This window comes from Streptomyces sp. R818 (assembly GCF_056172735.1).
On record NZ_JAOCNE010000011.1, the window covers coordinates 56,995 to 151,228 of the forward strand.

General features: G+C 72.0%; 69 protein-coding genes and 5 pseudogenes. 41 read left to right on the top strand and 33 right to left on the bottom strand.

The genetic code is table 11. The annotated features are described in order from the left end of the window. Nucleotides 1-360 precede the first annotated feature (360 nt). Nucleotides 361-1,560, bottom strand: a complete 1,200-nt coding sequence (locus tag N5I75_RS25110) for a PucR family transcriptional regulator (protein ID WP_476680847.1) — start codon at nt 1,558-1,560, stop codon at nt 361-363. 264 nt (nt 1,561-1,824) lie between these two features. On the opposite strand from N5I75_RS25110, the gene N5I75_RS25115 reads away from it, so the two are divergent. The 5 genes from N5I75_RS25115 (at nt 1,825) to N5I75_RS25135 (ending at nt 6,858) form a co-directional block, all read left to right on the top strand. After that, complete coding sequence (locus N5I75_RS25115) at nt 1,825-2,607, top strand: ABC transporter ATP-binding protein (RefSeq protein WP_476681272.1); 783 nt, start codon at nt 1,825-1,827, stop codon at nt 2,605-2,607. 148 nt (nt 2,608-2,755) lie between these two features. Then, nucleotides 2,756-3,592, top strand: a complete 837-nt coding sequence (locus N5I75_RS25120; RefSeq protein ID WP_476680848.1) for an ABC transporter ATP-binding protein — start codon at nt 2,756-2,758, stop codon at nt 3,590-3,592. After that, entirely contained in the window at nt 3,589-4,479 is an 891-nt protein-coding gene (locus N5I75_RS25125) for a branched-chain amino acid ABC transporter permease (RefSeq protein ID WP_476680850.1), read from the top strand. The genes N5I75_RS25120 and N5I75_RS25125 overlap by 4 nt, the downstream gene beginning before the upstream one ends. Then, nucleotides 4,472-5,587 (top strand): branched-chain amino acid ABC transporter permease, encoded by a 1,116-nt coding sequence (locus tag N5I75_RS25130; protein WP_476680852.1) that lies wholly within the window; start codon nt 4,472-4,474, stop codon nt 5,585-5,587. Before N5I75_RS25125 ends, N5I75_RS25130 begins: the two co-directional genes overlap by 8 nt. Next, a complete protein-coding gene (locus tag N5I75_RS25135) occupies nt 5,584-6,858 on the top strand; it encodes an ABC transporter substrate-binding protein (protein ID WP_476680854.1) in 1,275 nt (424 codons plus the stop codon). Before N5I75_RS25130 ends, N5I75_RS25135 begins: the two co-directional genes overlap by 4 nt. 285 nt (nt 6,859-7,143) lie before the next feature. Here the strand turns inward: N5I75_RS25135 and pssA are convergent, their stop codons facing one another. The 9 genes and pseudogenes from pssA to N5I75_RS25180 all read right to left on the bottom strand — a co-directional run bounded on the left by pssA (nt 7,144) and on the right by N5I75_RS25180 (nt 17,886). Beyond that, complete coding sequence (pssA, locus tag N5I75_RS25140) at nt 7,144-7,956, bottom strand: CDP-diacylglycerol--serine O-phosphatidyltransferase (RefSeq protein ID WP_476680856.1); 813 nt, start codon at nt 7,954-7,956, stop codon at nt 7,144-7,146. A 28-nt stretch (nt 7,957-7,984) separates the two neighbouring features. Continuing rightward, on the bottom strand, nt 7,985-8,641 hold the full coding sequence (locus N5I75_RS25145) for a phosphatidylserine decarboxylase (RefSeq protein ID WP_476680858.1): 657 nt from the start codon (nt 8,639-8,641) through the stop codon (nt 7,985-7,987). A 184-nt stretch (nt 8,642-8,825) separates the two neighbouring features. Beyond that, the gene (locus N5I75_RS25150) at nt 8,826-10,031 is read right to left on the bottom strand and encodes an acyl-CoA dehydrogenase family protein (protein ID WP_476680860.1); all 1,206 of its coding nucleotides are present in this window, start codon (nt 10,029-10,031) and stop codon (nt 8,826-8,828) included. A 2-nt stretch (nt 10,032-10,033) separates the two neighbouring features. Then, nucleotides 10,034-10,546 (bottom strand): MaoC family dehydratase, encoded by a 513-nt coding sequence (locus N5I75_RS25155; RefSeq protein WP_476680862.1) that lies wholly within the window; start codon nt 10,544-10,546, stop codon nt 10,034-10,036. 6 nt (nt 10,547-10,552) lie between these two features. Beyond that, nucleotides 10,553-11,306 (bottom strand): annotated as a pseudogene (locus tag N5I75_RS25160) (HpcH/HpaI aldolase/citrate lyase family protein). Beyond that, a complete protein-coding gene (locus tag N5I75_RS25165; protein WP_476680864.1) occupies nt 11,303-13,351 on the bottom strand; it encodes a protein meaA in 2,049 nt (682 codons plus the stop codon). Before N5I75_RS25165 ends, N5I75_RS25160 begins: the two are co-directional and overlap by 4 nt. A 22-nt stretch (nt 13,352-13,373) precedes the next feature. Continuing rightward, nucleotides 13,374-14,711, bottom strand: a complete 1,338-nt coding sequence (gene ccrA / locus N5I75_RS25170; protein ID WP_476680866.1) for a crotonyl-CoA carboxylase/reductase — start codon at nt 14,709-14,711, stop codon at nt 13,374-13,376. 477 nt (nt 14,712-15,188) lie between these two features. Then, entirely contained in the window at nt 15,189-16,010 is an 822-nt protein-coding gene (locus N5I75_RS25175; protein WP_476680868.1) for a TetR family transcriptional regulator, read from the bottom strand. Nucleotides 16,011-16,095: 85 nt separating this feature from the next. Beyond that, a complete protein-coding gene (locus tag N5I75_RS25180) occupies nt 16,096-17,886 on the bottom strand; it encodes a 3-hydroxyacyl-CoA dehydrogenase family protein (protein ID WP_476680870.1) in 1,791 nt (596 codons plus the stop codon). 291 nt (nt 17,887-18,177) lie between these two features. Between N5I75_RS25180 and N5I75_RS25185 the strand changes: the two genes are divergently transcribed. After that, nucleotides 18,178-18,750 (top strand): adenylosuccinate lyase, encoded by a 573-nt coding sequence (locus N5I75_RS25185; RefSeq protein WP_476680872.1) that lies wholly within the window; start codon nt 18,178-18,180, stop codon nt 18,748-18,750. Between the two features lie 14 nt (nt 18,751-18,764). Here the strand turns inward: N5I75_RS25185 and N5I75_RS25190 are convergent, their stop codons facing one another. Together N5I75_RS25190 and N5I75_RS25195 are read right to left on the bottom strand one after the other, a co-directional pair. Beyond that, complete coding sequence (locus tag N5I75_RS25190; RefSeq protein ID WP_476680874.1) at nt 18,765-20,333, bottom strand: alpha/beta hydrolase; 1,569 nt, start codon at nt 20,331-20,333, stop codon at nt 18,765-18,767. Between the two features lie 88 nt (nt 20,334-20,421). Then, nucleotides 20,422-21,468, bottom strand: a complete 1,047-nt coding sequence (locus tag N5I75_RS25195) for an Rv2578c family radical SAM protein (RefSeq protein ID WP_476680876.1) — start codon at nt 21,466-21,468, stop codon at nt 20,422-20,424. A gap of 191 nt (nt 21,469-21,659) precedes the next feature. On the opposite strand from N5I75_RS25195, the gene N5I75_RS25200 reads away from it, so the two are divergent. The 13 genes from N5I75_RS25200 to N5I75_RS25260 all read left to right on the top strand — a co-directional run bounded on the left by N5I75_RS25200 (nt 21,660) and on the right by N5I75_RS25260 (nt 40,229). Beyond that, entirely contained in the window at nt 21,660-22,103 is a 444-nt protein-coding gene (locus tag N5I75_RS25200) for an SRPBCC family protein (protein ID WP_476680878.1), read from the top strand. Nucleotides 22,104-22,314: 211 nt separating this feature from the next. Beyond that, a complete protein-coding gene (locus N5I75_RS25205; protein WP_476680880.1) occupies nt 22,315-24,792 on the top strand; it encodes an MFS transporter in 2,478 nt (825 codons plus the stop codon). A gap of 180 nt (nt 24,793-24,972) precedes the next feature. Next, on the top strand, nt 24,973-27,420 hold the full coding sequence (locus N5I75_RS25210; protein WP_476680882.1) for an ATP-binding SpoIIE family protein phosphatase: 2,448 nt from the start codon (nt 24,973-24,975) through the stop codon (nt 27,418-27,420). A gap of 68 nt (nt 27,421-27,488) precedes the next feature. Beyond that, a complete protein-coding gene (locus tag N5I75_RS25215; RefSeq protein WP_476680884.1) occupies nt 27,489-28,220 on the top strand; it encodes a class I SAM-dependent methyltransferase in 732 nt (243 codons plus the stop codon). A gap of 76 nt (nt 28,221-28,296) precedes the next feature. Beyond that, nucleotides 28,297-29,619 (top strand): enterochelin esterase, encoded by a 1,323-nt coding sequence (fes, locus tag N5I75_RS25220; RefSeq protein ID WP_476680886.1) that lies wholly within the window; start codon nt 28,297-28,299, stop codon nt 29,617-29,619. 127 nt (nt 29,620-29,746) lie between these two features. Next, a complete protein-coding gene (locus N5I75_RS25225) occupies nt 29,747-30,580 on the top strand; it encodes a M55 family metallopeptidase (RefSeq protein WP_476680888.1) in 834 nt (277 codons plus the stop codon). After that, nucleotides 30,573-31,916, top strand: a complete 1,344-nt coding sequence (locus tag N5I75_RS25230) for a M20/M25/M40 family metallo-hydrolase (RefSeq protein WP_476680890.1) — start codon at nt 30,573-30,575, stop codon at nt 31,914-31,916. Before N5I75_RS25225 ends, N5I75_RS25230 begins: the two co-directional genes overlap by 8 nt. 89 nt (nt 31,917-32,005) lie before the next feature. Continuing rightward, complete coding sequence (locus tag N5I75_RS25235) at nt 32,006-33,994, top strand: LpqB family beta-propeller domain-containing protein (protein ID WP_476680892.1); 1,989 nt, start codon at nt 32,006-32,008, stop codon at nt 33,992-33,994. Further along, nucleotides 33,991-34,923 carry a S66 peptidase family protein gene (locus N5I75_RS25240; RefSeq protein ID WP_476680894.1) on the top strand — a complete coding sequence of 311 codons (933 nt, stop codon included), beginning with the start codon at nt 33,991-33,993 and terminating at the stop codon, nt 34,921-34,923. The genes N5I75_RS25235 and N5I75_RS25240 overlap by 4 nt, the downstream gene beginning before the upstream one ends. 549 nt (nt 34,924-35,472) lie before the next feature. Then, entirely contained in the window at nt 35,473-37,212 is a 1,740-nt protein-coding gene (locus N5I75_RS25245; protein ID WP_476681274.1) for a CocE/NonD family hydrolase, read from the top strand. A 96-nt stretch (nt 37,213-37,308) separates the two neighbouring features. Further along, complete coding sequence (locus N5I75_RS25250; protein ID WP_476680896.1) at nt 37,309-37,551, top strand: LapA family protein; 243 nt, start codon at nt 37,309-37,311, stop codon at nt 37,549-37,551. Between the two features lie 24 nt (nt 37,552-37,575). Then, on the top strand, nt 37,576-38,154 hold the full coding sequence (locus tag N5I75_RS25255; RefSeq protein ID WP_476680898.1) for a GNAT family N-acetyltransferase: 579 nt from the start codon (nt 37,576-37,578) through the stop codon (nt 38,152-38,154). A gap of 86 nt (nt 38,155-38,240) precedes the next feature. Further along, complete coding sequence (locus N5I75_RS25260) at nt 38,241-40,229, top strand: DUF5107 domain-containing protein (protein WP_476680900.1); 1,989 nt, start codon at nt 38,241-38,243, stop codon at nt 40,227-40,229. On the opposite strand, the gene N5I75_RS25265 is transcribed toward N5I75_RS25260, so the two are convergent. After that, nucleotides 40,226-40,585, bottom strand: a complete 360-nt coding sequence (locus N5I75_RS25265; protein ID WP_476680902.1) for a VOC family protein — start codon at nt 40,583-40,585, stop codon at nt 40,226-40,228. The genes N5I75_RS25260 and N5I75_RS25265 overlap by 4 nt on opposite strands. Before the next feature lie 86 nt (nt 40,586-40,671). Between N5I75_RS25265 and N5I75_RS25270 the strand changes: the two genes are divergently transcribed. From N5I75_RS25270 to N5I75_RS25300, 7 genes are all read left to right on the top strand, one after another. Next, nucleotides 40,672-41,034 (top strand): phage holin family protein, encoded by a 363-nt coding sequence (locus tag N5I75_RS25270; protein WP_476680903.1) that lies wholly within the window; start codon nt 40,672-40,674, stop codon nt 41,032-41,034. Nucleotides 41,035-41,165: 131 nt separating this feature from the next. Continuing rightward, nucleotides 41,166-42,473 (top strand): NAD(P)/FAD-dependent oxidoreductase, encoded by a 1,308-nt coding sequence (locus N5I75_RS25275; RefSeq protein ID WP_476680904.1) that lies wholly within the window; start codon nt 41,166-41,168, stop codon nt 42,471-42,473. Between the two features lie 24 nt (nt 42,474-42,497). Then, on the top strand, nt 42,498-44,354 hold the full coding sequence (locus N5I75_RS25280; RefSeq protein ID WP_476680905.1) for a transketolase: 1,857 nt from the start codon (nt 42,498-42,500) through the stop codon (nt 44,352-44,354). A gap of 254 nt (nt 44,355-44,608) precedes the next feature. After that, nucleotides 44,609-45,013, top strand: coding sequence for a gas vesicle protein GvpJ (gene gvpJ / locus N5I75_RS25285; RefSeq protein WP_476680906.1), 405 nt, complete (start codon nt 44,609-44,611; stop codon nt 45,011-45,013). 31 nt (nt 45,014-45,044) lie between these two features. Continuing rightward, nucleotides 45,045-45,794 carry a GvpL/GvpF family gas vesicle protein gene (locus tag N5I75_RS25290; protein ID WP_476680907.1) on the top strand — a complete coding sequence of 250 codons (750 nt, stop codon included), beginning with the start codon at nt 45,045-45,047 and terminating at the stop codon, nt 45,792-45,794. Nucleotides 45,795-45,823: 29 nt separating this feature from the next. Continuing rightward, nucleotides 45,824-46,465 (top strand): DNA primase, encoded by a 642-nt coding sequence (locus N5I75_RS25295; RefSeq protein ID WP_476680908.1) that lies wholly within the window; start codon nt 45,824-45,826, stop codon nt 46,463-46,465. Further along, nucleotides 46,458-47,537 (top strand): SRPBCC family protein, encoded by a 1,080-nt coding sequence (locus N5I75_RS25300; RefSeq protein ID WP_476680909.1) that lies wholly within the window; start codon nt 46,458-46,460, stop codon nt 47,535-47,537. The genes N5I75_RS25295 and N5I75_RS25300 overlap by 8 nt, the downstream gene beginning before the upstream one ends. A 56-nt stretch (nt 47,538-47,593) precedes the next feature. On the opposite strand, the gene N5I75_RS25305 is transcribed toward N5I75_RS25300, so the two are convergent. Further along, nucleotides 47,594-48,427, bottom strand: coding sequence for a class I SAM-dependent methyltransferase (locus tag N5I75_RS25305; protein WP_476680911.1), 834 nt, complete (start codon nt 48,425-48,427; stop codon nt 47,594-47,596). 121 nt (nt 48,428-48,548) lie between these two features. Next, a complete protein-coding gene (locus tag N5I75_RS25310; RefSeq protein WP_476680913.1) occupies nt 48,549-50,063 on the bottom strand; it encodes a phosphatase PAP2 family protein in 1,515 nt (504 codons plus the stop codon). A 94-nt stretch (nt 50,064-50,157) separates the two neighbouring features. On the opposite strand from N5I75_RS25310, the gene N5I75_RS25315 reads away from it, so the two are divergent. Then, nucleotides 50,158-51,780: an ABC-F family ATP-binding cassette domain-containing protein gene (locus tag N5I75_RS25315; RefSeq protein WP_476680915.1), complete on the top strand. Its 1,623-nt coding sequence runs from the start codon at nt 50,158-50,160 to the stop codon at nt 51,778-51,780. Between the two features lie 10 nt (nt 51,781-51,790). On the opposite strand, the gene N5I75_RS25320 is transcribed toward N5I75_RS25315, so the two are convergent. Next, nucleotides 51,791-52,195, bottom strand: a complete 405-nt coding sequence (locus N5I75_RS25320; RefSeq protein ID WP_476680917.1) for a CBS domain-containing protein — start codon at nt 52,193-52,195, stop codon at nt 51,791-51,793. Nucleotides 52,196-52,464: 269 nt separating this feature from the next. On the opposite strand from N5I75_RS25320, the gene N5I75_RS25325 reads away from it, so the two are divergent. Next, nucleotides 52,465-53,283, top strand: a complete 819-nt coding sequence (locus N5I75_RS25325; protein ID WP_476680919.1) for an RNA polymerase sigma factor SigF — start codon at nt 52,465-52,467, stop codon at nt 53,281-53,283. Between the two features lie 50 nt (nt 53,284-53,333). On the opposite strand, the gene N5I75_RS25330 is transcribed toward N5I75_RS25325, so the two are convergent. Continuing rightward, complete coding sequence (locus N5I75_RS25330) at nt 53,334-54,488, bottom strand: PAS domain-containing protein (RefSeq protein WP_476680921.1); 1,155 nt, start codon at nt 54,486-54,488, stop codon at nt 53,334-53,336. 129 nt (nt 54,489-54,617) lie between these two features. Between N5I75_RS25330 and N5I75_RS25335 the strand changes: the two genes are divergently transcribed. From N5I75_RS25335 to N5I75_RS25345, 3 genes are all read left to right on the top strand, one after another. Further along, nucleotides 54,618-55,316 (top strand): ANTAR domain-containing response regulator, encoded by a 699-nt coding sequence (locus tag N5I75_RS25335; protein WP_476681276.1) that lies wholly within the window; start codon nt 54,618-54,620, stop codon nt 55,314-55,316. A gap of 180 nt (nt 55,317-55,496) precedes the next feature. After that, complete coding sequence (locus N5I75_RS25340; protein WP_476680923.1) at nt 55,497-56,792, top strand: aminotransferase class I/II-fold pyridoxal phosphate-dependent enzyme; 1,296 nt, start codon at nt 55,497-55,499, stop codon at nt 56,790-56,792. After that, the gene (locus N5I75_RS25345; RefSeq protein ID WP_476680925.1) at nt 56,789-57,838 is read left to right on the top strand and encodes an MBL fold metallo-hydrolase; all 1,050 of its coding nucleotides are present in this window, start codon (nt 56,789-56,791) and stop codon (nt 57,836-57,838) included. The genes N5I75_RS25340 and N5I75_RS25345 overlap by 4 nt, the downstream gene beginning before the upstream one ends. Nucleotides 57,839-58,150: 312 nt before the next feature. On the opposite strand, the gene N5I75_RS25350 is transcribed toward N5I75_RS25345, so the two are convergent. Together N5I75_RS25350 and N5I75_RS25355 are read right to left on the bottom strand one after the other, a co-directional pair. Further along, nucleotides 58,151-58,783, bottom strand: a complete 633-nt coding sequence (locus tag N5I75_RS25350) for a DedA family protein (RefSeq protein ID WP_476680927.1) — start codon at nt 58,781-58,783, stop codon at nt 58,151-58,153. Continuing rightward, nucleotides 58,780-59,553, bottom strand: coding sequence for an MBL fold metallo-hydrolase (locus tag N5I75_RS25355; protein WP_476680929.1), 774 nt, complete (start codon nt 59,551-59,553; stop codon nt 58,780-58,782). Before N5I75_RS25355 ends, N5I75_RS25350 begins: the two co-directional genes overlap by 4 nt. A gap of 81 nt (nt 59,554-59,634) precedes the next feature. Here N5I75_RS25355 and N5I75_RS25360 point away from each other — a divergent pair, with 81 nt between their 5' ends. From N5I75_RS25360 to N5I75_RS25370, 3 genes are all read left to right on the top strand, one after another. Beyond that, a complete protein-coding gene (locus N5I75_RS25360) occupies nt 59,635-60,069 on the top strand; it encodes a hypothetical protein (RefSeq protein WP_476680931.1) in 435 nt (144 codons plus the stop codon). A 127-nt stretch (nt 60,070-60,196) separates the two neighbouring features. Then, nucleotides 60,197-62,344 carry a phage holin family protein gene (locus tag N5I75_RS25365; protein ID WP_476680933.1) on the top strand — a complete coding sequence of 716 codons (2,148 nt, stop codon included), beginning with the start codon at nt 60,197-60,199 and terminating at the stop codon, nt 62,342-62,344. A gap of 90 nt (nt 62,345-62,434) precedes the next feature. Beyond that, the gene (locus N5I75_RS25370) at nt 62,435-63,808 is read left to right on the top strand and encodes an amino acid permease (RefSeq protein ID WP_476680935.1); all 1,374 of its coding nucleotides are present in this window, start codon (nt 62,435-62,437) and stop codon (nt 63,806-63,808) included. Nucleotides 63,809-63,818: 10 nt separating this feature from the next. Here N5I75_RS25370 and N5I75_RS25375 read toward each other — a convergent pair whose 3' ends face one another. Then, on the bottom strand, nt 63,819-65,456 hold the full coding sequence (locus tag N5I75_RS25375) for a DUF6345 domain-containing protein (RefSeq protein ID WP_476680937.1): 1,638 nt from the start codon (nt 65,454-65,456) through the stop codon (nt 63,819-63,821). Nucleotides 65,457-65,680: 224 nt separating this feature from the next. Here N5I75_RS25375 and N5I75_RS25380 point away from each other — a divergent pair, with 224 nt between their 5' ends. Both N5I75_RS25380 and dnaK read left to right on the top strand, forming a co-directional pair. Beyond that, entirely contained in the window at nt 65,681-66,106 is a 426-nt protein-coding gene (locus N5I75_RS25380) for an OsmC family protein (protein ID WP_476680939.1), read from the top strand. Between the two features lie 110 nt (nt 66,107-66,216). After that, nucleotides 66,217-68,136, top strand: coding sequence for a molecular chaperone DnaK (gene dnaK / locus N5I75_RS25385; protein WP_476680941.1), 1,920 nt, complete (start codon nt 66,217-66,219; stop codon nt 68,134-68,136). Nucleotides 68,137-68,148: 12 nt separating this feature from the next. Here dnaK and N5I75_RS25390 read toward each other — a convergent pair whose 3' ends face one another. From N5I75_RS25390 to N5I75_RS25415, 6 genes are all read right to left on the bottom strand, one after another. Further along, entirely contained in the window at nt 68,149-69,027 is an 879-nt protein-coding gene (locus N5I75_RS25390) for a helix-turn-helix domain-containing protein (RefSeq protein WP_476680943.1), read from the bottom strand. 40 nt (nt 69,028-69,067) lie between these two features. Then, the gene (gene narI, locus N5I75_RS25395; protein WP_476680945.1) at nt 69,068-69,790 is read right to left on the bottom strand and encodes a respiratory nitrate reductase subunit gamma; all 723 of its coding nucleotides are present in this window, start codon (nt 69,788-69,790) and stop codon (nt 69,068-69,070) included. Further along, nucleotides 69,787-70,395, bottom strand: a complete 609-nt coding sequence (narJ, locus tag N5I75_RS25400) for a nitrate reductase molybdenum cofactor assembly chaperone (protein ID WP_476680947.1) — start codon at nt 70,393-70,395, stop codon at nt 69,787-69,789. The genes narI and narJ overlap by 4 nt, the downstream gene beginning before the upstream one ends. Continuing rightward, nucleotides 70,392-72,008, bottom strand: coding sequence for a nitrate reductase subunit beta (gene narH / locus N5I75_RS25405; protein WP_476680949.1), 1,617 nt, complete (start codon nt 72,006-72,008; stop codon nt 70,392-70,394). Before narH ends, narJ begins: the two co-directional genes overlap by 4 nt. Nucleotides 72,009-72,012: 4 nt before the next feature. Then, nucleotides 72,013-75,699: a nitrate reductase subunit alpha gene (locus tag N5I75_RS25410; RefSeq protein WP_476680951.1), complete on the bottom strand. Its 3,687-nt coding sequence runs from the start codon at nt 75,697-75,699 to the stop codon at nt 72,013-72,015. A gap of 177 nt (nt 75,700-75,876) precedes the next feature. Continuing rightward, nucleotides 75,877-76,686, bottom strand: a complete 810-nt coding sequence (locus N5I75_RS25415; protein ID WP_476680953.1) for a helix-turn-helix domain-containing protein — start codon at nt 76,684-76,686, stop codon at nt 75,877-75,879. A gap of 39 nt (nt 76,687-76,725) precedes the next feature. Here N5I75_RS25415 and N5I75_RS25420 point away from each other — a divergent pair, with 39 nt between their 5' ends. Further along, entirely contained in the window at nt 76,726-77,031 is a 306-nt protein-coding gene (locus N5I75_RS25420) for a 4a-hydroxytetrahydrobiopterin dehydratase (RefSeq protein ID WP_476680955.1), read from the top strand. A 32-nt stretch (nt 77,032-77,063) separates the two neighbouring features. Beyond that, nucleotides 77,064-77,771 (top strand): class I SAM-dependent methyltransferase, encoded by a 708-nt coding sequence (locus N5I75_RS25425; protein WP_476680957.1) that lies wholly within the window; start codon nt 77,064-77,066, stop codon nt 77,769-77,771. Between the two features lie 44 nt (nt 77,772-77,815). Here the strand turns inward: N5I75_RS25425 and N5I75_RS25430 are convergent. Then, nucleotides 77,816-78,799, bottom strand: a pseudogene (locus N5I75_RS25430) (aldo/keto reductase). A 225-nt stretch (nt 78,800-79,024) separates the two neighbouring features. On the opposite strand from N5I75_RS25430, the gene N5I75_RS25435 reads away from it, so the two are divergent. Next, nucleotides 79,025-80,911 carry a rhamnogalacturonan lyase gene (locus N5I75_RS25435; RefSeq protein ID WP_476680959.1) on the top strand — a complete coding sequence of 629 codons (1,887 nt, stop codon included), beginning with the start codon at nt 79,025-79,027 and terminating at the stop codon, nt 80,909-80,911. A gap of 19 nt (nt 80,912-80,930) precedes the next feature. Here N5I75_RS25435 and N5I75_RS25440 read toward each other — a convergent pair whose 3' ends face one another. From N5I75_RS25440 to N5I75_RS25450, 3 genes are all read right to left on the bottom strand, one after another. Next, nucleotides 80,931-81,449: a hypothetical protein gene (locus N5I75_RS25440; RefSeq protein WP_476680961.1), complete on the bottom strand. Its 519-nt coding sequence runs from the start codon at nt 81,447-81,449 to the stop codon at nt 80,931-80,933. A 143-nt stretch (nt 81,450-81,592) separates the two neighbouring features. After that, nucleotides 81,593-84,259, bottom strand: a complete 2,667-nt coding sequence (locus N5I75_RS25445) for a cellulose binding domain-containing protein (protein WP_476680963.1) — start codon at nt 84,257-84,259, stop codon at nt 81,593-81,595. A gap of 101 nt (nt 84,260-84,360) precedes the next feature. Further along, complete coding sequence (locus N5I75_RS25450; RefSeq protein WP_476680965.1) at nt 84,361-87,264, bottom strand: glycoside hydrolase family 48 protein; 2,904 nt, start codon at nt 87,262-87,264, stop codon at nt 84,361-84,363. A gap of 559 nt (nt 87,265-87,823) precedes the next feature. Between N5I75_RS25450 and N5I75_RS25455 the strand changes: the two genes are divergently transcribed. Then, nucleotides 87,824-89,566: a glycoside hydrolase family 6 protein gene (locus N5I75_RS25455; RefSeq protein WP_476680967.1), complete on the top strand. Its 1,743-nt coding sequence runs from the start codon at nt 87,824-87,826 to the stop codon at nt 89,564-89,566. 283 nt (nt 89,567-89,849) lie between these two features. Next, nucleotides 89,850-90,758 carry a class I SAM-dependent methyltransferase gene (locus tag N5I75_RS25460; protein WP_476680969.1) on the top strand — a complete coding sequence of 303 codons (909 nt, stop codon included), beginning with the start codon at nt 89,850-89,852 and terminating at the stop codon, nt 90,756-90,758. Between the two features lie 55 nt (nt 90,759-90,813). Here the strand turns inward: N5I75_RS25460 and N5I75_RS25465 are convergent. The 3 pseudogenes from N5I75_RS25465 to N5I75_RS25475 form a co-directional block, all read right to left on the bottom strand. Further along, nucleotides 90,814-91,600 (bottom strand): annotated as a pseudogene (locus N5I75_RS25465) (aldo/keto reductase). 219 nt (nt 91,601-91,819) lie between these two features. Then, nucleotides 91,820-93,645 (bottom strand): annotated as a pseudogene (locus N5I75_RS25470) (AMP-dependent synthetase/ligase). Between the two features lie 419 nt (nt 93,646-94,064). Then, nucleotides 94,065-94,234: pseudogene (locus tag N5I75_RS25475) on the bottom strand (LysR family transcriptional regulator); the annotation flags it as partial.

The following is a 94,234-nucleotide window of genomic DNA, read 5'->3' on the forward strand; positions in this document are numbered from 1 at the left end:
CGGCGCCCCCGAGATGGCGCACGAAGTGCGCATCTCAGGGGCGCGGGGAACGGCGCGCCCAGCCACGACGGCGCCGCGGCCGCCCCCAGAGAAGACAGCGCACGAAGTGCGCGTCCCGGGGGCGCGGGGAACTGCGCGAGCGACCATGACGGCGCGGCAGCCGCCCACTCACCTCCAGGGGCGCGGGGAACTGCGCGAGCGGCCACGACGGCGCGGCAGCCGCCCACTCACCTCCAGGGGCGCGGGGAACTGCGCGAGCGACCATGACGGCGCGGCAGCCGCCCACTCACCCCCAGGGGCGCGGGGAACTGCGCGAGCGGCCACGATGGGAGGCGCGGGCGTTCGGCCGGGCTGTCGGGGCTACGGCGCGTGTGACAAGCGGTACGCGTCCAGTGCCAGTGTCATCTCCATCAGGTCCCGCGGCCGGGACAACGACCGCGAGGTCAACTGCTCCAGCCGGCGCAGCCGGTTGAACACAGTGTTCCGGTGACAGTACAACCGCCCAGCCGCCCGCCCGGCGGAACCTTCGCAGGCCAGCCACGCATCCAAGGTCTCCAACAACACAGCCCGATCGGCGGGTTCGAGCGAGAGCAGCTCGCCGAAGACCCCGGCGACGAGGCGCTGCGCCAGATCGGGCTGGCTCACCACGAGCGCCGTGGGCATGCGTTGGTCGAGCCGGACGACACCCGCCGTCTGCGGAGGACACGTCCGCAGCGCCAGCTCCGCGAGCCGCCGCGCATGCCCCAGTTCGGCCAACCCCGTGACGACCGGGCTCAGCCCACCCGGCCCCGGGCACCGCCCGTCGAGCAGCGCCGCCAACTCCTCCAGCTCACGCCCCGCGCCGAGCGCCACCACCCCCAGCTCACCATCCGCCCGCATCCGCCAGACGAACCGGAACCCCGGGTCCTGGATCCGCCGGTGGAACGCCTCCCGCCCGTCCCGCCGCTCGACCCGGAGCACGACGACCGCGTACGGCCCGTGCTCGGGCAGATCGAGCCCGGCCGCGGCCCGCGCGGCGAGCCCCGGCGCGGGCCGCCCTTCCAGCAACGCGTCGAGCAGCGCCTGCATCTGTTCGTCCGTGCGCCGCCGCAACTCCAGCTCCGTCGCCCGGTACGCCTCCGACGCCGCCTCCGCCTGCGCGTCGACCGCCGCCCACACCATCGTCGCGGACCGCATGAGGGCGGAGAGCCGGTCGGGCTCGCGGCCCGCGCTCTCCATCAGGGCGTCCCAGACGAGGTAGCCCGCGTTGCGGTACGCGTGCACCAGCAGGTCCAGGGGCAGGCCCTGGCCCGCCCGGCGCCGCCCCGCCTCCTCCGCGTACGCCAGATCCCGCCGGGGCGAGTCGCGCGGCGCGGAGATCGTCTCGATGCCGATCCGCATCGTCTCCTCGGCCTCGCGCCACTGGACGTCGTACGGCAGCACGCGCGCGTACACGTCGGAGAACGCGGTCAGCTGCCGCAGATGCTCGTCGACCAGCTCGGGCACCCGTTCGAGCAGCGTGGTGCACGCCTCCTTCAGGAGCTTCCAGTCCTGCCCGGTGCGATGCCTGCGCCCGCCCATCGCCCCTCCCCAACACCTCGTAAAGCGACGGCAAAGGACCTTCCTGTACGTCCGGAGGATGTCATCCCGCGCCCGTCCCCGGCAGGGCTCTGACACGGGGTCTTGTGCGCGCGCACAACCGAGGCGGGCGGGCGCTGGGCCCGCGCAGCGATTCCCGGGCCGCCCGTGGACGGGCCGCCCGCGCGGTGCTGTCGTGAGCGCCACCGGTCCAGGGAGGGACACAGAGTGACCGATGCACAAGGGGAGGGCCTCGCCGTCGACACGATGTCGGTCGGCTACGGCCCCGTACGCGCCCTGCGCGATGTGACGCTGAAGGTGCCGCAGGGCGCCTGCGTCGCCGTGCTGGGCGGCAACGGCGCGGGGAAGTCGACGCTGCTGCGCGCCGTCTCGCGCACGCTGCAGTTCCACGGTGGGACGGTCACGTCCGGCGAGGCACGGTTCGGCGGGCGCCGGATCAGCGGCCTGTCCGCCGACCGCGTCGTGGCCGCCGGCGTCTGCCACGTACCGGAGGGGCGACGGGTGTTCGCCCGGATGACCGTCGCCGACAACCTGCGGGCCGGCGCGCTCGGCTCGACCGGCTCGCGCGCCGACAAGGCGGCGGCGCTGCGCCGCGTCCATGAACTGTTCCCGGTCCTCGCCGACCGGGCGCACCAGCGCGCCGGGCTGCTCTCCGGCGGCGAACAGCAGATGCTGGCGGTGGGCCGGGCCCTGATGGCGGGCCCGCGCCTGCTCCTGCTCGACGAGCCGTCGCTCGGCCTCGCCCCGCTGATGGCGGCCCGCATCGCCGACACGGTCCGGGAGATCAACGCCCAGGGCGTCTCGGTCCTCCTCGTCGAACAGAACGCGGCGCTCGCGCTCCGCCTCGCCTCGCACGCCTACGTCCTGGAGGTCGGCGAGATCACCCTGCACGGCCCCGCCGACGAACTGGCGGGCTCCGACGAGGTACGCCGCCGCTACCTGGGCGTCGTCGACGAGACAGCCGCGGCGGACGCCTCGGGCGGCGCGTCGCACGCCCCGGTCCTGCGGCGCTGGGGAGGAGAACGATGAGGCACCCCACCGCGACCGACGCGCTCCCCGCACCCTCCTCCGGACCCGCGCGGGAGCCGGACCGCACGCGCTTCGTCCCTAAGGCCGCCGACGGGCCTCAGTACGGTGCCGGGCACACGGCGCGGCCGGCACGCGCGGGAGGCGCCCGATGAACGCCACGACCGCCACGACCGCGACGGCCGCCGCCGACGTCCTGCCCCTGCGCGTCCGCGACCTCACCGTCCGCTTCGCCGGGCTCACCGCGCTCGACGCCATCGATTTCACCGTCGCGCCCGGCACCGTGCACGCCGTCATCGGGCCCAACGGCGCGGGCAAGTCGACCTGCTTCAACGTCCTCTCCGGCGTCTACCGCGCCACCTCCGGCACCGTCCACCTCGGTGACCAGGAACTCACCGGCCTTTCGCCGCACCGCATCGCCGGGCTCGGCGTCGCCCGGATCTTCCAGAACCTGGCCCTGCCGCCGCGCACCACGGTCGCCGACAGCCTCCTGCTCGGCCGCCACCGGCTGACCCGTACCGGCTTCGTCGCCGCCGGGCTGCGGCTGCCCTCCGCCGTCCGCGAGGAGCGCCTGCACCGCGCGCGGGTCAGGGAGATCGCCGAGTTCGTCGGCATCGCCGACCAGCTCTCCACCCCCACCGGCGCCCTGCCCTACGGGCAGCAGAAGCTCGCCGAACTCGCCCGCGCCCTGTGCATGGAGCCCCGTGTCCTGCTGCTCGACGAGCCCGTCGCCGGAATGACGGCGGACGAGCGGCGCCGTACCGCCGCCGTGATCGCGGGTGTCCGGGACAGCCTCGGCATCTCCATCGTCCTGGTCGAACACGACATGGGAGTCGTCATGCGCCTCGCCGACGAGGTCACCGTCCTCGACTTCGGCCGCCGGATCGCCGGCGGACCACCGGAGCGCGTCCAGAACGACCCGGCGGTGATCCAGGCGTACCTGGGCGCACCCGCCGAGGACGGCGAGAACGGAGCGGCCACGGCGTGACCACCTTCCTGGAACTCCTCCTCAACGGGCTCTCCATGGGCTCCGTGTACGCCCTCATCGCCCTCGGCTTCGTCGTCATCTTCCGCGCCACCGAGGTCGTCAACTTCGCCCACGCCTCGCTGCTCCTCGCGGGCGGCTACGTCACCGCCGTCCTCCACGACGACATCGGCTTCTGGCCCGCGCTCGGCGTCGGCATCGCCGCCGCGGCCGTGGTCGGCGCCGCCGTCGAGTTCTTCGTGATGCGCCGCTACCGGGGGCACGACCAGTCCGTCCTCGCCATCGTCACCATCGGCGTCGACATCCTGCTGACCACCGAACTCACCCGCCGCCTCGGCACCGACGTCCTGTCGATGGGCGACCCGTGGGGCGACGACGTACTGACCGTCGGCGGGGTGTCCATCGCGCACACCCGCATCGCCGCGTTCGTCACCGCCGCGCTGCTCATCACCGCGTTCCTGCTGGTCTTCCGCTACACGTCGTGGGGCGTCGCGATGCGCGCCGCCGCCGAGAGCGGGGAGACGGCCGCGCTCATGGGCGTACGCCTGCACCGGGTGTCGCTCGGCGCCTGGGCCGTCGCGGGCGGGCTCGCGGCCGTCGCCGCGCTGTTCCTGTGCGTGTTCCCGACACCGGGCCTGGAACGGGCCACGTCGCTCGCCGCCCTGAAGGCGTTCCCCGCCGCGATCCTCGGCGGGCTCGACTCGACCACGGGCGCGCTCGTCGGCGGCCTCGTCGTCGGCGTCACCGAGTCCCTCGCCACCGGCTACCAGAGCGAGCTGGCGTTCATGGGCCGCGGCCTCGGCGACCTCGCGCCCTACCTCGTGATGACCGTGATTCTCCTGCTGCGGCCCTCCGGCCTCTTCGGCACGAAGGAGCTGGCCCGTGTCTGACACCCTCGCCGCCACCAAGACCGCGGACCACCCGGAGCCCGACACCCCGGCCCGCTCGCTCCTCACCCGCCGCAGCAGCTACGTCATCGCCGTCTGCGCCCTGCTCCTGCTCGCCCTGCCCTTCTACCTCGACCGGTTCTGGCTCCAGGCGGGCCTCTTCGCCATGGCCGCCGCGATCGGCGCGATCGGCCTGAACCTCCTCACCGGCGCCACCGGCCAGCTCTCCATGGGCCACGCCTTCTTCCTCGCCGTCGGCGCGTACGGGTACTGCGTCTTCGCGGGGGAGCGCGGCGAGGACCTCAACGGGCTCGGCCTGCCCCCGTGGCTCGCCGCCGTCCTCGCGGTTCTTGTCGCCGGGGTCGCGGGCGGCCTGTTCAGCCCCATCGCGGGCCGCCTCAAGGGCGCGTACCTCGGCATCGCGACCCTCGCCCTGATCTTCATCGGGCAGCACGTCCTGTTCAACGCCGAGGACCTGACCGGCGGCGCCAACGGCCGCGACGTCCCCGCGATGAGCCTGTTCGGGCTCACCTTCGACGACACGCCGCTCAACGTCGCGAGCGTCCCCTTCGGCTCCGCCGAGAAGCTCTGGTACCTCGGCCTGCTGTCCCTACTCGGCTGCGGCCTCTTCGCCCGCGGAGTGCTCCGGGGACGGCCCGGCCGCGCCATGAACGCCATCCGCGACCACCGCATCGCCGCGGGCGTCCTGGGCGTCCCGGTCGCCCGCTACCGGGGCGCCGTCTTCATCCTCTCCTCGATGTACGCGGGCCTCGCCGGCGTCCTCCTGGCCCTGGTCTTCCAGCGCACGGTGCCGGACTACTTCGGCATCACGCTCTCCCTGGAGTACCTCGCCATGATCGTCATCGGCGGCCTGGGCTCGGTGGCGGGCGCGGTGGTGGGCGCCGCGTTCGTGTCGCTCCTGCCCCAGATCCTCACCCGCTACAGCGACGCCCTGCCCCTCGTCTCGGCCCCCGGCACCGGCGGCGTCGCCCCGGGCGAGGCATCCCGCTACCTCTACGGCGCCGCCGTGGTGGCAGTGGTCCTGTTCCTACCGGGCGGTCTCGTGCAACTCGCCCGTCGCACCCGGAAACACCCTCAGGAGGAATCATGACCGCCCGTACGCGCCCCACCCGCACGCTCACGGTGACCACCGTGGCCGCGCTGCTCGCGCTCACCGCCGCGTGCAGCAACAAGGCCGAGGACGGGGGAGGGGACGAGAAGCAGAGCGCGGGCGGCATCAAGACCGGCCAGGGCATCTCGGGCAAGACCATCGACCTCGGCGTCCTCACCGACATGACCGGCGTCTACGCGACCCTCGGCAAGAGCGTCACGCAGGCCCAGCAGCTCTACGTCAAGCAGGTCAACGCCGACGGCGGCATCTGCGGATACCAGCTCAAGCTCACCGTCCGCGACCACGGCTACGACCCGCAGAAGGCCGTCGCCGGCTACACGGAGCTGTCCCCGAAGGTCCTCGGCTTCACCCAGTTCATCGGCTCGCCGTTCGTCGCGGCGGTCGAGAAGCGCATCGACGCGGACAAGACCCTGGTCCTTCCGCAGGCCTGGTCCTCGAACCTCCTCGGCAGCTCGTACGTCCGCATCATCGGCTCCACGTACGACATCGAGACGATCAACGCGATCGACTTCCTGATGAAGGAGAAGGGGCTGAAGAAGGGCGACAAGCTCGGCCACGTCTACTTCGAGGGCGACTACGGCGAGAGCGCGCTCAAGGGCTCGAAGTTCATGGCCAAGGAGGCCGGGCTCACCGTCGTCGAGCAGAAGATCAAGCCCACCGACAACGACATGACCGCGCAGGTCGCCGCCCTGAAGAAGGCGGGTGTCAAGGCCATCGTGATCAGCGCGGGCCCCCGCCAGGCGGCGTCCCTGGTCGGTGTCGCGGCGGCGGCGAAGCTGATGGTCCCGGTCATCGGCAACAACTCGGCGTACGCCCCCCAGCTCCTCGGCACGCAGGCGGCCCCGGCCCTCCTCGCCAACTACTACGTCGCCTCGCCGTCCCTGCCCATCGGCGCGGACACCCCGGAGGCGAAGAAGCTGGTCGCCGACTACAAGAAGGCGTACCCGAAGGACGGCCTGGACAACGGCGTCGTGGCGGGCTGGACCGCCGCCGGCGTCTTCGGCGAGGCCCTGAAGAAGGCGTGCGAGTCGAAGGACCTGACCCGCGAGAGCGTCGACAAGGCGCTGCTCTCCCTCAACGGCTACGACATGGGCTTCGGCGTCGACCAGAACTTCACCGACCCCAAGGCCCCGTCCTCCTACAAGTCGGTCATCCTCCAGCCCGACAAGGCGGCGGTGGGCGGCTTGAAGGTGGTGCAGCAGCCCGGAGAGGCCGCGGAGGCGAAGACGTACACGCAGAGCGCAGGCTGAGTAGCGCCCCGCAAGGGGCGCGGGGAACTGCGCGAGCAACCACGACGAGCCGGCACCCGCAAGCCGGCACATGCCGTTACGGCGCGTAGGCACGAAGCACGAGGGGCCCGAGCCACTGAAGGCTCGGGCCCCTCGTCACGCCGCCCAGGGGCGCGGGGAACTGCGCGACCAGCCACGATGGCGCGGTACCCGCCCCAGGACGGCCGCCCCTGCGGCGCCCAGGCGCAAAAGAACGGTGGGCCCGAGCCGAAAGGCTCGGGCCCACCGTTCACGCGCTGCGTCGGCCTACGACTGGGCCCGCGCCTCACGCCGGTTGTCCCGGAAGTTGTTCACCCGCCGCGCAGTGGCGAACAGCGGAATGACGGCCCCGAGCACGAGCTGCAGCGCACAGCCCGTCTGGAGCAGCAGCTGTCCCCCGGGCGCGTCGAACGCCCAGGCCGCGAGCAGCCCCATGCTGAGCACGATCCAGGACAGCATCGCCACCGCGAGGCGCCCGCGCGGCTTCGGGTACTCGACCCGGCTGACCATGAGCCACGCCGTACCGATGATGGCCAGCAGAGTGGCCACGAAGGGCAGCTCGAGCAGCACGATCGACACGACGGTCAGCGCCCCGAACGGCGACGGCATCCCCTGGAACGTGCCGTCCTTCACGGTCACGCACGAGAACCGCGCAAGCCGCAGCACCACCGCCAACAGCACCACGATGGCCCCGACGGCCGCGACTCTCTGGTGCGCGTCGTCGGCGACCATGCCGTACACGAGCACGAAGTACGCGGGCGCGAGCCCGAAGCTGATGAGGTCCGAGAGGTTGTCCAGCTCGGCGCCCATCGGCGAGGAACGCAGCTTGCGGGCGACCAGACCGTCGAACAGGTCGAAGATCGCGGCGGCGAGCATGAGGATCACGGCGGTCGCGGCGGAGTGCCGCGCCATGCCGGAGTCGTTGCTCCCCTGGATGTGCGGGATGAGGATGCCGGTCGTCGTGAAGTAGACCGCCATGAAGCCGCACGTGGCGTTGCCGAGGGTGAGGGTGTCCGCTATCGACAGGCGCAGTGAGAGCGGCATCTCCTCCGCGTCGTCCACCTCGTCGTTGTCGCTCACGGGCACCCAGCCTGCCTGGGTCTCCGGATCAGTCACGGTCAATTCGAGTCACCCCTGCCACGGTCTTCTGGCCGACCTCCACGTCGACCTCCACGCCCTCGGGCAGGTAGATGTCGACGCGCGAGCCGAACCGGATCAGACCGATGCGCTCGCCCTGCTCGACCTTGGTGCCACGCGGGATGTAGGGCACGATGCGGCGGGCGACGGCGCCGGCGATCTGGATCATCTCGATGTCACCGAGCTCGGTGTCGAAGTGCCAGACGACGCGCTCGTTGTTCTCGCTCTCCTTGTTGAACGCCGGGACGAAACCGCCCGGGATGTGTTCGACGGAGGTCACGGTGCCCGCGAGGGGAGCGCGGTTGACGTGCACGTTCAGCGGGCTCATGAAGATCGCGACGCGGGTGCGGCCGTCCTTCCACGGCATGATGCTCTGCACCACGCCGTCGGCGGGCGAGATGACCCGGCCCTCGGCGATCTCGCGCTCGGGGTCGCGGAAGAACCAGAGCATGCCGGCCGCCAGAGCGGTGGCCGGGACGGCGAGCGCCGCCGCGTTCTTCGAACGGCGCGAACGGGCCAGGCTCAGTGCGGCCGTGGCCACGGTCGGGAGAAGCCACGGCGATGCTCCGCGCGCAAGGCGACCACCGAGGAAGCCGTCGCGAGGTGCAGAGGTTTGGCTGTGGGGCATGGATGACCTTCGTAGCGGATGAGGCCGCGCTGGTTACGGGGGGACGGCGGCTTTTCCGAGGAATGCTATCGGTTGCGAGCCACAACTGGGCAAGCCAGGAAGCCGAGTCGGCGGCCGAAGAGTGCTGACGGGGTGTGATCTTCCTTGCGAAGAAAACACCCCGAAATAGGACATCTCGCCAGGCTCAGCCCTGGACTCGATACTCTTCGAGCAGTCGACGACCAATGATCATTTTCTGGATTTCGGCGGTACCTTCACCGATCAGCAGCATCGGCGCCTCGCGGTACAGGCGCTCGATCTCGTACTCCTTGGAGAACCCGTATCCACCGTGGATACGGAACGCGTCCTCCACGACTTCTTTGCAGTATTCGGAGGCCAGGTACTTGGCCATTCCCGCTTCGAGGTCGTTTCGTTCCCCGGAGTCCTTTTTGCGTGCCGCGTTGACCATCATCGCATGAGCGGCCTCGACCTTGGTGGCCATTTCGGCCAACTTGAACTGGATGGCCTGGTGCTGGGCGATCGGCTTGCCGAAAGTGTGACGTTGCTGGGCATAGGAGACGCCGAGTTCGAAAGCACGCTGCGCGACACCGCAACCACGGGCCGCCACATTCACGCGCCCGACCTCGACGCCGTCCATCATTTGGTAAAACCCTCGGCCGGTCTGTCCGCCAAGTACACGATTGGCTGGAATGCGTAGCCCGTCCATGATCAATTCGGTGGTGTCGACACCCTTGTAACCCATCTTGTCGATCTTCCCGGGGATGGTGAGACCGGGGCGGACCTCACCGAATCCGGGCTCCTTCTCGACGAGGAAGGTCGTCATCGACTTGTGCGGAGCCGTGTCCTCGGCATGACCTTCATCACTCCGAGTGAGAACCGCCACAAGTGTTGACGTTCCGCCGTTGGTCAGCCACATCTTCTGACCGTTCAGGACGTACTCGTCGCCGTCCTTGACCGCCTTCGATGTGATCGCTGACACATCGGAGCCGAGCGCCGGCTCGGACATCGAGAACGCGCCGCGCACTTCGCCCAGCGCCATCCGCGGCAGGAAGTGGTCCTTCTGCTCCTGCGTGCCGTGCTGCTTGAGCATGTACGCCACGATGAAGTGCGTGTTGATGATGCCGGAGACCGACATCCAGCCGCGCGCTATCTCCTCCACGCACAGCGCGTACGTGAGCAGCGACTCGCCGAGCCCCCCGTACTCCTCCGGGATCATGAGCCCGAACAGGCCGAGATCCTTGAGTCCGTCGACGATCTGCTGGGGGTACTCGTCGCGGTGCTCAAGATCGGTGGCGACCGGGATGATCTCCTTGTCCACGAAGTCCCGCACCGTGGAGAGGATTTCCTGCTGGACGTCGGTGAGACCGGCGGTCTGGGCGAGTCGCGCCATGACTACTTCTCCTGGGACTTGAGGGCCGGGCGGCCGGGCTGTTCGCCGCCGCGCTCCTTGATGTACGTCTCGGTGGGCACCATCACCTTGCGGCGGAAGACGCAGACGAGCGTGCCGTCCTGCTTGTAGCCCTTGGTCTCGACGTACACGATTCCGCGGTCGCTCTTGGACCTGGACGGGGTCTTGTCCAGGACCGTCGTCTCGCCGTAGATCGTGTCGCCGTGGAAGGTCGGCGCCACGTGCTTGAGCGACTCCACCTCCAGGTTGGCGATGGCCTTGCCGGAGACGTCCGGCACGGACATGCCGAGCAGCAGGGAGTAGATGTAGTTGCCGACGACGACGTTCTTGCCGAAGTCGGTCGTGGACTCCGCGTAGTTGGCGTCCATGTGGAGCGGGTGGTGGTTCATCGTGAGCAGGCAGAACAGGTGGTCGTCATACTCGGTGACCGTCTTCCCGGGCCAGTGCTTGTAGACGTCCCCGACGGTGAACTCTTCGTAGGTGCGGCCGAATTGCATGGTGTCTTACGCCTCCGGGGCTTCGAACTTCGACGTGCGGCGCATACCGGCCGCGCGGCCCTTCCCGGAGATGACGAGCGCCATCTTCCGGCTCGCCTCGTCGATCATCTCGTCGCCGAGCATCGCCGAGCCCTTCTTGCCGCCCGCCTCGGACGTGTAGTACTCGTACGCGTCCAGGATCAGCTCGGCGTGGTCGTAGTCCTCCTGCGAGGGGGAGGAAGACCTCGTTGGCCGCACCGGACTTCATGTTGATCGACGCCATGAAGTCGGCCGGGCCGAAGATGATCGTCTCGATGCGCGGGGACGCCTCGGCGATGGCGTTGACGTTGTTCAGGCCCCGCGCGTTCTCGATCTGCGCCTCGATGCCGATCTTGCCGACCTCGAAGCCCATCGTCTTCTCGATCTGCGTGAGCAGCAGGTCCAGGGCGACGACCTGGTCGGCCGTCTGGACCTTCGGGAGCATGATGCAGTCGAGGTTCGGGCCCGCGCCCTCGACGACGGTCACGACGTCGCGGTAGGTCCACTCGGTCGTCCAGTCGTTGACCCGCACGACGCGCGTCTTGCCCGTCCAGTCGCCCTCGTTGAGGAACTTGACGATGGTGTGCCGGGCCTCCGGCTTGGCGAGCGGCGCGCAGGCGTCCTCCAGGTCGAGGAAGACCTGGTCGGCGGCCAGGCCCTGGGCCTTCTCCAGGAAGCGGGGGTTCGACCCGGGCACCGCGAGGCAGGAGCGGCGCGGACGGAGACGGTTGACCTGTGTCATGCGGGGACCTCCAGTGGGTCGAGCTTGTTCGCTAGCCGGATCTCGTCGACGATACGGCCGATGATCTCCGTGATGCCGAAGTCCTTGGGGGTGAACACGGCGGCGACACCCGCCCGTTTCAGCTCCTCGGCGTCGGCGTTCGGAATGATGCCGCCGACGATCACGGGGATGTCGGTGGCGCCCGCCTCGCGCAGCCGGGCGAGGACGTCGGGCACCAGCTCGGCGTGCGACCCGGACAGGATCGACAGGCCGACGCAGTGCACGTCCTCGGCGAGCGCGGCGGACACGATCTGCTCGGGGGTGAGCCGGATGCCCTGGTAGACCACCTCGAACCCGGCGTCGCGGGCCCGGACGGCGATCTGCTCGGCGCCGTTGGAGTGTCCGTCCAGGCCGGGCTTGCCGACGAGGAGGCGCAGCTTGCCGCCCAGCTCCTCTCCCGTGCGGCGGACCTTCTCGCGGACCTGGGCGAGCGGCGTGCCCTCCTCGGCGGTCACCGCGACCGGCGCGGACGAGACGCCGGTCGGCGCCCGGAACTCGCCGAACACCTCGCGAAGGGCCTCGGACCACTCGCCCGTCGTGACCCCGGCGCGGGCGCATTCGAGGGTGGCCTCCATGAGGTTCTCGGTGCCGGCCGCGGCCTCCTTCAGGCGCTCGATGGTCTGCTGGGTCGTCGGGTAGTGGAACGGGTCGCCCATGCCCTGGCGGTCGGTCGACTCCTGGCGCGTGGTGCGCCACTCGCCGATCGCCCGCACGACCCGCGCCTCCACCTGGGGGTCGACCGTCATGATCGCCGCGTCCAGGTCGGCGGTGAGCGGGTTCGGCTCCGTCGACTCGTAGATGTTGACGCCGACGATCTTCTCCTCGCCGCCCTCGATCCGCGCCCGGCGCTCCGCGTGCGAGGAGACGAGCTGGGACTTGAGGTAGCCCGACTCGACGGCGGCCATCGCGCCGCCCATCTCCTGGATCCGGTCGATCTCGGCGAGGGACTCGGCGACCAGCGCGTCGACCTTCTTCTCGATGACGTGGCTGCCCGCGAAGATGTCCTCGTACTCCAGGAGGTCGCTCTCGTGGGCGAGGACCTGCTGGATGCGGAGCGACCACTGCTGGTCCCAGGGCCGGGGGAGGCCCAACGCCTCGTTCCAGGCCGGGAGTTGGACGGCACGCGCGCGTGCGTCCTTCGACAGCGTCACGGCCAGCATCTCGAGCACGATCCGCTGGACGTTGTTCTCCGGCTGCGCCTCGGTCAGTCCCAGCGAGTTGACCTGGACGCCGTAGCGGAAGCGGCGCTGCTTCGCGTTCTCGATGCCGTACCGCTCGCGCGTGATCTGGTCCCAGATCCGCCCGAACGCCCGCATCTTGCACATCTCCTCGATGAAGCGGACGCCCGCGTTCACGAAGAAGGAGATACGGGCCACGACGTCCCCGAACTTCTCGGCGGGGACCTGCCCTGAGTCGCGTACGGCATCGAGAACGGCGATGGCGGTGGACATCGCGTACGCGATCTCCTGGACCGGTGTGGCCCCCGCCTCCTGGAGGTGGTACGAGCAGATGTTGATCGGGTTCCACTTGGGGATGTGGGAGACCGTGTAGGCGATCATGTCGGTCGTCAGGCGGAGCGAGGGCCCCGGCGGGAACACGTGGGTGCCCCGCGACAGGTACTCCTTGACGATGTCGTTCTGCGTCGTGCCCTGGAGGGCCGCGATGTCGAGGCCCTGCTCCTCGGCGACGACCTGGTAGAGCGCCAGAAGCCACATCGCCGTGGCGTTGATGGTCATCGAGGTGTTCATCCGGTCCAGGGGGATGTCCTGGAACAGCCGCCGCATGTCACCGAGGTGCGAGACCGGCACGCCGACTCGGCCGACCTCGCCGCGGGCGAGGATGTGGTCCGGGTCGTAGCCGGTCTGGGTCGGCAGGTCGAAAGCGACCGACAGACCCGTCTGCCCCTTGGCGAGGTTGCGCCGGTACAGCTCGTTGGACGCCTCGGCCGTGGAGTGACCGGCATAGGTGCGCATCAACCACGGGCGATCTTTCTGACGCTCACTCATGAGCCCTTGCCCCTCCCCGGTCTCAGACGTTGCGGAAGCGGTTGATCGCGTCGATGTGCTGGGCGCGCTTGTCGTGGTCGCGCACGCCGAGGCCCTCCTTGGGGGCGAGCGCGAGGACGCCGACCTTGCCCTGGTGGAGGTTGCGGTGCACGTCGTACGCGGCCTGGCCGGTGTCCTCCAGGGCGTACGTCTTCGAGAGCGTCGGGTGGATCTTGCCCTTGGCGATCAGGCGGTTGGCCTCCCACGCCTCGCGGTAGTTGGCGAAGTGCGAGCCGATGATCCGCTTCAGCGACATCCACAGGTAGCGGTTGTCGTACTCGTGCATGTAGCCCGAGGTGGAGGCGCAGGTGGTGATGGTGCCGCCCTTGCGGGTGACGTAGACGGAGGCGCCGAAGGTCTCGCGGCCGGGGTGCTCGAAGACGATGTCGATGTCCTCGCCGCCGGTGAACTCGCGGATGCGCTTGCCGAAGCGCTTCCACTCCTTGGGGTCCTGGGTGCGCTCGTCCTTCCAGAACTTGTAGCCCTCGGCGTTGCGGTCGATGATCGCCTCGGCGCCCATCTTCCGGCAGATGTCCGCCTTCTGCTCGCTGGAGACGACGCAGATGGGGTTGGCGCCGCCCGCGAGCGCGAACTGCGTGGCGTAGGAGCCGAGTCCGCCGCTCGCACCCCAGATCAGGACGTTGTCGCCCTGCTTCATGCCGGCGCCGTTGCGCGAGACGAGCTGGCGGTAGGCGGTGGAGTTGACCAGGCCGGGGGCCGCCGCCTCCTCCCAGCTCAGGTGGTCCGGCTTCGGCATCAGCTGGTTGGACTTGACGAGCGCGATCTCCGCCAGGCCGCCGAAGTTCGTCTCGAAGCCCCAGATGCGCTGCTCGGGGTCGAGCATCGTGTCGTTGTGGCCGTCGGAGGACTCCAGCTCGACACTCAGGCAGTGCGCGACGACCTCGTCACCGGGGTTCCAGGCGTTGACGCCGGGACCGGTGCGCAGGACGACGCCCGCGAGGTCGGAGCCGATGATGTGGTACGGCAGGTCGTGGCGCTTGGTCAGCTCGCTGAGGCGGCCGTAGCGCTCCAGGAAGCTGAAGGTGGAGACCGGCTCGAAGATCGAGGTCCACACCGAGTTGTAGTTGACCGAGGAGGCCATGACGGCCACGAGGGCCTCGCCGGGGCCGAGTTCGGGCACCGGCACCTCGTCCAGGTGGATCGACTTGCGCGGGTCCTTCTCGCGGGAGTCGAGCCCCGCGAACATCTCCGCCTCGTCCTTGTGCACGGTGATCGCGCGGTACGAGTCGGGCAGCGGCAGGGCGGCGAAGTCGGCGGACGTGGCGGTCTGCGACTGGATCGCGTCCAGGATTTCCTTCACGGTGGTGCCTCCGGCGGTGAGCGTCTGAGGGGAACGCTGAGTCGGGGTGGTGTGGCTGCTGATGAGGGGTGGGGCGTGCCGTCGGTTTCGGCTGGGTGGTGCGTGGCAGCGCTTGGTGTGGCGCGGAAGGTTGCCTGTGACGCAGGCGTCCGGGCGCGCGGAACCACGGTCGGTCGTGGCCCTGCGGGGACAGCCGGCGTACGGAAGTTCTCTGTACGCCGGCCGCCCGGACTTCCTTCAACGTATGGCACACCGTGACAGCTTGCAAGGCACTCCGTGCCACAGATTTCGCTCAGGTGTCATGTTTGGGAAACAGGTGAGCGATGATCGATCATTCGAGGTCAGGGCAGGGTTACCGCCGCGTACGGGGATCGATGATCGATCACGCGGTGTCGGGGAGGGTGAGGCGGCGCACGCAAAAGGCCCCTGACGTGGCACTCCGTGCCAGGTCAGGGGCCGTGCTCGTGCGGTGCGGCTCTAGCGGTTCCTGAGCGCTTCCTCGATGGTGCGCATGACCTCCGGGAGCGGCGCGTCCGTGCGCGCCACCGTCACGAGCACCTCGCCCGAGTGCGACACCTGCGCCGCCGGGGGAGCGGCGGGCGTGCGCCCCGCCCCGATGCCGCTGCCGAACGTACGGCGCACGATGGCGAAGGCGTGGTCCAGCTGCGCCTCGACGTCGCCCTGGCCGCCCGCCCGCAGCCAGCGCCGCAGGACATGGTTGTGGGCGGTGACGACGGCGGAGGCGGCGACCTCGGCGAGCAGCGGGTCGTCGTTGCCGTCGTGGTGCGCCTGCTCGTCGAAGTGGCCGAGGAGGTAGCGGGTGAAAAGCCGCTCGTAGCGGGAGACCGAGGCGATCTCGGCCTGGCGCAGCGTCGGCACCTCGCGGGTGAGCTGGTAGCGCGCCACGGCCACCGCGGGCGCCCCCGCGTACATCTTCATGACTTCCTTGATGCCCCGGCAGACGGTGTCCAGCGGGTGCTCCAGGGGCGGCGCCGCGTTCAGGACCGCCTCGGCGCGCACCAGGGTGTCGTCGTGGTCCGGGAAGATCGCCTCTTCCTTGGAACGGAAGTGGCGGAAGAAGGTGCGGCGGGCGACGCCCGCCTGTGCGGCGATCTCGTCGACCGTCGTCGCCTCGTACCCCTTCGTGGCGAAGAGCTCCATCGCCGCCGCGGCCAGCTCACGGCGCATCTTGAGCCGCTGGGCGGCCGCCCGGTTGCCGGCGGCGCTCTCCGGGGCGTCGGTCGTGGCGGAGGTACGGGAGGACTGGTCGGCCTTGGGCATGGACCGAACGTACTGCATGTACGTTCCAAAAGGCTCCCCGGTGAGCGGGCCGCCCGGCGCTCCGAGCAGCCCGCCCCAGCCGTTTCCGGCCCCCTGGTCCGGCTCAGCGCCGGGCATATTCGCGGAAGCCACGCCCCGTCTTGCGCCCGAGGCAGCCCGCGGCCACCAGGTGTTCGAGCAGCGGCGCGGGCGCGAGGCCCGGGTCGCGGAACTCGTGGTGGAGCACCTTCTCGATGGCGAGGGAGACGTCAAGGCCGACCACGTCGAGGAGTTCGAACGGGCCCATCGGGTAGCCGCCGCCGAGCTTCATCGCGGCGTCGATGTCGTCGAGCGTGGCGTAGTGCTCCTGCACCATCTTGATCGCGTTGTTCAGGTACGGGAACAGCAAAGCGTTCACGATGAACCCGGCCCGGTCGCCGCAGTCCACCGGGTGCTTGCGGACCGCGACGGTCAGGGCCCGGACGGTGGCGTGCACGTCGTCCGTGGTCAGGACGGTCCGCACGACCTCGACGAGCTTCATCGCCGGGGCCGGGTTGAAGAAGTGCATGCCGATGACGTCCTGCGGGCGCGCGGTGGCGCGGGCGAGGGCGACGACGGGCAGCGACGAGGTCGTGGTGGCGAGGATCGCGCCGGGCTTGCAGACCTTGTCGAACACGGCGAACAGCTGCCGCTTGATCTCCAGGTCCTCGGCGACCGCCTCCAGGGCCAGATCGACGTCGGCGAACGCGTCGTAGGTCCCGGCGGGCGTGATGCGCGCGAGGGTCTGCTCGGCGGCCTCCGCCGTCATCCGGCCCTTGTCGACGGAGCGGGAGAGTGATGTGCCGATACGGGCCTTGGCCTTGTCGGCCTTCTCCTCGCTGCGGGCGGCGAGGACGACGTCGTAGCCCGCCTTCGCGAAGACCTCGGCGATGCCGGACGCCATCGTGCCCGAGCCCGCGACGCCGACGGAGCGGACGGTGCGGGTGGCGCCCGCGCCGGCGCCGTCCGTCGGCGTCAGCGCGTCCGGCACGACGACCGCGCTGCCCGGCTCCTCGTACATGTAGAAGCCGCGGCCCGCCTTGCGCCCGGTCAGGCCCGCCTCGCTGAGCTGCTTGAGGACGGGCGCGGGCGCGTGCAGCCGGTCGTGCGACTCCGCGTACATGGCGTCGAGCACGGTGCGCGCGGTGTCGATCCCGATGAGGTCGAGCAGCGCGAGCGGACCCATCGGCAGGCCGCAGCCGAGCCGCATCGCGGCGTCGATGTCCTCGCGGGACGCGTACTTGGCCTCGTACATGGCGGCGGCCTGGTTGAGGTAGCCGAAGAGCAGGCCGTCGGCGACGAAGCCGGGCCGGTCGCCGACCGCGACGGGCTCCTTGCCCAGTTCCAGCGCGAGGTCGGTGACGGCGGCGACCGCGACCGGCGCGGTCAGCACGCTGGAGACGACCTCGACGAGCTTCATCGCCGGGGCCGGGTTGAAGAAGTGCAGGCCGAGGACGCGCTCGGGGCGCGCGGAGTCGGCGGCGAGCCGGGTCACGGACAGCGCGTTGGTACCGGTGGCGAGGATCGTCGCGGGCCGCACGATCGAGTCGAGGGCACGGAAGATCTGCTGCTTGATCTCGTACGACTCCGGGGCGACCTCGATGACCAGGTCGGCCTCGGCCGCCGCCTGCAGATCCGTGAACGTGCGGAACCGGGCGAGCAGTTCGGCCCGCTCCTGCCCGGTGAGGTGGCCGCGGCGCTCCGCACGCGCCGTCGAGCCCTCCAGGGCCACGACGGCCTGCGCGGCGGCCGTCTCGCTGATGTCGATGCCGATGACCTCGCGGCCGGCGCGGGCGAGGACCTCGGCGATGCCGGTGCCCATGGTGCCCAGGCCGACGACGGCCACGGTAGAGATGCGGGACAGGGGAGCGTCCATCCGGGAACTCCAGAGGTGAGGGTGGTGTGCCGTGCCAACTGCACCGCTGAGCACGGGGAATCCGACCGGCCCTGTCCCGGAGCCAGGTCGTGCTGTGAAGACGTCGGCAGCGTGTACCGAACCGACCGCACTCGCGGCGGCTGCGTCACCAGGCCGCTCCGAGTGGTACTGCGGGAAGTGTGCCCCGCTCAGATGAGATTAACCAGTGAGTAACGAGCGCGCCAGCCCTCGTCGTTGTCCAGTCGCTGTGATCTACGTCGCCGTAGACCCCCCGCGTCTACCCTCGTCCTCATGGACGAAGAGTCGCGAACGGTGACGGAACGCATCCGGAAGGAATCCGGCGGGACGCCCGCCTTCGACCGCCTGGCCGCAACGCGTGACCCGGACGAGCTGGCCGCGGTGCTCACCGCACCGCAACAGCCCCTCTGGGCTCGTGAGTTCGCCGCCTACCGGCTGGGGCTCGCCGGTGACAGCCGCGCCTTCGAATCCCTCGTCCTGCTCCTGAACCACCGCGATCCGGAACGCTGCGCCGCCGCGGCGCAGGCCCTGGCGGCCCTGCGCGACCCGCGCACCGCCCGCGCGGCGGCGGCCCTCGCGACCAATGAACTCCGTGTCGCCTACGCCCTCCACCCGGTCCGGCTGCTCACTCAGCTCAGAGCCCCGGAGTCGGCCCCGGCGCTCATCACGACCCTCCGCCGCCGTCTCGCCCCGCACGATCCGTACCGCAAGGTGGCCCTGGCCTGTGTGGAGGGGCTCGGCAGCCTCGCCGACCCCCGCGCGCGGGAGGTCCTCACGGAGGCGGCGACCCACCCGCGCCTGGCGATGGCGGCGGCCGCGGCCCTGGCCCGCTTACCGCAGGAGTGACCCTCCGCCGACCCTCAGCCCCGGAAGCCGAGCAGTCCGTGCAGCACGGACCCCTTCGCCCTGGGCGCCTTGGGCGAGGCCGCCTTGGCCGCCAGCGGCTTCGGGTCCGGCTGCTTCTCGCACACCGCGTCCACGTCGCCCCTGCCGCGCGGCACCTTGCCCGAGTCGAGATACGTCGCCAGGTGCTTGTCGAGGCAGGCGTTCCCGCTGAGCGTGATGCCGTGGTTGCCGCCGCCCTGCTCGACGACGAGGCGCGACCCGTGCAGGAGGCGGTGCAGGGTGGCACCGCCCCGGTAGGGGGTCGCCGCGTCGTCCGTCGCCTGGAAGAGCAGGACCGGCGGCAGGGTCAGGCTGGTGACGTCGGGCGGGGTGAGCGTCCCGGTCGGCCAGAACGCGCACGGCGCGTTGTACCAGGCGTTGTTCCAGGTGGAGAACGGGGCCTTCGCATGGGTCCGGGCGTTGTCCGCGCGCCACTGCCGCACATCGCGCGGCCACGTCGCGTCGCGGCACTGGACGGCCGTGTAGACGCTGTAGCCGTTGTCGCCCGCGGCGTCGATCGCGGCGAAGTTGTCGTACGCCTCGACCAGCGGGTCCGGGTCGTTCTTCGTCACGTACGCGGAGAACGCGTCCGCGAGGAAAGGCCAGTAGCCGTCGAAGTAGCCGCCGGGCAGGAACGTGTCCTCCAGCTCGCCCGCGCCGACCTTCTTGCCCGCGGGCTTCTTCGCGAGCGCGTCCCGCATCGCGTACCACCGGGCCCCGACCTTCGCCGGGTCCTTGCCGAGCCTGTACGTCGCGTCGTGCTGGGCGACCCAGGCGAGGAAATCCCGGTGGCGGTCGTTGAAGGCGAGGTCCTGGCGCAGGTTGTCCTCGTACCAGACGCCCGTCGGGTCGACGATCGAGTCGAGCACGAAGCGCCGCACCCGGTCGGGGTAGGACTTCGCGTAGACCGCGCCCAGGTAGGTGCCGTACGAGTAGCCGAAGTAGTTCAGCCGCTGCGCGCCGAGCGCGGCCCGGATCGCGTCCATGTCGCGTACGGAGCTGACCGTGTCCAGGAACGGCAGCACGTCCGCGTACTTCTTGCCGCACGCGCGCGCGAACGTCTGCGCCCGCTTCAGCTGGGCCCGCTCGACCGCCTCCGTCCTCGGCACGCTCTGCGGGCGTACGGGCTTGAAGTAGCCCGGAACGCAGTCCAGGGCGGGCCTGCTCCTGCCGACGCCGCGCGGGTCGAACCCGATGACGTCGTACTGCGCGGCGACCTTCTTCGGCAGGCCCGCCGCCACGAACCCGGCGAGCTGGAGCCCGCTGCCGCCCGGCCCGCCGGGGTTGACCAGGAGCGGCCCCTGGGACGTCTTCGCGGTGTGCGGGACGCGCGACAGGGCGAGGGTGATCTGGCGGCCCCGCACGCGCGCGTGGTCGAGCGGCACCTTCAACGACCCGCATTGCAGCGTCGGGTACTCCTTCGTCGCGCACTTCTTCCAGGTGACGGCGGCGGCGCGGGGGCCCGGCCCGGCGGTGGCCGTCGGGGCGAGGGCGGTGGCGGCGAGCGCGGCGATGCCGCACAGGGCGACTGTGCGTGTCTTCACGTGCGGCATGTTTCCTTGATCGCCGGGCCGGGATATCCGTTCGGCCGGAAGTTGACCCGATCGCGTGGCAGGGCGCGGCGTGGCGTGCTCAGAGCAGGGTCAGCTGCGTCGGTTCCGTGGTGTCCGGCGCCGCCGCCGGTTCCGGTACGCGGACGCGCCGGGGCAGACCGGGGCGCGAGGGCCCGATCCCGTACTCCTCGGCCAGTTCGTGGACCTGCCCCGTCAGCCGCCGCTGGTACCACTTCGGGGCGTACGCGCCCTCCGCGTACAGCCGCTCGTAGCGGCGTACGAGGTAGGGGTGGTGCCGCGCCAGCCAGGCCATGAACCACTCGCGGGCGCCGGGGCGCAGATGCAGCACGAGCGGCGTCACCGACGTCGCGCCCGCCTTCGCGAGGGCCCGTACGGTCGCCCGCAGCTGTTCCGGGCGGTCGCCGAGGAACGGGATCACCGGGGCCATCAGGACCCCGCAGCCGATGCCGGCGTCGGCGAGGGCGCGGACGACGTCGAGGCGGCGCTCGGGCGCGGGCGTGCCCGGTTCGACCGTCCGCCACAGCTCCTGGTCGACGAAGCCGACGGAGACCGAGACACCGACGTCGGTCACCTCGGCGGCCTGCCGCAGGAGGTCCAGGTCGCGCAGGATCAGCGTGCCCTTGGTCAGGATGGAGAAGGGGTTCGCGTGGTCGCGCAGGGCCTCGATGATGCCGGGCATGAGCCGGTAGCGGCCCTCGGCGCGCTGGTAGCAGTCGACGTTCGTGCCCATCGCGATGTGGTCGCCGGGCCAGCGGCGCGAGCCGAGCTGGCGGCGCAGCAGTTCCGGCGCGTTCACCTTCACCACGATCTGGCTGTCGAAGCCGAGCCCCGTGTCGAGGTCGAGGTAGCGGTGCGTGTTGCGGGCGAAGCAGTAGACGCACGCGTGCGTGCAGCCCCGGTACGGGTTCACCGTCCATTCGAACGGCATCCGGGAGGCGCCCGGCACCCGGTTCACGATCGAACGGGCCCGGATCTCGTGGAAGGTGACGCCCCTGAACTCGGGGGTGTCGACGGTGCGGACCGTGACCGCGTCCGCGCCGAACAGCGCGGCGTCGGGCGCCCGGCCGTGCCCGGCCCGGTCGTCCGTGAGGTTCTCCCAGCGCATGCCGCTCCTCCGTTGCTCGCCCCCGTGGATCTGTTCCGCCCCCGTGGGCCCACAATAGAACACATGTTCCCTTGATCGTGCGGACGTGACGGGGAGGTGCCGGAGCCCCGTGAGCACCCCGGTTTGGGCGGCCCGCGCGGGGGGTGGTTGGCTTGGGCGGCCCACAGGAAACAAGTGCTGGAGGAAAAGCCATGGCGCAGGTCGAGGCCACCACGGAACGCGTCGTCGCCGCCAAGCCCGACGACGTCTTCGACGCCCTCGCCGACTACAGCGGCACCCGCCCCAAGCTGCTGCCCGAGCACTTCAGCGAGTACGAGGTGCGCGAGGGCGGCGACGGCCAGGGCACCGTCGTGCACTGGAAGCTCCAGGCCACCAGCAAGCGCGTCCGCGACTGCCTGCTCGACGTCACCGAGCCCACCGACGGCGAACTCGTCGAGAAGGACCGCAACTCCTCGATGGTCACGACCTGGCGCGTCACCCCGGCCGGCGAGGACCGCTCGCGCGTCGTCGTCACCACCGTGTGGAACGGCGCGGGCGGTATCGGGGGCTTCTTCGAGAAGACGTTCGCGCCCAAGGGGCTCGGCCGCATCTACGACGCCGTGCTCGCCAAGCTCGCCGCCGAAGTGGAGAAGTGACCCCTCCGGAACGATGCGCGGGCGCGGGCGAACAATGATCTGACGCTCACCGTTTCGAGTGGTTTTTCGTTTCGCGCCCGTTGTACGCCGTAGGGCTCCGACCGGCGCATTCGTCGTTCGAGCGCCGCTGACGTGCGCCTCGTCGCGCTTGCCCCCCGTTGTCGCGTAATGCGAGAAATGGGCGGCGCAAGGGCGACGAGGGGAGCAGTACGTGGGCACGACGACGCTGGTGACCGACCCGGTGCGGGAGCGGGAGGAACCGGGGACGGTCACCGAGCTTGCTCCGGTCGCCGCCGCTCCGGTGGCCGAACAGGCCGCCGTGCAGCGGCAGTCGGCCGAGGACGCGCTCAGCCCGCGCCGGGTGCGGATGGTCTTCGTCGGCCTGATGCTCGCGCTGCTGCTGGCCGCCCTGGAGCAGATGATCGTCGCCACCGCGCTCCCCAGAATCGTCGGTGAGCTGCACGGCCTCGACAAGATGTCCTGGGCGATCACCGCCTACCTGCTGACCTCCACCATCGGCCTGCCGATCTACGGCAAGCTCGGCGACCTCTTCGGCCGCAAGGGCATCTTCCAGTTCGCGATCATCGTCTTCGTCGTCGGCTCCGCGCTCGCGGGCCGGGCGCAGAGCATGGACCAGCTCATCGCCTTCCGCGCCGTCCAGGGCGTCGGCGCGGGCGGACTGATGATCGGCGTGCAGGCGATCATCGGCGACATCGTGCCGCCCCGCGAGCGCGGCCGGTACATGGGCCTGATCGGCGCCGCGTTCGGCCTCGCCTCGGTCGCCGGGCCGCTGCTCGGCGGCTACTTCACCGACCACCTCTCGTGGCGCTGGTGCTTCTACTTCAACGTCCCCTTCGGCCTGCTCACCCTCGCCGTCACGGCCGTCGTCCTCAAACTCCCCAAGCCCACGAAGAAGCCCAAGCTCGACGTCCTCGGCGCACTGCTGCTCGCCTCGGCATCGACGTGCCTGGTCCTGCTGACCAGTTGGGGCGGTACGGAGTACGCGTGGGGCGACCGGGTCATCATCGGGCTCGGCGCCGGGGCGGTCGTCTCCGCCGCGCTGTTCGTGGTCGCCGAGAAGTACGCGGCCGAACCCCTCATCCCGCTGCGCCTGTTCCGCGACTCCGTCTTCAACCTCAGCGGGTTCGTCGGCATGGTCGTCGGCGTCGCCCTCTTCGGCGCCGCCAGCTACCTGCCGACCTTCCTGCAGATGGTCGACGGCGCCACCGCCACCGAGTCCGGGCTCCTCATGCTGCCGATGATGGGCGGCGTCGTCGGCGCCTCGATCCTCTCCGGGCAGCTCATCAGCCACACCGGCCGCTACAAGCTCTACCCGATCCTCGGCGGCGCCCTCTCCACGCTCGGCATGTACCTCCTGTCGCGCCTGGAGGCCGACACCCCGCGCCTGGAGTACAGCGTCTACATGGCGATCCTCGGCGCGGGCATCGGCCTGATCATGCCGGTCCTCGTCCTCGCCGTGCAGAACGCGGTGCGCCCGAGCGACCTCGGCACCGCCACCAGCGCCAACAACTACTTCCGGCAGATTGGCGGCAGCGTCGGCGCCGCGATCTTCGGCACGCTCTTCGCGGGCCGGCTCGCCGACGCCCTCGCCGACCGGCTCCCGGAGGGCGGCGGCACCGGACTGCCCGCCGGGGCCGACGCCGAATCGATCACCCCGCAGCTCGTGCACGCGCTGCCCGAGGCGCTGCGCACCCCGTACATCCAGGCGTACGCGGACGCGATGCCGCGCATCTTCCTCTATCTGGTGCCGGTCCTCGTCCTGGGCCTGGTTTTCGCCTTCTTCATCAAGGAGACACCCCTGTTGTCCAGCACCGCCCCCGCCGAGAACCACGTCGACCCGACGGTCCCCGTTCCTGTCCCGGCTCCCGCCGCCTCCGCCGTCCTGCCGCAGGAGCGCGGGCCCTACGCCGCCGGAGTCCCCGTCTGCGGCACGGTGCGGCACTCCGACGGCACCGCCGTGCCGCGCGCCGCGCTCACCCTCATCGACGTCGGCGGCACCCAGATCGGGCGCGGCGCCAGCGGTGACGACGGCCGGTACGCGCTCTCGACGCCGGGCGCGGGCAGCTACGTACTGATCGCGGCGGCCGGCGGGCACCAGCCGCAGGCCGTCACGGTCACCGTCGGGGAGCGGCCCGTCGACCTCGACGTGGTGCTCGGCGGCGCGGGCCGCCTCGCGGGCTCCGTCCTCACCGCCGACGGAACGCCCGTACGGGACGCGATCGTCACCCTCACCAATGTGCACGGCGAGGTCGTGTCCACCACCCGCAGCGGGCGCGAAGGCGCCTACGTCATCACGGAGTTGGTCGCGGGGGAGTACACCCTCGCGGCGAGCGCCCCCGCGTTCCGCCCGGCGGCGCTGCCCGTCACCGTGATGGCCTCGCGCGAGACCCGGCAGGACGTGGAGCTGGCGGGCGGCGCGGTGCTGCGCGGCACCGTGCGGGCCGGGGGCGGGCGGCCCGTGGAGGAGGCCCGGGTCACGCTGCTCGACGCGGCGGGCAACGTGGTCGACACGCTGACGACCGGCGCCGACGGCACGTTCCGCTTCGTCGACCTGTCCTCGGGCGAGTACACGGTCATCGCGGCGGGCTATCCGCCGGTGGCGACGGTTCTGCAGGTCGCCGGGGGCGGCCGCACGGAGCGCGATCTGCAACTGGGCCACGAGGACTGACGGCGCGGCGGCGCCTGTCAGCGCCTGTCAGCGCCTGTCAGCGCCTGTCAGCGCCTGTCAGTGTCTGTCAAGGGACAGGGCTCAATTCGCCGGTAAGCACTCGGGTGTTGAACGGCCGCGCGTACCGTGGAAGCAGGCGGTACGCACCCCCTTCGGCGTGCCGGAGGGAAGGAGGCGGCGATGGCGGACACCGGTCGTTCCCCGCAGGGCCGCGTCCCGCTGGCCGTGGTCGTCGTCGACCAGGCGGGCCGCGTCTCGCACTGGAGCGCGGGCGCACGCCGCCTCTTCGGCCCCGACCGGCAGGACGCGGTGGGGCGGCCCGCCGCCGACCTGCTGCCCGTCTCCGGCGCCCTGCCGCAGGAGCAGGAGCGGGACCTGGCGGCGCAGGGCGGGTTCGGCGCGTACGACGACGGGCTCGGGCCCGATCTGGAGGAGACGCTCGGCGGGCGGACGGCCTACCCCGCCGCCGGGCGGGCGCGGCTCGACACCAGCGCGGGCCCGCGCGACCGCATCGACGTCCTGTGGTGGGCGTACCCGCTGGTGGGCCCGGGGCCCGAGCGGCTGCTCGTGCTCGCGGCCGACACGCGGAAGCTGAGCGGCGACCCGGACACCGGCCCGGACGGCCCGGCGAAGCCTGTGGCGGGGGAGCGGATCGCGCCCGGATTCGCACTGCACACCGACTTCCCCGCCGCCGACGAGCTGGCGCGCGGGCTGCCCGAGATCCTGCCCAGCATGAGCGTGCGGGAAAGCGCCCGCATCGTCTCCCAGGTCCTCGAACTCGGCTACCCGGTCATCGAGTTCAGCCGGCACGACCGCGTGCCCGTCACCGCGGACTGGGGCGTCTCCCGGCGCACCGAGCGCAAGGCGCGGCGCGCGGAGGCGGCGCGTGCGGCGGCGGCCGGGGTGCCGTCCCCGCGGACGCCGGCCGAGGACGCCGAGGACCTCGAATATGTGGCGGTGCGCGAGCGCCTGGAGTTCCTCAACGAGGTGAGCGGCCGCATCGGCTCGTCCCTCGACCTCTCCCGCACCATCATCGAGGTCAGCAAGGCGGTCGTGCCCCGCTTCACCGACGTGGCCGGGACCTACTTGCGCGAACAGGTCGTCGCGGGCGAGGGGTTCCCCGAGGGGCCGCCCGACGAGACGACGATGTGGCACCGCGTCGCCGTCGAGCACACCGACGAGCCGGGCCGCTGGGACGACGTGGTGCCGGTCGGCGAGTCGATGCCGTTCCCCGCGCACACCCCGTTCTTCCAGTGCATGACGACCGGCGACCCGGTCCTCGTCCCGTACATCTCCGAGGAGATGGGCAACGGGATCGCCTCGCAGTTCGAGAAGCGCGACATCCGCCCGCTGATCACCCACCGCTCCATGCTCGTCGTCCCGCTGAAGGCGCGCAACGTCGTCCTCGGCTTCATGATTCTGCTGCGCCACCAGGGGCGGACCCTCTTCAACGACATGGACCGCGTCACCGGCGCCGAACTCGCCGCCCGCGCGGGCCTCGTGCTCGACAACGCGCGCATGTACACGTACCAGGAGTCCGTCGCCGAGACGCTCCAGGACAGCATGCTGCCGCACATCGAGCCGCACATGCCGGGCTGCGACATCGCCACCCGCTATCTGCCGGGCACGCTGCTCGGCCGGGTCGGCGGCGACTGGTTCGACTCGATCAAACTGCCCGGCGCCCGCACCGCCCTCGTCGTCGGCGACGTGATGGGGCACGGGCTCAACTCGGCGGCGATGATGGGCCAGTTGCGCACCGCCGTGCAGACGATGGCCGCCCTCGACCTGCCCCCGGCCCAGCTCCTGCGCAACCTGTGCGACCTGGCGCAGCGTCTCGGCGAGCACTACCTCGCCACCTGTCTGTACGCGGTCTACGACCCCATCGCGGGCGAGCTGCACCTCGCCAACGCCGGGCACATCCCGCCGGTGATCGTGCGCGCCGCCGACGGCCGCAGCGAACTCCTCGACCTGCCGACCGGCGCCCCCATCGGCGTGGGCGGCGTGCCCTTCGAGTCCGTCCGGCTGCCCGTCGCGCCCGGCGACCGCCTCGTCATGTGCACGGACGGCCTGGTCGAGGTGCGCGGCGAGGACATCGGCGTGGGGCTCGCGACGCTCTGCGAGTCGGCGGCCCACCCGGCCGCCTCGATGGACGACGCCTGCGACACCATCATCCGCTCCCTCGCCGGACGCGGTGGCCGCAAGGACGACGTGGCGCTCCTCATGGTCCGCATGGGCGGCATCGAAGGCGCGGACGTCGCCCAGTGGGAGCTCGCGCGGGAACCCTCCGAGGTGCCGCGCGCCCGCGGCCTGGTCCGCGACCAGCTCGCCGTCTGGGGCCTCACGGGCGTCGAGTACGCGGCCGAGCTCCTCGTCGGTGAACTCGTCACCAACGCGGTACGGCACGCCAAGACCGGCCGTGTGCACCTGCGCCTCGTGCGCTCGGGCACGCTGCTGTGCGAGGTGGAGGACGCCGACCCCACGCTGCCGACGCTGCGCGGCGCGGGGCCCGGCGACGCGTTCGGCCGGGGCCTGCGGGTCGTCGCGCACCTCGCGCGCGAGTGGGGCGCGAGCAGGACGGCGACGGGCAAGACCGTCTGGTGCGAACTGGGTACGCGACCGGGCTTGTGAGGCGCACCCCGGCGCGGTAGACCGGCGTGACACTTTCGGTCGAGTCCGCGGGCGCACCTGGGGGAGCCATGAGCGTGACCGAGCGCTACAGAACGGCGTGGGAAGGGTTCTGGGAGGACGCTCCCCAGGAACCGGGAGCCGTCTTCTGGGACGCCGACCCCATCCTCACCGTGGGGCTGCATCTCGCGCTGTTCGAACCGGAGTTGGCGCACGCGGCGCTGCCTCTCGTGGACCTCGGATGCGGCAACGGAACCCAGACCCGCTTCCTCGCCGACCGCTACCTGAGGGTGATCGGCGCGGACCTCTCCGCCGCCGCGCTCGACCGCGCCCGGCAGGCGGACCCGGCCGAGCAGGCCGACTTCCGGCAGCTCGACGCCACGAACGCGGCCCAGGTGGAGGCGCTCCACGCCGAACTGGGCGACGTGAACGTCTACATGCGCGGCGTGCTGCACCAGTGCGAGCCCGAGGACCGGCAGCCGCTCGTCGACGCGGTGGCCACGCTGGTCGGCGAGCGCGGGCGCGGCTTCGTCGTCGAGCCGGCGGAGCGCGCCGGGGAGATCCTGCGGGAGCTCGCGCGCCATCCGGCGGGGCCGCCGCCCAAGCTGGCCCCGGTCTTCACGCACGGGCTCGCCCCGGGGGAGGTCGCCGACGCGTCCGTGCCCGGGTACGTCGCGGCGGCCGGTCTCGACGTCCTGGCGTCGGGGGAGCTGCCGCTGCTGACCACCGAGTACACGGCCGACGGGAACCGGATCGAGCTGCCGTCGAAGTGGCTGGTGGTGGGGCGCCGCGATCGGCCCTGACGTCCCCGGCCGCACCGCATGGGTTAGCTTAGCCTTAGCTAACTAGTAATCCGGTGCGGCAGGAAGCGGTGGGGCGATGCGAACGCCTGTGGTCTCGTCCGATCTCTCCTGGGTGGCCGAGGCCGTCCGCCCCCGTCCGGCCGTCGGCACCCGTGTGGCACGGCTGCTCGACGAGCTGAGCGGGGTCCACGGGGCGCGGCGCGACGCGATCGCCGCCGCGTTCTGGGCCGACGCGGACCGGCTCGGCGCCCCGCTCGTGGAGCCGATCGAGGGCGAGCCCGGCCACCGCACCCTCACGTTCCTCTACCGCGGCAACCGGGCGACCCGGCACGTGCTGTTGTTCAGCAACCGCCTCGTCGACCGCGCCCGGCTCGCCGACGCCCTGCTCCACCACGTCCCCGACACCGACATCTGGCACCTCGGCCTGCGCCTGCGCGCCGACCACCGCGGCGCCTACCGCATCGCCGCCGACGTCTCGACCGGCGCCCCGCCCGCCGACCCGGCCCTGCTCCAGAGATTCCTGCAGACCCTTCAGCGGTACGCGGGCCCGGACCCGCTCAACCCCCGCACCATCCCCACACGCCGGGGCGGCCCGGACTGCTCGGTCTTCGCCCTGCCCGACGCGCCCGCACAGCGCTGGGAACGCGGGGAGCGCCCCGCGCGCGTGGTGGAGCGCGGGCGGGTCGAGCGGCACCGCGTCGAGAGCCCCGCGCTCGGGGCCGCCCGCGACGTCTGGGTCTATCTGCCGCCGGGCGGAGGCCACCGCGACCTGCCCGTCGTCGTGCTCGGTGACGGCGACATGTGGCTGGGCGGCATGGGCCTCCAGGACTCCCTCGACGCACTGATCGCCGACGGGACCCTGCCGCCGCTGATCGTCCTCGCCCCCGACTCCGTCGACGGCCCGACCCGCTGGCGCGAGATGAGCGCCCGCGACTCCTACGTCACCTTCCTCGCCGACGACGTCCTGCCCTGGGCGGCGGGACGCTGGCCGCTCACGACCGACCCGCGCCGCACCGTCGTCGCCGGACAGAGCCTCGGCGGGCTCACCGCCCTGTACGCGGGGCTGGTGCGCCCCGAGCGGTTCGGCAACGTCCTCGCACAGTCGGCGTCCCTGTGGTGGCACCCGGGCCTGTCGGCGGAGGGCGGGGTTCCGCAGACCCCGGTCACCGGCGTGCCGTGGCTCGTACGGCGGTACGCGCAGGAGGCGCCCCGCGACCTCACCGTCCACCTCGACGTCGGTCTGCACGAGGGCCCGATGGTCGGTTACAGCCGCGCGCTGTACGACGCCCTGCGCCCCGCGGGCCACCGGATCACCCTCGACGAGTTCAACGGCGGTCACGACTACGCCTGTTGGCACGGAGCGCTGATCGATGCGCTGGTGCGCATGCTGAACCCCTGATCAGAGCCCGGGCAGGGGCGTGTCAGGGGGACGCCAGTGGTACGTCAGTGGTCTAGATCCATGAGAGTTTCGGGTAGTTATCCACAGGCCTGGTGGGGCGTGCCCGAATCCGCGTACGGTGCTACTCATGAAGATCCTCATCAGCGCCGACATGGAGGGCGCCACGGGCGTGACCTGGCCCGCCGACGTGCTGCCCGGCACACCGCAGTGGGAGCGCTGCCGGTCGATGTTCACCTCGGACGTGAACGCGGCGGTGCTCGGCTTCTTCGACGGCGGCGCCGACGAGGTCCTCGTCAACGAGGCGCACTGGACCATGCGCAACCTGCTCCTGGAACAGCTCGACGAGCGCACGGAGATGCTGACCGGGCGCCACAAGTCGCTCTCCATGGTCGAGGGCGTGCAGCACGGCGACGTCGACGGCATCGCGTTCATCGGCTACCACGCGGGCGCGGGCATGGAGGGCGTCCTCGCCCACACCTACCTGGCCAACCAGATCACCGGCGTCTGGGTCAACGACGTACGGGCCAGCGAGGGCCTGCTCAACGCGCACGTGGTCGCCGAGTACGGCGTCCCCGTCGTCCTCGTCACCGGCGACGACCACGCCTGTGACGACGCCCTCGGCTACGCGCCGGAGGCCCGCAAGGTCGCCGTCAAGGACCACGTCTCCCGGTACGCGGCGGTGTGCCGCACCCCCGCGCGCACGGCCGCCGACATCCGGGCCGCCGCCCAGGACGCCGCGTCCCTCGCCGTGCGGTACGAGCCGGTGCGGGGCGGCCCGTTCACCATCGAGGTCGAGTTCGACGCCGAGCACCTCGCCATGGCGTCGACCGTCGTCCCCGGCGTCGAGCGCGTCGGCGAACGCAGGATCGCTTACACCCACGAGACCATGTACGAAGGCATCCGCACCTTCAAGGCGGTCACCACGATCGCCTCGGCCGCGGTGGAGGAACAGTATGGCTGACCAGCACCTTCCGACGATCGACAGCGACGGGAGGGCGCTCGACGAAGTCGTCACCTTCACCTCCGAGCTGATCCGGATCGACACGACCAACCGGGGCGGCGGCGACTGCAAGGAGCGCCCCGCCGCCGAGTACGCGGCGGCCCTGCTCTCCGAGGCGGGCCTCGAACCGACGATCCTGGAGCGCACCCCGGGCCGCGGAAACGTCGTGGCGCGCATCGCGGGCACCGACCCCTCCGCCGACGCCCTCCTGGTCCACGGCCACCTGGACGTCGTACCGGCCGAGGCCGCCGACTGGAGCGTCCACCCGTTCTCCGGAGAGATCCGCGACGGTGTGGTGTGGGGCCGCGGCGCCGTCGACATGAAGAACATGGACGCGATGATCCTCGCGACCGTCCGGCACTGGGCCCGCGTCGGGTTCCGGCCCCGGCGCGACATCGTCATCGCGTTCACCGCCGACGAGGAGGCCAGCGCCGAGGACGGCTCGGGCTTCCTCGCCGACCAGCACGCCGACCTCTTCGAGGGCTGCACGGAGGGCATCAGCGAGTCCGGCGCCTACACCTTCCACGACGGCGCGGGCAAGCAGATCTACCCGATCGGCGCGGGCGAGCGCGGCACCGGCTGGCTGAAGCTCACCGCGCGCGGCAGGGCGGGCCACGGCTCCAAGGTCAACCCGGCGAACGCGGTGACGCGCCTCGCCGCCGCCGTCACCCGCATCGGCGCCCACGAGTGGCCCGTCCGCCTCACGCCCACCGTCCGCGCGGCCCTCAGCGAACTCGCCGCGCTCTACGGCATCGAGGCCGACGTGCGGGCGGCGGACTTCGACGTCGACGCGCTGCTCGCCAACCTCGGCCCGGCCGCGAAGCTCGTCGAGGCGACCGTGCGCAACAGCACCAACCCGACGATGCTGGCCGCCGGTTACAAGGTCAACGTGATCCCGGGCGAGGCCGTCGCCCACGTCGACGGGCGCTTCCTGCCCGGCGCCGAGGACGAGTTCCGCGCCGCGCTCGACCAGCTGACGGGACCGGACGTCGACTGGGAGTTCTTCCACCGCGAGGTCGCCCTCCAGGCGCCCGTCGGCTCGCCGACGTTCGCGAAGATGCGGGCGGCGGTCGAGGAGTTCGCGCCCGAGGGGCACACCGTCCCGTACTGCATGTCCGGCGGCACCGACGCCAAGCAGTTCTCCCGGCTCGGCATCACCGGCTACGGCTTCGCCCCGCTGAAGCTCCCCGAGGGCTTCGACTACCAGGCGCTCTTCCACGGCGTCGACGAACGCGTGCCCGTCGAGGCGCTGCACTTCGGTGTGCGAGTACTGGACCGGTTCTTGCGCTCGGCATAGGCACGGCCCCGACACACGCGACGCACTAGGAAAAGACGGAGGACACGAAGAATATGGAGGGTCCGGAGTAAATGGGGGGCGGGAGCGACATGGTGCACACGCAGGGCCACGGCTCATGGCCGTCGCCGATCGACGCCGCGCTGGCCGCGGCGCACGACGGCAAGCCGGAGTACGTGGGGTTCATCGGCGACGAAGCCTGGTGGACCGAGCCACGGCCCACCGAGGCGGGCCGCCGCGCCCTCGTGCGGCGCAGGCCCGACGGCACGGAGCAGTCGGTGCTGCCCGCGCCGTGGAACGTGCGCAGCCGCGTCATCGAGTACGGCGGCCGCCCCTGGGCCGGCACCGACCGCCCCGAGGGCCCGCTCCTGGTCTTCGTGAACTTCGCCGACCAGCGCCTCTACGCCTACGAGCCCGAGGCGCCCGGCGCCGAACCGCGCCCGCTCACCCCGCTCTCCGCCGTCGGGGACGGGCTGCGCTGGGCCGACCCGCAGCTCCACCCCGACCGGGGCGAGCTGTGGTGCGTCCTGGAGGAGTTCACCGGCGACGGGCCCACCGATGTGCGGCGCGTGGTCGCCGCCGTCCCGCTCGACGGCTCGGCCGCCGAGGACCGGGCGGCGGTCCGTGAACTGAGCGACGACGCCCACCGATTCGTCACCGGGGCCCGGCTCTCGCCGGACGGCAGCCGCGCTGCGTGGATCGCCTGGGACCATCCCCGGATGCCCTGGGACGGTACGGAGCTGCTCGTCGCGGAGGTGACGGAAGAGGGCACGTTCGGGCCCGCGCGGACGGTCGCGGGCGGGCCCGAGGAGTCGATCTGCCAGGTCGAGTGGGCGCCGGACGGCACGCTCCTCTACTCCGGTGACGCGAGCGGCTGGTGGAACCTGTACCGGCTCGACGCCGGTCTGGACGCTGCCCGGCCCCTGTGCCCGCGCGAGGAGGAGTTCGGCGGGCCGCTGTGGAAGATCGGCCTGAGCTGGTTCAAGCCGCTGGAGGCCGGGCTCGTCGCCGTCGTGCACGGCGTCGGCGCCACCTCGCTCGGCGTCCTCGACCCGGAGACCGGGGAGGTCGTCGACACGGCAGGGCCCTGGACCGAATGGTCGTCGTCCCTCGCCGTGCACGGCACCCGCGTCGTCGGCATCGCCGCGAGCCCGCGCACCGCGCACGAGGTCGTCGAGCTCGACACCGCCACCGGGCGCGCCCGCGTCGTCGGCGCCGCGCACCAGGACCCCGTCGACCCCGCGTACTACCCCGAACCGCAGATCCGCACCTTCGAGGGCCCCGAAGGACGCTCGGTCCATGCCCACATCTACCCGCCGCACAGCCCCACGCACGCCGCGCCCGACGAGGAGCTGCCCCCGTACGTCGTGTGGGCGCACGGCGGCCCCACCGGGCACTCGCCGCTCGTCCTCGATCTGGAGATCGCCTACTTCACCTCGCGTGGCATCGGTGTCGCCGAGGTCAACTACGGCGGGTCGACCGGGTACGGGCGCGCGTACCGCAACCGGCTGCGCGAACAGTGGGGTGTCGTCGACGTCGAGGACTGCGCGGCCGTCGCCCTCGCCCTCGCCGCCGAGGGCACCGCCGACCGCGACCGGCTCGCGATCCGCGGTGGCAGCGCGGGCGGCTGGACGAGTGCGGCCTCGCTGACCAGCACGGACGTCTACGCCTGCGGGACGGTGATCTACCCGATCCTCGATCTCACGGCCTGGGGCAGCGGGGAGACCCACGACTTCGAGTCGCAGTACCTGGAGACGCTCGTCGGACCGCTCGCCGAGGTCCCCGCGCGCTACGCCGAACGCTCACCGGTGGAGCACGCCGACCGCCTGACCGCGCCGTTCCTGCTCCTGCAAGGGCTCGACGACGTGATCTGTCCGCCCGCGCAGTGCGAGCGGTTCCTCGAACGGGTCGAGGGCGAGGGGCGGCGGGTGCCGCACGCCTACATCGCGTTCGAGGGGGAGGGGCACGGGTTCCGGCGGGCCGACACGATGGTGCGGGCGCTGGAGGCCGAACTGTCGCTGTACGCGCAGGTGTTCCGGCTCGACGTGGCGGGTGTGCCGCGGCTGGAGCTCACCAAGTGACGGCTGGGGTCGCCTCGTTGGCCCGTCCCGCGCGTCTCGTTCCCGGCGCGCGGGTCGCCGTCGTCGCGCCGAGCGGGCCCGTGCCGGAGGACCGGTTGCAGGCGGGGCTCGACCTTCTGCGGGGCTGGGACCTGGAGCCGGTCGTCATGGAGCACGTGCTGGACGTGCACCCGGCGCTGGGGTACCTGGCGGGGGCGGACGCGGACCGTGCGGCCGATCTGGAGCGGGCCTGGTGCGACCCCTCGGTCGATGCCGTGCTGTGTGCGCGGGGCGGGTACGGGGCGCAGCGCATGGTCGAACTGCTCGACTGGGCCGCGATGCGGGGCGCCCGGCCGAAGGTGTTCGTCGGGTACAGCGACATCACCGCGCTGCACGAGGCGTTCGCGGTGCGGCTGGGTGTCTCGACGCTGCACGGGCCGATGGTCGCGGCGGCGGACTTCGTGAAGAGCGCGCGGGCGCAGGAGCACTTGCGGGCGACGTTGTTCGAGCCGGAGTCCGTTCAGGTGATGCGGGGGGTGGAGGGCGCGGGGGTGCTGGTGCCCGGGGTTGCGCGGGGCGTGACGTTGGGCGGGTGCCTTTCGCTGCTCGCGGGGGATGTGGGTGTGCGCGGGGCGCGGGGTTCCGCGCGGGGCGGGTTGGTGTGCCTGGAGGACGTGGGGGAGGAGACGTACCGGGTCGACCGGTATCTCACGCAGCTGCTGCGCGCGGGCTGGCTGGAGGGTGTCTCCGGGTTCGTCCTCGGCTCCTGGGCGGAGTGCGAGCCGGTGCGCGAGGTGCTGGTGGACCGGCTCGGCGGGCTCGGGGTCCCGGTGGTGGAGGAGTTCGGCTTCGGCCACGGGGAGGGCTCACTGACAGTCCCTCTGGGGGTGGCGGGTCGGTTGGACACCGGGTCATTGACGCTGACATTGGACGCGCCGGCGCTGGCCTGATCCGGCGGGGCGTCTGCCGGGTCGCCGTTGTCTCGCGACCGCGGCGCCGTCGTGGCTGGTCGCGCAGTTCCCCGCGCCCCTTGCGGGGCGTCTGCCCGGTTGTCGTTGTCTTGCGGCCGCGGCGCCGTCGTGGTTGCTCGCGCCGTTCCCCGCGCCCCTGGAGGCTGCGGCTTCGCCGCGCCTCCCTGAGATGGCGCACGCAGTGCGCATCTCAGGGGCGCGGGGAACTGCGCGACCAGCCACGACGAAAGCCGCGCCCGAGAACCGATGGAGCGGCGCACGCAGTGCGCACTCCAGGGGCGCGGGGAACTGCGCGATCAGCCACGAACCACCCGCACCTCCCCATCCGGACAAGAACCCCTACGGCGAATGGGCCACCCGGAAGAAAACACCCCGCCCACCCATTGACCGCCCCGTGACACGTGTCACACGATGACCACGCCCCAAACTTACCGGTCGGTACAGCCCGCCAGGAGGCCCCACGTGTCCCGAGCCGTCCCCAGAGTCATCAGCACCCTCGGCACGGCGGCACTCCTCGTCCCCCTCGCCATGGCCACCCCCGCAACGGCCACGCCGCCCAAGCTGGACGGACCCGGCGCCTACACCGTCACCCCCCTCACCTTCACCGTCCCCACCGCCGGCGGCAATTGCGTGATCGACGCCGACCTCTACCGCCCCGCCGGCGCAGACGCCAAGAACCCCGCCCCCGCCGTACTCACCACCAACGGCTTCGGCGGCAGCAAGTCCGACGGTTCCACCGACGCCACCGGCAGGGCCTTCGCGCAGCGCGGCTACGTCGGACTCGCCTACTCCGGACTCGGGTTCGGCAAGTCCGGCTGCCTCATCTCCCTGGACGACCCGGGGATCGACGGCAAGGCGGCCTCCGCCCTGGTCGACTTCCTGGCCGGCACCCGCGCCGCCGACGACGGCACCACCGTCGACTACGTGAGCGCCGACAAGAAGGGCGACCCGCGCGTAGGCATGATCGGCGGCTCGTACGGCGGCGCGATCCAGCTGGCGACGGCCGCCGTGGACCACCGCGTCGACGCCCTGGTCCCGATGATCACCTGGAACGACCTGGCCTACTCCCTCGACCCGCAGAACGCCACCGCCCGCGACACCGCCGAGCGCGACGTCCCCGGCGTCTTCAAGTGGCAGTGGACCAACGGCTTCTACCTGATGGGCGAGGGCCAGCCGCTGCTCCAGCCGTCGCTCGACCCGTCCCGCGTCAACAGGCTCGGCTGCCTGCACTTCGTCGACGACGCCTGCGAGACGATCCGCACCCTCAACTCCGGCCGCTACCCCGCCGGCAGGACCAAGGCGCTGCTCGACTACGCACGCTCCGTCTCCCCGGTCTCGTATCTGAAGGACGTCAAGGCACCGACGCTGCTCGTGCAGGGCCAGGCCGACAGCCTGTTCAACCTGAACGAGGCCAGGGCCAGCTACGACACCCTCCGCGCCCAGGGCACCGCCACCAAGATGATCTGGCAGTCCTGGGGGCACAGCGGCGGCCTCACCGATCCCGCGAGCGGCGAGCTCAACCTCGCGCAGGGGAACCTGGGGACCAGCTACGTCGGCAAGCGGATCCTCGCCTGGTTCGACCGATACCTCCACCAGGACACGAGCGTCGACACCGGTCCCGCCTTCGCCTACTACCGCGACTGGATCGACGACCCCACCGCGACCTACGCCACCGCTTCCAGCCTTCCCGCCCTGACGAAGAAGCTGTACCTCTCGGGCGACGGCAAACTTGTCGACAACGCCGGGAAAGTCGCTCGCGGCAGTCGCACGTACCGCAACTGGCTGATTCCCACCAGCCACTCCGAGTCCTCCCTCGCCGGCATCATCGGCCTCTCGGACTCCCCGCCGCGCGACACCCGCTCCACGTACCTCGACTGGACCACCGAGCCGCTGGCCGGCGCGACCGACGTCGTGGGCGCGCCCAAGGCCACCCTCAAGGTGGTCTCGCCGACGACGGAGCGCGTGCAGAACTCCGCCGACGCCGCCGACAAGCTCGTCCTCTTCGCCAAGCTGTACGACGTCGCGCCGGACGGCACGAAGACGCTCGTGCACCGGCTCGTCGCCCCGGCTCGCGTCCCGGACGTCACGCGCCCCTTCACCGTCACGCTCCCCGGCATCGTCCACCGCTACGAGAAGGGGCACCGCATCCGGTTCGTGATCGCGGCGAGCGACGACGCGTACGGCGGCAACAAGGGGATCAAGCCGGTCACCGTCGTCAGCGCGCCGCACGACACCGGCACCGTCGAGCTGCCGGTCGTGACCCCGTAGAGCCGCGCCGCCGTCACCCGTACGGGCCCCGGCCGCTGCGCGATCGCCCTCTCCCCGTCCATGCTGGGCGGAGAGGCAGCGACGGAAGGGTCCACGATGAGCCCCAAGGACAGCGCGAGCGCCGGCAAGAGCGGTGGCTCCGGCGCGTTCACCCCGGGCAGGATCGCCGTCCTGGTCCTGGCCGTCGTCGTCCTGGTCTTCATCTTCGAGAACACCCGCGAGGTGAAGATCCGGCTGCTCGTCCCCGAGGTCACGATGCCGCTGTGGGTGGCCCTGCTGGCGGTCGCCGTCATCGGGGCCGTCTGCGGGGGCTACGCCGTCGCCAGGAAACGCAAGTAGCACCGGCCCGCGTAGGCTGACCCGATGGCCGCCCACCTTCTCCAAGGACCCCGCGTCGCGCTGCGGCACATCGCCCTCGCCGACGCCGACGAGTTCACGGCGCGGGCCCGCGAGAGCCAGGAGCTGCACCGGCCCTGGCTCTTCCCGCCGCTGACGGCGGAGGCGTTCGCCGCGTACGCGGGGCGGCTCGTCGACGAACCCGACCGGCACGGCTTCCTCGTGTGCGAGCGCCACCCCGCGCGGGGCGCGGGCGACGCCATCGCCGGGTTCATCAACATCAACAACATCGTGCGGGGCGGCTTCCGCAGCGGTGCCCTCGGCTACGGCGCCTTCGCGCACGCCGCCGGGCGCGGGCTGATGGCGGAGGGGCTCGGACTCGTCGTCCGGTACGCGTTCGGGTCGCTCGGGCTGCACCGCCTGGAGATCAACGCGCAGCCCGACAACGCCGCCTCCCTCGCGCTGGCCCGCCGTGCCGGGTTCCGCCTGGAAGGCTTCTCGCCGGACTTCCTCTACGTCGACGGTGCCTGGCGCGACCACGAGCGATGGGCGCTCACCACCGAGATGACCGCCGCCGGGCACGCCGCCGCCTTTGCGCAATCCTGACCGGGGCGGACCCTGGTCAGCTCGCCCTCCACCCTGTTCCATGGTCATCGGGGGCGGGCCGCGCCCCGTGACACCGGGAGGCAGCCATGACCGTCGTACGACGTGAGGTACTGACGCTGCCGGGCGCGGAGGTCGGCCCGGTCAATCCGCTGCCACCGCTGCGGCCCCTCGCCGACGTGCACGCGGCGTTTCAGGTGGACGAGCGCGCCGAGGAGGGGCTGCCCCTCGACATGGCCCGCCAGCTCGGCCACCGGCCGCTGCGCAGCCTGCTCCCCGAGCGGATCCGCGACGGGTACGGGCGCGACCGGGCACCCCTCGATCTCGACACCGTCGTCATCGAGAACGACCGGCTGAGAGTGACCGTGCTGCCCGGCCTCGGCGGCCGGATCGCGTCCCTGTTCCACAAGCCGACCGGGCGTGAACTCCTCTACCGCAACCCCGTGTTCCAGCCCGCAGCCTTCGCGCTGAACGGCGCCTGGTTCTCCGGCGGCATCGAGTGGAACATCGGCGCCACCGGCCACTCCACCCTGTCCTGCGCGCCCCTGCACGCCGCCCGCGTCACCGCGCCCGACGGCAGCGAGATGGTCCGCCTGTGGGAGTGGGAGCGCCTGCGCGACCTGCCGTTCCAGGTCGACCTGTGGCTGCCGGAGGGCTCCGACTTCCTCTACGCGGGCGTCCGCGTCCGCAACCCGCACGAGAAGCCCGCGCCCGTGTACTGGTGGTCGAACATCGCCGTGCCCGAGGAGCGCCGGGTGCTCGCCCCCGCGCGCGAGGCCTGGCACTTCGGCTACGAGCGGGCGCTGCGCCGCGTCCCGGTCCCGCGCAAGGGCGGCACCGACCGCACGTACCCCCTGAACAGCGAGTTCTCCGCCGACTACTTCTACGAGATCGAGGACGGGCGGCGCCGCTGGATCACCGCCCTCGACGACGCGGGGCGGGGCCTCGTCCACACGTCGACCGATGTGCTGCGCGGCCGGAAACTGTTCCTGTGGGGCAGCGGGCGCGGTGGCCGCCGCTGGCAGGAGTGGCTGACCGAGCCCGGCACCGGCGGTTACGCCGAGATCCAGGCGGGCCTCGCGCGCACCCAGCTGGAGCACGTACGCCTGGAGGCGGAGGGCGAGTTCAGCTGGCTGGAGGCGTACGGGCCGCTGGAGACCGACCCCGCCACCGTGCACGCGGCGGACGACTGGGACGCGGCGGTCGAGGAGGCCGAGGGACGCCTCGAAGAGGCGCTGCCGCGCGCCCGCGTCGACGCCGCCTACGAGGAGTGGCGGGCGCACGCCGACGCCGAGCCGGGACAGCGCCTCGCCGTCGGATCCGGGTGGGGCGCGCTCGAAGTCCTGCGCACGGGGTGGAAGCTGCCCGGGACGCCGTTCGACGAGTCGACCCTCGGTGAGGAGCAGGCGCCCTGGCGGGAACTCCTGGAGACGGGCGCCTTGCCCGAACCCCGGCGGGTCGGCGCGCCCGGGCCCACGCTCACCGCCCCCGCCTGGCGGGACATGCTGGAGACGGCGCCGGCCCGGCCGCTCTCCGAGTACCACCTCGGCGTCGCGCAGTGGCACGCGGGGGACCGGGCGCAGGCCGTGCGCAGCTGGGAGCGCGGGCTCGAACTCGCCGCGTCCGACTGGCCGTTCCTGCGCTGCCTCGCGGTGGCCGACGCGACCGACGACCACCTGGAGCGGGCCGCCGACCGGTACGCCGAGGCCTTCGACGACCTGTGCGCGGAGCGGCGGGACACGGGGGAGGCGTGGGTGGCGGCGACGGCCGCGCTCGGGCGCGAGGCGATCGAGGCGCTGCTCGCCGTGGGGCGGGCGGCGCGGGCGCGGCGGGTCTGGGACGGGCTGCACGCGGCCACACGGGCGCGCGGCCGGTTCCGCCTCCTGGAGGCTCGCCTCCTGCTGGCGGAGGGCGACGCGGCGGCGGCACGGGAGATCTTCGAGTCCGGCTTCGAGGTCGCCGACCTGCGCGAAGGGGCGGAGGTCCTGGGGGAGCTGTGGGCGCGCGTCGCCCCGGGCGAACCCCTGCCCGCCCGTTACGACTTCCGCCGCCGCCCCGCGCCCGGTGCCGGGTCCTAGGACTCGGCGGCCACCTGCCGGTCCACGTATTCGAAGATCGCTCCGTCGGGGTGCAGCGCGATGAGGTTGCGCCCCGCCGGGGTCGGGACCGGGCCCGCGACGACCTTCGCGCCCGACGCCGTGAGGATGGCGTGGGCCTCGTCCACGTCGCGCACGGCGATCGTGGCCGACACCTTGCGCAGCACCTCCAGCTCCTGCTCGGGACCGCTCATCAGGAGGAAGCAGCCGACGGCGGCGACCGCGACCCCGCCGCGCTCGAAGCGCAGCGCCTTGGCTCCGGTGAGCTGTTCGTAGAAGGTCACGGAGGACTCCAGGTCCTCGACGCAGATGCGCAGCGTAGTGCCCAGAATCTCCATGCGGACGAGCCTAGTTGACGCGACGGCGCAGCGTGATCGCTTCCGGCCGCTCGTTATCCGGGACACGGCCCGGGTAACCGGACGCAATGGAACGCATCGACCAGCGACTGAGCGAGGAACTGACCGGCCAGGTGACCCGGGCCGTCCGGGAGACGCTGCGGGCCGAGCTGAGCGAGGCCGTGCGGGAGAGCGCCCGGAAGCGAAAGCGCACGGCGACGCTGTACGCGGGCGCCGCCGCCGCCGCGCTCTACGCGGGCGCCGCGCTCGCCCTCGCCCTGGGCCTCGTCCTCGCCCTCGGGCTCCCCGACTGGGCCGCGGCCCTGATCGTCGCGGCGGTCCTCGGCGTCGCCGCGTACGTCCTGCGCCGGGCCGCCCGGCCGAAGCCGCCGAAGGTGCCCGATGCGGCGCCGCCGATGCCGTCGCAACCCCCGTCGACCGGCACCCTGTAGCCACCGGGGGCCCGGGCACGTAGTCCGGCGAGCGTAGAACGCCCCCGTTTGGCTGTCGGTGAACCGGGGGACGCGGGAAGCTCCACCCACCATGTCCCCGAAAGTCGGGACTCGGGCTTCGGGAGGAGACCGTGAGCCGATCGCGTGTTCTGATCGTCGGTGCCGGGTTCGCCGGGTACCGGGCCGCGCGCACGCTGGCCCGGACCGCGCGGAGCACGGGGCACCCGTTCGACGTCACCCTGCTCAACCCCACCGACTACTTCCTGTACCTGCCGCTGCTGCCGCACGTCGCCGCGGGCAGCCTGGAGCCGCGCCGGGTCACCGTGTCGCTGCCCGGGACCCTGCCGCCGCACGTCCGCCTCGTCCTCGGGGAGGCCGAGGCGGTGGATCTCGACGCGCGGGCCGTCCCTTACGCCGGGCCCGAGGGGGAGCGCGGCAGCCTCCCGTACGACCGGCTCGTCCTCGCCCTCGGCAGCGTCAACAAGCTGCTTCCGGTGCCCGGGGTCGCCGAGCACGCGCACGGCTTCCGCGGGCTGCCCGAGGCGCTGTACCTGCGCGACCACGTGACCCGGCAGATCGAACTCGCCGCCGCCGCGTCCGACCCGGCCGAGGCGCGGGCCCGCCGCACCTTCGTCGTGGTCGGCGCGGGCTACACCGGGACCGAGGTCGCCGCACAGGGGCAGCTCCTCACCGACTCGCTCCTGCGCGGACGCGGACGGGCGCGCTGGCTGCTCGCCGACATCGCGCCGCGCGTCCTGCCGGAGCTCGACGCGCGGCTCTCCCGCACCTCGGGCAGGGTGTTGCGGGAGCGCGGCGTGGAGGTGCGCACCGGCACGTCCGTCCAGGAGGCGACGAGAGAAGGGGTGCGGTTGAGTGACGGTGAGTTCGTGCCCTCCCGCACCCTCGTGTGGTGCGTCGGCGTCCGCCCCGACCCCTTGGTCGCGCAGCTCGGGCTGCCGATGGAGCGCGGGCGGCTGCTCGTCGACCCGTTCCTCGCCGTCCCCGGGCACCCCGAGGTGTACGCGTGCGGCGACGCGGCGGCCGTACCCGAGCCGGCGAAGCCGGGCACGTACACCCCGATGACGGCACAGCACGCCTGGCGGCAGGGGAGGACGGCCGGGCTCAACGTGGCCGCGTCCCTCGGCCGGGGAGTGCGGCGCGCCTACCGCCACAAGGACCTCGGCTTCGTCGTCGACCTCGGCGGCGCCCAGGCCGCCGCCAACCCGCTCGGCGTCCCGCTGGCCGGGCCGCTCGCGGGCGCCGTCACCCGCGGCTACCACCTGGCCGCACTGCCCGGCAACCGCATACGGGTCGCGGCCGACTGGCTGCTCGACGCCGTCCTGCCCCGCCAGGCCGTCCAGCTCGGCCTCGTCCGCTCAGGATCCGTCCCCCTCGACACGGCCTCGCCCGAGCTGGCCCGCACCCCGCGTACCCCGTAACCCTCCGAAGGAGGAACCACCCCCATGTCCACGCTCAACGAGACCGAACTCCACGACCTCGCCCAGCAGTTGCGGGTCGACGCCGTGCGCGCGGCGGACGCCGCCCAGTCCGGGCACCCGACCTCGTCAATGTCGGCCGCCGATCTGGTGGCCGTGCTCTTCGCCCGCCACTTCCGCTACGACTTCGACCGCCCCGCCCACCCCGGCAACGACCGCTTCATCCTCTCCAAGGGCCACGCCTCACCGCTGCTGTACGCCGCGTACAAGGCGGCCGGCGCCATCGACGACGCCGAACTGCTCACCTTCCGCACCCTCGGCAGCCGCCTCGAAGGGCACCCGACGCCGCAGCGCCTGCCCTGGGTGGAGACGGCCACCGGATCGCTCGGCCAGGGCCTGCCCGTCGGTGTCGGCATCGCCCTCGCGGGCAAGCGGCTCGACCGGATCGACTACCGCGTGCACGTCCTGTGCGGCGACAGCGAACTCGCCGAGGGCTCCATCTGGGAGGCGGCCGAGCACGCCGGGTTCGAGCACCTCGACAACCTGACCGTCACCGTCGACGTCAACCGGCTCGGCCAGCGCGGGCCCACCCGGCACGGCCACGACCTGGACGCGTACGCCCGCCGCTTCCGGGCGTTCGGCTGGCACACCATCGAGATCGACGGGCATGACGTGGCGGCCATCGACCGCGCCTACGACGAGGCCCGCGGCACCGCCGGGCAGCCCACCGCGATCATCGCCCGCACCTTCAAGGGCCGGGGCGTCGCCGCCGTCGAGGACCGCGAGGGCCTGCACGGCAAGCCGCTGCCCGAGGCCGAGGACGCCATCGCCGAGCTGGGCGGGGACCGCGGCGTCCGCGTGGAGGTCGCCGCGCCGCCCGCCGCCCGCGCCCTGCACTCCGTGCAGAACGGCCACCTCGAACTGCCCCGTTACGAGGTGGGCGACGAGGCCGCCACCCGCGACGCCTACGGCTCCGCGCTCACCGCGCTCGGCACCGCCCGCGGCGACGTCGTCGCGCTGGACGGCGAGGTCGGCGACTCCACCCGCTCCGAGTACTTCGCCAAGGAGCACCCCGAGCGGTACTTCGAGTGCTACATCGCCGAGCAGCAGCTCGTCGCCACCTCCGTCGGGATGGCGGCGCGCGGCTGGCAGCCGTACGCGTCCACGTTCGCCGCGTTCTTCACCCGCGCCCACGATTTCGTCCGGATGGCCGCGATCAGCGGCGCCGGGCTCAACCTGGCCGGCTCGCACGCCGGTGCCGCCATCGGCGAGGACGGGCCCTCCCAGATGGGCCTGGAGGACCTCGCGATGTTCCGGTCCGTGCACGGCTCGACCGTCCTCTACCCGTGCGACGCCAACCAGACCGCCCGCCTCGTCGCCGCCATGGCCGACCTCGGCGGCATCCGGTACCTGCGCACCTCGCGCGGGAAGACGCCGGTGATCTACCCGCCGGACGAGGAGTTCCCCGTCGGCGGCAGCAAGGTGCTGCGCTCCAGCGCGGAGGACCGCGTGACGATCGTCGCCGCGGGCGTCACCGTGCACGAGGCGCTGCGCGCCGCCGACGAGCTGGCGGGCGCGGGCATCGCCGTGCGCGTCATCGACCTGTACTCGGTGAAGCCCGTCGACCGCACCACCCTGCGCGACGCCGCCCGGGACACCGGCTGTCTGATCACCGTCGAGGACCACCGGGCGGAGGGCGGCCTCGGCGACGCGGTGGCCGAGGCGTTCGACGACGGCGTCCCGACGCCGCGTCTGGTCCGGCTCGCCGTGCGCCAGATGCCCGGTTCGGCGAAGCCGGAGGAGCAGCTGCGGGCCGCCGGGATCGACGCGGCGAGCATCGTGGCAGGCGTCGCGCTCCTCGTGGAGCAGGACATCACGCCCTGAACCGTGGCATTTCCGGGGGCGCACGTAAAACCCGTACGCACGACGGGAGTTGAGGTTTGCGCAGGATCTGAGCGGTGACTCGGATGCCGAGGCTGCCGTGACACGCCGCGACGTGCGGGGCGGGCCGGACCGCGCCTGAGCAGGCGGCGGCCGGCCCGTCGACGTGTCAGGACCGTGCGCCCCGCAGGCGGCGGAGCGGGCAGCCGGGACCAGAACCGAGCGCGACCGAACCAGTCCGAGGAGGGCGGCTCTCCATGACCGTTGTCCCTGCACAGCAATCAGGCGGCGGAGGCGGCACCAGCGGCCTGTACGACGTACTCGAACTCGTGCTTGACCGCGGGCTCGTCATCGACGCGTTCGTCCGGGTCTCGCTCGTGGGCATCGAGATCCTGAAGATCGACATCCGGGTCGTCGTCGCCAGCGTCGACACCTACCTGCGCTTCGCCGAGGCCTGCAACCGCCTCGACCTGGAGACCGGCAGCAAGAAGCCGTCGGGCCTCACCGACATCATGGGCGGATCGGACGACGAGTCGGGCAGCGGGCAGCGCAAGGCGAAGGGGGCGCTCTCGGGCGCCGCCGAGACCCTGTCGGACGCCTTCGGCCAGGCCCGCGAGGAAGGCCGGTCCGAGCGGACCCGCCGCCGGGGGGACCAGTCATGAGCGCCACCCGCTTCTGCCGGAGGGGGCAGGCATGACCGGCACCTACATCTACGGCATCGCCGCCGCGGGCCACCCCTCGCTGCCCGAGGGCATGGAGGGCATCGGCGACCCGGCCCGCAAGGTCAGGCTCGTCCCGGCCGGGCCGCTCACGGCGCTCGTCAGCGACGCGCCCGACGGGCTGCGGCCCAAGCGGCGCGACCTGCTCGCCCACCAGAACGTGCTCGCCGAGGCGGGCGCCGGCGGCTCGGTCCTCCCCATGCGGTTCGGCAGCCTCGCCCCCGACGACGAAGCCGTCGCCACCGTGCTCGCCGAACGCGCCGACCACTACCGGGAACGGCTGCGGGCGCTCGACGGCAAGGTCGAGTACAACGTCAAGGCCCAGCACGACGAAGAGGCCGTCCTGCACCGGGTGATGTCCGAGAGCCCCGAGGTCCGCACCCTCGCCGAGGCCAACCGGCAGGCGGGCGGCGGCAGTCACGAGGAGAAGCTGCGGCTCGGCGAGATGGTCGTGGCCGCCGTCCAGGCGCGCGAGGCGCAGGACGCCGTGGAGCTGCAACGGCTGCTCGAACCGTCGGCCGACGCGGTCTCCACCGGACCGGCGAGCACCGGCTGGCTCGCCAACGTCTCGTTCCTCGTCGACCGCGCGTCGTCCGAACACTTCCTCGCGGCCGTCGACAGGGTCCGCGGCGACCACCCGCACCTTCAGCTCCGGGTCAACGGGCCGCTCCCGCCGTACAGCTTCGTGGAGCCGGGACCGTCCGCGCCCGTCGGCACGGAATGAGACCAGGCAACACCTCTGGAGGGAAGAACGTGAACCGAGCAGCTCTCGGCCTCGCGGTAGGGGCCGGATACGTCCTCGGACGTACGAAGAAGATGAAGCTGGCGTTCGCCGTCGGCACGATGGTCGCGGGCAAGCGGCTGAAGCTGAGCCCGAGCGCCCTCGCCGAGCTCGTCACCACGCAGCTCGACAAGAACCCGCAGTTCAAGGAGTTGAGCGGCCAGTTGCGGCAGGACCTGCGCGGCGTCGGCACCGCGGCGACCGGCGCCCTCGTGGAGCGCCAGATCAACGGCCTCGCGGGACGGCTGCACTCCCGCACGCAGGGCGTCCAGGACCGGATCGCGGGTGTCGCCCCCGACACGGACGACGTACGGGACGCGGGGGAGAAGGTGACGGGTGGCCTGGTGCCGAAGCGCCGCCGCCAGGAGCAGGAGCAGGAGCAGCAGAAGCAGCAGGAGGAGGAGCGGGGCGCGGACGAGGAGCGCGACGGGGACGCCCCGCGCGAGGAGAAGTCCTCGTCGAACGGGCGGGCCCGCAAGTCCCCGCGCGCGGCGAGCACGGCGAAGCAGGCCCCGGCCAGGAAGAGCACGGCGAGCCGGACGGCCGCCAAGAAGACGACCGCGGCCAGGAAGACGGCGACCCGCACCGCGAAGGGGGGCGGCGGCCGTGGCTGACTCCCCGGCGAAAGCGCTCGGCGGGATAGCCCAGAGCGAGGCTGTCGACCACCTCAAGGCGGAGTTCCAGCACTACCTCGCGGCACAGGCCGAACGCATGCTCGTCGGCGTGGGCCGCAAACTGGGCGAGACCACGGTCAAGCTCACCGACATCGCCGAGGGCAACAGCCCCGGCTTCGCCCAACTCGCGCTCGACGGCGGCCGCAAGATCGCCGAGGGCAAGGGCCCGGTGCGCGCCGCGGTCGAACTGGGCGCGGGCCGCCTCAAGGACAAGGCCATCGGCGCGTTCAAGAACCTCGGCGGCAAGGGCAAGCGCAAGGGCGGCGCGGGCAAGAAGCCGACCGTCATCATGGAGTTCATCGACGTCGGCGTGGACCTGCGCACGGCGTACGACCAGTGGACCCAGTACCAGGAGTTCTCCACGTTCGCGAAAGGCGTCAAGAACGCGAACCGCGCCGACGACACCACCTCCGACTGGCAGCTCAAGGTCTTCTGGTCCAACCGCAGCTGGAAGGCGCACACCACCGAGCAGCTCCCCGACGACCGGATCCAGTGGACCTCCGAGGGCGCCAAGGGCACGACCAAGGGCATCGTCACCTTCCACCCGCTGGCCGACCGGCTGACCCGGGTCCTCCTCGTCATCGAGTACTACCCGAAGGGCCTGTTCGAGAAGACGGGCAACATCTGGCGCGCCCAGGGCCGCCGCGCCCGCCTCGACCTCAAGCACTTCGCCCGCTTCGTGACGATCCGCGGCGAGGCGTCCGACGGCTGGCGCGGCGAGATCCGCGACGGCGAGGTGGTCCGCACCCACGAGGACGCCCTCGAAGAGGAGCAGGAAGAGCACCAGGAGCAGGAGCTCCAGCAGAAGAGCGACGGCGACGAGTACGAGGAGGAGTACGAGGACACCGCCGACGAGGGCGACGACCCCGACGGCGCCGAGGACGAAGCCGAGTCCGAGTCCGAGTACGACGACGAGTACGAGGACGAAGCCGGACCGGACGATGAGGTGGACGGCGAGGTGGACGACGAGGAGGACCGGCGCCCGGCGGCCGCAGGCGGCGCCCGGCGCTGACCCCGTGCGACGGAGCGGGACTTCACCGGAGAAGTCCCGCTCCGCGCGTATCCGGCTCAGGCGGCGGCGGCGTTACGGCACAGGATCTCCCCGTGCAGCACCGCGAACCACGCGTCCTCACGCGTGCCCCACTCCCGCCACGCCCCGGACACCGCCGTGAGCTGCTCGGGGGTCGCGTGGCCGCCGCCCGTGGCCCGGTCCGCGTACGCGGAGGCGACCGTCCGGTCCGCCCACAGGCCGCTCCACCAGGCGATCTCGTCCGGCGTCGCGTAGCACCACGTACCGGCGGTGGCCGTGATGTCGGCGGGTGCGAACCCCGCCTCCAGGGCCCATGACTTCAGGTGGCGCCCCGCGTCCGGCTCACCGCCGTTGGCGCGGGCGACGCGGCGGTACAGGTCGAGCCAGTCGGTCATGCCAGGCGACTGCGGATGCCAGGTCATCGCGGCGTAGTCGGAGTCCCGTACGGCGATGAAGCCGCCGGGCTTCGTGACGCGCCGCATCTCGCGCAGCGCCTGCACGGGGTCGCCGACGTGCTGGAGCACCTGGTGGGCGTGGACGACGCAGAACGTGTCGTCGGGCCAGTCGAGGGCGTGCACGTCGGCGGTGGTGAACTCGACGTTGGTCAGGCCCCGTTCGGCCGCCGTGGCCCGCGCCTGGTCCAGGATGCCGGGGGCGTGGTCGGCGCCGGTGACGTGGCCGTCCGGGACCAGCGCCGCGAGGTCCGCGGTGATCGTCCCCGGGCCGCAGCCGATGTCCAGGATCTTCATGTGCGGCTTGAGCGCGCCGAGGAGGTAGCCCGCGGAGTTGGCGGCGGTGCGCCAGGTGTGCGAGCGCAGCACGGACTCGTGGTGCCCGTGGGTGTACACGGCGGTCTCCTGCGACGGCGACATGACCCGATCCCTCCAGGGTGCGAAGACGCGCCCGGAGCGAACGCCCCGGGCGACAGGGTCAACGTACGCCGTGCGATCGGATTGTGAGATACCCGTCTTGAGATGTGGACTCCAGGTTCCGTCACAGTATGGTCAGCGGGCGGTACACGCGCAGCGCCTCGTGCTGCTTGTCCACCGTCAACTCCCGTCCGCACTCGATGACTTCACCGTCGAACGCGAGCGGCGTCCCCGGCGAGATGCCGTCCACGTGCAGCTTGGTGAGCCGGGTCGCGGAGTGGAACGGGGAGCGGGAGAGCGGGCCCGACAGGGCCGCCGCGAGCAGCCGCACGCTGGGCAGGCGCCCGCCGCTGACCGTGCGGACGTCGAGGAGCCCGTCCGCCAGGTCCGCGCGGCGGCCGGCCGTCAGGCCCATGCGCCGGTAGGTGCAGTTCCCAGCGAAGAGCAGCCACAGCGGGCGCTTCTCGCCGTGGACGTGGACCTCCAGCGGGTGGTCGCGGCGCAGGACGTGCACGGCCCCGACGACGTCGGCGAGGCGGCCGCCGATCCGGCCCGACCAGCGTTCGCGCTCGCGCACCAGCTCCGGGTAGACGCCGAGGCTGAACGTGTTGAGGAAGATGCCGGACGCCTTGTCCGAGCGGAACCGGCCGACGTCGACCGCGACCGCGTCACCGCCGACGACGGCCCGCACCAGATCGCCCGCGTCCTCGATGCCGAGGTCGTACGCGAAGTGGTTGAGGGTGCCGCCGGGCAGCACGGCGAGCGGCAGGTCGTGCTTCAGGGCCACCTGCGCGGCCGTGTTCACCGACCCGTCGCCGCCCGAGATGCCGAGCGCGCGGGCGCCCTTGGCCGCTTCCTCCAGGGCCTCCGGGATCTCGGCGCCCTCGCACTCCACGAACTCCGCGAGCGGCAGCGCGTCCCGCAGCACCTTGACCCGCTCCGGTGTGCCCGCCTGCGTGTTCACGACCATGACCAGGCCCTCGCCCTCGGGCAGCGCGGGCACGTCCTCCACCAGCGGGCGCCCAGGAGACGGCATCTGGTCGCGGGTCGGCACCAGGCCCCGTACGGCGAACGCGGCGCCCACCCCGAGCGCCGCGCCCGCGACCACGTCACCGGGGAAGTGCGCGCCCGTGTAGACCCGGGAGGCCGCCACCGAGAACGCCACGGGGGCGACGACCGCGCCCCAGCCGCGCGACTCCAGGGCGACGCCCGTCGCGAACGCCGCCGCCGAGGCCGAGTGCCCCGAGGGGAACGACGTCGTGAACGGCTGCCGCTTCAGCCGGCGCACTATCGGCACCGCGTCGAGCGCGGGCCGGGTCCTGCGCACCGACCGCTTGCCGATGGTGTTGATCGTGGCGGAGGCCACCGCGAGCGAGGCGATGCCGCGCATCGCGGCCCGCCGGGCGCGCGGCGAGCCGGTCGCCGCGAGCGCGGCGCCCACGCCGAACCACAGCACGCCGTGGTTGGCGGCCTTGCTCAGGGCGGGCAGGACGCGCTCGGCGCCGGGCCAGCGGCGCTCGGCGGCGGTCTCGAACAGGCGCATGTCGAGGGAGGCGAGTCGGCCGCGCAGGGAGGGCCCGGGGCGCGGCGCTTCCTCCACGGCTCTCGGCAGCTTGGCGATGTCGAAGTCGGCACACATGCCACGACGACTACCCCGGGGCGGGGCCCGCACCCAGGTACGCGCGTGCTATTCGTTTGCCCGTCACCCGCACAGCCGTCCAGAATGCGGAACCATGGGACATCTGGAAGCCGCGCACCTCGAGTACTACTTGCCGGACGGGCGGGCGCTGCTCGGTGACGTCTCCTTCCGCGTCGGCGAGGGCGCGGTCGTCGCCCTGGTCGGACCGAACGGGGCGGGCAAGACGACGCTGCTGCGCCTCATCTCGGGCGAGCTGCAGCCGCACGGCGGCTCCGTGAACGTCGGCGGCGGGCTCGGCGTGATGCGGCAGTTCGTCGGCTCCGTGCGCGACGAGACGACCGTGCGCGACCTGCTCGTCTCCGTGGCGTCCCCGCGCATCCGCGAGGCGGCGAAGGCCGTCGACAAGGCCGAGCACGCGATCATGACCGTCGACGACGAGGCCGCGCAGATGGCGTACGCGCAGGCGCTCTCCGACTGGGCCGAGGCGCAAGGGTACGAGGCCGAGACGCTGTGGGACATGTGCACGGCGGCGGCGCTCGGCGTCCCCTACGACAAAGCGCAGTTCCGCGAGGTGCGCACGCTCTCCGGCGGTGAGCAGAAACGACTCGTCCTGGAGGCGCTCCTGCGCGGCCACGACGAGGTCCTCCTCCTCGACGAGCCGGACAACTACCTCGACGTGCCCGGCAAGCGCTGGCTGGAGGAGAAGCTCCGCGAGACCCGCAAGACCGTCCTCTTCGTCTCCCACGACCGCGAACTCCTCGCCCGCTCCGCCGAGAAGATCGTCAGCGTGGAACCGGCCCCCGGCGGCGCCGACGCCTGGGTCCACGGCGGCGGCTTCGCCACCTACCACGAGGCGCGGCGCGAGCGCTTCGCCCGGTTCGAGGAGCTGCGCCGCCGCTGGGACGAGAAGCACGCCCAGCTGAAGAAGCTCGTGGTCAACCTGCGCCAGGCCGCCTCCGTCAGCCACGAGATGGCGTCCCGGTACGCCGCCGCGGAGACCAGGCTCCGCAAGTTCGAGGAGGCCGGGCCGCCGCCGGAGCCGCCGCGCGAGCAGGACATCACGATGCGGCTCAAGGGCGGCAGGACCGGTGTCCGGGCCGTCACCTGCGAGGGCCTGGAGCTGACCGGCCTGATGAAACCCTTCGACCTGGAGGTGTTCTACGGCGAACGGGTTGCCGTCCTCGGCTCGAACGGCTCGGGCAAGTCCCACTTCCTGCGCCTGCTCGCGGGCGACGAGTCGGTGGCGCACACCGGCAACTGGAAGCTCGGGGCCCGCGTCGTCCCCGGCCACTTCGCCCAGACCCACGCCCACCCCGAGCTGCAGGGCCGCACCCTCCTCGACATCCTCTGGCGCGACCACGCCAAGGACCGCGGCGCGGCGTCGTCCCTGCTCCGCCGCTACGAGCTGACGGCGCAGGCCGAACAGAACTTCGAGCGCCTCTCGGGCGGCCAGCAGGCCCGCTTCCAGATCCTCCTCCTCGAACTGGAGGGCGCCACGGCCCTGCTGCTCGACGAGCCGACCGACAACCTCGACCTGGAGTCCGCCGAAGCGCTCCAGGAGGGCCTGGAGGCCTTCGACGGCACGGTCCTCGCCGTCACCCACGACCGCTGGTTCGCCCGCGCCTTCGACCGCTACCTGGTCTTCGGCACCGACGGCAAGGTCCGCGAGACCCAGGAGCCGGTCTGGGACGAGCGCCGGGTGGAGCGGGCACGCTGAGCGTCCCGCCCTAACCCGCCCCGCCCGGACCCGCGACGCGGTACGGCGGCGGGGGCAGCAGGTCCGTCATACGGACGATGCCCACCGCGCGGCCCCCCTCCACCACCGCCAGGCGGCGCACCGCGTGCTCGCGCATGAGCGCCGCCGCCGCGGTGACCACCGTCTCCGGGCCCACGACCACCGTCGCCGGGGTGCACACCGCGTGCGCGCTGACCGTCAGCGGGTCCGCGCCCTCGGCGACCGCGCGGACCGTGATGTCCCGGTCCGTCAGCACCCCGAGGACGCGGCCGCCCTCCGCGACCAGGACGTCGGCGATGTCCTGCGCCCGCATCAGCTGGGCGGCCTCGACGAGCGACGCCTCCGGGCGGACCGCCACCGCGCCGGGCCGCATGACTTCCCTCACCAGATCGGGCATGGCTGGGGGCCTCCTGCCCTCGGACGTGCCCGGACGCTCGCGCCGCGCACACGGTGCCCGGCGCAGTACCCCTCGGTCGGAGGATTATGCGTTTGCTCCCTCGATTGGAGGGCAGGCGTAGGTCAGTGCTTCGGACTGGAGGCACGTCCGTGGGAGAGATACCGCTCGGTATCAGACCCCGGGTGTGTCCGTGGCCGTGTAGCGACGCTCGCGACTCTCTCCCTCGGTGACCACCGAACCCCAAAGCACTTTCAGGGGAGTTGCGATCCATGCGTACGCCCACCAGCGCACCCGTGCACCCGGTGAAGCCCGGCCGACGCCATCCGCACGACGACGCGCCCGACACGGCCGAAGCGTTCGCCAAGATGTCCGACATGCCCGACGGGCCCGACCGCGACCAGATCCGGCACGGCGTCGTCGAGGCCTGGCTGCCCATGGCGGAGCGGCTCGCCGGCCGTTTCCGCAACCGCGGCGAGTCCTACGACGACCTCCGTCAGGTCGCCGCGATGGGCCTCGTCAAGGCAGTCGACCGCTACGACCCCGCGCGCGGCAACGCCTTCGAGAGCTACGCCGTGCCCACCGTCACCGGCGAGATCAAACGCCACTTCCGCGACCACATGTGGACCCTGCACGTGCCGCGCCGCGTGCAGGACCTGCGCAACCGGGTCCGGTTCGCGCAGCAGGAGCTGGCCGGGAACATCGCGGGCCGCGCCCCGACCGTCCGAGAGATCGCCGAGCACGCCGACCTGACCGAGGACGAGGTGGCCACGGGCCTGGAGGCGCTGGAGAGCTTCACCGCGCTCTCCCTCGACGCGGAGCTGCCCGGCAGCGACGACGGCTACTCCCTCTCCGACGCCCTCGGCGGCGCCGACCCCGCCCTCGACACCGTCATCGACCGCGAGGCCGTCAAACCGAGGATCGCCGCGCTGCCGGAGCGGGAGCGGCAGATCCTCTACATGCGGTTCTTCGGCGACATGACGCAGAGCCGCATCGCCGAGCAGCTCGGCATCTCGCAGATGCACGTGTCACGGCTGATCTCGCGCTGCTGCGACCGGCTGCGGGACGAGGTGCTCGCCGACGCGGCCTGAGCCGCGCACCCGCCTCAGCTCGCCGACGCGGCCTGAGCCGCGCACCCGCCTCACCTCCGCATCGCCAGCGCGATGTGACGTGACATCACGTCGACGGCCCGCGCCTCCGCCATGGAGAACGCGGGCCGTCCCGCGGACCGGAACAGGGTGAGCACCCCCTGCACCGGTTCGCCGGGCGCCGGGATCAGCGGCACGCACAGCAAGGACGTGACATCGGCGCGGACCAGGACCGGCGCGCCGGACGCGTCGTCGCCGAGCGCCCCCGGGTCCTCCGGGCGCACGAGCAGCGCCGGTGAACCGCCGCGCGCCGCCTCGACCACGAGGGGGCTCGCGGCGGGGTCCTGACCGGCGATGTCCCGCAGCGCGTCGGCGTCGGCGCCGAGCACGGCCGTGCGGACCACGTGCGCGGCGCCCCGGTCCGCGATCACCCAGTCCGCGAACCGCCCGTACAGCGTCCGGGCGGCGCGGCGCAGCGCCTCGTCCGGGTCGCCGGGCGGCGCGCCGATCAGCTCCCCGGCCATGCGGTCGACGAGGTCGAGCAGCGCCGTGTGGCGGGTCGCCTCCGCGAGGTCGGGGGCGGGGCCCGCGCCGCGCGCCGGGGGCACCACCGGGGGGTCGTCGCCCTCGGGCTGCAGCAGGACGAGCACGGTGGTGTGCCGCTCGCTGCCGGGGCGCAGGCCCGTCAGCGTGACCCGGATCGCCGCCTGCGGGTTCTGCTGGAGGTGCACGCTCAGGCCCCGGTCGCCCTCGCCCCTGGCCACCGCCGCGACCTGCGAGCGGAACGCGGCCCGGTCGGCGCGGGCCAGGAACCCGGTCAGCGGGCGGCCCGTGGCGTATCCGGCGCGGACCCCGGTGAGGTTCGTCGCGGCGAAGTTCAGGCGCCGTACGACCGATTCGCGGTCCACCAGTGCCACCGCCTGCGGCAGCCGCTGGAAGACGGCGCGCAGCAACTGCTGCTCCTGCCGGTCGGCGGCGGTCGTGCGGCTCGTCGCGGGCTCGGCGGCCCGCGGGCTCCGCCGCCCGGGCGCCAGCCGGCGCACGGCGTGGTCGAGTTCGAAGAGGGCGGCGTCGAGCACGGCGGGCAGCTCCGCCGCGGGGCGGGCGCGGGCCGCCTTCAGCTCCGCGACGCGGCGCATGAAGTCCGAGAGTTCCTCACCGGGGTCATCGAAGTCACCGACGTCACCGAAGTCCTTCATCCGCGGCATGCCGTGAACCTATCCCGCACGTCTGTTTTCCGGGGCGGGCCCGGGGAAAGCGCGGTAGGTAGTGGGAGGAGGCGTGCGCCTATGCGACAGCCCGTACCGGATCCTTCGCCGGACCTTCTGCCGGAGACGATGGACCACCCGACCCAGGACACCGCACCGTCGCGGCTGCCCACGCGCAGACTCGCCGAACTCGCCGAGGGCGCCGCGACCTGCATGTCCGACTGCTGCGGGGCCGTGGCCACGGCGTCCGACGGCGGCGGCGAACGGCCGTCCGCCGCGACCCACCCCGACCTCGCCGCCCTGGTGACCGTGCAACTGTCGTCCGGCGAGGGACCGATCCCGGCGGCCGAGGCGGCGGGCAGGACCGTCGACGCCGCCGACCTCCTGGTCGACGAGCGGTGGCCGCGCTACCGGGCCCTGGCGCTCGACTCCGGGGTCCGCTCCAGCATGACCATCCCGTTCCGCAGCGCCGGCCTCACCGTCACCCTCAGCCTCTACAGCTTCCGCCCCGGCACGCTGCGGGACGCCCCGCGCGGCCCGGTCCGCGCCCTCGGCGACCTCGCCGCGACCAGCCTGGCCCGCGACCGCTCCTACCAGGCGGCCCTGACCGAGCTGGACCAGCTCGGGACCGCCCTGCGCAGCCGGCCCGTCGTCGACCAGGCGTGCGGCATCGTCATGCACGTACTGGTCTGCGACGCAGACGAGGCGTTCGCCGTCCTGCGCCGCATCTCGCAGGCCACCAACCGCAAACTGTCCGAGGTGGCCTCGGCCGTGGTCGAACGACGGGGCCGCGGCCTGGAGCGGGAGTTCGCGGCGCTGACCCGCTGACGGCGGGCTCCGGGCCCGTCACCCGTCCGGCCCAGCGCTTCGCCCGCCCATGGCTGCTCAGCCGCCCCTGCGGGTACCCGTGCGGCAGCCTCACAGCGCGCGGAGACACCCGTTCGGATGTGACGCTGGGAGCAGCGTCCCCGCGACGGGCGCGGTGGCGAGACACGGCACGGAGGCAGCATGCGGTCATCGGACCCCACGGCCCGGCCGACCAGGGCGGACGAGGCGCACAGCACGGTGCGCGAAGGGCGTGGCCCGGTGCGCTACGGGCCGCCGATGCCCGAGCCGGGCCTGCCCGTCCTTCCGGAGGTGGCGGGCGTCGTCGCGGGCGCGGCGGGGCGCCCGCACCCCGAGCCGCCCGGCGGAGCCCCCGCCCTCCTCGACGCGGCCCGCGGCTACTGGGAGCGCCGGGGCCTCGGCGACGGCCACGGCCGGGTCGTCGCGGCCCCGGGCGGCGCGCCGCTGCTGCACGCCCTGACCGCGGCGCTGGACGGCGACGTCCTCGTCCCGCGGCCCTGCCCCGCGTGGTGGGCGCCGCAGGCCCGGCTCCTCGGGCGGCAGGTGTTCCCCGTGGCCACGCCCGCCGAGTGCGGCGGCGTCCCCGATCCGTACGCCCTCCTGGAGACCGTCCGCCGGGTCCGGGCCGAGGGCGGCGACCCGCGGCTGCTCGTCCTCGCCGTAGCCGACGACCCGACCGGGACCGTGCCGCCGCCCGAGGTGCTGCACGAGGCGGTGGAGGCCGCGGCGGGCGAGGGGCTGCACGTGGTCAGCGACGAGACGTGGCGCGACACCGTGCACCCGGGGCACCCGGGCATGGGCGCCGTCCTGTTCAGCCCCGCCGAGATGTTCCCCGACCGCGTCACCGTCCTCACCGACCTCGCCGGGGGACACCTGCCGCCCGCCCTGCCCGCCGCCTGCGCCCGGTTCGCGCCGACCGCGCACTGCGAGCGGCTCGCCGACCGCGTCCTGGACTTCCTCACGGCGACGGGCGCCGTCCTCGCCGCCCCGGTCGCGGCGGCGGCGACGTACGTACTGGACGAGCCCGAGGACGTCACCGCCCACCGCGCCCTCGCCGTCGCGCTGCACGGGGCCCTCGCCGCCGCCGCGCACCACGCCGTGCTGGCCGGGGGCGGCCTGGCCCTGCCGCCGCGCGCGGGCCGCCACCTCTACGTCGACCTGACCCCGCTGCGGCCCGCGCTCGCCGAGCGCGGCGTCACGGACACCCAGGACCTGGAGGACTTCCTCTCCGGGCGGCTCGGCATGGCGGCCCCGGGCGGGCACCGCTTCGGCGACGACCCGGCCGCGCTGCGCGTCCGCCTGTCCACCGGGCCGCTCCTCGGATCAACCCCGGACGAGTGCACCGCGTCCCTCACCGCACAGGAACCTCTGCAACTCCCGCACGTGGCCATGCAGTTGAGCAAGGTCACGGCGGTGCTCGACGAGCTGTACGGCGAGGGACGGGAGAGCGAGCGATGACCCAGGCGTCCGAACCGGCGACGGAGCGGCGGACCGATGCCACCGGGGCCGTGCGCCCCCTCGTCGAGCCGCGGCCGCTCGGCGGGGGGAGCGGCGTCGAGGCGCCGCCGCGCCGCTGGCCCCGTTCCTTCGCGGACCGCCTGACCGCGCCGCTGCCGGGACTCCGGGCCTTCGCCCGGTTCGCCCGCGAGGGCGCGCTGCGACCCCGCAAGGACGGGCTCGCCGACATCCCGCGGCTGCCGTTCGCGCCCGCGCCGCTGCCCGAGGTCGACGCCCGTACCACCGCCGTCACCTGGGCAGGACACGCCAGCTGGATCATCCGCATCGGCGGGCTGACCGTCCTCACCGACCCCGTGTGGTCGCGCAGGATCCTCGGCACCCCGGCCCGGATCACGCCGGTCGGCGTCGAATGGAGCGCGCTGCCGCCCGTCGACGCCGTCGTCATCAGCCACAACCACTACGACCATCTGGACTGGCCCACGCTCAAGCGCCTGCCGCGCACGACCCCGGTCCTCGTCCCGGCGGGGCTCGGGCGCTGGTTCGCGCGGCGCCGCTTCACCCGCGTGACCGAGCTGGACTGGTGGGAGGCGGCCGAACTCGGCGGCGTCCGCTTCGACTTCGTGCCCGCGCACCACTGGTCCAAGCGCTCCCTCACCGACACCTGCCGCACCCTGTGGGGCGGCTGGGTCCTCACCGGCCCGGGCGGGCAGCGCGTCTACTTCGCGGGCGACACCGGGTACGGGCGCTGGTTCGGCGAGATCGGGCGCCGCCACCCCGGTATCGATCTGGCGCTGCTGCCGATCGGGGCGTACGCGCCGCGGTGGTGGCTGCGGGACGTGCACTGTGATCCGGAGGAGGCGGTCCGGGCCGCGCGGGACGTGGGGGCGCGGCGGATGGCGCCCATGCACTGGGGGACGTTTCTGCTGTCGGCCGAGCCGGTCATGGAGCCGATTTCGCGGCTGCGGGCTGCCTGGGATCGGGCCGGGTTGCCGCGCGAGGCCCTCTGGGATCTGCCGATCGGGGCTTCGCGCGTGCTGGCCCCCTGAGTTCGGCTGCCGCGCCGACGTGGCTGGGCGCGCAGTTCCCCGCGCCCCTGGGGGGTTCGCGTTTCGGTTTGGCTGCCGCGCCGTCGTGGCTGGTCGCGCAGTTCCCCGCGCCCCTGAAGGGTCTCGCCGTCGTGGCTGGTCGCGCAGTTCCCCGCGCCCCTGAAGGGTCTCGCCGTCGTGGCTGGTCGCGCAGTTCCCCGCGCCCCTGAAGGGTCTCGCCGTCGTGGCTGGGCGCGCAGTTCCCCGCGCCCCTGGAGGGTCTCGCCGTTGTGGCTGGGCGCGCAGTTCCCCGCGCCCCTGAGGGGGCCCGTCCTACGCGTGTTGGCTGCCTACTGCGCGTCTCACCTTGCGCCACAGCGCCGGGGTTGCGCTGAGGGTTATCGTCAGGGCGATCGCCGCCAGTACTCCCTGCCACGGTTCCTTGAACAGGGAGCCGCCCAGGATGCCGATGATCTGGTACGTCAGTGTCCACGCGAGGCACGCGGGTATGTCGCCCCGGGCGAACCGGCGCAGCGGCATCTTCGCCATCAGGCACGCCAGCATCACCGGGATCCGCCCGGCGGGCACGAGGCGGGACAGGACGAGGACCATCACGCCGTGGTCGGCGAGCTTGTCCTGCGCCTGTTCGAGGCGCTCCCGCGGGGCCCGCGACCGGATCGCCTCCAGCCAGCGCGACCCGTGTTCGGAGTGCATGCCGCGCCGCCCGAGCCAGTACAGCGCGATGTCCCCGAGGAACGCGGCGAGCGACGCCACCCCGAACAGGAGGAGGAGCGAGAACGGCGCGGTCTGGTGGAACGCCACGACCGCCGCCGAGCTGACGAGCGCGCCCGTCGGGACGACCGGCACCAGCGCGCCGAGGACGATGAGCAGGAACAGCGTCGGATAACCGGCGGCCTGCTGGGTCGCCTCCGTCGGCACCACCTGGGCGACCGAGGCGAGCATCATCTGGCCACCTCCGGCCGGACGCTCTCGCCGTGCGCCAGCCGGTGCACCGACACCTCGGGCGCCCGCAGCGCCGCCTGCCGCACGAACTCCTCGCCCGGCGTGTGGAACTCGTGCGGGCGCACCGCGTCCATCCCGATCGGCCAGTACGTCCCGTAGTGCACCGGCACCGCGCTGCGCGGCGCGATCCTGGCCAGCGCCTCGGCGGCGCGCGCCGCGTCGAGGTGGTGCGGCCCGAGGTGCGGCCCCCAGCCGCCGACCGGGAGCAGCGCCACGTCCACGTCGCCGACGACCTCGGCCATGTCGTCGAAGAGCCCGGTGTCGCCCGCGAAGTACGTCCGGGCCTCGCCGCTGATCACGTAGCCGAGCGCGGGCGCCCGCTGCGGGCCCACCGGCAGGCGCCGCCCGTCGTGCGCGGCGTGCACCACCCGTATCGACACCTCGCCCTCCTCGACGACGGCGCCGGGCTCGACCTCGGTGATCTCCAGGGACCGCAGCCGCCGCAGGCCCGGCACGGAGCGGACCGCGCCGCGCGGCACGAGCACCCGGGTCCCCGGCGCGAGCCGGCCGAGCGAGGGCAGGTGCAGGTGGTCGGCGTGCAGATGGGAGACGAGCACCACATCGGCGCGGGCGGCGCTCGGCGGCGGCGGGGCGCCGCGGCGCCGCCGCAGATGGGCCAGGCGCCGGGCGAACAGCGGATCGGTGAGCACTCTCGTGCCCGAGTCCTCCACCGTGCAGGTGGCATGTCCCCACCAGGTGATCTCCACCGGCACCCGTTGCCTCCTTACGTGCGACTGCCTTGAGCGTACGTGCAGGAGTAGGGTCGGGCCGAAAACTGAGGTGAGGGGGACACCATGGGCGCACCCGACGAGGCCGGTGACACCGGTGCCGCGGTGCGGGTCGCGGCCATCGCCAGTCTGATCCCGCTGGAGGAGCTGGACGCCGATCCGTTCCTGGTGGACTCGCGCAGCCAGCACGCGATGTGCGCCCGCTGGGCCGCCGAGCGGGGCTACGTCGTCACCCGCGAGCTGCTCGTGCACGGGGTCCGCCCCGACCACGACATCCTGTGGGGGGACGTCGACGCGGGGCAGATCGACCTCTTCGTCGCCCCCTGCGACCGCGTCCTGCGGGCCGCGCTCCGCTCGGTCGACGCGTTCTCCGCGGAGTGCGCGCGGCGCGGGGTGCGTCTGGAGACGGCGGGGCTCGCGGAGCCGTCGTACGACACGGAGATGAAGGCGCGGGTGCACCGCAGGCTCTCGATGCCGACGGCGGGGTACGACGGCTGCTGACGCGCCCGCGTCGTGACGGCCGCGTGAAGACGCCCCCAAATCGTATGAAACCCTGGCCGACGACAAGCAGAGCGCAGCCGGAGTGAAGCTGCGGCAGCGCAGCACAGGGGCGAGGGGAGCAGGTCACGTGGCCGCAGGCCGATGGAGGCGCGCGGCGAGCACCGCATGGCGCTCGCTCACGGTCTGGGCCGCGTCCACCCTGACCATGCTGATCATGGCCGGGATCCTGCCGGACTTCCAGCTCCAGTCCGACACCGGGGACAGCGCCAGCCGCATCGCCACCACGGCCGCCCTCGGCGCGGGCGCCTTCGGCCTCCTCTCCGCGCTGGTCTGGCCCTTCCTCGTCCGCGCGCTGCTCCTCGTCCCGGCGCTCGTCCTCGGCCTCGCCGTGTTCTTCCTGAACGGGGCCCTGTTCCTGGTCGCCCTGCACCTCGTCCCCGACGGGCGCGGCGAGGTCAGCCCGGAGACGGCCGTGGTGGTCGCCGCCGTGATGTCGGCCGTCGCGTCCGCGACAGGCGGCGCCCTCTCCGTCCGCGACGACGACGCCTACCGGCGGCGCCTGTACCGGCTCGCCGACCGAAGACGGCGCAGGGCGGCCGTCCAGGGCGCCTCGTCCGACGCCGCGCCGTCCGCGCCCGGCACCGTCTTCCTCCAGCTCGACGGCGTCGGCCACGAGCTGCTCTGCCGCGCCGCCCGCGACGACGTGATGCCCACCGTCGGCGCCTGGCTGCGCGACGGACAGCACCGCCTCACCCCGTGGCGCACCGACTGGTCGAGCCAGACCGGCGCCAGCCAGCTCGGCATCCTGCACGGCTCCAACCACGACGTCCCCGCCTTCCGCTGGTACGAGAAGGACACCGGCGAGATCCAGGTCTCCAACCGGCCCACCAGCGCCGCCGAGCTCCAGCGCCGCGCCATAGAGCGCACCGGCGACGGCGGGCTCCTCACCGTCGACGGCGCCAGCCGCGGCAACCTCTTCAGCGGCAGCGCCGAGGAGGTCGCCCTCGTGCTCTCCGTGGCCGCCCGGCGCGGCAAGGAGAACCGCTCCCGGGCCGGCTACTTCGCCTACTTCTGCGACCCGGCGAACGCGGTCCGCACCGCCCTGTCCTTCTGCGCCGAGGTCGGCCGAGAGATCGGCCAGTCCGTCCGCGCCCGGATTCGCCGCGAGCGCCCGCGTGTCGGACGCGGCGGGCTCTACCCGTTCATCCGCGCCTTCGCGACCGTCGTCGAGCGGGACGTCGTCGTCGCCGCCGTCATCGGCGACCTCCTCGCCGGGCGCACCGCCGTCTACGCCGACCTCGTGGCCTACGACGAGGTCGCGCACCACTCGGGGCCGTTCAGCCGCGACGCCCGGAAGGTCCTCGAACGGCTCGACCGCTCGCTGGCGCTGATCGAGAAGGTCGCCGAGCACGCGCCGCGCCCGTACCGCATCGTCGTCCTCTCCGACCACGGGCAGAGCCCCGGCGAGACCTTCCAGGCCCGCTACGGCCTCACCCTCCAGAACCTGGTGCGCGCGGGCTGCGGGCTTCCCGTGCCGCGCAAGGCACGGCGCACCCACAGCGGCGCCGAGGCCCGCTCCGCCGTCCGGGCCGCGCTGCGCCGCCCCGTCGAGGAGAAGGCAGGGGAGTCCGCGCCCAAGGGCAAGCAGCACGAGCCGATCGTCCTCGCCTCCGGCAACCTGGGGCTCGTCTCCTTCCCCGACGTGCACCACCGGATGAGCAAGGAGGAGATCGACGCCCGCCACCCCGCGCTCCTGCCGACCCTCGCCAACCACCCCGGCATCGGCTTCCTCCTCGTCCGCAGCGAGGAGCACGGCGCCGTCGTGCTCGGGGCGCGCGGCGCTCAGGTCACCCTCGCCGAGCTGGCCGACGGGCAGGGGCCGCTCGCCGACTTCGGGCCCGGCGCGGCGGCCGCCGTGCGCCGCACCGACTCCTTCCCGCACACCGCCGACATCATGGTCAACTCCATGTACGACCCCGTCGACGGCGAGGTCCTCGCCTTCGAGGAGCAGATCGGCTCGCACGGCGGGCTCGGCGGCGCCCAGGGCCGCCCCTTCCTGCTCTCCCCGGCGGAGCTGTCCGAACCGGTGCCGGGAGGCGGCGAACTCGTCGGCGCCGAGGAGGTCCACAAGGTGCTGCGCCGCTGGCTGCGCGAGGAGCACGGCCCGCAGGTCCCGATGGCACATCCGGCGCATCCGGAAGATTCGCTTTCGCAAGCCCCCGATGTCGCATCTTTTGTCGCCGCACCCCCCGAGGTGCGGGACGAATCCGCCTGATTTGGAGCGGGGTGCCCTCGCGCCGGACCATGGAGTGCCGCCCGGCGATCCCGGGGCAGGCGTCAGCACTTCCGAGAGGCGCACCACCCCATGCACGACACCGGGCCCGCCCCCCTGACGGCTCCGGCCAGGGACGACGACCAGGACAGCAGGCACGCCCGCAGGTTCGGACTCCCCATCGCCACCGCCCTGGTCATGGGCAACATCATCGGCGGCGGCATCTTCCTGCTCCCCGCCTCCGTCGCCCCGTACGGCACGGTCAGCCTCGTCGCGTTCGGCGTCCTGACCGTCGGCGCCATCGCGCTCGCCCTCGTCTTCGGGCGGCTCGCACATCGGCATCCGCAAACCGGCGGCCCCTACGTCTACGCCCGTGAGGCGTTCGGCGACTTCGCCGGGTTCCTGGCCGCCTGGTCGTACTGGATCACCACCTGGGTCTCCAACGCGGCGCTCGCCGTGGCCGCCGTCGGCTACCTCGACGTGCTCCTGCCGATCCACGGCTCCACGTTCTGGACGATCGTCGCCGCGCTGAGCTGCCAGTGGCTCCCGGCGCTCGCCAACCTCGCGGGCACCCGGTACGTCGGCGCCGTGCAGCTGATCTCCACGGTGCTGAAGTTCGCGCCGCTGCTGCTCGTCGCCGTCGGCGGCCTGTTCTTCTTCCACGCGGACAACCTCGGCCCATTCCGCGCGACCGGCGACTCCGCGCTGGGCGCCGTCTCCGCGTCCGCCGCGATCCTGCTCTTCAGCTACCTCGGCGTCGAGTCGGCGTCCGTCAGCGCGGGCGAGGTCCGCGACCCGCAGCGCAACGTCGGCCGCGCCACCGTCCTCGGCACCGGCCTCGCGGCCCTGCTCTACCTCCTCGGCACGGTCTCGGTCTTCGGCACGGTCGCGCACGACAAGCTGGTGGGCTCCACCGCCCCGTTCTCCGACGCCGTCAACGCGATGTTCGGCGGCACCTGGGGCGGCACCGCCGTCGCCGTCGCCGCCCTCGTCTCCATGGTCGGCGCCCTCAACGGCTGGACGCTGCTCAGCGCCCAGACCCCGTACGCCGCCGCCCGCGACGGCCTGTTCCCGCAGGCGTTCGCGAAGAAGCGGCGCGGGGTGCCGACGGTCGGCGTGCTCGTGGCCGTCGTCCTCGCCTCGCTGCTGACCGTCTACAACTACACGGCGGGCTCGACGGGCGTCTTCGAGACGCTCGTGCTCGTCACGACGTTCACCGCGACCGTGCCCTACCTGCTCGCCACCGCCGCGCAGATCTACTTCCTGCTCTCCGGGCAGGGGGAGCGGGTGAACCGCTCGCGCCTGGTACGGGACATGGTGCTCGCGGTCGCCGCGTTCGGGTTCTCGATGTGGCTGGTCGGCGGCGCCGGGTACGCGGCCGTCTACCAGGGCGTGCTCTTCCTGTTCGTCGGCGTCCTCGTCTACGCGTGGATGGCGGCCCGCAAGAAGCGGACCGCCACCTCCTGACCCCCGCCGCTCACCTGGCCAGCGGTGCGACCACCCAGCGCAGCTTCTTGTACATGCTGTCCCGCGAGCCCAGCTCGATCAGCTTGCGGGCGGCCGGGTACGCCTCGTTGCCCTCGATCTCGTAACCGACCTCAAGGGTGCCGGGGACGTCCCTGACCTCCATCCGCGCCTCGATGTCGGACGCCGAGCGCTCGCTGTCGGAGGCCATCGCCGTGAGGTGCGCGATGCGCCGCTGCTGTGCCTCGTCGAGGGCCTGGCGCGGGTCGCGCGAGCCGGGCGACGCCATGGCCTGCTTGCCCTTGCCGGACGGCGGGGCGACCGCCGAACTCGGGGTGCGCGTCTCGCCGGTCGGCTGCCGCGTCGACAGGGTCGCCTGGACCACGGTGCCGTCGTTGTCCAGGGCCACGCGGAACTCGCCGCGGCCCGGCGTGATCACCGGTATGCCGCCGAAGACCTGCCGGAACGTGACGTGCGTCTGCAGCGACACCGGCTCGCCGATCTGCGAGCCGTCCTTCTTGCCGCTGTTCTGCATCAGGTCGTGCACGCCCTCGACGACCAGCTCGGCGCCGCCCGTCGCGTCGCTGTGCTGCTCGACGAAGGCGCGGGCCAGCTCGACCGCGCGGTCGGTCGGCAGCTGCTCGGTGTTGCGGTGGTTGGCCTCGGCCAGCTTCACCCAGCGCACCGCGCCCGGCGCCGTCGACACGTACTTGTCGCCCGAGTTCGCGCTGAGCACGCCCTGCCGCTCCACGTGCACCTCTTGCAGCGCGGCCTGCGGGAAGTGCGCGAGCTGCCCGAGGCGGGTCAGCTCCTGGCCGGGCTCGCGCGGCGCGAGCTGCACGATCTGCGGCTCCGTCGGCGCCTGCGTCATCGGGTCGCGCAGCCCCTCGCGGGCGTAGTACCAGCGCCAGGCGTACCAGGCGTCGGAGACGTGCTCGCGGAAGAAGTTCCGCTCCTGGTTCAGGCGGTTGGTCGCCTCGGCCTGCGTGGCGCCGGTCGCGGCGACGGACGGGGCCTGCCCGTGGTAGATGTCCCAGCTCGCGTTGAGCCACGCGTCGCAGTACGTCTGCCCGGCGCGCCACTTCTCCCAGAACTTCTTTCCGTAGTCGCCGCTGTCGATGCTCGTCGTCTCGAACCCGAAGATCATCCGGGAGCCGAGGTTGGGCCCGGCCCACGTACGGATCGGGGAGTGCCCGTCGAGGACGCGCAGCGAGTTGCACGTCGACCAGAACACGTAGTTGGCGCGTTCGTCGCCGAACGCCATCCGGTTGGAGACCGCGTCCGAGCGGTTGTCCCACTTCGCGCCGAGCGGCGCGAAGAACACCCCGTTGCCGTCCATGCCGCCGTGGCCCGAGTGGTACACGGCGACGACGGCGTCCATCCCGTACCGGTCCTGCCAGTTGTCGTACGTCTCCTCGTACGCCCACACCTGCGCGCCCGCGTCCGCGAACCAGAAGTTGCGGTCGTAGAACTGCTGGAGGTACGCCAGCCAGCCCGTGGCGTCCTCGTGCGTGTGCGAGAGCGGGTTCTGGTTCACGAACTTCTGGATGCTGAACGCACCCCACCAGCCGAACGTCGAGTCGCGGTCGGCCGCGCCGGGCTTCCCGGTCTCCAGCGGTGACGGGCCGCGCTCCGAATAGATCATGCGCATGGCTGAACCCCCTGCGAAACCCCGTGAGGATCCCCCTGGTCGGGTGGGCCAAAGTGTCACCGTCGTGCCGGTTTGCCCAGCGCGTATTCCGGCCAATGGACGGTGATCGGCCGGTGGCGCGGTCTTCCCCGTACAGCAGGGGCGGATGTGGTCGGATAGGGGCCGAAGAGACCAGAGCCAATCGGGAACGGTCCCGTCCAGGGGCCGTACGGAAGGGAAACAACGTGGCAACCACGCGCTCCGCACACACCGTGTGGGAAGGCAACCTGCTCGAGGGCAACGGCGTCGTCACCTTCGACTCCTCCGGCATCGGCGAGCAGCCGGTGTCGTGGCCCTCGCGCGCCGAGCAGGCAGGCGGCAAGACGAGCCCGGAGGAGCTGATCGCGGCCGCCCACTCGTCCTGCTTCTCGATGGCGCTCTCGCACGGCCTGGCCGGCGCGGGCACCCCGCCCACCAGGCTGACCACCTCCGCGGACGTGACGTTCCAGCCCGGCGAGGGCATCAAGGGCATCCACCTCACCGTCGAGGGCACCGTCCCGGGCCTCGACGAACAGGGCTTCGCCGCGGCCGCCGAGGACGCCAAGAAGAACTGCCCGGTGAGCCAGGCGCTCTCCGGTACGGAGATCACGCTGACGGCCAAGCTGGCCTGACCGCGGGGCCGTTGACGCTCGTCCCCTTGACGCGGGCCCGCTCAAGATTTGTGCTTGATGACTGAGCGGGCCTGCTTCTACGGGATGCGAGCTGCGAGAGGGGACGCGTCATGGCGCGTGCGGTCGGGATCGATCTCGGTACGACGAACTCGGTGGTGGCCGTACTGGAGGGCGGTGAGCCCACTGTCGTAGCCAACGCGGAGGGCGCGCGCACCACCCCTTCGGTCGTCGCCTTCGCCAAGAACAAAGAGGTGCTGGTCGGCGAGGTCGCGAAGCGGCAGGCCGTCACCAACGTCGAGCGCACGGCGCGCTCCGTCAAACGCCACATGGGCGACGGGAGCTGGCACTTTCCCGACAGCGGCTCCATCGACGGGGCCCGCTACAGCGCGCAGGAGCTGTCCGCCCGCGTCCTGCAGAAGCTCAAGCGCGACGCCGAGTCCTACCTCGGCGAGGACGTCACCGACGCCGTCATCACCGTGCCCGCCTACTTCGACGACGCGCAGCGCCAGGCCACGAAGGAGGCCGGCGAGATCGCGGGCCTGAAGGTGCTGCGGATCATCAACGAGCCGACGGCCGCCGCCCTCGCGTACGGGCTCGACAAGGGTGAGGAGCAGACCGTCCTCGTCTTCGACCTGGGCGGCGGCACCTTCGACGTCTCCCTGTTGGAGATCGGCGACGGCGTCATCGAGGTCAAGGCCACCAACGGCGACACCCGGCTCGGCGGCGACGACTGGGACCAGCGCGTCGTCGACCACTTGGTCAAGCAGTTCAGGAACGGGAACGGCATCGACCTCGCCGCCGACAAGATGGCTGTCCAGCGGCTGCGCGAGGCGGCGGAGAAGGCGAAGATCGAGCTGTCGTCGTCGAGCGAGACGACGGTGAACCTGCCCTACATCACCGCGTCCGCGCAGGGCCCCCTGCACCTCGACGAGAAGCTGACACGCGCCCAGTTCCAGGAACTGACCGCCGACCTCCTCGACCGCTGCAAGAAGCCGTTCCACCAGGCCGTGAAGGACGCGGGCGTGGACCTGTCGGCCGTCGACCACGTCATCCTCGTCGGCGGCTCCACCCGGATGCCGGCCGTCACCGACCTCGTACGGGAGCTGACCGGCAAGGACCCGCACAAGGGCGTCAACCCCGACGAGGTGGTCGCGATGGGCGCGGCCCTCCAGGCGGGTGTCATCCGCGGCGACGTCAAGGACGTCCTGCTGCTCGACGTGACGCCGCTGTCCCTCGGCATCGAGACCAAGGGCGGCGTCATGACGAAGCTCATCGAACGCAACACGACGATCCCGACGCGGCGTTCGGAGACCTTCACCACCGCCACCGACAACCAGCCGTCCGTCGGCATCCAGGTCTTCCAGGGCGAGCGGGACATCGCCGCCTACAACAAGAAGCTCGGCGTCTTCGACCTGACGGGCCTGCCGCCCGCGCCGCGCGGCGTCCCGCAGATCGAGGTCACCTTCGACATCGACGCCGACGGGATCATGCACGTGTCGGCGAAGGACATGGCGACCGGGCGCGAGCAGAAGATGACGGTGACCGGCGGCTCCGCCCTGCCCAAGGACGAGATCGACCGCATGATGCGCGAGGCCGAGGCCCACGCCGAGGAGGACCGCACCCGCCGCGAGGCCGCCGAGGCGCGCAACGAGGCGGAGCAGCTCGTCTACCAGACGGAGCGGTTCCTGCGGGAGAACGAGGAGCGCGTCCCGTCCGGCATCCGCGCCGAAGTGGAGGCGGCGGTGGCGGAGTTGAAGACGACGCTCGCCGCCGACCCGCCGGACACGCACGCCCTGCGCGAAGGCGTACGGAAGCTGGCCACCGTCAGCCAGAAGGTGGGGCAGGCGATGTACCAGGACGCGCAGAGCGGCGGGCAGCAGCAGCCTCCGGAGGACGCGCCCCGTGAGGACGTCGTGGACGCCGAGATCGTGGACGACGAGAAGAGCGGGGAGGGCGACAAGAGCGGGGAAGGCGACAGGAGCGCGAGGGGCGACAAGAGCGCGAAGGGTGACAGGAGCGAATCCTCGTAAACCCCGCGGGCCTCAGTCCTGGTCGGCGGAGCCCAGCCTCTCCCGCCACTGCGCCATCAGCTCAAGGGTCCGCTCCGCGCTCGCCGCCTGCGCCACCAGGTGGTCCAGGACCTCCAGGTGCGTGCCCACCTCGTCCCGCGAGTCGAGGTACAGGGCCCCGGTGACGTACTCGCTGTAGACCATGTCCGGCAGCTCACGGACGGGGAAGCGGAACAGGGTGAACGGGCCGAACGTGCCGGGGTGCGGCCCGCTCGCGAACTCGGCTATCTGGAGCGTCACGTGCGGCAGGCGGGCCACTTCGAGGAGGTGGTCCAGCTGGTCGCGGAGCACGTCGGCGCCGCCGGGCGGGCGGCGCAGCACCGTCTCGTCCATGACGACCCACAGGTGCGGCGCGTCCTCCCGGGTGAGCAGGGACTGCCGGGCGAGGCGCAGGGAGACGTGCCGCTCTATCTCGTCGGGCTTGGAGCGGCCGACCGTCCCGGCGTCGAAGACGGCCCGCGCGTACGCCTCGGTCTGGAGCAGGCCCGGCACGAAGTGCGGCTCGTAGGCGCGGATCATCTCCGCCGCGCCCTCCAGGCTGACGTACAGGCTGAACCAGTCGGGCAGCACGTCGTGGTAGCGCTGCCACCAGCCGGGCAGGTTCGCCTCCTCGGCGAGCGCCACGAACGCCTCGATCTCGCGCTCGGGGACCTCGTACAGCTCCAGGAGCATCTGGACGTACGGGATCTTCAGGGCGACCTCGGCCATCTCCATGCGGCGGATGGTCGCGCCGGTGACGCGCAGGGCGCGGGCGGCCTCGTCGCGCTTGAGCCCCCTGGCCTCCCGCAGGTCGCGCAGGCGGCGCCCGAGGACCACCTGGCCCACGGTGGGGGCGGGCCGTCGTTCACTCACGTCACACGTCTCCCCACGTGGCGTTCCTTGTCCGCAGCGGCTATGAGCCGGTGCGCTCCCACCCCCGTCGCTCCGGCCGCGCGGTCAGGCGCCGCGGGTCGCGGCTGCGGTAGACCACGTAGGGCCGGAACAGGTACTGCAACGGCGCGCTGAACATGTGCACGAGCCGGGTGAACGGTACCAGCGCGATGAGTGACATGCCCACTACCGCATGGATCTGGTAGAGCACGGGTACGCCCTCCATCCGCCAGACGTCCGGGGACAGCGTGAACAGGCTGCGGGCCCACGGGCCGATGGTCTCGCGGTAGTTGTAGCCGTCGCCGGAGGAGTGGGAGAGCTTGGCGGCCATGCCGAGGACGATCGAGGCGAGCAGGACGGCGTACATGAGCTTGTCGTTGCGGGTCGTCGCGAGGAAGACCGGGGCCTTGGTGCGGCGCCGGTAGATCAGCATGAAGATGCCGGCGACGGCGAGGACCCCGGCGAGCGTGCCGCCGATCAGCGACAGCAGATGGTACGAGTGCTCGCTGACGTGCACCGCGTTCGTCCACGACATCGGGACGAAGAGGCCGATGATGTGCCCCGCGAGGACGAACAGGATGCCGTAGTGGAAGACGGGCGAGGCGATGTTGAGGAGCTTGGACTCGTAGATCTGCGAGGAGCGCGTCGTCCAGCCGAACTTGTCGTAGCGGAACCGCCAGATCGTGCCCGCGATCAGCAGGACGAAGGCGATGTAGGGCAGCGCGCCCCAGATCAGCGTGGTCACGGCGCGTGCTCCTTCACGAACAGCGGCAGGGGTTCGCGCAGACCGAGGTCGCCGAAGGGCTCCAGGCCGACCTCCTCGCGCGGCGGGCCCGAGCGGGCGAGCGCGAGCGCCTCGGCGCGGTCCTTGGGAGAGGGGCCCGGCAGGGAGGCGCAGACGGCGTCGAGCACGGTCGCGTACGGGGTGCCGTGCTCGGTGAGGGCGATGCGGAGCAGTTCCAGGCCGCTGCGGTGCTCCTCCAGGAGGAACGGCCCGGCCTGGGCCGAGAACTCCAGGACGGCGGGCAGGAAGTCCGGCAGCTCCTCGCCGGTGAACTCCATGCCGTGCTCCCGGTAGACCTCCTTGAACCGGACCAGGGACATGCCGCGCCGCCGGGTGTCCCCGTCGCGCCACCAGGTCAGGTACAGGCTGTGCCGGTTCTTGAAGTCGAAGACCTGGACGTAGTGCGCGGCAAGGTCCTGCAAGGGGGTCGCCTCGGCGTGGTCGACGAAGGGGGCGAGCCGGGGCGCCGCCGCGCGCACCAGCGGGAGCCGCTCGTACAGCTCCTCGTCGGGGTAGGTGAGGCAGAGCGCCGCCGCCTGGTGCAGGAGCGCTGAGGGGCCGGTCACGGGCTCTCCTTGGGGTCGTCGGCGGTCTGGCGGCGCTTGGTGAGGTGGAAGTTCTCGAAGGAGACGACGGGCAGCAGCTTCCGCCCGCCCGCCATGGTGTTCCCGGAGTCGCCGCCGAAGGGGCCCTCGCCGCCCATGCCGGGCCCGTCGGCGTGGTCGAGGCTGCACGAGTCCGGCACCGCCGTCTCCTCCAGGCGCTTGGCGTCGCCGACCGCCGCCGTCGGGATGACGTACCGCTCCTCGTACTTGGCGATGGCGAGCAGCCGGTACATCTCCTCGACCTCGACCGCCTCCATGCCCACGGACGCGGCGATGGACGCGTCCGGCTCGTCCCCGAGATTGATGGCCCGCATGTGCGAGCGCATGGCCGCCAGCTTCTCCAGGGAGGCGCGTACGGGCCCGGTGTCACCGGCGGTGAAGATCTCCGCCAGGTATTCGAGCGGGATGCGCAGGGTGTCGATCGCGCCGAAGAGGTTGGCGTGGTCCTCGCCGTCGTGCCCGGTCTCGGTGAGCGCGTCGACGACGGGGGAGAGCGGCGGGATGTACCAGACCATCGGCATCGTCCGGTACTCCGGATGCAGCGGAAGGGCCACCTTGTACTTGCTGATGAGCGCGTGGACAGGGGAGCGCCGCGCCGCCTCCATCCAGTCGTACGGGATGTCGGCCTCCTCCGCCGCCCGCTGCACGGCGCGGTCGTGCGGATCGAGGAACACCCCGAGCTGCGCCTCGTAGAGCTGCGTGTCGTCCTTGGTCTGCGCCGCCGCCGTCACCTTGTCGGCGTCGTAGAGGATGACGCCGAGGTAGCGCAGACGCCCGACGCAGGTCTCGGAGCAGACGGTCGGCAGGCCGACTTCGAGGCGCGGGTAGCACAGCGTGCACTTCTCGGCCTTGCCGGTGCGGTGGTTGAAGTACACCTTCTTGTACGGGCATCCGGTCACGCACATCCGCCAGCCCCGGCACTGGTCCTGGTCGACGAGGACGATGCCGTCCTCCGCGCGCTTGTACATCGCCCCCGACGGGCACGAGGCGACGCACGACGGGTTCAGGCAGTGCTCGCAGATGCGCGGCAGGTAGAACATGAAGGTCTGCTCGAACGCGAACTTGACCTTGTCGGCGGCCTGCCGCCGGGTCTTCTCCACCATCGGGTCGAGGTCGCCGTACTGCGGGGCGCCGCCGAGGTTGTCGTCCCAGTTCGAGGACCACTCGATCTTCATCGGCTTGCCGGAGATCTGCGAGCGGGGCTCGGCCACCGGGTAGTCGTCGCCGAGCGGCGCCTCGGTCAGGTTCTTGTAGTCGTACGTCCAGGGCTCGTAGTAGTCCTTCATCTCGGGCAGCTTGGGGTTGGAGAAGATGCCCGCGAGCTTCTTGAACCGGCCGCCGTTCTTCAGCTTCAGGGCGCCGCGCTTGTTCAGCTCCCAGCCGCCGCGCCACTTCTCCTGGTCCTCGTAGCGGCGCGGATAGCCCTGGCCCGGGCGGGTCTCGACGTTGTTGAACCAGACGTACTCCATGCCGTTGCGGTTGGTCCACGCCTGCTTGCAGGTGACCGAGCAGGTGTGGCACCCGATGCACTTGTCCAGGTTCATGACCATCGCGATCTGAGCCATGATGCGCATGAGTTCAGTACTCCACCTTCTGGCCGCGGCGCCGGATGACCGTCACCTCGTCGCGCTGGTTGCCCGTCGGTCCGAAGTAGTTGAACGCCCACGAGAGCTGGGCGTAGCCGCCGATGAGATGGGACGGCTTGAGGATGAGCCGGGTCAGCGAGTTGTGGATGCCGCCGCGCCTGCCGCTGGTCTCCGCCTTGGGGACGTTGACGGTGCGTTCCTGCGCGTGGTGCATGTAGACCGTGCCGGCCGGCATCCGGTGCGAGACGACCGCGCGGGCCACGACGACACCGTTGCGGTTGACCGCCTCGATCCAGTCGTTGTCCCTGACCCCGATGGCGTCGGCGTCCTGCGGCGCCATCCAGATCGACTGGCCGCCGCGCGAGAGCGCCAGCATGAACAGGTTGTCCTGGTACTCGGAGTGGATGGACCACTTGTTGTGCGGGGTGAGGTAGCGGACGGTCACCTCCTTCTCCCCGTCCGGGCCGAGGCGCGCCTCGCCGAACAGGCGGTTCATGTCGAGCGGCGGCCGGTAGACGGGCAGCGCCTCGCCCAGCTCGTGCATCCAGTCGTGGTCGATGAAGAAGTGCTGGCGCCCGGTGAGCGTGTGCCAGGGCTTGGCGTGCTCGGTGTTGAGCGTGAACGCCGTGTACCGCCGCCCGCCGGACTCGCTGCCCGACCACTCGGGCGAGGTGATCACCGGCACGGGCGCCGCGACGGTGTCCGCGTAGGTGACCTTCTTGCCCTCGTGCTCGGCGGCGAGATGCGCCATCTCCTGGCCCGTACGGGCTTCGAGCGTGTGGAAGCCCTGGGTGGCGAGGCGGCCGTTGGTGGTCCCGGAGAGGGCGAGGATCGTGTTCGCCGCCTTGATCGCGGTATCGAGGCTCGGCCGTCCGTCGGCGGGGCCGCCGCGTACGACACCGTTGCGCTCGCGCAGCTCGGCGACCTCCTGGTCGGGCTTGAGGGCGATGCCCTTGGCGGGCAGGCCCAGCTCCTCCACCAGCGGCCCGAGCGCGCAGAACTTCGCGCCGATCGCGGTGTAGTCCCGTTCGACGACCACGAGGTTCGGCATCGTCCTGCCCGGCACCGGCTCGCACTCGCCCTTGCGCCAGTCCAGGACGACGCCGCCGGGCTGCGCGATCTCCCCGGGCGTGTCGTGCTGCAGCGGCGCCGCGACGAGGTCCTTCCGCACTCCGAGATGGCCGACCGCCAGCTCACTGAGTTTGTGCGCGAGCGCCTTGAACGTGTCGAAGTCCGTACGGGCCTGCCAGGGCGGATCGACGGCCGGCGAGAACGAGTGCACGTAGGGGTGCATGTCCGTGGAGGACAGATCGTGCTTCTCGTACCAGGTCGCGGCGGGCAGCACGACGTCGGAGAGGAGCGTGGAGGAGGTCTGGCGGAAGTCGAGCGAGAGCAGCAGGTCGAGCTTGCCCTCGGGCGCCTCGTCGCGCCAGGTGACGGTGGTCGGCCGCTCCTCGGGCGCGGCCTCCTGCGCGCGCAGCGAGGAGTGCGTGCCCAGGAGGTGCTTGGTGAAGTACTCGGCGCCCTTCGCGGAGGAGCCGAGCAGGTTGGCGCGCCAGAGAGTGAGGACGCGCGGCCAGTTCTCGGGCGCGTCCGGATCCTCGACGGCGAACTTCAGCGTCCCCGCCTTCAGCTCGTCCACCGTGGCCTGGACGTCCTGCTCGCCGAGGTCGAGGGAGCTGCGGTCGAACGTCGGGTACGACGGCATCCACCCCGTCCGCGCCGACAGCGCGAGACAGTCGGCGCCCGTCATCCCCTGGAAGGCGCCCTTGCCGAGCGGCGAGGCGAGGACGTCCGCGCCGAACCGGTCGTAGCGCCACTGGTCGGTGTTGGTGAACCAGTACGCGGTGCCGATCATCTGCCGGGGCGGCCGCGACCAGTCGTTGGCGGAGGCCAGTGAGGCCCACCCCGTCACCGGGCGGCACTTCTCCTGCCCGACGTAGTGCGCCCAGCCGCCGCCGTTCCGGCCCTGGCAGCCGGTGAGCTGGAGCAGGGAGAGGAAGCTGCGGTAGATCGTCTCGGAGTGGAACCAGTGGTTGGTCCCCGCGCCCATGAGGATCATGCAGCGCCCGCGTGACTTCTCGGCCGTCGCAGCGAACTCGCGCGCGATCTTCACGCACTTCGCGGCCGGAACGGAGGTGTGGATCTCCTGCCAGGCGGGTGTGCCGACCGCGTCCGCGTCGTCGTACGAGGACGCCCACGCACCCGGCAGCCCCTCGCGTCCCACCCCGTACTGGGCGAGCAGCAGATCGAAGACGGTGGTGACGAGCGGTCCGTCCTGCCCGCCGAGCCGCGTCGCCGGAACCCCGCGCCGGACGACCTCCCCGCGCCCCTGCCCGTGCTCGCCGCCGTCGGTGTCGAAACGGGGCAGGAGCACGGGCACCCCGGTGGCGACCTCGGCCCCGTACAGGCTCAACTTGGGCGCGATGTCACCGAGTTCGAGGTTCCACCGGCCCTTTCCGGACTCGGTCCAGCGGAAGCCCAGGGAGCCGTTCGGGACGGCGGCCCGGCCGGTCGCCTCGTCGAGGACGACGGTCTTCCACTCGGCGCCCTCGCCGCCCTGACCGAGATCGGCGGCGCGCAGGAACTTCGCCGGGACGTAGCCGCCGTCCCGCTCCTCCAGGGTCACCAGGAACGGCAGATCCGTGAACTTCTTGACGTAGTCGGAGAAGAACGGGGTCTCCCGCCCGACGAAGAACTCCTTGAGGATCACGTGCCCCATCGCGAAGGCGAGCGCGCCGTCCGTGCCGGGGTGCGGGTGCAGCCACTCGTCGGCGAACTTCGCGTTGTCCGCGTAGTCGGGCGCCACGACGACGACCTTCTGCCCGCGATAGCGCGCCTCGGCCATCCAGTGCGCGTCCGGCGTCCGCGTGACGGGCACGTTCGAGCCCCACATCATCAGATACGCGGCGTCCCACCAGTCGCCCGACTCGGGGACGTCCGTCTGGTCGCCGAAGACCTGCGGCGAGGCCACCGGCAGATCCGCGTACCAGTCGTAGAACGACAGCATCGGCGCGCCGATGAGGGAGTGGAAACGGGCCCCCGCCGCGTGCGACACCATCGACATCGCGGGGATCGGCGAGAAACCGGCGACGCGGTCGGGCCCGTACGTCTTGATCGTGTGCACGTGCGCGGCGGCGACGATCTCGACCGCCTCGTCCCACGTGGCCCGCACCAACCCGCCCTTGCCGCGGGCCTGTTGGTACCGCCTGCGCCGCTCGGGATCGTTCTGGATGTCGGCCCAGGCGAGCACCGGGTCGTGGAGCCGCGCCTTCGCCTCCCGGTACATCTCCAGGAGCAGCCCCCGGATGTACGGGTAGCGGACGCGGGTGGGGGAGTACGTGTACCAGGAGAACGCCGCCCCTCGCGGGCAGCCGCGCGGCTCGTACTCGGGGCGGTCGGGGCCCACGCTCGGGTAGTCGGTCTGCTGGGTCTCCCACGTGATGATGCCGTCCTTGACGTACACCTTCCACCGGCACGAGCCCGTGCAGTTCACCCCGTGCGTGGAGTTCACGACCTTGTCGTGGCTCCACCGGTCGCGGTAGAAGACGTCCCCGTCCCGGCCGCCCTCGATCCGCACACTGTGCAGGTCGTCGGCGGCGGTCCCCCGCCGGAAGAACCGCCCGGCCCGCAACAGCGCGGCGTCCGGCTCGGTGGGGCGGCGCGTCGTGTCTGTCACCGTGTGTGCTCCCTCGCTGTGCCGTCTGGTGCACGCTAGGGGCCCAGGGCGCGGGTCACCTTCCGGCGGGGGCCGTACGGGTGGGGCACGTGACGGACCGCCGTCCGGGGCGTCACCCGCACGGCCCCGCCACCACCTTGGCCACCCTCACCGGATGGAGCAATGGCGCCTCCCGGCTCAGCCCATTTCGGAGTGCAGGTACTTGACCGTCGCCGGGTCGGCCGGGAGCAGCGTCTCGATCGCCAGCTCGGCGACCGTCACGTCCATCGGCGTGTTGAACGTCGAGATCGACGACACGAAGGACAGCACGTGCCCGTCGTGCTCGATCACCATCGGCAGCGCGAAGTACGGCACCGCCTCGTCCGGCTCGTGCCCCGGCGCGTCCTCGGGGACCGGATACGCCGCGACCTCCTCGTACAGCGCCCGCAGCTCCGCCGAGCGGGCGAGCGCGATCTGCCGCTCCATCTGCGCGAGCAGGTGCCCGCGCCACTCGCGCAGGTTCCTGATCCGGGGTGCGAGGCCCCGCGGGTGCAGCGTGAGCCGCATCGCGTTCAGCGGCTGCGCGGCGAGCAGCTCCGGGGGGAGGGAGGACATCAGGGCGGCGAGGCCGCGGTTGGTGGCGACCACGTTGTACGTGGCGTCGACGATCAGCGCCGGGTAGGGCTCGTAGCCGCGCAGCAGCCGCTCCAGACCGTCGCGGAGGGCGCCCATCGACGGGTCGTCGAGCGGGGTCTGCGTGAACCGGGGCGCGTAACCCGCGGCGAGGAGCAGCGAGTTGCGCTCGCGCATCGGTACGTCCAGGTGCTCGGCGAGGCGCAGGACCAGCTCCTCGCTCGGGCGCGAGCGGCCCGTCTCGACAAAGCTGATGTGCCGCGCGGACGAGTCCGCGCGCAGCGCGAGCTCCAGTTGGCTGACGCGTCGTTGTTCGCGCCAGCCGCGCAGCAGACGGCCCACTTCGGAAGCGTTTTTGCGCGTCGCAGTCGTCATGGGGAGACCGTAACCCGGTGCGGGTGGCACGCTGGAGGCATGACTGTCGAACCGCTCTCGCAGAAGGACATCGAGGACCGCCTCGCCGAACTCCCCGGCTGGACGCTCGACGGCGACCGCATCACCCGTACGTACCGCCTGGCGAGCCACTTCGCGGCGACGGCCTTCGTCGTCCACATCGCGCACGTGCAGGAGGAGTTGAACCACCACTCCGACCTGACGCTCGGCTACGACACAGTGACCCTCGCGGTGCACACGCACGACGCCGGGGGCGCCGTGACGGCGAAGGACTTCGCACTCGCCGAGCGGGTCGAGGCGATGGCACCGGGGCACGCGGCGAGCTAGCCCGCCGCCGCCCGCTTGTCAGGGTCCTGTCCGTGCTCGACTACGACGCGGAAGCCGCACGGTACGACGCCAGTCGCGGCGGGGAGCCCCGCGCGCGGGCCGCCGCCGAGGCGCTCCTCGGTCTCGTCCCCGGCACCGCGCGCTCGCTCCTCGACCTGGCCTGCGGCACGGGCATCGTCACGCGCCGCCTGGCCCGCCCCGGTCTGCGCCCGTTCGGCGTGGACCTGGCCGACGGGATGCTGCGGGCGGCGGCGCCGCGTCTCGCGGGACGGGTGGCGCGCGCCGACAGCCGCCAACTGCCCTTCGCCGACCGCTCGTTCGACGCGGTCACCTCGATCTGGCTGCTGCATCTCCTAGACGTCGCGGCACCGGTCGTCGCCGAGGCGGCACGCGTGCTGCGCCCCGGCGGCGTCTACCTGACGACGGTCGACAAGAACGCCGCCCACCTGGTCGGCAGCGACCTCTGCGCCCTGGTCGAGCCGTACCGTCCTCGCCCTGCCGCCGACGCCGCCGAGCTGATCACCTCGTACGCGGCCGGGCACGGTCTGCGTCTGTGCGGCCGGGCTGCCTTTGTGGGCCACGGGCAGGGCCGCACCCCCGCCCGGGTCGCGCGGGAGGTGCGGGCGGGGCGGATGTACGCGGCGGGCGGCGAGGAGCTGGCCCGGCGCCTGGAGCGGCTGCCGGACCAGGACGTCCCGCGCCCCGAGCCCACGTACACGGTGCTTGCGTACCGCCGCTGAACCTCCACCGGGGTGTACCGCCGCTGGACCTCCACCGGGCCCCGTCACACCGCGTCGAGGCGGGCCCGTTCCTCCCGCGTCAGCTCCAGGTCGACCGCGGCCAGGCTCTCCTCGATCTGGGCGACGGAGGAGGCGCCGACCAGCGGGATCGCCGGGACCTGGTGCCCGAGCATCCAGGCCAGGACGACCTGGTTGACGGTCGCCCCCGACGACTTCGCCACCTCGCGCAGCGCCGCGAGCCGGGGCTGCGTGCTGCCGTGGTCGTGACCGGCGCTGAGCGGCTTGTCGGCCCGGACGTAGGCGCCGCCGAGCAGCGGGGAGTAGGCGACGAGCGTGAGGTCCTCCTCGGCGCGGACCATGCTGAGCAGGTTCCCGTCGGCGGTGCCGAGTTCGCCGTCCGGGGAGAGCTGGCTCGGGGTGTCGACGCGGTGCCGCAGATAGCTGTGCTGGTACTGGAGCACCTCGTACCCGGGGAGCCCCTCGGCGCGGGCGAGGGCGCGGGCCCGCTCCACCTGCCACGCCCAGTGGTTGGAGACGCCGAGCAGCCCGACCCGCCCCTCGTTCACGAGCGCCCCGAACTCCCTTACTGTCTAGGCGAGTTCGACCTTCGGGTCGGGGATGTGGGCGTAGAGCAGATCGAGCCGCTCCATGCCGAGCCGGGCCGTGCTGCCCGCGACCGCCCTCCGGATCGCCGCCGCGGAGAGCCCCTCGGCGTTGTCGACGTACCCGGTGCCGGGGGCGAGCGGTGCCGCGCCCAGCTTGGTGGCGATGACGATCTCGTCGCCGATGCCACGGCTGCGCCGCCAGTTGCCGAGCACGGTCTCGCTCTCGCCGCCGACGCTGCCGGTCTGCCAGTACGCGTAGTTGTCCGACGTGTCGACGAACGTGCCGCCCGCCTCCACGTACCGGTCGAGGATCGCGAACGCCGTCTTCTCGTCCGTGACCGTGCCGAACAGCATGGCGCCGAGGCTGAGGACGCTGACCTCGCGGCGCGTCGCGGGGTCGGTGCCGATGGTGCGGTACTTCATGCGGAGCTCCCTCGTGTCTGTCACCCGGGTGCGGCCGGGCCGGACTGTCGGACGGGAGTCAACGCGTTGAAGCGCACACGAAGTCAAGCCGTTCCCCGACCGGCTTTCCCGGGGAGAGGCAAGGGCGCGGCGACCGACCCGGTGATGCGCGGCAACGCAACGGTCGCGGGCGGCGACTGACGGGACGTGACCCACCCGTGTGTTCCGACCCCCAGGAGCCCCCACATGCCCGGAACCCAGCCCCGTCCCCCCTCCCGCCGCAGACGGCGCAGCCCTTTGCTCGCCGCGACCGCCGCCGTCGCCCTGGCCGCCGCCGGGCTGACCCTCCTGCCCAGCGACAACGCCTCCGCCGCCACCGCCCGGCAGGCCGAGAAGCTCGACCGTGGCCTGGTCAGCGTGCACACCGACGCCGGGAACCTGGTCAGCTGGCGCTGGCTCGGCACCGACCCGGACAACGTCTCCTTCAACGTCTACCGCGCCGGTACGAAGGTGAACTCCACCCCTGTCACCGGCTCCACGAACTACTTCCACTCCGGCGCCCCGAACTCCGCCGACTACACGGTCCGCGCGGTCGTGGGCGGCGTCGAGCAGGCCGACTCCCCGCACGCGATCCAGTTCCGGGCCGGCTACAAGGACGTACCGATCTCCCCGCCCGCGGGCGGCACCACCCCCGACGGCGTCGCCTACACCTACGAGGCCAACGACGCCTCCGTGGGCGACCTCGACGGCGACGGCGTCCTGGAGTTCGTCCTCAAGTGGCAGCCCACCAACGCCAAGGACAACTCCCAGTCCGGCTACACCGGCAACACGATCGTCGACGCCGTGAAGCTGGACGGCACCCGCCTGTGGCGCGCCGACCTCGGCCGCAACATCCGCTCGGGCGCGCACTACACCCAGTTCCAGGTGTACGACTACGACGGCGACGGCAAGGCCGAGGTCGCCATGAAGACGGCGGACGGCACGGTCGACGGCCAGGGCAAGGTCATCGGCAGCTCGTCGGCCGACTACCGCAACTCCAGCGGCTACGTGCTCTCAGGACCCGAGTACCTGACCATGTTCAACGGGCAGACGGGTGCCGCGATGGGCACCGTCGACTACGTCCCCGCGCGCGGCACGGTCTCGTCCTGGGGCGACTCGTACGGCAACCGTGTCGACCGCTTCCTCGCGGGCACGGCCTACCTCGACGGCGCACGCCCCTCGCTGATCATGGCGCGCGGCTACTACACGCGGTCCGTGATCGCGGCCTGGGACTGGCGGGGCGGCGCCTTCACGCGCCGCTGGACGTTCGACACGAACTCCTCCACCAACAGCGGCAAGGGCTACGACGGCCAGGGCAACCACCAGCTCTCGGTCGCGGACGTCGACGGCGACGGCAGGGACGAGATCGTCTACGGCGCGATGGCGGTCGACGACAACGGCGCGGCCCTGTGGACGACGCGCAACGGCCACGGCGACGCCATGCACGTCGGCGACCTCGACCCGTCCCGCGCGGGCCTGGAGGAGTTCAAGGTCGACGAGGACAGCTCGAAGCCGTCGTCGTGGATGGCCGACGCGAGGACCGGCGCCGTCCTGTGGTCCACGGGGGCCAACGGCGACAACGGCCGGGGCGTCTCCGGCGACATCTGGTCCGGCAGCGCGGGCGCCGAGTCCTGGTCGTCGTCGGAATCCGGCATCCGCAGCCCCAAGGGCGCGGTGGTGGCGTCCCGCAAACCGTCCTCCACGAACTTCCTCTCCTGGTGGGACGGTGACACCACCCGCGAACTCCTCGACGCCACCCGCATCGACAAGTACGGCACGTCCGCCGACACCCGCCTCCTGACCGCCTCGGGCGTCCACTCCAACAACGGCACGAAGGCGACGCCGGCCCTGTCGGGTGACATCCTCGGCGACTGGCGCGAGGAGGTCGTCTGGCCGACCACCAACAACACGGCCCTCCGCATCTACTCGACCCCCCTCGAAACCTCCACCCGCATCACCACCCTGCTCCACGACACCCAGTACCGCACGGCCCTGGCCTGGCAGAACACCGCGTACAACCAGCCCCCGCACCCGAGCTTCTTCATCGGCTCGGGCATGGCGACGGCGCCGCGGCCGACGATCTCGACGCCGTGAGCCGCGTCGGACGCCGGGGTCAGCTGTAGGACCAGCGCCAGCCGTTCGAGCGGTAGCTGCAGGTGATCGCGGCCCCGCTCGCGGTCGTGGTGCTGGCGCCGTGGTCGCTGTTGCGGCAGTACTGGCCGGCCGAGTAGCAGTTGCCCGCGTTCGAGGTGATGGAGCAGGTGCCGGACGTGGTTCCGCCGCCGCTGCCGCCGCTGGTGCCGTTGCCCGTGGAGCTGGAGTCCGACGGGGGCCTCGCCGTGACAGTGACCTTGACCTTGGCGGTCTTCGTGGTGGTCACCGTCACCGTCGGCGCCGCTTCGGGGGAAGCGGTCGCCGTCGCCGTCGCCGTGACGGTAGTGGTCGGTCGGGCCTGGCTCGACTTCACCGTGCTGCTACCACTGTCGCCGCCGTCACCTCCGGCGGCACCGGCGCCCGCGCCCACGGCGAACGCGATCCCGATCGCCGGCAGCACGATGCGCTTACGCGCCCACTTGGGTCCGGGCCGGGTGGCAGGTCCTGGCGGAGGCGCGGGTGTGTACGGAGTGGCCATGGTGTCCCCCTGAGTCGCTGCTGAGGCAGGGAGCGTACGACTCCGATGGACCATAAGTGAAGGTCACGTGAAGGAGTGGTGTCGCATCCGTGACCGGCCGGACATTCAAAGATGTCCGGCCGGTCACGAGCGGGCTCCCCGCGTCAGCCGCCCGCACACCCCTTCCCGCCCACCGAGAACGCCCCCGGAACCCCGTTCCCCGACGTCTTGCTTCCGGTGAAGCCGAACGCCGCTGATGAACCCGGGGCCACCTTTCCGTTCCAGGTCACGTTCTTGGCTGTCACCGTCGCCCCCGACTGGGTCGCCTCCGCGTTCCACGCCTGGGTCAGCTTCTGGCCGTCCGGGAAGGACCAGTTCAGGGACCAGCCGTCCCAGGCCGTCGTGCCGGTGTTCGTCAGCGTCACGTCCGCCTGGAAGCCGCCCGGCCATTCGTTGGTGACCTTGTACGTGACTTTGCAGGTGGCGTCACCGGAGCCGCCGTCCCCGCCACCGTCGCCCGGGTCGGTCGGGGTGCCCGAGGTGTCGCCGTAGATGACGCCCCGGCCGTTCGTCGACACGTAGACCCGGCCGTAGACCCGCGGGTCACCCGTGATGGCCGCGCCCGTCCAGCCCCACTGGTGGGCGTCGTCGTTGATCCGGGTCCAGGTGGCGCCCGCGTCCGTGGAGCGGAAGATGCCGCGGACGCCGCCGATCTTCGCGCTGGTGAACAGGGTCTGGTAGCTCGCGCCCGGCGCCGCCTTGCCGAAGCCGACCGTGTCGGCCTGCTCGACGTTCGACAGCTTCGTGAACGTGGCGCCGCCGTCCTTCGAGTGCCACAGCCCGTACGCGCCCTGCGTCGAACCACCGGCCAGCCAGATGTCGCCCTTCGCCCCCGGCACCGCCTTGAACCGGACCGGGCCGTCCGTCGGCAGCCCGCTCGACGCCTTCGCCGTGAAGGTCGCGCCACCGTCCGAACTGGCGTAGAACGTACCCGACTTGAACGCGTAGAACGTCTTCGCGTCCGCCCGGTCCGACTCGACCACCGCGCCCGCCGGCACGCCGCTCGACGCCGTCCACGACGACCCCGACCCCGTCTGCACCCCGGCACCCTCCGGGCTCCACACGTACCGGCCGCCGTCCGCCGACACCGCCACCGTGCCACCGCCCGTGACGCCGGAGGGGTCTGATCCCGCGTACCAGTTGGCCCCGTTGTCGGAGGAGAAGGCGATGTGCGCACCCGAGTCGACGTTGCCGACGCGAACGACCGCCTCCGGCTTCGACTCCGCGAAGTCCAGGCTCGTCGACGTCGTGAAGTTCGGGCTCGTGAACATCATCGGCGGGACCTTCGTCAGGTCCGTGTGGCGGAAGCCGCCGATGTCACCGAGCGCGCTGAGCAGCGGCGCGCCGGACGGCGGGGAGGCCAGGTCGTTGACCGCCGTCTCCTCCAGGCCCTTCACCATCGGCTTGATGGTGACCGCGCCGGTGGAGCCGGTGTCCCACGCGCCGAGGTTCTCCGTCCCGTAGATCGTCGCGCCCGTCCCGTACATCATCCGGTCCGAGTCGAACGGGTCGATCTCGAGCGCCTCGGTCATCCAGCCGAGCTTCGGCGTCTGCTCGGGCGGCGTCGGGTTCGCGCCCCAGGTCAGCCAGGGCACGGAGGAGACGTCCATCGTGTAGCGGTTCGCGCGCTCCGGGTACGAGCTGTAGTCCCACGCCTTCGTCCACGTACCGCCGCTGTCCTTCGAGCGGAAGATCAGCGTGTCCGGCCACCAGGAGCTGTAGCCGGAGACCATGACCGTGCCCGGGTGCTGCCGGTCGAGCGTCAGGCCGCTGAAGCCGTAGTACGTGTCCGCCTCCGCGGCCGGACTGATGTTCTTCCACTCGCCGGTCTTCGTCGCGTACCGCCAGACCTGGCCCTTTCCGCCGTCGTACGGGCCGCCCGTGTCGCTGTACGCGAGGTAGAGGTAGCCGTTCGCAGCGTCCAGGACACCCTTGTGGGGCAGGTAACCCGTGGGCTGGCCCGCCACGCGCTGCCACGTCGCGCCCGCGTCCGTCGAGCGGTAGACCGAGTTGTCCTTGTCCGCCACACCCGCGTAGATCGTCTGCGTGCGCGACGTGCCCGAGCCCGTCGACTCGTCGAACGTCACCCACACCACGCCCTGCAGATCGGACGAGTACCCCGACGTGTCCGATGGGTCCGCGCGGTACGTGCCGGGGTTCGGGAACGCCGTGACCTGGGACCATGTGACGCCCGCGTCCGTCGAGCGCCACAGCCCCTTGCCGCTCGGCGCGCCCAGGTACAGGACCTTGTTGTCGTGCGGGTCGATCGCGAGCCGTTCGCCCATGCCGCGGCCCGGCATGTTGCCGCCGAGCTTGAAGGGCAGGTCCGTCTTCTTCCAGGTCGCGCCGCGGTCGGCGGAGCGCAGGACCGCCCCGTTGCCGGGGTCCCAGTCGTTGGTGTACGTGCCGACGGCCGCGTACACCTTGTCCGGGGCGACGGAGTCCGTGGCGATCGAGGCGACACCGGTGTGGCCCCAGTCGTCCCAGCCCACCGAGTCCAGCAGCGGGGTCCAGGACTTCGTGGCCTGGTCCCAGCGGTAGGCGCCGCCGATGTCGGTGCGGGCGTAGGCGAGGTTCTTCTCGGAGCGGTTGAAGACGATGCCGGGGACGAAGCCGCCGCCGTCTATCCGGGCGTTCTTCCAGGTGTACGTGTCGGCGGCCAGGGACGTGCGGGGCGTGCTCGGGGCTTCCGCCGCCGTCGCCGCGCCCGTCGTCAACAGGCCCGCCACGAGAGCGAGTGCGCCTGCCAGGGGCAAGCGGGATCTGCGCATGAGGTCTCCGTAAAAAAGGGGGGAGCAGGGTGAGGGCCGGGCGGGCCCCGGGGAGGGGGACCGCCCGGCCCGTGTACACGGAGCCGTCGCCGGCGGGGCGTCTATTCGAGCAGCTCCGCGTACGAGCCCATGGCGAGCGCGATGTCCGCCTGGGCCCAGAACCGGTGGTACGTGAACGTCGGCGCGGCGCCACCCGCCAGATACGCCTCGATCTTCGACCAGTTGGGGTCGCTCTTGTAGAAGGAGCGCAGCGAGGCGAAGGTCGACGAGGAGTCGATCTTGTCGCCGTTCGGCATGGTGCCCGTCCAGCCGCTCGGCACGTAGACCGGGTCGCCGAACCGGCTGTAGTCGGCCCGCGTCTCGGGCACCGCGATGCCGAGCGCGTCCTGGTTGTTCGCCCACATGCCGTCGAGCAGCGCCTTCGCGACCGACTTCGCCTGCGTGTCACCGGACTTGGCGGCGTAGTACGTCAGGGTCTTGGCGTAGGCCGCCGCGACACCGACGTCGTTCGTGTAGTCGGCGACGGTGACGTGCAGTCCGCTGTTGGCGCCGGGACTTGACGCGTTCCAGGTGTCGGGCTTGCCCGACCACTGGAGGGTCGACGGGATGCGGAAGGTGCCGTCGGGGTTGACGGTCGTCTTGGACAGGGCCCACTTCACCCACTTGTCCAGGACCACCTTGGCGTCGGCGTCGCCCGTCTGCTGGTAGTACTCGGCGACGCGCTCCATCGACCACGCCTGGAAGCCGAACCACTGGTTCGACGGCGGGTCGTGGTAGACCGGCGCCTCGTCGTAGTACATGCCGTAGAAGGTCGGCGTGCCGGACGGCGGGGTGCTGTAGCTGCCGCCCCAGCTGTTGGTGGCGCCGCCCGCGATGGCGCCCTCGTCCGACTGCAGCCAGCGGTAGAACTCCAGCTGCCGGTCGAGGGACTTGGCCCAGTCCGCCTGCCCTGTGGCCGACTTGGGCTTCAGGTCGGCGACCGAGGAGAGGGCGTACGCGGCGAGCGGGTTCTGGTAGCCGCCGTGCGTGTGGCTGGAGCCGATGCGCCAGGCCCAGCCCGCCGAGGTGTCGGTGGCGCCGCCCCATGCGTAGTACCAGGACATCAGGTAGTGCGAGGAGTCCTTGCCGGTGCCGGCCGGGCAGGTGGTCGGCCCGGTGCAGTTCCCGACCTTCTTGAAGTACTTGTCGTACATCGAGTACCGCAGGTAGTCGCCCATCTTGGCGGCCTTGCCGACGGTCGCGGAGACGTCGGCGCTCTTGCCCTGCTGCTTGGCCCAGACGTCGGCCCAGTACGCGGCCTGCACGGCCCGCGCGTCGGCGTCCGGGGCGTTGGTGAACTTCCACTGCTTGGCGTAGGACGAGTCACCGGTGAACAGGTCCAGGTACCCGTTCTTGCCGCCGTACTTGAACGCGTCGCAGGTCGGCTGCGGCACCGTCTCCCACACCGATTCCTGCGCGCCGCGCTGGAAGGTGTTGATGTAGGAGGGGCCTGTCGCGGTCGGGCCCGCCTCGCACTTGCCGGGCTCGTTCCCGTAGCCGTAGACGTTGTCCACGTCCTGGAGCCAGTGCATGCCGTAGATGTCGTCCGTGCCGTACGCGCTCTTCAGCTCGCCCGCGATCGGGTCGCTGCCGACGGAGACCGACGGGTCGAGCTTGGCCGGGTACTGGGACGGCAGGTCGTGCTCGGGCGCGTAGGTCGCGGGCTTCGAGGCGTTGTAGAAGGAGTTCGTCGGCTGGTCGGCGTGGGTGGGGATCATGTACTTCTCCATGATCGTCCACGCCCCGTTGAACTTCGACCAGTCGCCGGTGACCTTGCCGTACATCGCCTGGAGCCACAGCAGGTAGCTGTACGCCTCCGAGGTCGTCTCGTGGCCGTGGTCAGGGGCTTCGACGATCAGTGTCTCCACCGAGTGGTACGGGACGCCCTCCGGCGAGAAGTAGCCGTTCGCCGGGTTGGTGATCTTCCCGTAGAGGTCGAGGAAGCGGGCGTCGTACGTCTTGGAGGCGGCCAGCTGCGTCACCGTGACCGTGGCCTTGGAGTGGCCCGGGGCGCTCACGGAGAAGGCCGCCGCGCCGGTCCCGGTCGCGTCGGCCGCGATGGTGACCTTCTGCGCCGTGTTCCAGTTCGACGGTGTGAAGGTCAGGCTCGCGCCCGAGGAGACGGACAGGCCGGTGTTGCCGCTCGCGCGGGCCGTCGTGACCGTCACGTTCGAGGTGGGCTGCGTCGACAGCTTGACGTCGAACGTGCCCGACTTGCCCTGCTGGAGGCCGAGTTGGGACGGCGAGGCGACCACGGCGGGGCCCGCCGCGACCGTGATGCCGACCGGCGTCGACTCACCGGACGCGCCCATGCTGTCGTACGCCTTCGCGTACAGGGAGTGCGTGCCGGAGGCAAGCGAGGACGTGGACAGCTCGTACGGCGCGGTCGTGTCCGTGCCGAGGAGCGTCGTGTCGTCGTAGAACTCGACCTTGCCGATGCTCGCCCCGTCGGCCGCGGCGGCGGTGGCGGCGAGCGGGACGGCGTCGCCCGCCGAGTAGACCGCGCCGGCCTTCGGGCTGGTGAGCACGGTGACCGGCGGCTGGTGGGCGCCCGCGCAGACCGTCCCGTTGACCGCGAAATCGGTCGGGGCCGCATTCGCGCCGCTGTACGTGAATTGCGCGCCCGCGCTGGTGGCGGCGCCCGCCGCGATCTTGGAATTGTACGAAAGATTCTTCGCGGTGATCGTTTTTCCGGACTGCGACCAGGCGGCGTTCCAGCCGTTGCTGAGCTTCTGGTTCCCTGCGTAGGAGTAGGTGAGGGACCAGCCGTCGATCGCGTCGCTGCCGCGGTTGGTGATCGTCAGCTCGGCGGTGAAGCCGGAGCCCCAGTCGTTGGTCTTGTAGTCGACGCTGCACGCAACTGCCGCCGCATCGGCGGACGTTGGAAGTGCGACCAGTGTGGCGAGCGGTAGTGCCAGGGTGGCCGCGACAGCGGTCCACAGCCGCCGGGCCCGTCTCTTGGGCATGGACTGGTTCCTCCTTGCGGTTCGGGGGATGCGGGGGGTCAAAGAGGTGCGGCTGTGATGTGGGCGTCACAACCTGTGAACCAGTGGGAGCGCTCCCAAGGATGGGGACGTGGCAATTGGGGGTCAAGAGGGTTGAAGAGTCGAATTAATTCGACAGCAAGAATTCGCAACTCCTCTGTTGCTTGACGGCAGTTCCTTCTCTACAGTCCTCCAGCAACCAGTGGGAGCGGTTCCATCAGTCGTCGCGCCGGCCTGTGCCGGTCGTGACCGAGCTGCGAGGAGTCGCTCATGCACCACCCCCGTCACCACCCCCCTCACCACCCCTCTGACCGCCGTGTCCGCGGCGTCGGCGCGACTGCTCGCGCGCACTGATCGTCATTGCTCCGGGGCGTCCGGCAACCTTCGCGAGCCCCGCGGCGACCATCCCTCGGCCCATGGTGATCACCCATGGCCCGAGCCGAGCCGAGCCGAGCAGTGCACGCCCGATCCGCACCACCTCACCCCCAGGAACACCCGGGGCCACTCCGGGAACACCCCCAGGAAAGGGACACCGCACACCATGAGCCGTATCAGATCGCGAGCCGGCACCGCCGTGCTCACCGCTCTCGCCCTCACCGGCGCCGCCTGTGCGGGCAGCGCCGTCGCGGCGCCCGCCGATGCCGCCGCGGCCGCCGGCTGCACCGTCGACTACAAGGTGCAGAACCAGTGGGACAGCGGCTTCACCACCGCCGTCACCGTCACCAACAACGGTTCTGCGGTGAGCAGTTGGGACGTCACCTGGTCCTACGCGGGCAACCAGAAGGTGACCAGCGGCTGGAACGCGAACATCTCCCAGTCCGGCGCCGCCGTCAGCGCCAAGAGCCTCTCCTACAACGGCTCCCTCGCCACCGGCGCCTCCGCCTCCTTCGGCTTCAACGGCACCTATAGCGGCACCAACGCGGCGCCCACCACGTTCAAGCTGAACGGCGTCACCTGCAACGGGGCCACGGACCCGACCGACCCGACCGACCCGACCGATCCCACGGACCCGACCGACCCGACGGATCCGACGGGCCGCGTCAACAACCCGTACGCGGGCGCCAAGGTGTACGTGAACCCGGAGTGGTCGCAGAAGGCCGCCGCCGAGCCCGGCGGGAGCAGGATCTCCAACCAGCCGACCGGCGTCTGGCTCGACCGCATTGCCGCGATCAACGGCGTGAACGGCGGCATGGGCCTGCGCGACCACCTCGACAAGGCGCTCACCCAGAAGGGCAGCGGCGAAGAAGTCGTCCAGCTGGTCGTCTACGACCTCCCCGGCCGTGACTGCGCCGCCCTCGCCTCCAACGGCGAACTCGGCCCGAACGACATCGACCGGTACAAGAGCGAGTTCATCGACCCGATCGCGACGATCCTGAAGGACCCGAAGTACGCGGGCCTGCGCATCGTCACGACGATCGAGATCGACTCGCTGCCCAACCTCGTCACCAACGTCAGCGGGCGCCCGACCGCCACGCCCAACTGCGACGTGATGAAGGCCAACGGCAACTACCAGAAGGGCGTCGGCTACGCCCTCGACAAGCTCGGTGACATCCCCAACGTCTACAACTACATCGACGCGGGCCACCACGGCTGGCTCGGCTGGGACGACAACTTCGGCGCCTCCGCCGAACTGTTCAAGACGACCGCCTCCAGCAACGGCGCGAAGCTGTCCGACGTCCACGGCTTCATCGTGAACACGGCCAACTACAGCGCCCTGAAGGAGACCAACTTCTCCATCAACGACTCCGTCAACGGCACGTCGGTCCGCCAGTCCAAGTGGGTCGACTGGAACCGCTACACCGACGAGCTGACCTACGCCCAGGCCATGCGCGACAAGCTGGTCTCGCTCGGCTTCGACCAGAACCTCGGCATGCTGATTGACACCTCCCGCAACGGCTGGGGCGGCGCGGCGCGGCCCGCCGGTCCCGGGGCGAAGACCACCGTCGACACCTACGTGGACGGCGGCCGCATCGACCGCCGTATCCACCTCGGCAACTGGTGCAACCAGTCCGGAGCCGGCCTCGGTGAGCGGCCGAAGGCCGACCCTGCCGCCGGGATCGACGCGTACGTGTGGATGAAGCCGCCGGGCGAGTCCGACGGTTCGAGCTCCGCCATCGACAACGACGAGGGCAAGGGCTTCGACCGCATGTGCGACCCGACCTACACGGGCAACCCGCGCAACAACAACAACATGTCCGGGGCGCTGCCGAACGCGCCGCTCTCCGGGAAGTGGTTCTCCGCGCAGTTCCAGGAGCTCATGAAGAACGCGTACCCCGCGCTGTAGGCACACGGCACACGGCACACGGCACACGGCACACGGCACACGGCACAACGGCACGACCCGCCGGGCCCGGGACACCATGTCCCGGGCCCGGCGGCCGCACCCCCTCCCGTCCCGAACGGCGCCCCCGCCCGCCCCCCGGGCCACCGCCCGCGCAGCACTTGCTCCACCCGCACCCCACCCACCGACAAATTTGCGCGTCCGGCAAACCGGCTTGCCCCCGCGCCGGGTGCCCGCGCACGGTGGAGGGGTACGTGAAGGCAGGCACGAAGGGCGGCGGGTGCGCATGGCACACGGTCATCACCAGCAGGGACACGCGGAACACGGGCACGGCCGGCACGGCGGGGCGCACCCCACGCACCCCGACTGGGTCGACATGCTCCCGCAGCTGGAGCGCAACGCCGAGGTCTACACCCCGCTCTACACGCAGGCCCTGGACTGGCTGCGCGCCTCCCGCCCGGGGGGCACCGGACTGATCGTCGACGCGGGCAGCGGCCCCGGCGCCGTCTCGCGCCAGCTGGCCGCCGCCTTCCCCGAGGCCCGCGTCGTCGCCGCCGACCCCGAGGAGGCGCTGCTCGCGCGCGCCGCCGAGCGCGCGGAGGAGGCGGGACTCGCCGACCGGCTGACGACCCTGCGTGTCGAACTCCCCGGCCAGAGCGCCGAGTTGCCGACGGCGGACCTCATCTGGGCCGCCCGTTCGCTGCACCACGTCGGGGACCAGCGGGCGGCGGTCTCCGCGCTCGCGGACCGGCTCGCCCCCGGCGGCACCCTCGCGCTCGTCGAGGGCGGCCTGCCCTGGCGCTGCCTGCCGCGCGACTTCGGCCTCGGCCGCCCGGGTCTGCAGGCCCGCGCCGACGCCCTGGAGGAGCAGTGGTTCGCCGAGATGCGCGCCGAGCTGCCCGGCGCCAAGCAGGACACGGAGGACTGGGCGGCGCTGCTGACCGACGCGGGTCTCACCGGCGCGGCCAGCCGCACCTTCCTCCTCGACCTGCCCGCGCCGCTCGACGCCGACGCCCGCGCGTTCGTCATCGAGCTGTGGAAGCGCCGCGCCGAGACCTTCCCCGGCAGCATGGCGGCCGACGACGCCGAGGTGCTCGCCCGCCTCGTCGACCCCGACGACCCGCGGAGCCTGTACCGGCGCGACGACGTCTTCCTGCTCACGGCCCACACGGTGCACATGGCCGTACGGGCCTGAACGCGGCCGGGAACACAGCGGCGCGGGCCCGCCCGGACCCGCGCCGCGATGCCGCTCAGACCAGGTCGAACTCGGCCGGGTTCGCGCCGAGCCGCCGGTCCTCGTTGAGCGCGCTGATCGCGCCGAGGTCCTCGGTGTCGAGCTCGAAGTCGAACACGTCGATGTTCTCCTTGATCCGCGACGGGGTCACGGACTTCGGGATGACGACATTGCCGATCTGGACGTGCCAGCGCAGGCGACCTGCGCGGCGTCCGCCGTGCTTCCGGCGATCGCCACGATCGCCGCACCTCCAGGAGGCCTTGCCCTGGCCCAGCGGCGACCAGCCTCGGTTGGGCGATGCCCAGCTCCTCGTGCTTCTCGCGGGAGACGCGCTGCTGGAGGTGCGGGTGCAGCTCGATCTGGTTGACGGCCGGGACGATCGAGGTCCCCGCGGTCAGGGTGTCGAGGTGCTCGGGGAGGAAGTTCGAGACGCCGATGGCGCGGGCGCGGCCGCTCTCGTAGATCTCCTCGAACGCCTTGAACGTCTCCACGTAGAGGTTCTTGGAGGGGAGCGGCCAGTGGATCAGGTACAGGTCCACGTGGTCGAGGCCCAGCTTCTCCAGCGACGCGTCGAAGGCGCGCAGCGTGGAGTCGTGGCCCTGCTCGGAGTTCCAGAGCTTGGTCGTGACGAAGAGCTCGTCGCGGCTGATGCCGGACGCGGCGATCGCCCGTCCCGTGCCTTCTTCGTTGCCGTAGATCGCCGCGGTGTCGATGCTGCGGTACCCGGCCTCCAGGGCTGTCGAGACGGCCTTCTCGGCCTCGTCGTCCGGCACCTGCCACACGCCGAAGCCGAGCTGCGGCATCTCGACGCCGTTGTTCAGGATGATCGGGGGGACCTTGCTCACGAGGTGTCGATCCTTAAGTCGTCGGTTGGTACCTCCATGATCAACGATCGGGGACGTGAACGCATTCCGTTGATCATGATCAGGAGGGCGTGTTCCGTGCCCGGGGCGGTGCTCCCGGGCAGGCCTCCCGTACCCGCTCGTCGGCGCGGTTAGCCGCGGGAGTTCCGGCGCCCCGGATCACGCGCGGTACAGGGCGTCGACCTCCGCCGCGTACGCCGTCTCGATCGCCTTCCGCTTCAGCTTCAGCGACGGGGTGAGGAGTCCGTGCTCCTCGGTGAAGGGGTGGGCGAGGATGCGGAACGTACGGATCGACTCCGCCTGCGAGACGAGCGTGTTCGCGGCGACCACGGCGCGCCGCACCTCCATCTCCACGTCCCCGTCGCGGACCAGCTCGGTGGGGGTCATCAGCTGCTTGCCGCGCATGCCGAGCCAGTGCTCGACGGCCTCGGCGTCGAGGGTGACGAGGGCCGCGATGTAGGGCCGGTCGTTGCCGACGACGATGCACTGCGCGACCAGCGGATGGTCGCGGACCCGCTCCTCCAGTTGCTGCGGCGAGACGCTCTTGCCGCCGGAGGTCACGATGATCTCCTTCTTGCGGCCGGTGATGGTGAGGTAGCCGTCGTCGTCGAGGGAGCCGAGGTCACCGGTGGCCAGCCAGCCGTCGTGCAGGGCGGCGTCCGTCGCCTTCGGGTCGTTGAGGTAGCCCTGGAAGACGTTGGGACCGTACAGCCAGATCTCGCCGTCGTCCGCGATGTGCACCGTCATGCCGGGGATGGCCTTGCCGACCGTGCCGTAGCGGGTCTGCTCGGGCGGGTTCGCGGCCGCGGCGGCGGTCGTCTCGGTCAGGCCGTAGCCCTCGTAGATCGCGACGCCCGCGCCCGCGAAGAACAGGCCGAGGCGCCGGTCCATGCCGGAGCCGCCGGACATGGCCTGGCGGACCCGGCCGCCCATGGCCTCGCGCACCTTGGAGTAGACGAGCTTGTCGAAGAGCGAGTGCTGCATGCGCAGGGACGCGGACGGCCCCGGCCCGGTGCCGAACGCCTTCGCCTCCAGCGCGTCCGCGTACTTCACGGCACACTCCACGGCCTTGTCGAACGGCCCCGACTTGCCCTCCTTCTCCGCTTTTCTGCGGGCTGCGTTGAAGACCTTCTCGAAGATGTACGGCACCGCGAGGATGAAGGTGGGCCGGAACGCCTGGAGGTCGGGGAGCAGGGCCGCCGCGTTGAGCCGCGGCTGGTGCCCCATCTTGACGCCGCCGCGCACGGCGGCGATCTGCACCATCCGCCCGAAGACGTGCGCCAGGGGCAGGAACAGCAGGGTGGAGGCGACGCTGTCGCGCTTGGAGGCGAAGACCGGCTCCCAGCGGGCGACCATCGTGTCCGCCTCGAACATGAAGTTGGCGTGCGTGATCACACAGCCCTTGGGGCGGCCCGTCGTGCCGGACGTGTAGATGATGGTGGCCGTCGAGTCCGGGGTGACCGCGCGGCGGTGGCGGTGCACCGTCTCGTCGTCGAGGTGGTCGCCGGACGCGGACACCTCGCCGACCGCGTCGGCGTCGAGCTGCCACAGCCGCCGCAGATGGGGCAGCCGGTCGATGACCGTGGCGATCGTCATCGCGTGGTCCTCGTGCTCCACCACCGCCGCCGTGACCTGGGCGTCGTAGAGCATCCAGAAGACCTGCTCGGCGGAGGAGGTCGGATAGATCGGGACGACCTGCGCGCCCACGGTCCACAGCGCGAAGTCGAACAGCGTCCACTCGTACCGGGTGGGGGACATGATCGCGACGCGGTCGCCGAACCGGATGCCCTGCGCGAGGAGCCCCTTGGCCAGGGCCAGGACCTCGTCACGGAACTGGCCGGCGGTGATGTCGTGCCACCGGCCCTCCTTGTCCTTGCGGCCGAACGCGATGTGTGAGGGGTCCTCCAGGGCGTGATCGAACACGACGTCGGCCAGGCCGCCACCGGCGGCGCCGTCGCCAGAGCGGGATTGGTGAACTCGCGCAAAGTTGCTCCTTGTGGCGCTCCGCACAGCGTCGGTGACGGTACCCGACCGCGGCCTCCGGCGGGAGGGGTGCCAAGGTGCCGGAACCACACGGAATATGCACAGGTCAGCCGGGTAAATGCGGCCACAAAGGAAGGGCCGGGACAGAATTCTTACGCCCGAGTAAGTTTCGGTGGCGTAATCTCCCGGCCCTCTTCACCACTCTCCACCGAATCTGTACGGAGAGGTCACCGGGGTGCGCCGACCCACTTTTTGAACGGAGCCGTCGATTCCGCTACGGCAGTCCGGGGCGACCGTACCAGCAGGCCACCCAGGACGGGGGCCGGGAATGAGCGCCGCCCAGGGGCGCGGGGAACGGCGCGAGCAACCACGACGCACGCGAGCCCGCGAAGGACAGATCAGGCCCAGCGGCGCCCTCGCGCTACCGAGCCCCCCGGTGGAGCCGATCCCCGCCCGCCAGAATCGCCCGCGCCAGCGCGACCCCGGGCCCGCCGAGCTCCCGCCCCCGCCCCGCGGAACCGTGCAGCAGCACGAAGTCGACCTCCCCCAACTCCGGCAGCCCCACCCGCTCAGGCACCCGTACGAGCCCGG

Bases quoted from the DNA above. Each gene is read 5' to 3' on its own strand.
- N5I75_RS25110 (WP_476680847.1), bottom strand. From the start codon at position 1,560: ATGGGCGGGCGCAGGCATCGCACCGGGCAGGACTGGAAGCTCCTGAAG.
- N5I75_RS25115 (WP_476681272.1), top strand. From the start codon at position 1,825: ATGTCGGTCGGCTACGGCCCCGTACGCGCCCTGCGCGATGTGACGCTG.
- N5I75_RS25120 (WP_476680848.1), top strand. From the start codon at position 2,756: ATGAACGCCACGACCGCCACGACCGCGACGGCCGCCGCCGACGTCCTG.
- N5I75_RS25135 (WP_476680854.1), top strand. From the start codon at position 5,584: ATGACCGCCCGTACGCGCCCCACCCGCACGCTCACGGTGACCACCGTG.
- N5I75_RS25145 (WP_476680858.1), bottom strand. From the start codon at position 8,641: ATGCCCCACAGCCAAACCTCTGCACCTCGCGACGGCTTCCTCGGTGGT.
- N5I75_RS25150 (WP_476680860.1), bottom strand. From the start codon at position 10,031: ATGGCGCGACTCGCCCAGACCGCCGGTCTCACCGACGTCCAGCAGGAA.
- N5I75_RS25155 (WP_476680862.1), bottom strand. From the start codon at position 10,546: ATGCAATTCGGCCGCACCTACGAAGAGTTCACCGTCGGGGACGTCTAC.
- N5I75_RS25165 (WP_476680864.1), bottom strand. From the start codon at position 13,351: ATGAGTGAGCGTCAGAAAGATCGCCCGTGGTTGATGCGCACCTATGCC.
- N5I75_RS25175 (WP_476680868.1), bottom strand. From the start codon at position 16,010: ATGCAGTACGTTCGGTCCATGCCCAAGGCCGACCAGTCCTCCCGTACC.
- N5I75_RS25180 (WP_476680870.1), bottom strand. From the start codon at position 17,886: ATGGACGCTCCCCTGTCCCGCATCTCTACCGTGGCCGTCGTCGGCCTG.
- N5I75_RS25185 (WP_476680872.1), top strand. From the start codon at position 18,178: ATGGACGAAGAGTCGCGAACGGTGACGGAACGCATCCGGAAGGAATCC.
- N5I75_RS25195 (WP_476680876.1), bottom strand. From the start codon at position 21,468: ATGCGCTGGGAGAACCTCACGGACGACCGGGCCGGGCACGGCCGGGCG.
- N5I75_RS25200 (WP_476680878.1), top strand. From the start codon at position 21,660: ATGGCGCAGGTCGAGGCCACCACGGAACGCGTCGTCGCCGCCAAGCCC.
- N5I75_RS25210 (WP_476680882.1), top strand. From the start codon at position 24,973: ATGGCGGACACCGGTCGTTCCCCGCAGGGCCGCGTCCCGCTGGCCGTG.
- N5I75_RS25215 (WP_476680884.1), top strand. From the start codon at position 27,489: ATGAGCGTGACCGAGCGCTACAGAACGGCGTGGGAAGGGTTCTGGGAG.
- fes (WP_476680886.1), top strand. From the start codon at position 28,297: ATGCGAACGCCTGTGGTCTCGTCCGATCTCTCCTGGGTGGCCGAGGCC.
- N5I75_RS25225 (WP_476680888.1), top strand. From the start codon at position 29,747: ATGAAGATCCTCATCAGCGCCGACATGGAGGGCGCCACGGGCGTGACC.
- N5I75_RS25230 (WP_476680890.1), top strand. From the start codon at position 30,573: ATGGCTGACCAGCACCTTCCGACGATCGACAGCGACGGGAGGGCGCTC.
- N5I75_RS25235 (WP_476680892.1), top strand. From the start codon at position 32,006: ATGGTGCACACGCAGGGCCACGGCTCATGGCCGTCGCCGATCGACGCC.
- N5I75_RS25245 (WP_476681274.1), top strand. From the start codon at position 35,473: ATGGCCACCCCCGCAACGGCCACGCCGCCCAAGCTGGACGGACCCGGC.
- N5I75_RS25250 (WP_476680896.1), top strand. From the start codon at position 37,309: ATGAGCCCCAAGGACAGCGCGAGCGCCGGCAAGAGCGGTGGCTCCGGC.
- N5I75_RS25255 (WP_476680898.1), top strand. From the start codon at position 37,576: ATGGCCGCCCACCTTCTCCAAGGACCCCGCGTCGCGCTGCGGCACATC.
- N5I75_RS25260 (WP_476680900.1), top strand. From the start codon at position 38,241: ATGACCGTCGTACGACGTGAGGTACTGACGCTGCCGGGCGCGGAGGTC.
- N5I75_RS25265 (WP_476680902.1), bottom strand. From the start codon at position 40,585: ATGGAGATTCTGGGCACTACGCTGCGCATCTGCGTCGAGGACCTGGAG.
- N5I75_RS25270 (WP_476680903.1), top strand. From the start codon at position 40,672: ATGGAACGCATCGACCAGCGACTGAGCGAGGAACTGACCGGCCAGGTG.
- N5I75_RS25280 (WP_476680905.1), top strand. From the start codon at position 42,498: ATGTCCACGCTCAACGAGACCGAACTCCACGACCTCGCCCAGCAGTTG.
- gvpJ (WP_476680906.1), top strand. From the start codon at position 44,609: ATGACCGTTGTCCCTGCACAGCAATCAGGCGGCGGAGGCGGCACCAGC.
- N5I75_RS25290 (WP_476680907.1), top strand. From the start codon at position 45,045: ATGACCGGCACCTACATCTACGGCATCGCCGCCGCGGGCCACCCCTCG.
- N5I75_RS25305 (WP_476680911.1), bottom strand. From the start codon at position 48,427: ATGTCGCCGTCGCAGGAGACCGCCGTGTACACCCACGGGCACCACGAG.
- N5I75_RS25310 (WP_476680913.1), bottom strand. From the start codon at position 50,063: ATGTGTGCCGACTTCGACATCGCCAAGCTGCCGAGAGCCGTGGAGGAA.
- N5I75_RS25315 (WP_476680915.1), top strand. From the start codon at position 50,158: ATGGGACATCTGGAAGCCGCGCACCTCGAGTACTACTTGCCGGACGGG.
- N5I75_RS25320 (WP_476680917.1), bottom strand. From the start codon at position 52,195: ATGCCCGATCTGGTGAGGGAAGTCATGCGGCCCGGCGCGGTGGCGGTC.
- N5I75_RS25325 (WP_476680919.1), top strand. From the start codon at position 52,465: ATGCGTACGCCCACCAGCGCACCCGTGCACCCGGTGAAGCCCGGCCGA.
- N5I75_RS25330 (WP_476680921.1), bottom strand. From the start codon at position 54,488: ATGCCGCGGATGAAGGACTTCGGTGACGTCGGTGACTTCGATGACCCC.
- N5I75_RS25335 (WP_476681276.1), top strand. From the start codon at position 54,618: ATGGACCACCCGACCCAGGACACCGCACCGTCGCGGCTGCCCACGCGC.
- N5I75_RS25340 (WP_476680923.1), top strand. From the start codon at position 55,497: ATGCGGTCATCGGACCCCACGGCCCGGCCGACCAGGGCGGACGAGGCG.
- N5I75_RS25345 (WP_476680925.1), top strand. From the start codon at position 56,789: ATGACCCAGGCGTCCGAACCGGCGACGGAGCGGCGGACCGATGCCACC.
- N5I75_RS25350 (WP_476680927.1), bottom strand. From the start codon at position 58,783: ATGATGCTCGCCTCGGTCGCCCAGGTGGTGCCGACGGAGGCGACCCAG.
- N5I75_RS25360 (WP_476680931.1), top strand. From the start codon at position 59,635: ATGGGCGCACCCGACGAGGCCGGTGACACCGGTGCCGCGGTGCGGGTC.
- N5I75_RS25370 (WP_476680935.1), top strand. From the start codon at position 62,435: ATGCACGACACCGGGCCCGCCCCCCTGACGGCTCCGGCCAGGGACGAC.
- N5I75_RS25375 (WP_476680937.1), bottom strand. From the start codon at position 65,456: ATGCGCATGATCTATTCGGAGCGCGGCCCGTCACCGCTGGAGACCGGG.
- dnaK (WP_476680941.1), top strand. From the start codon at position 66,217: ATGGCGCGTGCGGTCGGGATCGATCTCGGTACGACGAACTCGGTGGTG.
- narH (WP_476680949.1), bottom strand. From the start codon at position 72,008: ATGCGCATCATGGCTCAGATCGCGATGGTCATGAACCTGGACAAGTGC.
- N5I75_RS25415 (WP_476680953.1), bottom strand. From the start codon at position 76,686: ATGACGACTGCGACGCGCAAAAACGCTTCCGAAGTGGGCCGTCTGCTG.
- N5I75_RS25420 (WP_476680955.1), top strand. From the start codon at position 76,726: ATGACTGTCGAACCGCTCTCGCAGAAGGACATCGAGGACCGCCTCGCC.
- N5I75_RS25435 (WP_476680959.1), top strand. From the start codon at position 79,025: ATGCCCGGAACCCAGCCCCGTCCCCCCTCCCGCCGCAGACGGCGCAGC.
- N5I75_RS25440 (WP_476680961.1), bottom strand. From the start codon at position 81,449: ATGGCCACTCCGTACACACCCGCGCCTCCGCCAGGACCTGCCACCCGG.
- N5I75_RS25445 (WP_476680963.1), bottom strand. From the start codon at position 84,259: ATGCGCAGATCCCGCTTGCCCCTGGCAGGCGCACTCGCTCTCGTGGCG.
- N5I75_RS25450 (WP_476680965.1), bottom strand. From the start codon at position 87,264: ATGCCCAAGAGACGGGCCCGGCGGCTGTGGACCGCTGTCGCGGCCACC.
- N5I75_RS25455 (WP_476680967.1), top strand. From the start codon at position 87,824: ATGAGCCGTATCAGATCGCGAGCCGGCACCGCCGTGCTCACCGCTCTC.
- N5I75_RS25460 (WP_476680969.1), top strand. From the start codon at position 89,850: ATGGCACACGGTCATCACCAGCAGGGACACGCGGAACACGGGCACGGC.